Source organism: Streptomyces sp. NPDC006516 (genome assembly GCF_040611875.1).
Taxonomy (GTDB): Bacteria; Actinomycetota; Actinomycetes; order Streptomycetales; family Streptomycetaceae; genus Streptomyces.
Map to the genome: position 1 here is coordinate 1 of NZ_JBEXPD010000008.1, position 111733 is coordinate 111733.

103 protein-coding genes, 1 tRNA gene and 2 pseudogenes (1 of these 106 cut by a window edge) are annotated in these 111733 nt (G+C 70.7%); 49 read left to right on the forward strand and 57 right to left on the reverse strand.

Annotated elements, in window-relative coordinates; translation table 11 throughout:
* The 3 genes from ABZY45_RS21560 to ABZY45_RS21570 all read right to left on the reverse strand — a co-directional run.
* Positions 1-290, reverse strand: a 290-nt coding sequence (locus tag ABZY45_RS21560; protein ID WP_356742086.1) for an ATP-binding cassette domain-containing protein, incomplete at its 3' end; no start/stop codon positions are given.
* 25 nt (positions 291-315) lie between these two features.
* Complete coding sequence (locus tag ABZY45_RS21565; protein WP_356742087.1) at positions 316-984, reverse strand: DUF4097 family beta strand repeat-containing protein; 669 nt, start codon at positions 982-984, stop codon at positions 316-318.
* 309 nt (positions 985-1293) lie between these two features.
* The gene (locus tag ABZY45_RS21570; protein WP_356742089.1) at positions 1294-2061 is read right to left on the reverse strand and encodes a DUF4232 domain-containing protein; all 768 of its coding nucleotides are present in this window, start codon (positions 2059-2061) and stop codon (positions 1294-1296) included.
* A 394-nt stretch (positions 2062-2455) separates the two neighbouring features.
* Between ABZY45_RS21570 and ABZY45_RS21575 the strand changes: the two genes are divergently transcribed.
* The gene (locus tag ABZY45_RS21575; protein ID WP_356742090.1) at positions 2456-3865 is read left to right on the forward strand and encodes a helix-turn-helix transcriptional regulator; all 1410 of its coding nucleotides are present in this window, start codon (positions 2456-2458) and stop codon (positions 3863-3865) included.
* A 64-nt stretch (positions 3866-3929) separates the two neighbouring features.
* Here the strand turns inward: ABZY45_RS21575 and ABZY45_RS21580 are convergent, their stop codons facing one another.
* A complete protein-coding gene (locus ABZY45_RS21580) occupies positions 3930-4871 on the reverse strand; it encodes an RNA polymerase sigma-70 factor (RefSeq protein WP_356742091.1) in 942 nt (313 codons plus the stop codon).
* 196 nt (positions 4872-5067) lie between these two features.
* Here ABZY45_RS21580 and ABZY45_RS21585 point away from each other — a divergent pair, with 196 nt between their 5' ends.
* Positions 5068-5556 carry a carboxymuconolactone decarboxylase family protein gene (locus ABZY45_RS21585; protein ID WP_356742092.1) on the forward strand — a complete coding sequence of 163 codons (489 nt, stop codon included), beginning with the start codon at positions 5068-5070 and terminating at the stop codon, positions 5554-5556.
* A gap of 103 nt (positions 5557-5659) precedes the next feature.
* Here the strand turns inward: ABZY45_RS21585 and argS are convergent, their stop codons facing one another.
* Positions 5660-7429: an arginine--tRNA ligase gene (argS, locus tag ABZY45_RS21590; protein WP_356742093.1), complete on the reverse strand. Its 1770-nt coding sequence runs from the start codon at positions 7427-7429 to the stop codon at positions 5660-5662.
* Between the two features lie 145 nt (positions 7430-7574).
* On the opposite strand from argS, the gene lysS reads away from it, so the two are divergent.
* Positions 7575-9326, forward strand: coding sequence for a lysine--tRNA ligase (gene lysS, locus ABZY45_RS21595; RefSeq protein WP_356742095.1), 1752 nt, complete (start codon positions 7575-7577; stop codon positions 9324-9326).
* A 67-nt stretch (positions 9327-9393) separates the two neighbouring features.
* Here lysS and ABZY45_RS21600 read toward each other — a convergent pair whose 3' ends face one another.
* The 3 genes from ABZY45_RS21600 to ABZY45_RS21610 form a co-directional block, all read right to left on the reverse strand.
* Positions 9394-10776, reverse strand: coding sequence for a DUF2637 domain-containing protein (locus ABZY45_RS21600; RefSeq protein ID WP_356742096.1), 1383 nt, complete (start codon positions 10774-10776; stop codon positions 9394-9396).
* 182 nt (positions 10777-10958) lie between these two features.
* Positions 10959-11798 (reverse strand): DUF3558 domain-containing protein, encoded by an 840-nt coding sequence (locus ABZY45_RS21605; protein ID WP_356742098.1) that lies wholly within the window; start codon positions 11796-11798, stop codon positions 10959-10961.
* 261 nt (positions 11799-12059) lie between these two features.
* Positions 12060-12878, reverse strand: coding sequence for a DUF3558 domain-containing protein (locus tag ABZY45_RS21610; protein ID WP_356742100.1), 819 nt, complete (start codon positions 12876-12878; stop codon positions 12060-12062).
* Between the two features lie 173 nt (positions 12879-13051).
* Here ABZY45_RS21610 and ABZY45_RS21615 point away from each other — a divergent pair, with 173 nt between their 5' ends.
* A complete protein-coding gene (locus ABZY45_RS21615; RefSeq protein ID WP_356742102.1) occupies positions 13052-14245 on the forward strand; it encodes an RtcB family protein in 1194 nt (397 codons plus the stop codon).
* A 56-nt stretch (positions 14246-14301) separates the two neighbouring features.
* Here the strand turns inward: ABZY45_RS21615 and ABZY45_RS21620 are convergent.
* From ABZY45_RS21620 to ABZY45_RS21630, 3 genes and pseudogenes are all read right to left on the reverse strand, one after another.
* A pseudogene (locus ABZY45_RS21620) lies at positions 14302-15185 on the reverse strand (hypothetical protein).
* A gap of 172 nt (positions 15186-15357) precedes the next feature.
* Complete coding sequence (locus ABZY45_RS21625; protein WP_356742104.1) at positions 15358-16116, reverse strand: SDR family NAD(P)-dependent oxidoreductase; 759 nt, start codon at positions 16114-16116, stop codon at positions 15358-15360.
* A gap of 62 nt (positions 16117-16178) precedes the next feature.
* Positions 16179-16514, reverse strand: a complete 336-nt coding sequence (locus ABZY45_RS21630) for a YnfA family protein (RefSeq protein WP_356742106.1) — start codon at positions 16512-16514, stop codon at positions 16179-16181.
* 181 nt (positions 16515-16695) lie between these two features.
* Between ABZY45_RS21630 and ABZY45_RS21635 the strand changes: the two genes are divergently transcribed.
* Complete coding sequence (locus tag ABZY45_RS21635) at positions 16696-17247, forward strand: hypothetical protein (protein WP_356742108.1); 552 nt, start codon at positions 16696-16698, stop codon at positions 17245-17247.
* Between the two features lie 199 nt (positions 17248-17446).
* Here ABZY45_RS21635 and ABZY45_RS21640 read toward each other — a convergent pair whose 3' ends face one another.
* The 3 genes and pseudogenes from ABZY45_RS21640 to ABZY45_RS21650 all read right to left on the reverse strand — a co-directional run bounded on the left by ABZY45_RS21640 (position 17447) and on the right by ABZY45_RS21650 (position 19537).
* Positions 17447-18196, reverse strand: coding sequence for a Mut7-C RNAse domain-containing protein (locus ABZY45_RS21640; protein WP_356742110.1), 750 nt, complete (start codon positions 18194-18196; stop codon positions 17447-17449).
* Positions 18193-18562, reverse strand: a pseudogene (locus ABZY45_RS21645) (GNAT family N-acetyltransferase). Before ABZY45_RS21645 ends, ABZY45_RS21640 begins: the two are co-directional and overlap by 4 nt.
* Positions 18563-18706: 144 nt before the next feature.
* On the reverse strand, positions 18707-19537 hold the full coding sequence (locus ABZY45_RS21650) for a helix-turn-helix domain-containing protein (RefSeq protein WP_356742112.1): 831 nt from the start codon (positions 19535-19537) through the stop codon (positions 18707-18709).
* A gap of 82 nt (positions 19538-19619) precedes the next feature.
* Here ABZY45_RS21650 and ABZY45_RS21655 point away from each other — a divergent pair, with 82 nt between their 5' ends.
* Positions 19620-20192: a TIGR03086 family metal-binding protein gene (locus ABZY45_RS21655; RefSeq protein WP_356742114.1), complete on the forward strand. Its 573-nt coding sequence runs from the start codon at positions 19620-19622 to the stop codon at positions 20190-20192.
* Here the strand turns inward: ABZY45_RS21655 and ABZY45_RS21660 are convergent.
* Both ABZY45_RS21660 and ABZY45_RS21665 read right to left on the reverse strand, forming a co-directional pair.
* Entirely contained in the window at positions 20125-20436 is a 312-nt protein-coding gene (locus ABZY45_RS21660; RefSeq protein WP_356742116.1) for a hypothetical protein, read from the reverse strand. The genes ABZY45_RS21655 and ABZY45_RS21660 overlap by 68 nt on opposite strands.
* Before the next feature lie 150 nt (positions 20437-20586).
* Complete coding sequence (locus tag ABZY45_RS21665; RefSeq protein WP_356742118.1) at positions 20587-21069, reverse strand: MerR family transcriptional regulator; 483 nt, start codon at positions 21067-21069, stop codon at positions 20587-20589.
* A gap of 304 nt (positions 21070-21373) precedes the next feature.
* Here ABZY45_RS21665 and ABZY45_RS21670 point away from each other — a divergent pair, with 304 nt between their 5' ends.
* Positions 21374-22876 carry a SulP family inorganic anion transporter gene (locus ABZY45_RS21670; protein ID WP_356742120.1) on the forward strand — a complete coding sequence of 501 codons (1503 nt, stop codon included), beginning with the start codon at positions 21374-21376 and terminating at the stop codon, positions 22874-22876.
* Positions 22877-22975: 99 nt separating this feature from the next.
* Here the strand turns inward: ABZY45_RS21670 and ABZY45_RS21675 are convergent, their stop codons facing one another.
* On the reverse strand, positions 22976-23479 hold the full coding sequence (locus tag ABZY45_RS21675) for a MarR family transcriptional regulator (protein WP_356742122.1): 504 nt from the start codon (positions 23477-23479) through the stop codon (positions 22976-22978).
* A gap of 98 nt (positions 23480-23577) precedes the next feature.
* Between ABZY45_RS21675 and ABZY45_RS21680 the strand changes: the two genes are divergently transcribed.
* The 4 genes from ABZY45_RS21680 to ABZY45_RS21695 all read left to right on the forward strand — a co-directional run bounded on the left by ABZY45_RS21680 (position 23578) and on the right by ABZY45_RS21695 (position 28141).
* A complete protein-coding gene (locus ABZY45_RS21680; protein ID WP_356742124.1) occupies positions 23578-24762 on the forward strand; it encodes a PP2C family protein-serine/threonine phosphatase in 1185 nt (394 codons plus the stop codon).
* A 220-nt stretch (positions 24763-24982) separates the two neighbouring features.
* The gene (locus tag ABZY45_RS21685) at positions 24983-26653 is read left to right on the forward strand and encodes a PP2C family protein-serine/threonine phosphatase (protein ID WP_356742126.1); all 1671 of its coding nucleotides are present in this window, start codon (positions 24983-24985) and stop codon (positions 26651-26653) included.
* A complete protein-coding gene (locus tag ABZY45_RS21690) occupies positions 26650-27786 on the forward strand; it encodes a cobalamin-dependent protein (protein WP_356742128.1) in 1137 nt (378 codons plus the stop codon). The genes ABZY45_RS21685 and ABZY45_RS21690 overlap by 4 nt, the downstream gene beginning before the upstream one ends.
* Positions 27746-28141 (forward strand): STAS domain-containing protein, encoded by a 396-nt coding sequence (locus ABZY45_RS21695; RefSeq protein WP_356742130.1) that lies wholly within the window; start codon positions 27746-27748, stop codon positions 28139-28141. Before ABZY45_RS21690 ends, ABZY45_RS21695 begins: the two co-directional genes overlap by 41 nt.
* Positions 28142-28148: 7 nt before the next feature.
* Here the strand turns inward: ABZY45_RS21695 and ABZY45_RS21700 are convergent, their stop codons facing one another.
* From ABZY45_RS21700 to ABZY45_RS21715, 4 genes are all read right to left on the reverse strand, one after another.
* The gene (locus ABZY45_RS21700) at positions 28149-28526 is read right to left on the reverse strand and encodes an STAS domain-containing protein (RefSeq protein WP_356742132.1); all 378 of its coding nucleotides are present in this window, start codon (positions 28524-28526) and stop codon (positions 28149-28151) included.
* Between the two features lie 48 nt (positions 28527-28574).
* Entirely contained in the window at positions 28575-29165 is a 591-nt protein-coding gene (locus tag ABZY45_RS21705) for an ATP-binding protein (protein ID WP_356742134.1), read from the reverse strand.
* A gap of 83 nt (positions 29166-29248) precedes the next feature.
* Positions 29249-29602 (reverse strand): STAS domain-containing protein, encoded by a 354-nt coding sequence (locus ABZY45_RS21710; RefSeq protein ID WP_356742136.1) that lies wholly within the window; start codon positions 29600-29602, stop codon positions 29249-29251.
* A 13-nt stretch (positions 29603-29615) separates the two neighbouring features.
* A complete protein-coding gene (locus ABZY45_RS21715; RefSeq protein ID WP_356742138.1) occupies positions 29616-30575 on the reverse strand; it encodes a LysR family transcriptional regulator in 960 nt (319 codons plus the stop codon).
* Between the two features lie 120 nt (positions 30576-30695).
* Here ABZY45_RS21715 and ABZY45_RS21720 point away from each other — a divergent pair, with 120 nt between their 5' ends.
* Complete coding sequence (locus tag ABZY45_RS21720) at positions 30696-31943, forward strand: MFS transporter (protein WP_356742140.1); 1248 nt, start codon at positions 30696-30698, stop codon at positions 31941-31943.
* 144 nt (positions 31944-32087) lie between these two features.
* Here the strand turns inward: ABZY45_RS21720 and ABZY45_RS21725 are convergent, their stop codons facing one another.
* The gene (locus ABZY45_RS21725; RefSeq protein ID WP_356742141.1) at positions 32088-32684 is read right to left on the reverse strand and encodes a hypothetical protein; all 597 of its coding nucleotides are present in this window, start codon (positions 32682-32684) and stop codon (positions 32088-32090) included.
* A gap of 293 nt (positions 32685-32977) precedes the next feature.
* Here ABZY45_RS21725 and hemL point away from each other — a divergent pair, with 293 nt between their 5' ends.
* The 7 genes from hemL (at position 32978) to ccsB (ending at position 40635) form a co-directional block, all read left to right on the forward strand.
* Positions 32978-34285: a glutamate-1-semialdehyde 2,1-aminomutase gene (gene hemL, locus ABZY45_RS21730; RefSeq protein ID WP_356742143.1), complete on the forward strand. Its 1308-nt coding sequence runs from the start codon at positions 32978-32980 to the stop codon at positions 34283-34285.
* Positions 34282-34971: a histidine phosphatase family protein gene (locus tag ABZY45_RS21735; RefSeq protein ID WP_356742145.1), complete on the forward strand. Its 690-nt coding sequence runs from the start codon at positions 34282-34284 to the stop codon at positions 34969-34971. Before hemL ends, ABZY45_RS21735 begins: the two co-directional genes overlap by 4 nt.
* 186 nt (positions 34972-35157) lie before the next feature.
* A complete protein-coding gene (locus ABZY45_RS21740) occupies positions 35158-36414 on the forward strand; it encodes a hypothetical protein (protein WP_356742147.1) in 1257 nt (418 codons plus the stop codon).
* Positions 36415-36481: 67 nt separating this feature from the next.
* A complete protein-coding gene (locus ABZY45_RS21745) occupies positions 36482-37087 on the forward strand; it encodes a TlpA disulfide reductase family protein (protein WP_356742149.1) in 606 nt (201 codons plus the stop codon).
* Complete coding sequence (locus ABZY45_RS21750) at positions 37084-37857, forward strand: cytochrome c biogenesis protein CcdA (protein ID WP_356742150.1); 774 nt, start codon at positions 37084-37086, stop codon at positions 37855-37857. The genes ABZY45_RS21745 and ABZY45_RS21750 overlap by 4 nt, the downstream gene beginning before the upstream one ends.
* Before the next feature lie 4 nt (positions 37858-37861).
* Complete coding sequence (locus tag ABZY45_RS21755; RefSeq protein ID WP_356742152.1) at positions 37862-39556, forward strand: cytochrome c biogenesis protein ResB; 1695 nt, start codon at positions 37862-37864, stop codon at positions 39554-39556.
* The gene (ccsB, locus tag ABZY45_RS21760) at positions 39553-40635 is read left to right on the forward strand and encodes a c-type cytochrome biogenesis protein CcsB (RefSeq protein ID WP_356742154.1); all 1083 of its coding nucleotides are present in this window, start codon (positions 39553-39555) and stop codon (positions 40633-40635) included. Before ABZY45_RS21755 ends, ccsB begins: the two co-directional genes overlap by 4 nt.
* A gap of 62 nt (positions 40636-40697) precedes the next feature.
* Here the strand turns inward: ccsB and ABZY45_RS21765 are convergent, their stop codons facing one another.
* Entirely contained in the window at positions 40698-42026 is a 1329-nt protein-coding gene (locus ABZY45_RS21765; protein WP_356742156.1) for an aldehyde dehydrogenase family protein, read from the reverse strand.
* Positions 42023-42718, reverse strand: coding sequence for a type 1 glutamine amidotransferase domain-containing protein (locus ABZY45_RS21770; RefSeq protein ID WP_356742157.1), 696 nt, complete (start codon positions 42716-42718; stop codon positions 42023-42025). Before ABZY45_RS21770 ends, ABZY45_RS21765 begins: the two co-directional genes overlap by 4 nt.
* Before the next feature lie 166 nt (positions 42719-42884).
* On the opposite strand from ABZY45_RS21770, the gene ABZY45_RS21775 reads away from it, so the two are divergent.
* Positions 42885-43325, forward strand: coding sequence for a MarR family transcriptional regulator (locus ABZY45_RS21775; RefSeq protein WP_033301617.1), 441 nt, complete (start codon positions 42885-42887; stop codon positions 43323-43325).
* A gap of 33 nt (positions 43326-43358) precedes the next feature.
* Here the strand turns inward: ABZY45_RS21775 and ABZY45_RS21780 are convergent, their stop codons facing one another.
* The gene (locus tag ABZY45_RS21780; RefSeq protein WP_356742159.1) at positions 43359-43766 is read right to left on the reverse strand and encodes a PLD nuclease N-terminal domain-containing protein; all 408 of its coding nucleotides are present in this window, start codon (positions 43764-43766) and stop codon (positions 43359-43361) included.
* An 87-nt stretch (positions 43767-43853) separates the two neighbouring features.
* On the opposite strand from ABZY45_RS21780, the gene ABZY45_RS21785 reads away from it, so the two are divergent.
* Both ABZY45_RS21785 and mqnP read left to right on the forward strand, forming a co-directional pair.
* Positions 43854-45311 carry a menaquinone biosynthesis decarboxylase gene (locus tag ABZY45_RS21785; RefSeq protein WP_356742161.1) on the forward strand — a complete coding sequence of 486 codons (1458 nt, stop codon included), beginning with the start codon at positions 43854-43856 and terminating at the stop codon, positions 45309-45311.
* Complete coding sequence (mqnP, locus tag ABZY45_RS21790; RefSeq protein WP_356742162.1) at positions 45308-46219, forward strand: menaquinone biosynthesis prenyltransferase MqnP; 912 nt, start codon at positions 45308-45310, stop codon at positions 46217-46219. Before ABZY45_RS21785 ends, mqnP begins: the two co-directional genes overlap by 4 nt.
* Here the strand turns inward: mqnP and ABZY45_RS21795 are convergent.
* Positions 46209-46811, reverse strand: coding sequence for a rhomboid family intramembrane serine protease (locus tag ABZY45_RS21795; protein ID WP_356742163.1), 603 nt, complete (start codon positions 46809-46811; stop codon positions 46209-46211). The genes mqnP and ABZY45_RS21795 overlap by 11 nt on opposite strands.
* A gap of 113 nt (positions 46812-46924) precedes the next feature.
* Here ABZY45_RS21795 and ABZY45_RS21800 point away from each other — a divergent pair, with 113 nt between their 5' ends.
* A complete protein-coding gene (locus ABZY45_RS21800; protein ID WP_356742165.1) occupies positions 46925-47590 on the forward strand; it encodes a UbiX family flavin prenyltransferase in 666 nt (221 codons plus the stop codon).
* 10 nt (positions 47591-47600) lie between these two features.
* Here ABZY45_RS21800 and ABZY45_RS21805 read toward each other — a convergent pair whose 3' ends face one another.
* Positions 47601-47750, reverse strand: coding sequence for a hypothetical protein (locus ABZY45_RS21805; RefSeq protein ID WP_356742166.1), 150 nt, complete (start codon positions 47748-47750; stop codon positions 47601-47603).
* Positions 47751-47872: 122 nt separating this feature from the next.
* On the opposite strand from ABZY45_RS21805, the gene ABZY45_RS21810 reads away from it, so the two are divergent.
* The 5 genes from ABZY45_RS21810 to ABZY45_RS21830 all read left to right on the forward strand — a co-directional run bounded on the left by ABZY45_RS21810 (position 47873) and on the right by ABZY45_RS21830 (position 52520).
* A complete protein-coding gene (locus ABZY45_RS21810; RefSeq protein WP_356742167.1) occupies positions 47873-48328 on the forward strand; it encodes an Lrp/AsnC family transcriptional regulator in 456 nt (151 codons plus the stop codon).
* Positions 48329-48475: 147 nt separating this feature from the next.
* Positions 48476-49639 carry an aminofutalosine synthase MqnE gene (gene mqnE, locus ABZY45_RS21815; RefSeq protein WP_203186852.1) on the forward strand — a complete coding sequence of 388 codons (1164 nt, stop codon included), beginning with the start codon at positions 48476-48478 and terminating at the stop codon, positions 49637-49639.
* A 138-nt stretch (positions 49640-49777) separates the two neighbouring features.
* Complete coding sequence (locus ABZY45_RS21820) at positions 49778-50305, forward strand: GNAT family N-acetyltransferase (RefSeq protein WP_356742169.1); 528 nt, start codon at positions 49778-49780, stop codon at positions 50303-50305.
* A 146-nt stretch (positions 50306-50451) separates the two neighbouring features.
* Complete coding sequence (locus ABZY45_RS21825; protein ID WP_145809276.1) at positions 50452-50748, forward strand: DUF4229 domain-containing protein; 297 nt, start codon at positions 50452-50454, stop codon at positions 50746-50748.
* Positions 50749-51164: 416 nt separating this feature from the next.
* Positions 51165-52520, forward strand: a complete 1356-nt coding sequence (locus ABZY45_RS21830; protein WP_356742170.1) for a dicarboxylate/amino acid:cation symporter — start codon at positions 51165-51167, stop codon at positions 52518-52520.
* Positions 52521-52608: 88 nt separating this feature from the next.
* Here the strand turns inward: ABZY45_RS21830 and ABZY45_RS21835 are convergent, their stop codons facing one another.
* Positions 52609-53805 (reverse strand): alpha/beta hydrolase, encoded by a 1197-nt coding sequence (locus ABZY45_RS21835; protein ID WP_356742515.1) that lies wholly within the window; start codon positions 53803-53805, stop codon positions 52609-52611.
* A 233-nt stretch (positions 53806-54038) separates the two neighbouring features.
* On the opposite strand from ABZY45_RS21835, the gene ABZY45_RS21840 reads away from it, so the two are divergent.
* Positions 54039-54659 (forward strand): TetR/AcrR family transcriptional regulator, encoded by a 621-nt coding sequence (locus ABZY45_RS21840; protein WP_356742516.1) that lies wholly within the window; start codon positions 54039-54041, stop codon positions 54657-54659.
* 3 nt (positions 54660-54662) lie between these two features.
* On the opposite strand, the gene ABZY45_RS21845 is transcribed toward ABZY45_RS21840, so the two are convergent.
* Both ABZY45_RS21845 and ABZY45_RS21850 read right to left on the reverse strand, forming a co-directional pair.
* Positions 54663-55499: a MaoC/PaaZ C-terminal domain-containing protein gene (locus ABZY45_RS21845; protein ID WP_356742171.1), complete on the reverse strand. Its 837-nt coding sequence runs from the start codon at positions 55497-55499 to the stop codon at positions 54663-54665.
* A gap of 3 nt (positions 55500-55502) precedes the next feature.
* The gene (locus ABZY45_RS21850) at positions 55503-56825 is read right to left on the reverse strand and encodes a 3-oxoacyl-ACP reductase (RefSeq protein WP_356742173.1); all 1323 of its coding nucleotides are present in this window, start codon (positions 56823-56825) and stop codon (positions 55503-55505) included.
* A gap of 74 nt (positions 56826-56899) precedes the next feature.
* Here ABZY45_RS21850 and ABZY45_RS21855 point away from each other — a divergent pair, with 74 nt between their 5' ends.
* From ABZY45_RS21855 to ABZY45_RS21865, 3 genes are all read left to right on the forward strand, one after another.
* Positions 56900-58177 carry an acetyl-CoA C-acetyltransferase gene (locus tag ABZY45_RS21855; RefSeq protein ID WP_356742174.1) on the forward strand — a complete coding sequence of 426 codons (1278 nt, stop codon included), beginning with the start codon at positions 56900-56902 and terminating at the stop codon, positions 58175-58177.
* Positions 58178-58393: 216 nt separating this feature from the next.
* Entirely contained in the window at positions 58394-60313 is a 1920-nt protein-coding gene (locus ABZY45_RS21860) for an AMP-binding protein (RefSeq protein ID WP_356742175.1), read from the forward strand.
* A gap of 309 nt (positions 60314-60622) precedes the next feature.
* Positions 60623-62191 carry an APC family permease gene (locus tag ABZY45_RS21865; RefSeq protein ID WP_356742177.1) on the forward strand — a complete coding sequence of 523 codons (1569 nt, stop codon included), beginning with the start codon at positions 60623-60625 and terminating at the stop codon, positions 62189-62191.
* Between the two features lie 5 nt (positions 62192-62196).
* Here the strand turns inward: ABZY45_RS21865 and ABZY45_RS21870 are convergent, their stop codons facing one another.
* Complete coding sequence (locus ABZY45_RS21870; protein ID WP_356742178.1) at positions 62197-62928, reverse strand: siderophore-interacting protein; 732 nt, start codon at positions 62926-62928, stop codon at positions 62197-62199.
* A gap of 195 nt (positions 62929-63123) precedes the next feature.
* On the opposite strand from ABZY45_RS21870, the gene ABZY45_RS21875 reads away from it, so the two are divergent.
* Positions 63124-63969: an LLM class F420-dependent oxidoreductase gene (locus ABZY45_RS21875; protein WP_356742180.1), complete on the forward strand. Its 846-nt coding sequence runs from the start codon at positions 63124-63126 to the stop codon at positions 63967-63969.
* A gap of 135 nt (positions 63970-64104) precedes the next feature.
* Positions 64105-65592: a penicillin-binding protein 2 gene (locus ABZY45_RS21880; RefSeq protein ID WP_356742181.1), complete on the forward strand. Its 1488-nt coding sequence runs from the start codon at positions 64105-64107 to the stop codon at positions 65590-65592.
* Between the two features lie 192 nt (positions 65593-65784).
* On the opposite strand, the gene ABZY45_RS21885 is transcribed toward ABZY45_RS21880, so the two are convergent.
* The 6 genes from ABZY45_RS21885 to ABZY45_RS21910 are packed head-to-tail and all read right to left on the reverse strand — an operon-like array spanning position 65785 to position 71842.
* The gene (locus tag ABZY45_RS21885; RefSeq protein WP_356742182.1) at positions 65785-66654 is read right to left on the reverse strand and encodes a phosphogluconate dehydrogenase C-terminal domain-containing protein; all 870 of its coding nucleotides are present in this window, start codon (positions 66652-66654) and stop codon (positions 65785-65787) included.
* Positions 66654-67451, reverse strand: a complete 798-nt coding sequence (locus tag ABZY45_RS21890; RefSeq protein WP_356742184.1) for a sugar phosphate isomerase/epimerase family protein — start codon at positions 67449-67451, stop codon at positions 66654-66656. Before ABZY45_RS21890 ends, ABZY45_RS21885 begins: the two co-directional genes overlap by 1 nt.
* Entirely contained in the window at positions 67436-68233 is a 798-nt protein-coding gene (locus ABZY45_RS21895; protein WP_356742185.1) for a triose-phosphate isomerase family protein, read from the reverse strand. Before ABZY45_RS21895 ends, ABZY45_RS21890 begins: the two co-directional genes overlap by 16 nt.
* Positions 68233-68712: a ribose-5-phosphate isomerase gene (locus ABZY45_RS21900; protein ID WP_356742187.1), complete on the reverse strand. Its 480-nt coding sequence runs from the start codon at positions 68710-68712 to the stop codon at positions 68233-68235. Before ABZY45_RS21900 ends, ABZY45_RS21895 begins: the two co-directional genes overlap by 1 nt.
* Positions 68712-70481, reverse strand: a complete 1770-nt coding sequence (locus ABZY45_RS21905) for a dihydroxyacetone kinase family protein (protein WP_356742188.1) — start codon at positions 70479-70481, stop codon at positions 68712-68714. Before ABZY45_RS21905 ends, ABZY45_RS21900 begins: the two co-directional genes overlap by 1 nt.
* Positions 70481-71842, reverse strand: coding sequence for an MFS transporter (locus ABZY45_RS21910; RefSeq protein WP_356742190.1), 1362 nt, complete (start codon positions 71840-71842; stop codon positions 70481-70483). Before ABZY45_RS21910 ends, ABZY45_RS21905 begins: the two co-directional genes overlap by 1 nt.
* A gap of 245 nt (positions 71843-72087) precedes the next feature.
* Here ABZY45_RS21910 and ABZY45_RS21915 point away from each other — a divergent pair, with 245 nt between their 5' ends.
* Positions 72088-72828, forward strand: a complete 741-nt coding sequence (locus ABZY45_RS21915) for a FadR/GntR family transcriptional regulator (protein WP_356742192.1) — start codon at positions 72088-72090, stop codon at positions 72826-72828.
* 33 nt (positions 72829-72861) lie between these two features.
* On the opposite strand, the gene ABZY45_RS21920 is transcribed toward ABZY45_RS21915, so the two are convergent.
* Positions 72862-73584 (reverse strand): HAD family hydrolase, encoded by a 723-nt coding sequence (locus tag ABZY45_RS21920; protein WP_356742518.1) that lies wholly within the window; start codon positions 73582-73584, stop codon positions 72862-72864.
* A gap of 120 nt (positions 73585-73704) precedes the next feature.
* On the opposite strand from ABZY45_RS21920, the gene ABZY45_RS21925 reads away from it, so the two are divergent.
* Complete coding sequence (locus ABZY45_RS21925; RefSeq protein ID WP_356742194.1) at positions 73705-76281, forward strand: bifunctional FO biosynthesis protein CofGH; 2577 nt, start codon at positions 73705-73707, stop codon at positions 76279-76281.
* A 65-nt stretch (positions 76282-76346) separates the two neighbouring features.
* On the opposite strand, the gene ABZY45_RS21930 is transcribed toward ABZY45_RS21925, so the two are convergent.
* Positions 76347-76721, reverse strand: coding sequence for a MerR family transcriptional regulator (locus ABZY45_RS21930; RefSeq protein ID WP_356742196.1), 375 nt, complete (start codon positions 76719-76721; stop codon positions 76347-76349).
* A 58-nt stretch (positions 76722-76779) separates the two neighbouring features.
* On the opposite strand from ABZY45_RS21930, the gene ABZY45_RS21935 reads away from it, so the two are divergent.
* Together ABZY45_RS21935 and ABZY45_RS21940 are read left to right on the forward strand one after the other, a co-directional pair.
* A complete protein-coding gene (locus tag ABZY45_RS21935) occupies positions 76780-77886 on the forward strand; it encodes an alkene reductase (protein ID WP_356742198.1) in 1107 nt (368 codons plus the stop codon).
* A 168-nt stretch (positions 77887-78054) separates the two neighbouring features.
* Positions 78055-79170: an ADP-ribosylglycohydrolase family protein gene (locus ABZY45_RS21940; protein ID WP_356742200.1), complete on the forward strand. Its 1116-nt coding sequence runs from the start codon at positions 78055-78057 to the stop codon at positions 79168-79170.
* Between the two features lie 92 nt (positions 79171-79262).
* On the opposite strand, the gene ABZY45_RS21945 is transcribed toward ABZY45_RS21940, so the two are convergent.
* From ABZY45_RS21945 to ABZY45_RS21960, 4 genes are all read right to left on the reverse strand, one after another.
* Positions 79263-80846 (reverse strand): sodium:solute symporter family protein, encoded by a 1584-nt coding sequence (locus ABZY45_RS21945; RefSeq protein ID WP_356742202.1) that lies wholly within the window; start codon positions 80844-80846, stop codon positions 79263-79265.
* Between the two features lie 580 nt (positions 80847-81426).
* Positions 81427-81633 carry a DUF397 domain-containing protein gene (locus ABZY45_RS21950; protein WP_145809235.1) on the reverse strand — a complete coding sequence of 69 codons (207 nt, stop codon included), beginning with the start codon at positions 81631-81633 and terminating at the stop codon, positions 81427-81429.
* A 188-nt stretch (positions 81634-81821) separates the two neighbouring features.
* Positions 81822-82679 carry a helix-turn-helix transcriptional regulator gene (locus tag ABZY45_RS21955; protein ID WP_356742205.1) on the reverse strand — a complete coding sequence of 286 codons (858 nt, stop codon included), beginning with the start codon at positions 82677-82679 and terminating at the stop codon, positions 81822-81824.
* 246 nt (positions 82680-82925) lie between these two features.
* Positions 82926-83645: a GPP34 family phosphoprotein gene (locus ABZY45_RS21960; protein ID WP_145809230.1), complete on the reverse strand. Its 720-nt coding sequence runs from the start codon at positions 83643-83645 to the stop codon at positions 82926-82928.
* 194 nt (positions 83646-83839) lie between these two features.
* Between ABZY45_RS21960 and ABZY45_RS21965 the strand changes: the two genes are divergently transcribed.
* The 3 genes from ABZY45_RS21965 to ABZY45_RS21975 all read left to right on the forward strand — a co-directional run bounded on the left by ABZY45_RS21965 (position 83840) and on the right by ABZY45_RS21975 (position 89456).
* A complete protein-coding gene (locus ABZY45_RS21965) occupies positions 83840-86464 on the forward strand; it encodes a D-alanyl-D-alanine carboxypeptidase (RefSeq protein ID WP_356742207.1) in 2625 nt (874 codons plus the stop codon).
* Between the two features lie 205 nt (positions 86465-86669).
* Positions 86670-88493, forward strand: coding sequence for an MFS transporter (locus ABZY45_RS21970; protein WP_356742209.1), 1824 nt, complete (start codon positions 86670-86672; stop codon positions 88491-88493).
* A gap of 51 nt (positions 88494-88544) precedes the next feature.
* Positions 88545-89456, forward strand: a complete 912-nt coding sequence (locus ABZY45_RS21975) for an adhesin (RefSeq protein WP_356742211.1) — start codon at positions 88545-88547, stop codon at positions 89454-89456.
* A 93-nt stretch (positions 89457-89549) separates the two neighbouring features.
* On the opposite strand, the gene ABZY45_RS21980 is transcribed toward ABZY45_RS21975, so the two are convergent.
* Complete coding sequence (locus tag ABZY45_RS21980) at positions 89550-90299, reverse strand: ATP-grasp domain-containing protein (RefSeq protein WP_356742213.1); 750 nt, start codon at positions 90297-90299, stop codon at positions 89550-89552.
* A gap of 84 nt (positions 90300-90383) precedes the next feature.
* Between ABZY45_RS21980 and ABZY45_RS21985 the strand changes: the two genes are divergently transcribed.
* Positions 90384-91268: an aminoglycoside phosphotransferase family protein gene (locus ABZY45_RS21985; protein ID WP_356742215.1), complete on the forward strand. Its 885-nt coding sequence runs from the start codon at positions 90384-90386 to the stop codon at positions 91266-91268.
* A gap of 354 nt (positions 91269-91622) precedes the next feature.
* Here the strand turns inward: ABZY45_RS21985 and ABZY45_RS21990 are convergent, their stop codons facing one another.
* Positions 91623-92273: a response regulator transcription factor gene (locus ABZY45_RS21990; protein ID WP_356742217.1), complete on the reverse strand. Its 651-nt coding sequence runs from the start codon at positions 92271-92273 to the stop codon at positions 91623-91625.
* Entirely contained in the window at positions 92273-93451 is a 1179-nt protein-coding gene (locus tag ABZY45_RS21995; protein ID WP_356742219.1) for a histidine kinase, read from the reverse strand. Before ABZY45_RS21995 ends, ABZY45_RS21990 begins: the two co-directional genes overlap by 1 nt.
* Positions 93452-93607: 156 nt before the next feature.
* On the opposite strand from ABZY45_RS21995, the gene ABZY45_RS22000 reads away from it, so the two are divergent.
* Both ABZY45_RS22000 and ABZY45_RS22005 read left to right on the forward strand, forming a co-directional pair.
* Entirely contained in the window at positions 93608-94243 is a 636-nt protein-coding gene (locus tag ABZY45_RS22000; RefSeq protein WP_356742220.1) for a VanZ family protein, read from the forward strand.
* A 112-nt stretch (positions 94244-94355) separates the two neighbouring features.
* A complete protein-coding gene (locus ABZY45_RS22005) occupies positions 94356-95051 on the forward strand; it encodes a DUF4232 domain-containing protein (RefSeq protein WP_356742222.1) in 696 nt (231 codons plus the stop codon).
* 346 nt (positions 95052-95397) lie between these two features.
* Here ABZY45_RS22005 and ABZY45_RS22010 read toward each other — a convergent pair whose 3' ends face one another.
* The 5 genes from ABZY45_RS22010 to ABZY45_RS22030 all read right to left on the reverse strand — a co-directional run bounded on the left by ABZY45_RS22010 (position 95398) and on the right by ABZY45_RS22030 (position 99556).
* Positions 95398-95958: an STAS domain-containing protein gene (locus ABZY45_RS22010; RefSeq protein WP_356742224.1), complete on the reverse strand. Its 561-nt coding sequence runs from the start codon at positions 95956-95958 to the stop codon at positions 95398-95400.
* Positions 95955-96518 carry a hypothetical protein gene (locus ABZY45_RS22015; RefSeq protein WP_145809204.1) on the reverse strand — a complete coding sequence of 188 codons (564 nt, stop codon included), beginning with the start codon at positions 96516-96518 and terminating at the stop codon, positions 95955-95957. Before ABZY45_RS22015 ends, ABZY45_RS22010 begins: the two co-directional genes overlap by 4 nt.
* Positions 96519-97279: 761 nt before the next feature.
* The gene (locus tag ABZY45_RS22020) at positions 97280-98218 is read right to left on the reverse strand and encodes an SRPBCC family protein (protein ID WP_356742225.1); all 939 of its coding nucleotides are present in this window, start codon (positions 98216-98218) and stop codon (positions 97280-97282) included.
* 6 nt (positions 98219-98224) lie between these two features.
* Positions 98225-98752 carry a hypothetical protein gene (locus ABZY45_RS22025; protein WP_356742227.1) on the reverse strand — a complete coding sequence of 176 codons (528 nt, stop codon included), beginning with the start codon at positions 98750-98752 and terminating at the stop codon, positions 98225-98227.
* A gap of 731 nt (positions 98753-99483) precedes the next feature.
* A tRNA-Arg gene (locus ABZY45_RS22030) sits at positions 99484-99556 on the reverse strand.
* A 363-nt stretch (positions 99557-99919) separates the two neighbouring features.
* Here ABZY45_RS22030 and ABZY45_RS22035 point away from each other — a divergent pair.
* On the forward strand, positions 99920-101707 hold the full coding sequence (locus tag ABZY45_RS22035; protein ID WP_356742228.1) for a class I adenylate-forming enzyme family protein: 1788 nt from the start codon (positions 99920-99922) through the stop codon (positions 101705-101707).
* A gap of 4 nt (positions 101708-101711) precedes the next feature.
* Here the strand turns inward: ABZY45_RS22035 and ABZY45_RS22040 are convergent, their stop codons facing one another.
* Positions 101712-102989, reverse strand: coding sequence for a M6 family metalloprotease domain-containing protein (locus tag ABZY45_RS22040; protein WP_356742229.1), 1278 nt, complete (start codon positions 102987-102989; stop codon positions 101712-101714).
* A 261-nt stretch (positions 102990-103250) separates the two neighbouring features.
* On the opposite strand from ABZY45_RS22040, the gene ABZY45_RS22045 reads away from it, so the two are divergent.
* Positions 103251-103913: a TetR/AcrR family transcriptional regulator gene (locus ABZY45_RS22045; protein ID WP_356742231.1), complete on the forward strand. Its 663-nt coding sequence runs from the start codon at positions 103251-103253 to the stop codon at positions 103911-103913.
* A gap of 190 nt (positions 103914-104103) precedes the next feature.
* Positions 104104-105630, forward strand: a complete 1527-nt coding sequence (locus ABZY45_RS22050; RefSeq protein ID WP_356742232.1) for an MFS transporter — start codon at positions 104104-104106, stop codon at positions 105628-105630.
* Between the two features lie 41 nt (positions 105631-105671).
* Here ABZY45_RS22050 and ABZY45_RS22055 read toward each other — a convergent pair whose 3' ends face one another.
* Positions 105672-106184 (reverse strand): MarR family transcriptional regulator, encoded by a 513-nt coding sequence (locus ABZY45_RS22055; protein ID WP_356742234.1) that lies wholly within the window; start codon positions 106182-106184, stop codon positions 105672-105674.
* A gap of 183 nt (positions 106185-106367) precedes the next feature.
* Here ABZY45_RS22055 and ABZY45_RS22060 point away from each other — a divergent pair, with 183 nt between their 5' ends.
* Positions 106368-107147, forward strand: coding sequence for a class III extradiol ring-cleavage dioxygenase (locus ABZY45_RS22060; protein ID WP_356742236.1), 780 nt, complete (start codon positions 106368-106370; stop codon positions 107145-107147).
* On the opposite strand, the gene ABZY45_RS22065 is transcribed toward ABZY45_RS22060, so the two are convergent.
* On the reverse strand, positions 107095-107676 hold the full coding sequence (locus ABZY45_RS22065; protein WP_356742237.1) for an N-acetyltransferase family protein: 582 nt from the start codon (positions 107674-107676) through the stop codon (positions 107095-107097). The genes ABZY45_RS22060 and ABZY45_RS22065 overlap by 53 nt on opposite strands.
* A 147-nt stretch (positions 107677-107823) precedes the next feature.
* Here ABZY45_RS22065 and ABZY45_RS22070 point away from each other — a divergent pair, with 147 nt between their 5' ends.
* The gene (locus ABZY45_RS22070) at positions 107824-108825 is read left to right on the forward strand and encodes a sigma-70 family RNA polymerase sigma factor (RefSeq protein ID WP_356742238.1); all 1002 of its coding nucleotides are present in this window, start codon (positions 107824-107826) and stop codon (positions 108823-108825) included.
* A gap of 138 nt (positions 108826-108963) precedes the next feature.
* Here ABZY45_RS22070 and ABZY45_RS22075 read toward each other — a convergent pair whose 3' ends face one another.
* The 3 genes from ABZY45_RS22075 to ABZY45_RS22085 all read right to left on the reverse strand — a co-directional run.
* Positions 108964-109959, reverse strand: a complete 996-nt coding sequence (locus ABZY45_RS22075; RefSeq protein WP_356742240.1) for a YafY family protein — start codon at positions 109957-109959, stop codon at positions 108964-108966.
* Between the two features lie 140 nt (positions 109960-110099).
* The gene (locus ABZY45_RS22080) at positions 110100-110846 is read right to left on the reverse strand and encodes a DUF6227 family protein (RefSeq protein WP_356742242.1); all 747 of its coding nucleotides are present in this window, start codon (positions 110844-110846) and stop codon (positions 110100-110102) included.
* Positions 110847-110968: 122 nt separating this feature from the next.
* Positions 110969-111733: the 3' portion of a P1 family peptidase gene (locus tag ABZY45_RS22085; protein WP_356742244.1), read on the reverse strand. 381 nt of this gene lie beyond the right edge of the window; 765 of the gene's 1146 nt are visible here — the last part of the coding sequence; its start codon lies beyond the right edge, outside the window; the stop codon is at positions 110969-110971.

The window sequence follows — 111733 nt, forward strand, 5'->3', positions numbered from 1 at the left end:
CCGGTGATCAGCCCGTCCACGGCGGAGAACTGGCCGGTGACACCGATCGCGGCACGCACCGCCTGGGGTTCGGTGGCGAGGTCGTGGCCGGCGACACGGATGTCGCCGGAGCCGGGGTCCGGGGTGATGAGGGTGGAGAGCAGTTTGACGGCGGTGGTCTTTCCGGCGCCGTTGGGGCCGAGCAGGGAGAAGACCGTCCCCTCCGGGACCGTCAGATCGATGCCGTCCAGGACGGTCCTGCCGTCGTAGGACTTGCGCAGCCCGTTCGCCGCGATGGCCGGGTTCGTCATGCTGGTACTCCTTCGGATGTCGCGGTCAGAGGCTGCGGGCGGTGATGTCGCCCTGGGAGGTGGTCGCCTTGATGGTCAGACCGGGTGTGCCGCCGGTGTTCTTCAGCGCGTTGTCGATCCGGCCGTAGGCGGTGCCGGCGTCCAGGGACGCGGAGACCTCGCGGGCGGCGCCGACGGTGATGTCGCCCTGCTGGGTGGTCAGGGTGAGCTGTCCGCGCACCGCCTCCACGATGTGCACGTCGCCTCGCTGGGTGCTGATCTCGCCGGGGCCGTTCAGCCGGCCGACGGTGATGTGGGCGTCGAGGCCGGTGAGGCGGGCGCTTGCGGCTTCGTCCACCTTGACCGAGCCGTGGCCGCCGTCGAAGTCGACGTCACCGAGGCGTCCCACGCCACGGAACTCGGCGGCGGCGGCCTTCGCCTCGACGCGGGAGCCGGCGGGCAGCTGGACGGTGACCTCGACGGAGCCGGAGTCGCCGAGGATCCGGTTCTTCGCCTCCGGTGCCTGGATGCGCAGGACGCCGTCCTTGTAGGTGACTTCGGTCTGTTCTGCCGCCTTCACGTCGCGGCTCCTGGAGGGGTTGGCGGGGCGGACCTCGACGGTGGTGTCGGTGCGGTCCGCGGCGATGATCTGGAGGCGCCCGGCGGGGATGCCGAGGTGGGCGGAGACCGGGGTGGGGGTGTCGAACTTCTGCATCGTGCGCTCCTTGTTTCCTGGGTTCCTTGTTTCTGATGATGGAAACGCTACGTTGCGTTCAAGGAACCGGCAACAAGCTTGTTGCGCTAAATCCCTGTCATTGCAGGTGATGGCCAGGTTTTCGTTGCAATGCTTTTGAAGTCAATGCAACGGCAAGCTCCGGGTTCGTTGCAATGGTCGACGAGTGAACGCTATGTGGCGGACATGACGGACCTCCACGCGGCGAAAGGGTCTGCCGTCAGGGACGGGGAAACGCGACCGGGCCCGGCACCCCTCCAGGGGGTGCCGGGCCCGGTGCGCGGGTGCGGGTCAGTACATGAGCGCGTCGTCCATGTCGGTCTGCCAGTACGTGACGGCCAGGGTGCTGTCGACGTACACGGGCTTGCTGAGCGGCACGTTCGCGGTGGGGCCGGTGGAGCCGGAGCCCGCAGCGCCCTGGAAGCTGACCGTCAGGTCCTTGGTGGAGTAGCCGCCGGTGCCGCTCCCGTCGGCGGAGGAGGTCATGACACCGGCGTAGGCGGACTCTCCGGGGCTGAGGGTGACGACGGCCTGCGGCTTGCTCTCCTCGTACGCCTGCGGGGCGGACTGGGCCTCACCGAACCGCAGGAACGGGTAGTAGTAGGCGTTGCAGGCCTTCGAGCCGGTGTTGGTGACCGTGAGCAGCATGTGGTTGACGGGCCGCGGCACGGCGGTGATGGTCACCTTGGAGTTCCCGCCGTCACACGCGAGGGTGACGGGGGCGGTGTCGCCGTTGCCCTGCTGCTTCGCGCCGGACTGCCCGCCGGTGGAACCGGAATCCTTGGCGGTGCCCGAACCGGAACCAGATGCGCCCGACCCTCCGGTCGTCGCCTTGTCCGTCCCCGTGCTCGTGCCCCGGTCCGTACCGGTGTCCGCGTCCTTGTCCGACACCGGCGCCGCCGAGGCGCCGTCGGCAGGCTGCTGGGACGACGTGCCGGCGGCGGCGTCGTCGGCGGCGGGGCTGTCGCTCTGGCAGGCGGTGAGGGACAGGGCGGCGACGAGGGCGGCGGCGCCCAGGACGGAGGTGCGGGCGGCGCGGCGGATGTGGAGGTTGCGCATGAGTGGTTCTCCCCGTTCGTTGGTGAGGTCTGCCCGGGGCGCCGTTTGGCGCCTTGAGGTGCGGGCGGGTGTACTGGGTGGTGACGCGTGATCAGAGGCGTTACAGGAGTGAGATGACGACCGCGATGCAGGCGATCAGGACTCCGGTGGCGACCGCGTCGGTCAGGCTGAGTTCAGGTCGAGTACGCACGGCGGCTCCCGGGACGGGTGAGGGTGGGATGTGCTGGTCGCGGGGAACGCCGCGGTGTGTCCACATCTTGTCCAGGCTCGGATTTCCGCCGCAACGCCTGGCGGGCCATGCGGGACGCTGGAACGCTCGCACACACTCTGACCTGCGCGAACAGCACTTCCCTGGGACGCCGTTCCGGGAAGGAACAGAAGGGGAACGGTCGGGGTGGACACAGAGATCCAGGACTTCGCGGCGCTCTTGAGGGGGTTGAAGGAGCGGTCGGGACTGAGCTACGGGGCCCTGGCCCAGAAGCTGCACATGAGTACGTCGACCGTGCACCGCTACTGCAACGGCGACGCCGTCCCCCACGAGTACGCGCCCGTCGAGCGGTTCGCGCGGGCGTGCCGGGCCTCGTCCGACGAACTGGTCGCCCTGCACCGGAAGTGGATCCTGGCCGACGAGGCCAAGCGGCGGGGTGCGCGGAAGCCGGCGCCGGCTCCGGCCGCCGTTCCCGAGGCGGGCGCCGGGGAGTCCGGCGCCGGGGAATCCGGGGTCGAGGACTCCGTCGCAAAGGGCGCCACGGCCGAGGGATCCACGGCCGGGGAAGCCAAGCCCGAGGTCCAACCGGAAGCTGTTCCTCAGCCGGAAACGGAATTCCCCGCGCAGGATGTGACACCCGAGGCTCCCCGCCCCGGCGAGCGCCCGCCCGAGCGGCGGCGGCCCACACGGCGGCTGCGGGTGCTGCTCACCGCGGTGGCCGTCGTGGCGCTCACCGTGCCCGCCGCGTTCGCCGTCCGTGGCCTCACGGGTGACGAGCCGTCCGACGACGGGCGTACGCGGGCGGAGCCCAGTCTCGCGCAGGTCGTGCCCAGCGGCCGTGTCAGCGGCAGCGCCAAGCCGGGCAAGGGGGTGGGCACGTCGGCGAAGCCCAGCAAGGACGCCACCCCGGCCGGCGGGCGCAGCTCGTCCGCGGCCCCTTCGGCGGCCTCCGGAGCCCCCGACGAGAGCAGTGGCGTACCCGTGAACGCCACGATCAGCTCGTACAACTGGGAGTCACCCTGCGGGCAGTACTACCTCCTCGACCAGGAGCCCGACGACGTGCCGCCGAACCCCCCGCCCCAGGACTCCCGCAGCTGGGCGCGGGCCCTGGGGGGCGTGGACGGCGGCGACATGAAGCTCGAGCTCACGCTCCAGGGGACGTCCGGGGAGGCGGTCGTGCTGAACGCCCTGCACGTGCGGGTGCTGGGGCGCGAGGCGGCGCTCCCCTGGAACGCGTACTCCATGGGCAACGGCTGCGGGGGTGGCATCACGCCGCAGACGTTCGACATCGACCTGGACGACAGCCGGCCCCGGTCCACCCCCGTCGCCGGGGAGGACGCGGGCAAGGTCGTCCCCGCGAAGGACTTCCCGTACCGGGTGAGTTCCACGGACGTCGAGGTGTTCCACCTCGACGCCCATGTGGAGGGGCACGACGTGACCTGGTACCTGGAGCTGGAGTGGACCAGCGGCGGGCGGAGCGGGACCCTGCGGATCGACGACCGGGGCAAGCCGTTCCGTACGAGCGCACTCGCGGCCCGGCCGCACTTCTACTACCGCGCGGACACGGACCAGTGGGTCCCGGAGGAGGAGTACTGAGGGTGGTGCCGGGGCGGGCGTCGCGCGCCCCGGCACCCCGGCGTGCGCCCGTCCCCGTAAGGGGTCAGCGGCGCAGGGATGTCTCCTGCCGCATGTGGGAGAGCTTCTGGGGGTTGCGCACGGCGTAGAGCCCCGTGATGAGCCCGTCGTCGATGCGCACCGCCATGACGGTGTCGAGTTCGCCCCCGAGCCGGACGACCAGGGCCGGGGCGGCGTTGACGTGAGCGGGCCGCAGCGTCGGTCCGGACTTTCCCAGTCCGGCCACCAGCAGCCTGGCGACCTTGTCGGCTCCCACGATCGGCCGCAGGACGGCCTGCTTGACCCCGCCCCCGTCACCCAGGAGGACGACGTCCGGCGCGAGGATGTCGAGCAAGGTCTGCAGATCGCCCGTTTCCACCGCGCCCCGGAACGCGTCGAGCGCCTCGCGGGTCTCGTCCGGGGAGACGACCCCGCGCGGCCGTCGCGCCGCGACGTGGACGCGTGCCCGGTGTGCGATCTGACGGACCGCTGCCGGGCTCTTGTCGACGGCTTCGGCGATCTCCTCGTAGTCGAGGCCGAACACCTCGCGCAGCACGAACACCGCACGCTCGCTGGGCGCGAGGGTTTCCATCACCAGCATCATCGCCATCGAGACGCTGTCCGCCAGTTCGACGTCCTCGGCCACGTCGGGCGCGGTGAGCAGCGGCTCGGGCAGCCAGGTGCCGACGTAGGACTCCTTGCGGCGGCCGAGCGTGCGCAGCCGGGTCAGCGCCTGCCGCGTGGTGATCCGGACCAGGTAGGCGCGCCGGTCCCGTACCGCGTCGAGATCGACGCCCGCCCACCGCAGCCAGGTCTCCTGCAGGACGTCCTCCGCGTCGGCGGCCGAGCCGAGCATCTCGTAGGCGACGGTGAAGAGCAGGTTGCGATGGGTCACGAACGTCTCGGTGGCGGGATCGGTGCGCCCGGCCTCGTCGGGACGTCCGGACGGGTTCTCCGCGTGCGCTGGTCCGCTCTGCTCGCTCTTCACGGGCTGCTCCTGCCTGTTGGCTCCCGACGGTGTCACGCGCACAAGACGCCGGACCCCGCCTCTCTGTGACACCCGCCGACGGTGGCGTACGTCACGTCGGCGCCCTGTCACACGCGGCGGGTCGCCGGCATCTCGTGTTCGTCCGGTGCGACGGAGGCACCGATCCGGCAGAGGCACCACGAGTGAGGACGACATCATGAACGACGCACGGTTCGACATCTTCGGGAACGACCTCGGCTCCAGGTTCGCCAAGCGCTTCGCGGGCGCCGGCCTGGTGATCCAGCAGTCGACCCTGCCGAAGTCCACACAGGAGCTGGTGTCACTGCGCGCCAGCCAGATCAACGGCTGCGGGCACTGCATCGACATGCACGTCAAGGAGGCGGCTGCCGCGGGCGAGAGCGCGGTACGGCTCCACCTCGTGGCCGCCTGGCGGGAGTCCACCGTGTTCACCGAGGCCGAGCAGGCCGCGCTGGCGCTCGCCGAGGAGGGCACCCGGCTCGCCGACGCCCACCAGGGGGTGTCCGACGAGACCTGGGCCCTGGTGCGCAAGCACTACGATGACGACCAGATCGCCGCGCTGGTCTCGCTGGTCGCCCTCATCAACGCGGCCAACCGGCTCGCCGTCATCCTGCACCAGCGGGGAGGCTCCTACGAGCCCGGCATGTTCGCCGCCGCTTTCGACTGAGCCACCGCCGCGGGCGGGTACGAGATCGCCCGTGCGGGACCATGTCCCGCACGGGCGATCCGTGCTGTCCCGGGCCCGGCGCCGGGCGGCGCCGGATGCCGGTTCAGAGGCGCTCGGGCGTCCTGATGCCGAGCAGCTTCATGCCCTGGTGCAGGGTCCGGGCGGTGAGCTCCACGAGGAACAGCCGGTTCTCGACGACCTCGGGCGGGTTCTCCTCGCTCAGCACCTGGCACTGGTCGTAGAACGTGGTGAGGTGCGAGGCCAGCTGGTACAGGTACGCGGCCAGCTTGTGCGGCTCGTATCCCTCGGCGACCTCCTCCAGGACGGCGCCGAACTGGTCCAGGTGCAGGCCGAGCGCGCGCTCGGCCCGGGCCAGCTCCAGCTCCGGGTGCGCGGCCGGCTTCGCGTCGCCGGCCTTGCGCAGGATGGAGCGGATCCGGGCGTAGGCGTACTGGAGGTACACCGAGGTGTCGCCGTTCAGCGACACCATCTGGTCCAGGTCGAACTTGTAGTCCCGGACGGCGGAGGTCGACAGGTCCGCGTACTTCACGGCGCCGACGCCGACGTACCGGCCGTTCTCGACGATCTCGTCCTCGGACAGGCCCACCTTCTCGGCCTTCTCCCGGACCACGGCGGTGGCCCGCTCGACGGCCTCGTCCAGCAGGTCCTCCAGCCGGACGGTCGTGCCCTCACGGGTCTTGAACGGCTTGCCGTCCTTGCCGAGGACCGTGCCGAAGGCCAGCTGGTGCGCCTTGACGTCCTCGTTCAGCCAGCCGGCGCGGCGGGCCGTCTCGAAGACCATCTTGAAGTGCAGGGACTGCCGGGCGTCGACGACGTAGACCAGGGAGTCGGCCTTGAGGTTCTGCACCCGGTCGCGGATCGCGGAGAGGTCGGTGGCGGCGTAGCCGTAGCCGCCGTTGGTCTTCTTGACGATCAGCGGGACCGGGTTGCCGTCCGGGCCCTTCACGTCGTCGAAGAACACGCACAGGGCGCCCTCGGAGCGGACGGCGACACCCGTCTCCTCCAGGATCCGGCAGGTCTCCTCGAGCATGTCGTTGTAGCCGGACTCACCGACGATGTCGGGGTCGGCGATCTCCATGTCGAGCTTGTTGAAGACGGAGTAGAAGTAGATCTTCGACTCGTCGACGAAGCGCTGCCAGTGCGCCAGCGTCTCCGGGTCTCCGGCCTGGAGGGCCACCACCCGGTCGCGGGAGCGGGCCTTGAACTCCTCGTCGGAGTCGAAGAGGACCCGCGACGCCTTGTAGACGCGGTTCAGCGAGGACATCGCCGCTTCGCCGTCGGCCTTGTCGTCCTCGTGCGTCAGCTCGTCCGGGTGCTCGAAGAGGTACTGGATGAGCATGCCGAACTGGGTGCCCCAGTCGCCGATGTGGTGGCGCCGGACGACGTTCTCGCCGGTGAACTCCAGGATCTGGACCATGGCGTCGCCGATGACCGCCGACCGCAGGTGGCCGACGTGCATCTCCTTGGCCACGTTCGGCTGGGCGTAGTCGATCACGGTCGTGCCGGGGGCGGCCTTCGGCGGGACGCCGAGCCGGTCGCCGTCGGCGGCGCGCGCGGCGAGCGTGCGGATGATCGCCCCGTCGGTGAGCGTGACGTTCAGGAAGCCGGGGCCGGACACCTCGATGTCCTTGATCAGCTCGCCCGCGGGAAGGGCCGCGGTGACCTTGGCGGCCAGCTCGCGCGGGTTGCCCTTGAGCTTCTTGGCGAGTGCCAGGATGCCGTTGGCCTGGAAGTCGGCCCGGTCGCTTCGGCGCAGCAGCGGGTCCGCGGTGCCGGCTTCCGGCAGTGCTGCCGTCAGGGCGTCCGCGAGCTGCTGCTGGAGCGTGGAAGCGAGGGAGGGGACCGAAGCCATGAGCCGGCTGCCGTTTCGGTAGAGGACAAGGGATCACCCCAGTATCCCACGGGCCGTAAAGCCGTTTTCGCGCTGCGGTCGGTACCTGGGAGAATGGGGGTGCCCTTCGTGGGCGTCCCCTACGAGTCCTACACGAGAGAAGGACGTGCCGACCGTGGCTTCGAGTCAGAGCAGCACCGAGACCGACTGGGTCTCCCGCTTCGCGGACGATGTCATCGCCGAATCGGAGCGACGTGCGCCTGGCAAACCGGTCGTCGTCGCGTCCGGCCTCTCCCCGTCGGGTCCGATCCACCTCGGCAACCTCCGCGAGGTCATGACCCCGCACCTGGTCGCCGACGAGATCCGCCGCCGTGGCCACACCGTGCGCCACCTGATCTCGTGGGACGACTACGACCGCTACCGCAAGGTGCCGAACGGCGTCGAGGGCGTCGACGACTCCTGGCAGGCGCACATCGGCAAGCCGCTGACGTCGGTGCCCGCCCCGGCCGGGTCGGCGTACCCGAACTGGGCCGAGCACTTCAAGGCCGCCATGACCGAGGCGCTGGACGAGCTGGGCGTCGAGTACGACGGGATCAGCCAGACCGAGCAGTACCTCGCGGGCACCTACCGCGAGCAGATCCTGCACGCGATGAGGCACCGCGCCGACATCGACGCGGTCCTGGACCGCTACCGCACCAAGAAGGACGGCGCGGCGGGCGGCAAGAAGCCGCAGCAGAAGAAGGTCGACGAGGCCGAGCTGGAGGCCGCCGAGGGCTCCGGCGCGGCGAGCGAGGACGACGGCAGCTCCAACGCGGCCGGCTACTTCCCGTACAAGCCGTACTGCGGCAACTGCGAGAAGGACCTCACCGTCGTCACCTCCTACGACGACGACACGACCGAGCTGAACTACACCTGCTCGGCCTGCGGCTTCGCCGAGACGGTCCGGCTGAACGAGTTCAACCGCGGCAAGCTGGTCTGGAAGGTCGACTGGCCGATGCGCTGGGCCTACGAGGGCGTGATCTTCGAGCCCAGCGGCGTGGACCACTCCTCGCCGGGCTCCTCGTTCGTCGTCGGCGGCCAGATCGTGCGCGAGGTGTTCGACGGTGTCCAGCCGATCGGCCCGATGTACGCGTTCGTCGGGATCTCCGGCATGGCGAAGATGTCCTCCAGCAAGGGCGGCGTGCCGACCCCGGCCGACGCGCTGAAGATCATGGAGGCGCCGCTGCTGCGCTGGCTGTACGCCCGCCGCAAGCCGAACCAGTCCTTCAAGATCGCCTTCGACCAGGAGATCCAGCGCCTGTACGACGAGTGGGACTCGCTGGCCCGCAAGGTGGCCGACGGCACGGTGCTCCCCGCCGACGCCGCCGCCTACTCCCGGGCCGTCGGCACCGCCGCGGGGGAGCTGCCCAGCACCCCCCGCCCGCTGCCGTACCGCACGCTGGCCTCGGTCGCCGACATCACCGCGGGCGCCGAGGACCAGACGCTGCGCATCCTCAGCGAGCTCGACCCGGAGAACCCGCTGACCTCGCTCGACGAGGCGAGGCCCCGGCTCGACCGTGCCGAGAACTGGATCACCACCCAGGTCCCGGCGGAGGCCCGCACCGTCGTCCGTGACGAGCCCGACAAGGAGCTCCTGGGCTCCCTGGACGAGCAGGGCCGTGAGTCGCTGCGGCTGCTGCTCGAAGGGCTCGACTCGCACTGGTCGCTGGACGGGCTGACCACGCTCGTCTACGGCGTTCCGAAGGTGCTGGAGGGCCTGGAGCCCGACGCCAAGCCCACGCCCGAACTGAAGGTCGCGCAGCGCTCCTTCTTCGCGCTGCTGTACCGGCTGCTCGTCGGCCGGGACACCGGGCCCCGCCTGCCCACGCTGCTGCTCGCGGTCGGGGCGGACCGGGTGCGGACGCTGCTCGGGGCGTGACACCGCGGATGTGAGAACGGGCGGGCCGCTCAGCGGCCCGCCCGTTCTCCTGTGCCCGCTTCCGCGGCTACGCGATGTGGTCCGCGGCCATCTCGCTGTCGAAGCGCTGCTTGAAGCCCGGCAGCAGCCTGCGGAGCAGGGCGGCGCTGCGCGGGTGGCGGACGTTGTGGCCGTCCGAGAGGTGTATGTCGAGCACCTCGGCGCTCGGGTAGTCCTGGTGCTGGTGCGTGTACGCGGTGAACACCTCGTACGCGATCTCGCTGAACTCGATCTCGGCCTCGGCCCATTCGGCCGGGTCGTCCTGCTGGACCTGGTCCTGGTGCTCCGGGCCCTGCTCCTCGGACGCCTGCTGCGCGAGCTGGTGCCCGGCCTCGGGTTCCGCGGCGCGGGGGTGCGGGAACGCGCCGATGGTGCCCACGCTGCCGAGCGGGCGGGTCCGGCCGCCCGGACCCGAGGGGACCATCACCGGAGTGGGCTCCAGGCCCTCGACGTACGTCGGGTTGTACGCGCTCTCGTACGCGTCCTCCGGCACCTGCGGTGCAGCGAACCACGGGCTGTCGTGCGAGCCGGGGCCCTCCTGCGGGTACTGCTGCTGCGGCTGGGCCCGCTGCTGGTGCGCAGGATCCTCGTGCTGTGCCTGGGGCTCCCGCTGTTCCCGCCGGGGCTCCTGTTCCTGCCGGGGCTCCTGTGCCTGCGGGGCGTACGGGAGCTGGGGCTGCTGCTCCGCTTCCACCGCGACCGGGGCCGGGGGCAGCAGGGCCGGTTCGATGCCCGCGGCGGCGAGGCCCGCCGGGGCGGTCTCGGCGAGCGGGACGCCGTACTTCGCCAGGCGCAGCGGCATCATCGACTCGATGGGTGCCTTGCGGCGCCAGTTGCGGCCGAAGCGGGCCTGGAGGCGGGCCTGGTAGATCAGCCGGTCCTGTTCGAGCTTGATGACCTGTTCGTAGCTGCGCAGCTCCCACAGCTTCATCCGGCGCCACAGCTTGAAGGTGGGGACGGGGGAGAGCAGCCAGCGGGTGAGGCGGACGCCCTCCATGTGCTTGTCCGCCGTGATGTCCGCGATCCGGCCGACGGCGTGCCGCGCCGCTTCGACGGCGACGACGAACAGGATCGGGATCACCGCGTGCATGCCGGTGCCCAGCGGGTCCGGCCAGGCGGCGGCGCCGTTGAAGGCGATGGTCGCGGCGGTCAGGAGCCATGCCGTCTGGCGCAGCAGGGGGAACGGGATGCGCATCCACGTCAGCAGCAGGTCCAGTGCCAGCAGGACGCAGATGCCCGCGTCGATGCCGATCGGGAAGACCAGCGAGAACCGGCCGAAGCCCTTCTCCTCCGCGAGTTCGCGGACGGCGGCGTACGAGCCCGCGAAACCGATCGCGGCGATGAGCACGGCGCCGGCGACGACGACCCCGATGAGTACGCGGTGCGTGCGTGTCAGCTGCATTGCGGCCACCCGCGATCCCCTCCCGACTTGAACGAACCGGCTCCGCTTTCGGTATCCGGCGCGGGCACAGCCTGGCACATGCCGGCCGGGCGTGTTGCGCGGGGAGGGGGCGAAGCCCGGTACTCGCGGGAGCACCGGGCTTCGTAAGGAGCCATCCGATCAGGGGAGTTCGTGCGCCTGCCGGGCGTAGGTCACGACTTGGCGGTCGCCTTGGACGTCGTCTTCGCGGGCGTCTTCGCGGTCGCCTTCGACGTCGCCTTCGCGGAGGACGAGGCCTTGGCGGAAGCGGAGGGCTTGGCGGAGGACGAGGCCTTGCCGGACGGGGAGTCCGCGGGCTTCTCGACCGCGGCGACGGCCTCGGTGGCGGCCTTCCGGGCACCCTTGAGGATGTCGGCGGCGGAGGGCGTCTTGGCGCCCGCGAACCCGGCGCCGTTGTAGGTGACGCTGACGACGACGTTTCCGGTGCGGGCCACGACCGTCGCGTACTCGAAGTCCTCCTTCGACTTGGTCAGGCTGTACGTGACCGCGGTGGCCTGCTCACCGATGTCCTCGGCGGGCTTGGCCGAGGCCTTCTTCGCACCCTCGGTCGCCTGCGCCTTGGAGACCTGCTTGGTGTACTCCTCCGTGGCGCGCTTCGCGCCGCTTCCCAGGGACTGGTCGGAGTCGAAGCGGGTGAAGCCGACGTCGAGCCAGCGGTACTGCGAGCCCTTGACGCCGTTGTCGTCCAGGCCGTTCCAGGAGCAGCCGCCGCGGGTGGCGGCGTCGCTCGACTTGCCCGGGGTGCCGCTCTTGGTCTTGGTCTTGGGGACCAGGTCCTCGATCGTCTTCTTGCCGATCGACGCGCAGGCGTCGGGCAGGGTGGAGAACTTCGCGGGCTCGACGGTCGGCTCCGTCTTCTTCGCGCTGGGCGAGGTCGAGGAGCCCGACTCCTTCGCGTCGCCGGAGTCCGACGAGCAGCCGGCGACGACGAGCATCACCGGAACGGCGGCGCAGGCGAGTATGCGGGACAGTCGCGGGGCTGATCGGTGCATGGTTCCTTCACTCGGACGGCACGGCGGTCTCGGTCGTGCGGGCGGTCGGGCTGTACGGAAGCCGGTCTTCGCGGCGGTCGGTCGTCGGTCGGTCGCCACGGCGGGCGAGTGTCCTGGCGGTCGGTCGTCGGTCGGTCGGCGGGGCGGTCGGGGGCCACGGCGGTCGGGGGCCACGGTACGACGGACCGCGACCGGATGCCGCCCCCGCCCGGAGGTCACGGGGCGTGCGGGAGAGCACGGCCGGTGACCTCCGCAGGGAGGTCAGTCGCTGAGGGCCTCGTCCAGATTCCGCGCCAGGGCCTGGGCTTTCTCCTGCAGTTCCCGGCTGTCGGGCACCCCGGTGACGTCGGCGGGCTGCTCCGTGTACTGGACGGTCACGATGACGTTCGATGTGCGGAACACCACGCTCACGGTGCGGTGCTGCGCGGTGGAACCCGCCCGGGTGAGCACATCGTCCAGGAACGCGGCGTCCCCGAGCCCGTCGAGCAGACGGGGCCGGAGATCCTCGTCGGGGTCCACCCCGGTGGTGCCGGGGGACGGCTCGGCGGAGGAGGACGTGGAGGACGAGCCGCTCGGGGAGCCGGAGGGGGTGCCGCCGGGGGAGCCCGAGGCCGATTCAACGGGCTTCTCACTGGGGGTGGCGCCGTTCGGCGCCGGAAGGGCCGCGGCGTCCTGCTTCTTCCCGTACACCTCGCGGGCGCGGTCGTCGTCGCTCACGGCCGGGTCGTACGACACGACGCGTTCGAAATCGATGGAGAGGTTCCGGGAGGCGTCGGGGGCGTCCGACTTCCAGCGGCAGCCGACCTTGCGGTCGGTGTCGTAGGTCACGGTGGCCGTGCCCTCGTACACCTTCTCCTGCTGTTCCTGCGAGAGGTCGGCGGCGCCCGGGAGCAGGTCCTGGAGGGTGGAACGCGGTACGGCACGGCAGGATTCGGGCAGCGTCCGGTACTTACCGGGAGGCGCGGCCGTGACCGTCGGGCTGCCGGGCTTGCTGTCGGCGTCGGAATCGTCGGCGTCGGAGCCGGCGCTGCAGCCGGCGACGAGCGCTGCGAGGAGCGCGACGCCGGGTACGTACGCCATGTGTCGCACGGTCCCAGGCTCCCTTCGGTACGAAAACGGGTTGCCGCTCGTCGGCGGCCGATGGACACAATGTGTATCGCACGCGCCGCTGTGAATGCCGGTCGGTCAACCGCTATGCCGACCTTTGGCACCGGTTTTGCGCTTTCAGTCTTTTTCGGGGGAATCGAGGGGTTATGTCGTATGTAGAGGTACCGGGCGCGAAGGTCCCCATCCGCATGTGGGCGGACCCGGCGTCGGTCGAGGACGTCGCGATGCAGCAGCTGCGGAACGTGTCCACGCTGCCCTGGATCAAGGGCCTCGCCGTCATGCCGGACGTCCACTTCGGCAAGGGGGCGACCGTGGGCTCCGTGATCGCGATGCACGGCGCGGTGTGCCCTGCGGCGGTCGGCGTGGACATCGGCTGCGGAATGTCCGCGGTGAAGACGTCGCTCACCGCCAACGACCTGCCGGGAGACCTTTCCAGGCTCCGGTCGAAGATCGAGCAGGCGATTCCCGTGGGCCGGGGGATGCACGAGCACATGGTCGAACCCGGCAAGCTGCACGGCTTCCCGACTGCGGGCTGGGACGACTTCTGGTCGCGTTTCGACGGGATCGCCGACTCCGTCAAATTCCGGCAGGACCGTGCCACGAAGCAGATGGGCACGCTCGGATCGGGCAACCACATGATCGAGTTCTGTCTCGATGAGGCCGGATCGGTGTGGCTGATGCTGCACTCCGGGTCCCGGAACATCGGTAAGGAGCTGGCCGAGCATCACATCGGGATTGCCCAGGGACTGGCACACAACCAGGGCCTGGTCGACCGGGACCTGGCGGTCTTCATTTCGGATACCCCGCAGATGGCGGAGTACCGGAACGACCTGTACTGGGCCCAGGAGTACGCAAAATACAACCGCGCGATCATGATGGCGCTCTTCAAGGACGTGGTCCGCAGGGAGTTCAAGAAGGCGAAGCCGGTCTTCGAGCACGAGATCTCCTGTCATCACAACTACGTTGCGGAAGAGCGGTACGAGGGCCTGGACCTGCTTGTCACCCGCAAGGGCGCGATTCGCGCGGGGACCGGCGAGTACGGGATCATCCCGGGTTCCATGGGGACGAGCTCATACATCGTGAAGGGTCTCGGCAACGAGAAGGCGTTCAACTCGGCCTCCCACGGCGCTGGTCGGAGGATGAGCCGGCACGCGGCCAAACGCCGTTTCACGACGCGCGACCTGGAGGAGCAGACTCGGGGCGTGGAGTGCCGCAAGGACTCCGGCGTCCTGGACGAGATCCCGGCAGCGTACAAACCGATCGAGCAGGTAATGAAGCAGCAGAGGGATCTGGTGGAGGTCGTCGCGAAGATCAAGCAGATCGTGTGCGTGAAGGGCTGAGACGGGCGGGGGGCCACGGAGTTCGCGGGCGGCTTCCTGCCCGTCTCAGCCGGTGCCTAGTAGCCGGGCGGCGCAGGGGGTGGACTCTTTACCTGGCCGGTTTTCAACCGCCAGAGACGTACCGAGCAACTCGCCTCACTCCGGTTCAGTTCGGTGGCTGAGGCGGCGGCGTCGCCGAGATCCAGCAGAATGCGGTCCTCCCATGGCCTCCAGCGGCGACTCGGTGGCCGTACACGCATTGCCGCGGGACGCTCCCAGGAGATCAGCGTCTTGGCCGCCGCCTGCTTGCGTGCGAGGAAGAGGCACCCCGGATAATAGAGATGCCCGGCCAGAACGACAGCAGCCTCTTTCGTGTAGAGGACGTTGTAGATCTTGTCCCGCGCATTACGTGTGATCTCCCGGCGGGCGCCCGTGACCTCCTTGGGTACCGGCACAAATAGGCTCCCACGGCGGCGCTGGCCGTTGTCAGTGAGATGAACGGCAGATCCTGGCTCGTGCGGCCGACGGAACCATCAGCGTCGATGATGCCGCGCAGGTAGTCGCGGCGGGAGAACTCCACTCGTGGTGGAGTGATCCGCTTCGATTTCCGCCCGTAGGGGAGGCCCAGCCCGTTGATTTTGTTCCTGGCTTCCAGGGCGCAGAGGGACCAGGTGGCCGAGTGGTGGCTCTCCGAGAAGTTCGTGGGCCGGACGCGCTCGGTGATGCTGCTGTTGTACGGAGTCAGGCGCTGGAACTCGTGGAGGATCGCGATGTCCCGCACGTTGATCTCGACGGTCAGCCGTCCCTTCCGGCCGGTTCCAGCAGCGAGATGGCCGTCGGCCTGCAGGAAGCCGAACATGTAGGCATAACGGGGATCGGCGAGGTCCATGAACGACGTGTCGGCCGACAGGAGCCCGTCGACTTCGAAAAGACCGGGGGCACTAGGGTCGTGTTCAGCCACGAGGAAGCCCTACTTCCTTGGTGGTGAGGCCCTCGGTCAGGACTGCAATCCGGACCGGGGGCCTTTCTGTGTGCTGTTGTTCACGACCATAGGAAGGGATTCGGGTGCCTTGGTGCGTGATAAGTCGCGATCACCCGTACGAGTGTCGACAGCCCATGTGCGTGTTTCGCCTTCAGCGGGTGCGGTGCACCTTGGAGTTGGAGGCCTGGGCGCGGGGGCGGACCACCAGGAGGTCGATGTTGACGTGGCTGGGGCGGGTGACGGCCCAGGTGATCGTGTCGGCCACGTCGTCCGCGGAGAGCGGGGCGTCGACGCCCGCGTAGACCTTGGCGGCCTTCTCGGTGTCGCCGCGGAAGCGGGTGGTGGCGAACTCCTCGGTCTTGACCATGCCGGGGGCGACCTCGATCACCCGGACCGGGGTGCCGACGATCTCCAGACGCAGGGTCTCCGCGAGGACGTGCTCGCCGTGCTTGGCGGCGACGTAACCGCCACCGCCCTCGTAGGTGGAGAGGCCCGCCGTCGAGGACAGGATCACGACGGTGCCGTCCCCGCTCGCGGTGAGGGCGGGGAGCAGGGCCTGGGTGACGTTGAGCGTGCCGATGACGTTGGTCTCGTACATCTGGCGCCAGTCGGAGGGGTCACCGGTGGCGACCGGGTCGGCTCCCAGCGCGCCGCCGGCGTTGTTGACCAGGACGGCCAGCGAGCGGAACGCCGTGGCGAATTCGTCCACCGCCGCGCGGTCGGTGACGTCGAGGGCGTACGCCGTCGCCTGGTGGCCGGCCTCGGTGAGCTCGGCGGCGAGCGTCTCGATGCGGTCCTTGCGGCGCGCGGTGAGCACCACGCGGTATCCGGCGGCGGCCAGCTGCCGGGCGGTCGCGGCGCCGATGCCGCTGCTCGCACCGGTGATGACGGCGATGGGGGTGGCGGCCATGCGAACTCCTCGGACAGCTGATCGGTACGGGGCCAGGATAGGCGGGCGTTCCGACGGCCCCTTCAGTGGTCGCGGGGGGCGTACATGATCACGGCCATGCCGGCCAGGCAGATCAGCGCTCCCGTGACGTCCCAGCGGTCCGGGCGGTAGCCGTCCGCGACCATGCCCCAGGCGATCGACCCTGCGACGAACACCCCGCCGTAGGCGGCGAGGATGCGGCCGAAGTCGGCGTCCGGCTGGAGGGTCGCCACGAAGCCGTAGACGCCGAGGGCGGCGACGCCCGCGCCGATCCAGATCCAGCCGCGGTGCTCGCGCACGCCCTGCCAGACGAGCCAGGCGCCGCCGATCTCGAAGAGCGCGGCGACGGCGAAGAGTGCGACGGAGCGGGCGATGAGCATGGCCTCAGCGTGCCACGCGGGGCACGGGAGGCGGGACGGCGGGAGTGTGAGGGCGGTCGAGATCGGCAGGAGGTCCGGCTCGCACCTGCTCGGCGCCGCGCGGTGGGCCGTGCGGGTGGGCGAGGCGCGGCGAACCGGGCCTCACACAGGGATGATTGAGGGCGATCGGTATGTTCGGCGCATGGGAGTGATGCGTAGAGCTGCACTGAAGGCATCCGTCGCCACCGCGCTGACCACGGCCATGGTGTTCGGCGGCCCGGGACTGTCCGCCGTCGCCGAGCCGGCGGCCGTCGCGGGGCCGGTGTCCGCTGCCGTGTCCGTCGCCGAGCCGGCGGCCCGGCGGATCGTGCCGGAGGCGGATGTGGCCCACCACGGTCGCGTCTCGCTGTGGGGCGACCGCCTCGGGGTCCTGCTGCGGTCCGGGAGCCGGGGGCCGTCCCGGGTCGAGGACGTGACCGTCCGGCTGCGCTTCTCCGTGCCGCTCGCAGCCGGACAGGAGCTGCCCCGGAACTGTCTGCGCGGCGGCGCCCGGACGGTGCTGTGCGGCACCGGCCCGCTGACCGCTGCCGGGGAGGCACGGCGCACGGCGGTCGGCCTCCACCTCGTGGGCCGCCCGGCCGAGGTGGTCGTGCGGGTGGACACGCTCTGGAACGGCGGCGCGAGCGACCGGAACAGGCGCAACGACACCCACCAGGTTCTGGCTCCCGCCACGGGCGACGCCTACGCCTTCTGACGCGCCTTCCGGTCTGCCGGGTCCGGCGGGTCCGAGGCGATCAGGTGGGCTCCGGTGAGGCCCGAGGGAATCCGGTGGATCCCGGGTGTTTCCCTCCGGCCGGGCGTGCCGGCCCGAGCGGTCGTGGGTGGTCGCGGTGCCCCCGAGGGCTCGCCGAAGCCTGCCACCGGGTCATCGTAGAAGAGAACAGGGGAGGACGTCAGGCGGTCGGAGCCTCGCTGCCCGCGCCACCGAACTCGCGCACGGCGTCCGCGACGATGGTCTCCAGATGGGAGTGGTGGGCGCCCCGCCAGTACACCCGGCCACAGGCCGCGCACTGTGCGAACACGTCGTACGACGCCTGCGTGCCCTGCTCCAGGCGGCCACGCACGGAATCCTTGTCCGCCTCGGCGAGTTCCCCGTTGCACGCGGTGCAGCGGGTCCACGGCGCGAGTACGGGAGCGAAGCGGCCCAGTACGTCGCGCAGCTGCTCCGCCGGGCGGTCGCTGTAGACGTAGGCCCCCGCCCAGATCTCCCTGCGCCGCAGCAGCCCCCGGTCGCGGGAGAGCAGGACGCGCTGCTCCTTCGCCGAGAGGGCGGCCAGCGCGGGATCGCCGATGTCCTCGCTCTCGTACGCCGCGTCCACGCCCAGCAGCCGCATCCGGCGCGCGAGCGTGCCCAGATGGACGTCGAGCAGGAAGCGCAGGGGCGCGCCGGGGACCGGCTGCGGGCGCCGTACGGCCCGGACCTCGACCAGTTCGCCGGCCCCGGGGATGTGGGACGCGGGCACGGGCCGGCCGTCGACGAGCAGCTGTCCGGCCTCGGTGAGCGGGACGCCGAGGGACTCCACGACGTGTCCGAGGGTCGACGACCCGTCGGTGGTGACGGCCGTGCGTCCGTGGCGGCGCTCGTGGGCGACGAAGAGCCGCAGTTCCGGGGCTACTTCGAGGGTGATCTCGGGTCCGTTCACCTGGTCAGGATGCCACCCCGCGCGGCCGGGCGGCCAAGGGTTTCCGGCGCGGGTCGGAGAGCGGTGAGGTCCAGCCGCCAGTCGTTCGCCACCATGGGGCGGCCGGGTGGGTATTCGAGGTCGCAGGGGCCGACGAGGACGAAGCCGCTCTTGCGGCACACCGCGTTCGACGCGCCGTTGCCGACGGACGGACAGGCGTGGAGCCAGCGGTGTCTGCCCGCGTCCCGTGCGTGGGCGGCCACGGCGGCGGTGGCCGAGGAGGCGATGCCGAGGCCCTGGAAGCCGGGGAGGACCGCCCAGCCCGTCTCGTAGACCTTCTCGCCCTGTCAGCTGTTCCTCGGTCTCCGGGCCGCCGAGGTGGCCCATGAGCTCCGGGGCGTTCGCCAGGCGGCGCAGCCCGAGGTCGTCCGCCGACCAGGGCGTGATCCGCACGGGGGCCGGGGACGCCGGGCGGGGCGCGCTGGGTTCCATGGGGCGGCTGTAGGGCGCCGCACCGTCAGCGGAGGGGCCTCAGCGCGACGCGAAGGCCGTCGGGGGGACCCCCACCGTGGCGGTGAAGTCTCTGACCAGGTGTGCCTGGTCGCTGTAGCCGAGATCACCGGCGAGCCGCGCCCAGTCGGGCTCCGTGTCCGTCTCGGCGCGTTGGAGCGCCTCGTGGATGCGGTGGCGGAGGATGACCCACTTGGGGCCGACTCCCACATAGCCGGAGAAGAGCCGCTGGAGCGTACGTACCGACATGTCCCCCGCGCGTGCGAGGGCGTCGACCCGGAGCAGGGAGCGGTCCGTGCGCGCACGTTCGGCCAGTGCCCGCGCCAGCTCTGCCTGCGGATCCGGCGGGGGGAGGAGCGGCAGCAGGAACGCGTCGAGTGCCGCGACCCGGGCGTCCTCGCCGGACGGGTCGAGTACGTCCCGCGCTGAGGGGAGCGGTCCGCTCTCCGGGGCGACCATGGCCTCCTCGGCGGGGACACGGCGCCCGGTCCAGGCCGACACGGGCCGGTGCGGGGCGAACGGCCGGAAGGCCCCCGCCCTGAACTTCACACCGCAGACCCGGCCGCGGCCCTCCAGTCGCTGGGTGAACAGGCCCTCGACGACGCCGTAGACCTCGGCGGAGCCCGCCCGTTCGCTCTCGCTGCCGGTCTCGGTGCGCTGGAAGACCAGGTGGACGCAGGGGTGCGGCACCACCTGCGAGGTGTACGGCTCCGGGAGGTCCCAGTCGATCAGCCAGTAGTGCTCCACGTGGGGCCGCAGCTCCGGGGCGGGGTCGCGGAGGCGGAAACGGACGCGGGTGAACAGGTCGGGGGCGTCGACGATCCCCCGTGTCTCGCGTCCAGGTCCGGCCATGGACGGATCTTAGGACGGTCCGAGCGCGTCGCTGTCGCGTTTCTTCAAGACGGACGGCCCCGCGAAGCGCACCGTGGGAGGCATGAAGACGATCAGCGAACTTCTGGAACGAGCCGCCGCGCAGGCCGGCCCCGTGGTGCGGGGGATCGGTGACGACCACCTGTCCGACGCCACGCCGTGCAGCGACTACGACGTACGGGCCCTGCTCAACCATCTCTTCGGCGTGATCGCGAACTTCCGTGTCCTGGCCGCGAAGGAGCCCGTGGACTTCAGCCGGACACCGGACGTCATCGAGGGGGACTGGCGAGGCCGCTTCGACGACGAGACGGCGCATCTGGTGAAGGCGTGGGCGCAGCCGGGCGCGGAGGACGGCGTGAGCGGAGGCATGGGGCTGCCCGCCAGGACGGTGGGCCTGATGGTGCTGGGTGACCTGACCGTGCACGCATGGGACCTGGCCCGGGCGACGGGCCAGGACTACGTGCCGGACCTCGAAGCCGTGGAGGAGATGGAGCCCTGGCTGGCCGAGATGGCTCCGCAGGCCCGGAAGATGAAGGTGTTCGGCGAGCCCTTCCCGCTCGGACCCGGGGCTACGGCCTTCGAACGGGTGCTGGCCGGGACGGGGCGCGATCCCGGCTGGCGCCCGCCCCGCCGCTGACGGTGGGGCCCGCCCCGGCCGGGTACGGGGCGGCCGGGTCGGCGTAGAGGCTGCCGAGGGCGGCGTACGCGCCGTCGACGACGGCCTCCGCCCGGTGCAGGGCGTCGTGCGCCGCCAGCTCGGCGGCCCGGCGGGTGTACGGCGAGGGTGGGCGCTGCCGCTGCCGCCTGCAGTCGCAGACCGCGTACACCCCGCCGGCCAGGACCACGGCCGGGACAGCCAGCGTCAGCAGCAGGTCATCCATGCGGGGCGCCCTCCTCAGGAGTCGGTGCTCCTTGCATCGGCAGGGCGGCCCAGGTGGCTGAAGATCATTCTTCGGCCAATGAATGGCCGAAGAGCGACCTCGGGGCCGTTTTTGCACTCGGGACCGCGCCTCCGGATACCGGGGGTCGGGTCATGCCTCCGGCGGACCCGAGCGTTCCGGATCCGGCAGAGCGTCCCCGCCCCCGGCCGGGTCCTGTGGGCCGCTCCGCTCCAGCCGCGTGCGCAGGGTCAGCGCGAACTCCTCGGCGCGCGCGAGTTGCGTCCGCAGCTTCGCCACCTGCTCCGCCGCTGACCGCTCGTACGCGCGCACCCGCTCCAGCAGTGCCTCCCGCTCACCTGCGGCGAGCGGTTCTCCGGCATCGGGTGCTTCCCCGGCGTCGAGGCGGTCGACCGCCTCCAGAAGGTCCCGCATCTCGTCGAGGGTGAAGCCGAGCGGTTTCATCCGGCGGATGACCATCAGCCGGGCCACATCGCCCTCGGTGTAGAGCCGGAATCCGCCCCGCGACCTGGCCGATGGCACCACGAGCCCGGACTCCTCGTAGTGCCGGATCGTGCGCAGCGACAGCTCGGTGCGCCGGGCGACCTCGCCGATCTGCATGTGCTGGCTGTTCACGGTGCCCCTTCGACGTCCGCCGTGCCCGTGGAAGGGCGGCGCTTCCATCCCTACTCTAACGTTAGGGTAGAGTTGGCCGGTACCCGGATGCCGGGGCCGATGACGCCTCCGGAGAAAGCCGGTGCCCGGTGGGGCGCGCCTCCCGTGCGTGGCCGTTCACCGCGTTCCTGCGGTCCCGTGCCGTACGCCTTCCCTGCCCGTGTCCGCCTTCTCGGAGCTGCGGGACGGCGCCCGCCGCATCCGTACGTCCCGCATCCCCCCGGCTCCCCCCGGGTGTGCCCGAGCAACGACAGGTCACGCTTCCTTGCCTTCCTCCGTTCCGTACCCGGCCGCCCGGCTGCGTCTCTCCAGGCCGCCCTGGCTGTCGCCGAAGGTCTTCCGCACGGAGGCCCTGGCCGGTCTCGTCGTGGGCCTGGCCCTCATCCCCGAGGCGATCTCGTTCTCGATCATCGCCGGTGTCGACCCGGCGGTCGGGCTGTTCGCCGCGTTCACGATGGCCGTCGTCATCTCCTTCGTCGGTGGCAGGCCGGCGATGATCTCCGCGGCGACGGGGGCCGTCGCCCTCGTCATCGCACCGCTCAACCGTGAACACGGCTTCGGCTACCTGGTCGCGGGCGTCATCCTCGGCGGGGTGTTCCAGATCGTCCTCGGGGCGCTCGGCGTGGCCCGGCTGATGCGGTTCGTGCCGCGCAGCGTGATGGTCGGTTTCGTGAACGCGCTGGCGATCCTGGTCTTCCTCGGCCAGATCCCCGAGGTGAGCGATGTCCCCTGGCCGGTGTACCCGCTGGTCGTCGGCGGTCTCCTGCTCATGGTGTTCTTCCCCCGGATCACCAGGGCGGTCCCGGCTCCGCTGGTCTCCATCGCCATCCTGACCGCGATCACCGTGGCCGCGGGCATCGCCGTTCCGACCGTCGGAGACAAGGGGGAGCTGCCGTCGTCCCTGCCGGTGCCGGGTCTGCCGGACGTGCCCTTCACGCTGGACACGCTGACCACCATCGCCCCGTACGCGCTGGCCATGGCGCTGGTCGGCCTGATGGAGTCGCTGATGACGGCCAAGCTGGTCGACGAGATCACCGACACCCACTCCAGCAAGACCCGTGAATCGATCGGGCAGGGCGTCGCCAACATCGTGACGGGCTTCTTCGGTGGCATGGGCGGCTGCGCGATGATCGGCCAGACGATGATCAACGTGAAGGTCTCCGGCGCCCGTACCCGGCTGTCCACGTTCCTTGCGGGCGTCTTCCTGATGGTGCTGTGCATCGCGTTCGGGCCGCTGGTCTCCCGTATCCCGATGGCGGCCCTCGTCGCGGTCATGGTCATGGTCTGCTTCGCGACCTTCGACTGGCACTCCGTCGCGCCCAGGACCCTGAAGCGGATGCCGGCCGGGGAGATCGCGGTCATGGTGATCACCGTGGTCTGTGTGGTCGCCACCGAGAACCTCGCTGTCGGTGTCGTCGTCGGCTCCGTGACGGCGATGGTCATCTTCGCCAGGCGGGTCGCCCACGTGGCCGATGTCACCACCGTCGTCGACCAGGACGGCGGGCGGATCGTCTACTCGGTGACCGGCGAACTCTTCTTCGCCTCGTCCAACGATCTGGTCGGACGGTTCGACTACGCGGGAGATCCGGAGCGGGTCGTCATCGACCTCGGCGCCGCGCACATCTGGGACGCGTCGGCCGTCGCGAGCCTGGACGCGATCACCACGAAGTACGAGCAGCGCGGCAAGAGCGTGGAGATCGTCGGTCTCAACGAGCGGAGCGCCCGTCTGCACAGCTCCCTCAGCGGCGAACTCACCGGAAGCGCCTGACCGGTGCTGCCCGCTGGGGGCCACAGGGGCCGCCGGGCTCCTGTTCAGCGTCCCGGCCGGGTCGTCGCCGGGCCGTGGCGGGTCCCCGGGACGCGCTGCCTATGCGGTACGCCGGCGCTCGTGCGGGGGGCGGCTCGCCGCCAGCGGCGGTCCGCCGGCCGCCTCGCAGAACGCCGAGAGGCCGGCGGTCAGCGCGTGGCGGGCGGCCGGGGGCATCTCGCCGATGGTCTTGCGAAGGTACTGCTCGCGCCGGTGCCTGAGCATGCGCAGGTGTGCCCGGCCGACCTCGGTGAGTCGCAGTTCCATCTCGCGGCGGTCCTCCGCCCTGGGCGTCCTGCGGAGGAAGCCGGTGGCCTGGAGCCGGTCGCACAGCCGGCTCACCGAGGGCGCCGCCATCGCGAGGTGACGTCCCAGGTCGCGCATGTTGATGCCCGGCTCCCGCTCGACGACGTACATCACCCGGGTCTGGGTCGGTGAGACCGGTGCCGTGTCGAAGGCGTCCCGGCCGCGTTCCCACGCGATCTCGAGGAGTTCCAGCAGGTGCCCGGCGTCGAGGGAGCCGTCCGGTGCGTCCTGGGCGTCCGGGACGGAATCCTCGCGCATGTGACACTCCCGAGTGAGCTCTCTGTGGGCCGTGCCTGCCGGCCGGTGTGAGCGACTGTGCATTCGAAGATATGTCAAGGAAAGCGAGACCAGTACAAGTGGACAGACCCAGCGCGGTCGAACGCCTGATGCGTGAGGCCGCGCCCCACCGGATCGTCGAGGTGCTGCGCACCCAGATCGAGCTGCGACACCAGGCCCTGGGGGTGGAGTTGCTGCTGGCCGACTACGCGACGTCCCGGCTTCAGCCCGTAAGTGACATGAATCACCCCCGCGGCCCCATGCCGGTCCACGGCAGCGATGCCGGAAGGGCCTTCGGCGCGCAGGAGCCGCACTGCGTGCACGACCCGGAGTCCTCGACCACGACGGTGCACCTGCCGGTCACCGTCCGGGGCGACCGCCTGGGAGTGCTGAGTGTCACTCTGCCCGACGGCGACGGTACGGGTCCCGGCGGCGACGCGCTGGACGACCTGCTGGGCTGCGCACAGGCGCTGGCCCACGAGGTCGTCGTCGCCGAGCGGGACACCGACCTCTTCCTCCAGGCCCGCAGGGCGGAGCGCCTGACCCTGGCCGCGGAGATGCAGTGGCAGCTCCTGCCGGGACGCTCCTGTACCCGCGACGAGTACAGCATCGGCGCCCAGCTCCAGCCCGCGTACGCCATTCACGGCGACAGCTTCGACTGGTCCACGACGGCGGACGAACTCGTACTGACCGTCAACAACGGTATGGGCGAGGGCATCGAGGCCGCGCTGCTCACCAATCTGGCCGTCAACGCCCTGCGCAACGCCCGGCGGGCCGGCCTGGGGCTGGCCGATCAGGCGTACCTGGCCGACCAGGCCGTCTACGGCCAGCATCACGGAAGCCGGCATCTGGCGACCCTGCTGCTCCGCTTCGATCTGCCCACCGGGAACGTGGAGATCATCGACGCGGGGTCACCGCGGATCTGGCGGCTGCGCGCGGGAGTCGTCGAAGCCGTCGAGCTGGAGGCCCAGATGCCGCTGGGCATGTTCCAGGACACGGTCTACACGGTGCAGGACTTCACGGTGGAGCCCGGCGACCGGCTGTTCTTCGTGAGCGACGGGGTGTACGACGCCCTGTCACCCACCGGCGAGAAGTACAGCCTGCGCGCCCTGGCCAGGGCGATCACCGAGACGCGTCTCCTGCCCGCGTCCCAGGTGCCGCGCGCCGTGCTGGAGACGCTGCTCGGTCACCGGGGCGACGGTCCGGCCCTGGACGACGCGCTGGTCCTGTGCCTCGACTGGCACGGCCGTCCAGGGGAACGCTGACAGAAGGGCCCGCCCTCCGCGCGGTGCGCCGGGGCGGGCCCGAACTGTGTGCTCGCCGTGAAGAAACCCGTCAGGGCTGATGTGTGGACCCGCCGCGAGACCCTCGCCACCCAGGGAGCGGGTTGCCATCCGCACCGCTTGTGGGCAATGGTTGCCGAAGGGAAAGTAATTTTCGTCCAGTTGGAAGGTGGTGCGACTCGCTCATGGCGGGTCCCCCCTCATGGCTCCTCCGAAGGAACACATCGCCACGAAGACACATCCCCGGTCCGTGTCCGACGTCTGGGGCGCTGCCCCGTATCCGGTGATCATCGCCGACAGTACGGGGGTCGTCGTCGACGTCAACCCGATCGCCGCCTCTCTGATGGGTGGCGCCGCGCCCGGCACCACGCTGGCACAGGCGGTGCCGTACTGGCTGGCACGTGCCCACGAGGAGACGGTGGATCCCGTCGATCCTCCCGGCGGGGAACCCCGCCGGCCCGTGTACCGGGGGGAGATCGGCGCGCAGAGCTTCGAGGCGCATCCGACGCCCGGGGTGGACGGGAACGTGGTGTGGTGGCTGGTCGACGACACCGACCGGCGGCTCGCCGAGGAGGCACTGGCCGCGGAGCGGGAGCGCACCACCTTCCTGGCCGAGGCGTCGAACGTCCTGCTGGCCTCGCTGAACACCGACCGCTGCATGGGCGCCACCGCCCAACTGGCCTCCCAGCACCTCGCCGACGCCGCCGTGGTCGTCGCTCCCGCCGCGGGCCGGAAACTGCCCATGGCGTACGCGGTCGGTGGCCGGGCCCCTGTCCGCGGAACGGTGACGGCCGATCCCTCCCAGGTGCCCGGCCTGAGTGAGGCCCTCCAGGGCTTCCCGCCCGTACCCTCCCGGTGGATCGACCCCGCGTCGCTGCCCGACTGGCTCATCCCGGACGACTTCACCGGCCCCGTCGGGTCGGCCGCCGTCACCCCCCTCCCCGGCCACGGCGTCCCGGCGGGCGTCCTGGTGCTGCTGCGCAGCGCGGGGTCCGTCGAGTTCAACGCGAACGAAGAGGTGTTCGCCCGGCTGTTCGCCGCCAGGGCCGGCGCCGCCCTGTCCGCCGCGAGGCTGTACGCCGAGCAGAGCGACATAACCCGGACCCTCATGCGGGACCTGCTGCCTCCACAGCTGCACTCCGTACACGGCGTCGAGTTCGCCGGCGGCTACCAGCCCGCCGCGGCGCGCGACAGGGTGGGCGGTGACTTCTACGACGTACACCCGGGCAGTACACAGGAGGACGCCTCGCTCGCGGTCCTCGGTGACGTCTGCGGCAAGGGCCTGGACGCCGCCGTGCTCACGGGCAAGATCCGCAACACGCTGCAGGCGCTGACGCCGATGGCGGGCGACCACGAACGCATGCTGCGACTGCTCAACGGGGCACTCCTCAACTCGCACCACACCCGTTTCGCGACCCTGGTGCTGGCCTCGGTCCAGCGCGTGGAGAACCGCGTGCGGCTCCGACTCACCTCCGCCGGCCACCCCTCCCCCCTGGTGGTCCGCAACGACGGGCGGGTCGACGCGATCGACACCCGCGGCACCCTGGTCGGGGCGCTGCCCCACATCGAGGCCCGCACGGTGGAGACCCACCTCGATCCCGGCGAGACCTGCCTGCTCTACACCGACGGCGTCACGGAGGCGCGCGGGGGCCCTCTGGGCGACGAACTGTTCGGCGAGGAACGGCTCATGCGTGTCATGTCGGAGTGTGCGGGCATGCCCGGCCAGGCCGTGGTCGAGCGTGTGCAGATGCTCGCGTCCCAGTGGCTGCAGGACGGCAGACACGACGACATGGCACTCGTCGCGATCACCGCTCCGCCGACCACCCACCTCAGCGCGGTGGACGGGCACACCCGGGGCAGGTACACGGCATGAACACGCACACCCCTGCCGCGCCCCGGCTGCGCGGCCTCCAGGACGCGTTGTGGACCGCGGTGACCGGGCGGGACGAACGCGCCGCCGCCGAGCTGCTCTTCGCGGCCCTCGACGACGGGATCGACGCCGAGACCGTGCTGCTGGACGTCATCGCTCCCGTACAGGCGCGGGTGGGCGCCGAGTGGGCGGCCAACCGCCTGAGCGTCGCTCAGGAACACGCGGCCAGCGCCATCGCCGAACGGATCATCGCCGCGCTCGCCCACCACCGCCCCGCCGCGCGTGCCACGCCGAGGCTGGGGCGGGTCACCGTGGCCTGTGTGGACCAGGAGTGGCACGTCCTGCCGGCCCGTCTGCTGTCCGAGGTGCTGACACTGCGCGGGTGGCAGGTGGACTTCCTCGGCGCACAGGTGCCCACACCGCACCTCATCGCGCATCTGCACACCTACGGCGCGGACGTCGTCGCGCTGTCCTCCTCGATCCCCACCCGGCTGCCCGCCGCGCACGCGGCGATCACCGCCTGCCAGGCCGTGGGCGTGCCGGTGCTGGCGGGCGGAGCGGCCTTCGGACCGGCCGGACGGTACGCGCGCAGGCTGGGCGCCGACGCCTGGGCGCCCGACGCACGCTCCGCGGCGCACCGCATCGCGGACGGCATCGAGGTCCCGCTCATGGCCGTCGGCAGGCAGCAGATAGACGACCTGCCACACCTGGGGGACCAGGAGTACACCCTCGTGGTCCGCAGCAGACCCCAGCTCGTCCGTGAGGTGCTGGCCCAGCTCGAGAGCCGGTTCCCCGAGTCGGCGGCGTACACGGAGCAGCAGCGCGAGCACACGGCGCAGGACATCTCCCACATCGTCGAACACCTGGGCGTGGCCCTCTACATGGACGACGACGACCTCTTCGCCGGTTTCCTGACCTGGACCGGGGGAATCCTCGGCGCCCGCGGCGTCCCGGCCGGGTCCTTGCGGCCGGTCCTCGACGTCCTGGGGACGGAACTCAAGGACTTCCCCCGATCCACCCGGCTGATCGACCAGGCGCGCACGGCGCTGGACGCGCTCCTGGCACCGGCCGGCCATACCTCTTCCGGAGCCTCGGATGACAGATCTGACCAGCCCGCCCTTCTCCCTGACCACTGAAGCCGTGCCGGGAGCCGTCCGGCTGCGCCTGGCAGGTGATCTGGACCACGACACGAGCGAGCAGCTCGTGGAGCGCGCCCGGGCCTGCCTCGCGGCCGACCCGGGCGTGCGCGACCTGGTCCTGGACTGCGCGCAGCTACGGCTGTGCGACTCGATGGGCGTGTCCAGCCTTCTGATGATCCACCGCGCCACCACGTCCCGGGGCGTGGGGCTGCACCTGGTGGACCAGCCGGCGTTCCTCCGCAGGATCCTGGAGATCACCGGCATACGGCAGATATTCGGCCCGCGCGGTCCGGGCCGGCTCGCGGGGCAGGCTCACGTGGAGGACGGCCCACCGTCCGCACCCTCGGGCTGACGCCGTGTCACGCGGGCCGGGCGGACGGGGGCGCGTCGAGGGCCGCGTCGAGGGTGGGGTACGTGCGGATCACCCGGTCGACGCCCGCAGTCCGCAGGAGCCGCGTCACGGCCGTGCCCGGGGCGGCGATCCGCAGCTGCGTCCGCTGGTGCGTCTCGATGAGAAGGCTGAGGAAGGAGGAGTCCGCGAACGTGATCGCGGAGGCCTCCAGCACCACGACGTCGTACCCGGCCACGGCCTGCCAGAGGGCGATGAACAGCGGATCGACGCTGTCGGAGTCGATCTCGCCGCGCGCCCGGACGACCCAGCAGCCGTTGATCTCACCTTCGGCCGCCACCACCGTCGACGCGGGGGGCGTGGAGTTGTCGAGAGGCTCACGGACCATGCGGGAAATTATGCCAACCGCCTATGCCCGCACGCACCGACATCCCGCTCAGACGAGGGCGATCAGGGCGACGACGTCCTTGCCGTCGAGGTGGTGCCTCACCGACACCCACTCCGTCAGGCGGCGCACCAGGGGCCATCCGTAACCGCCGATGGGAGCGGTGGCCGGGTCGCGTTCGGTGACCACCGGCGCCTCGGGGCTGGCGTCGGCGACGGTCAGGAGGAGCCCGTCGTCGGTGATCTCCGCCGTGAAGCCGGTGAGTCCGCCGCCGTGCCGGACAGCATTGGTGACCAGTTCCGAGGTCACCAGCAAGGCGTCCGCCAGCACGACCTCGGCCGGGCCTTCCCCGGCCTGTCCGTGGAACCACGCTTCCAGGAGCCGGGTGACGACGGCACGCGCGGCGGCCGCGTTCCGCGGCACGTCGGGCGGGTCGTTCCCGTCCGCGGGTTCCCGCGGACCGTTTCCGCTCGCTGGTGGCCGCGGCTCGGTCCCGTCCGCCGGGGCTTCCGGCAGGTCCGTCGCGGCCGGCTTCTCGGCTTCCTGGTCCGCCGGGGCCGTCGGGGCAGGTGTGGCGGCGGCCTCCTCCGGCCCATCGGCCGGACTCACGCCGTCGTGCAGCACTTCTCGCTCCCCGTTCATGACACCCTGCGCCTGCCCGAAGAGGCCGGAGTCATTCGTCCGCGGTCCGGGCGGCGTGGCTCCGGAAGGGCCGGACGCGGGGGTCAGCATGTGAGCGCCGCGTCCACCGTGTCCGCGAAGCTGAAGGCGCCGAGGGTGCCCGAGACCTCGAAGAGCCGGTGCACTCCGGTGGCGAGGGGGCCCGCCAGCACCAGCCGCACCCCCGCCTCGGTGTGCCGGCGCTGGGCGTTCAGCAGGGCGTGCAGCCCTGTGGAGTCGGCGAATTCCAGCCGGGACAGATCGGCCACGGTCAGCCGCCCGCCGGCGTCGGCAGCCTTCTCCAGTGCCTCGACCAGACCGGAGGGACCGGTCCATCCGTCGAGGCTCCCTCGCACACGTATCACGACGACACCGTCGTCCGTGGTCTCCACGACCACACGCAGTTCATCTGCCGACATGCGTCATATCTTGCTACATGGCGGGAGTGGCGGGGAGCGGACGCGGTGACAGGGCCCAGGAGGGCCGCCACACCGGCCCGGGGAGCGGTGCCAGGCCTGCGAGATGACCGACGACCGCACGCAGCCCCGGGTGCGGATTCACCCGGGGGAGGAGGAGCGAGAGCGGGTACGCGAGCGTCGGACCGGCGATCGGGATGCGGCGCAGGTCGTGGCCGGCCGGCCAGAGGTACCGGTCACGCGAGCCCACGAGGGTCGCGACGTCCGGGGAGTCCGCGAGGATGTCGAGGAGTACCTCGTTGCCGAAGTTGGGGCCCGCGGCGTCGACACGGAGGCCGAACGCGGTGACGAGCTGATCGTAGAAGTCCGCCCACTCGCTCAGCGGCGCGATGCCCGGCACCCAGATCCGGTGCCGGCGCAGCTGGGGCGGTGTCAGACGCCGGGCGGAGGCGAGCGGGTGCTTCGGGCCGACGAGGAGTTCCAGCGGGGAGTCGAACGCGTGGATCATCCGCACGTCGCGCGGCAGCGTCGCCGGGTCGGTGACCGAGCGGAACGAGGCGTCGACGTCGCCCGCCCGGACGGCGGAGACGGCGACGCGCGGATCGTCGGCCCGGAGGGTCACCACGTCGAGCTCGGTCCCGGGGCGCGACCGCCAGTAGTCGTGCAGGACGACGGCCTGCGCGGATCGCAGGCCGAGGACGTCGATCCGCAGGGCCCGTGAGCCCGGCCTGATCGCGGTCACGGCGCGCTCGGCTGCCGTGACGATGCCCCGGGCGTGCGGGAGGAACGCCTGTCCGTCGAGGGTCGGTTCGACCCCCTTCGGGGTGCGGGTGAACAACCGGACACCGAGTTCCCGCTCGAGGGCCGCGATCCGTTTCGACACGGCCTGTTGCGTCACGCCGAGCTCGTCGGCCGCGTGTCGCAGCTGCCCGAGCTCGGCCGCGCGGACGAATGTACGCACCGCCTCGGTATCCATCGGACCAGCCTACGGATGCACAACCGATGGTTGTAGCCACCCGCGAGCCGGTTGTTTGATCCCGGCTGGGCGCGGCCGGTGTGATGCGGGGGACGGGCACCGCAGGGAGTGAGGAGTCGCATGCGTGCGCGGCTGGGTCGCGATTTCGGTCTGCTGTGGTCGGCCTACGCCGTCAGTACGTACGGCACGTGGATCGCCTTCGGTGCGTTCCCGCTGATCGCGGTGCGGGTGCTGCACGCCTCGGCCTTCGCCGTGGCGTTCCTGGAGGCGGCCGGGCTCGCCGTCGCGGCGGTCGTCGCCTTCTCCCTCGGGCCGTGGGTGGAGCACCGGGCCAAGCGGCCCGTGATGATCGCGGCGGACCTCGTCCGGTTCGCCGCGATGACGAGTCTCCCGCTGGCGTACGCCGTCGGTGTCCTGACCTATGCCCAACTGCTGGTTGTGTCGGTCGTCTCCGGCACCGCGGGCATCGCCTTCACCGCCGCGTCCGGCGCACACCTGAAGCACCTCCTCCATGGGGAGCACCTCCTGGTGGCGAACGGGAGGTTCGAGGGCACGAGCTGGGTCGCGACGGCGGCGGGCCCGCCTCTCGGCGGCGCGCTCGTCGGACTGCTGGGCCCGGTCGTGACCGTCATGGCGGACGCTCTCAGCTATCTGCTGTCCGCGCTCGCGGTCCTCCGCATCCGCGGCAGCGATGTCGCGGTACGGCGCGAGCGGGCCGGCGATCCGCGCCGGTCAGGTCTTCCCGGCGGCTGGCGGTTCATCCTCAGCGACCGGGTGCTGCGGCGGCTGTTCCTCAACTCGGTCCTGGTCGGCGGCCTGATCATGGCCACCGCCCCGCTCCTGGCCGTCCTCCTGCTGGACCGGTACCACTACCCGGCCTGGCAGTACGGCCTCGCCTTCGGCGTCCCGGCACTCGGCGGCTTCGTGGGCGCCCGGCTCTCCCCGCGCCTGGTGAACCGCTACGGCCGGTACCGGGTCATGATCGTCTCGGGCCGGCTACGAGCGCTCTTCCCGCTCGGCCTGGCCTTCGTCGGCCCCGGAGCCGCAGGGCTCCTCACCGTGATCGTCGTCGAGGGACTGCTGATCACCTGCATGGGCGTCTTCAACCCGGTCCACGCGACGGAGCGTCTGCGCAGGACACCCGCTGATCACACGGCCCGTGTCCTCGCCACGTGGAGCGCCGTCGGCAAGCTCGTACAGGCCTCGCTGATGGTGGGGTGGGGCCTCCTCGCCACACTCACCGGCCCGCTCACCGCGATCACCCTGTCCGGAGTGCTCCTGCTCGCGACCCCGCTGCTGCTGCCCACGCGGGCAGACATGTCCGCTCCCCGTCCGGCCGAAGCGCCCGGCGGTCTCCCGGCCCTGTGACGCACCGTGGGGCCCGTCGGATTCCCGGCCCTGTGACGCACCGTGGGGCCCGCCGGGTTCCCCGCCCTGTGACGCACTGCGGCGCCAGGAGCGTTCCCGGTGCGGGCGCCGCGCCGGCCCGCTCGCGCCGGGCGGAATCCCGCGTCACGGCCACACGAGGCAGTACGGCTGGTGTCCCGCCTCATGCAGCCGGTGGGAGAAGTCCTGCCACTCGTGGAGCAGCTGGTAGACGTTGAACGCGTCGCGCGGTCCGCCGCGGTCCGGGACCGTGGACCAGATGAAGGCCGCCGCGCCGACGGATTCCTCGCCGACGTCCCGCAGCGGGTCGACCACGGTCATCGGCAGCTTGACCACCGCGTAGTCGGGATGGAGCACGACCAGCTCCAGCGGGGGGACCTTGTTCAGGGGTATGCCCTGTATGCCGGTGAGGACCATGGCCGCCACCGTCTCGGGCTTGATCTTGCTGAACATGCCGCCCATGCCCAGCTCGTCGCCGCCCAGTTCCTCGGGGCGCATGGAAATGGGCACACGTGCGGCGGTGGCCCCGTCAGGGGCCCCGAAGTACTTGTAGGTCACCCCCACCCGTCCACTGCTCCTGCTCCCCGAACCGTCGACGTCGCCGGCCCTGGCGTCCCGTACGCGCTCGGCCTCGCGTTCGGCCTTACGCCGGTGCCGCCCTCGCCGGGCAGGCTCGGGCCCCAGGTCGTCGGTCCCTTCGCCCACTCCGCCACCGCGATGCATATCTCATCCACCCGACTACTTCTTAGGAGACACAGCCCCGCCGCGCAACCCGATCATCGTCAGTGACCTCCCCCACGGGCGTGCGGTGAAACACCTGTCCGCAAGACCGTCGATGCCTCTGACACCATGGCATGTGTGAGCTTTCCCTATGACGCCCCAGTTTCGCAGACGCGAGGAGACTGACGCCCTTTCGTTGTACGAGCCTCATACGGGGAGAGCGCGCTCCCTGCTCACCGGCTGCCGGGAATTCCCGTCAGACCCCCCTGAACCCCGAATCGCAGATCAGGACCAAAGTGGCCTATTCATACGAAGCCCCAGTTTCGCAGACGCTTTTCGACCGTGCGTCCCACGTGACGCCCGGTGGCGTGAACTCTCCCGTGCGCGCCTTCCGTGCCGTGGGCGGTACGCCCCGGTTCATGGTGTCCGGTACGGGTCCGTACCTCACCGACGCCGACGGCCGTGAGTACGTCGACCTCGTGTGTTCGTGGGGCCCTATGATCCTGGGCCACGCGCACCCCGAGGTCACCGCCGCCGTCCAGGCCGCGGTGGCCCGCGGCACCTCCTTCGGTACGCCGGGTGAGGGGGAGGTCGCTCTCGCCGAGGAGATCGTGGCCCGGATCGAGCCCGTCGAGCAGGTGCGGCTGGTGTCGTCCGGCACCGAGGCGACCATGTCGGCGATCCGGCTGGCCCGTGGCTTCACCGGGCGCTCCAAGGTCGTGAAGTTCGCCGGGTGCTACCACGGGCACGTCGACGCGCTGCTCGCCGCCGCCGGCTCCGGGGTCGCCACCTTCGGCCTCCCCGACACGCCCGGGGTGACCGGGGCGCAGGCGGGCGACACGATCGTGCTGCCGTACAACGACCTGGAGGCCGTGCGCGCCGCCTTCGCCGCGCAGCCGGGCGAGATCGCGTGTGTGATCACGGAGGCGTCGCCGGGCAACATGGGCGTCGTCCCGCCGCTGGACGGCTTCAACGCCGGCCTGAAGGAGATCTGCGCGGCCGACGGCGCGCTGTACATCTCCGACGAGGTGATGACCGGCTTCCGCACGTCGAAGGCCGGCTGGTACGGCATCGACGGGGTGCGACCCGACCTGATGACCTTCGGCAAGGTCATGGGCGGCGGCTTCCCCGCCGCGGCCTTCGGCGGCCGTGCCGACGTGATGGCGCACCTCGCCCCCGCCGGTCCCGTCTACCAGGCGGGCACCCTCTCCGGGAACCCCGTCGCCACCGCCGCGGGCCTCGCCCAGCTCCGGCTGCTCGACGACGCGGCGTACGCGAAGGTCGACGCGGTCTCCGCGGAGCTGCGTTCCCTGGTGGGCGAGGCGTTCACCAAGGCCGGTGTCGCGCACACGGTGTCGGCGGCGAGCAACATGTTCTCCGTGTTCTTCACCGACGAGCCGGTCCGTGACTACGAGGACGCGAAGAAGCAGGAAGCTTTCCGCTTCACGGCCTTCTTCCACTCGATGCTGGAGCAGGGCGTGTATCTGCCCCCGTCCGCGTTCGAGTCCTGGTTCGTCTCCACCGCTCACGACCAGCGGGCGGTGGAGCGGATCGCCGAGGCGCTTCCCGCCGCCGCCCGTGCCGCATCGGAGGCCACCGCATGAGCGAGAACAGTGCGAAGGACATCACCGTCGTCCATCTGATGCGCCACGGTGAGGTGCACAACCCCGACGGAGTGCTCTACGGGCGCCGCGCCGGCTACAGCCTGTCCGAGCTCGGCCGCCGGATGGCCGACCGGGTCGCCGAGCACCTGGAGAAGCGCGACATCACGTACGTCGTGGCCTCTCCGCTGGAGCGCGCCCAGGAGACGGCCACGCCGATCGCCAAGTCGCACGACGTGGAGCTGGCCACCGACGAGCGCCTCATCGAGGCGGCCAACGTCTTCGAGGGCAAGACCTTCGGGGTCGGCGACGGCGCCCTGCGCAGGCCCGAGAACTGGAAGCACCTCACCAACCCCTTCAAGCCGTCCTGGGGCGAGCCGTACATCGAGCAGGTCGTGCGGATGATGGGCGCGCTGGACGCGGCGCGCGACGCCGCGCGGGGGCACGAGGCGGTCTGCGTCAGCCACCAGCTGCCGATCTGGATCGTGCGGAGCTTCGTGGAGCGGCGCAGGCTCTGGCACGACCCGCGGAAGCGGCAGTGCACCCTGGCCTCGCTGACGAGCTTCACGTACCAGGGCGACAAGATCGTGTCCGTCGGATACACCGAGCCGGCCCGGGACCTGGTCCCGGCGCACCTGCTCGCGGGTGCGAAGCCGGTCAAGGGCAAGTCGAAGGCGTTCGGGGCATAGCTCCTCGCCACCCGCGCCCCGGACGCTCGCGGGTGCGCTGTTCTGACTGTCATGTGCAGCACCTGTAAGGGTCTGTTCACGTGACAACTTTTGTGATTATCAGCGGAACCGTCGTGTTGTTTTCCTCATCTAAGCCATCGCCAGTTTGTATGGCATTGAGGTAATACGACCGCAGATGGGGACGCTATGCGTGAAATCAACCGAAGGGGCCTGCTCGGGGCCGGACTCGGAGCCGCAGCCGCACTGTCGATGACCGGCTGCGGCTCCCTCGGTTCCCCGGAAGGCGGCGAGCCGGAGCCAGGGAAGGGTCCCAAGGGCGGCAAAGGGACGCACGGGAATGGCGGAGGTTCTCCCGAAAAACGCGTCCGGCTCATCGGGGACGGTTCCACGGCCGACACCGGAAAGCAGCCGAACCAGCCCGCCGCCCCCGTCCCGCTCGAACCCGGTCAGACGCCCCCGCAGTTCGTGATCTTTTCCTGGGACGGGGCGGGCGAGGTCGGCAACGGACTCTTCCCGCGCTTTCTCGAACTCGCCCGGGAACACGACGCGGCGATGACCTTCTTCCTCTCCGGCCTGTATGTGCTGCCCGAGTCGAAGAAGTCCCTCTACCAGCCGCCTAACAACCCGCGGGGCGCGTCCGACATCGGCTATCTCACCGACGACCACGTCAAGCAGACCCTGAAGTACGTCCGCCAGGCGTGGCTGGACGGGCACGAGATCGGGACACACTTCAACGGGCATTTCTGCGGCGGTTCCGGATCCGTGGGCAACTGGACGCCCGAGCAATGGCGGAGCGAGATCGATCAGGCGGTCTCGTTCGTCACCGAATGGCGGACGAACACCGGCTGGCAGGATCTCGAACCCCTGCCGTTCGACTACCGCAAGGAACTGGTGGGGGGCCGCACCCCGTGCCTGCTCGGCCAGGACAATCTGCTGCCCACCGCGAAGCAGCTGGGCTGGCGCTACGACGCGAGCTCGCCCGGCGGACTCCAGATGTGGCCCGAGAAGCGCCAGGGAGTATGGGATCTTCCGCTCCAGGGCATTCCGTTCCCCGGGCACAGCTTCGAAGTCCTCTCCATGGACTACAACATCCTCGCCAACCAGTCGAAGAATTCGACCAACGGCATGCCGTCGCGCTATCCGGGCTGGCGCACCCAGGCCACCGGGGCCTATGTCGCGGGATTCGAGCGCGCCTACGAGACGAACCGCGCGCCTTTCTACGTCGGCAACCACTTCGAGGAGTGGAACGGCGGCATCTATATGGACGCCGTGGAAGAGGTCCTCAAGCAGATCGCGGGCAAGCCGGACGTGCGCCTCGTCTCCTTCCGGCAGTTCGTCGACTGGCTCGACGTACAGGATCCGGCGGTGCTCGCGAAGCTTCGTACCCTTCAGGTCGGAGAGGCGCCCGAGGGTGGCTGGAACGCCTTCTTCAAACAGGCCTGACAAGGGGCTTCACGGGCACCGAGGGGGGTGCGGAAGATCCCTGGAACTGCCATGCGAAACTTTTCACATGAGCTCTGGCCGTGCACCCCGACGCCGCTCCACCCTGCTCGCCGCCACCGTCGTGGCCGGTGCCCTGACCCTGTCCGCGTGCGGCGGGGAGGGCAGTCGGGCGGGCGGCGGCGGCAACACGAACTTCGTCACCGGCAGTGGCGGGATCTCCACCGTCGCCAAGGGTGAGCGCACCGACGCGCCGAAGCTCGCGGGCCCCGCCCTGGACGGTACGACCCTGGACATCTCCGACTACAAGGGCAAGGTCGTCGTCCTGAACTTCTGGGGATCGTGGTGCGGTCCCTGCCGCGCGGAGGCCAAGCACTTCGTGAAGGTCTCCGAGGAGATGAAGGACCAGGGCGTGCAGTTCGTCGGCGTCAACACCCGCGACCCCCAGAAGTCGCTCGCGGTCAGCTTCGAGGAGGACTTCGGGGTCACCTACCCGAGCCTCTACGACCCGACGGGCAAGCAGCTCCTGCGCTTCCCCAAGGGCACGCTGAACCCGAAGGCCATCCCGTCGACCGTGGTCGTCGACCGCGAGGGGAAGCTCGCCGCCCGCTCGCTCGCGGCGCTCGACGCCACGAAGCTGCACGAGATGATCGACCCGCTGGTCGCAGAGAAGTGACCCCCGCACTCCAGCTGGCCGCGACCACCGGTGGAAACGAGACGGTGGTCAGCGGGGCCCTCATAGTGGCGCTGCCCATCGCTCTGCTCGGCGGGCTCGTCTCGTTCTTCTCACCGTGCGTCCTGCCGCTCGTGCCCGGCTACCTCAGCTACGTCACCGGCGTCAGCGGCGCCGATCTCGCCGAGAGCCGACGGGGCAGGACTGTCGCCGGCGCCTCGCTCTTCGTCCTGGGCTTCACCGCCGTGTTCGTGTCGGGCGGCGCGCTCTTCGGCTTCTTCGGCCAGACGCTCCAGGAGTACAGCGGGACCCTCTCCAAGATCCTCGGCGCACTGATGATCCTCATGGGGATCTTCTTCATGGGGCTCCTGCCCTGGATGACGCAACGCGAGTTCCGCATCCACAAGCGGCCGGTGACCGGGCTGGCCGGGGCACCGCTCCTCGGCGCCCTCTTCGGGATCGGCTGGACGCCCTGCCTCGGCCCGACGCTCGCCTCCGTCAACGCGCTCGCCTTCGACCAGGCGACCGCCGGGCGCGGGGCGGTCCTGTCGGTGGCGTACTGCCTCGGGCTCGGCGTCCCCTTCGTCCTGGCGGCGATCGCCTTCCGCCGGGCGCTCGGCGCGTTCGGCTGGGTCAAGCGCCACTACGCATGGGTCATGCGGATCGGCGGCGGCATGATGATCGTGACCGGAATTCTCCTGCTGACGGGTGCGTGGGACGTGCTCATCCAGGAGATGCAGGTCTGGTCCAACGGCTTCACTGTGGGGATCTGAGTCCATGAGCAACACGAACACCACGGACGAGCGCGACCTCGGCCGGGCCGGGGAGCAGCTCTCCACCGCCCCGCGCGAGGAGTCCGCCGCCGCCGTGCCCTCGATGGGCGTCATCGGCTGGGCCCGGTGGTTCTGGCGGCAGCTCACCTCGATGCGGGTCGCGCTGATCCTGCTGTTCCTGCTGTCCCTCGGCGCCATCCCCGGCTCGCTGATCCCGCAGAACAGCGTGGACGAACTGAAGGTGCAGACCTTCAAGGAGGCCCACACCACGCTCACCCCGGTCTACGAGAAGCTGCAGCTGTTCGACGTCTACAGCTCGGTGTGGTTCTCCGCGGTCTACATCCTGCTGTTCGTCTCGCTGATCGGCTGCATCGTCCCGCGCACCTGGCAGTTCGTCGGGCAGCTGCGTGGCCGCCCGCCGGGCGCGCCGAGGACGCTGACCCGGCTGCCCGCCTACACCACGTGGCGCACCGACGCCGCGCCCGAGCAGGTCCGCGAGGCCGCGCTCTCCATCCTGCGCAAGCGGCGCTTCCGCTCGCACGCCGTCGGTGACGCGGTGGCCGCCGAGAAGGGCTATCTGCGCGAGGCCGGGAACCTCCTGTTCCACATCGCGCTGATCGTCATGCTCGTGGCGTTCGGCTGTGGACAGCTCTTCAAGTCCGAGGGCGGCAAGCTCGTCGTCGAGGGCGACGGGTTCGCCAACACCATCACCCAGTACGACGACTTCAAGTCCGGTTCGCTCTTCGACGACGACGACCTCGCCCCCTTCAGCTTCGACCTCGAGGACTTCGTCGGCACGTACGAGCGCAGCGGTCCCCAGCGCGGTACACCCCGGACCTACGAGGCCCGGGTGACGTACGCCGAGGGCGCGGACGGCAAGGCGAGGAAGAAGGTCATCGAGGTCAACAAGCCGCTCGTCGTCGACGGTACGAAGGTCTACCTCAACGCGCACGGCTACGCCCCGGTCCTCTCGGTCAAGGACGGCAGGGGCAAGGAGGTCTACCGGAGCGCGGTGCCGCTGCTGCCCATCGACAACAACGTCACCTCGACCGGTGCCATCAAGGTGATGGACGGCTACAAGGACAAGAACGGCAAGAAGTCGCAGCTGGGCTTCCAGGCGTTCTTCGTGCCGACCTTCGCCGGTGACGGCCAGGGCACGATGTTCTCGCAGTACCCCGGCCTCGACTACCCCGTCCTCGCGCTCAACGGCTATCACGGCAGCCTCGGCGTGGATTCGGGGCTGCCGCAGAACGTCTACCAGCTCGACACGTCCAAGATGAAGGAATTCAAGGACAGCAACGGGGACCAGCTCAAGAAGCGGCTCCGCCCCGGCGAGACCATGCAGCTGCCCGACGGCGCCGGCTCGATCACCTTCGAGGGTGTCGAGGAGTGGGCCAGCTTCCAGATCTCACGTCAGCCCGCCAGCGGCTGGGCCCTCACCGGCGCCGTCGCGGCCATCGCCGGACTCGCCGGCTCGCTCTTCATCCAGCGCCGCCGGGTGTGGGTGCGGGCCGTGCAGGGACCTGACGGGACTACCGTCGTCGAGATGGCCGGCCTGGGCCGCAGTGAGTCCGCGAAGCTTCCCGAGGAGCTGGCGGACCTCGCCGTCACGCTCAACACCGTGGCGCCGACCGCGCCCGACCCCGAACCCGAGTCCGCACAACCCTCCGAAGAGCCTGCCGAAGGGGCTGAGAAGTGAATCTCGCCGCCGCAACCAACGAGAACCTGGCGAATGTCAGCAACACGCTGATCTATTCGTCGATGGCCGTCTACACCCTGGCCTTCTTCGCGCACATCGCGGAGTGGGTGTTCGGCAGCCGCAGCAAGGTCGGCCGCACGGCCGCAGCGCTGAAGAAGGACTCGGCCGCCGGCACCGGCGCCGTCACGGTGCGGGTCGCGCAGCAGGGCGGCACCGCCGTGCTGGAACGGCCCAAGATCATCACGCGTTCGGCCGCGGGTGACCGCGACGTACCGGACGGTCCCGGTGCGGCGGGCGGCACCGTCAAGGGCGACCTGTGGGGGCGCATCGCGGTCTCGCTGACCGTGCTCGCCTTCGCCGTCCAGGCGGGCGGGGTCGTCGCGCGCGCCCTGTCGGTGCAGCGTGCCCCCTGGGGCAACATGTACGAGTTCTCGATCACCTTCTCCACGGTGGCCGTCGGCGCCTACCTGCTCCTGCTGGCGCTGCGGAAGAACGTCCGCTGGATCGGCCTGATGCTGGTCACCACGGTGCTGCTCGACCTCGGCATCGCGACCACCACGCTCTACACCGACAGCGACCAGCTGGTACCTGCCCTGCACTCCTACTGGCTGTGGATCCACGTCTCGACGGCCATCATCTGCGGCGCCGTGTTCTACCTCGGGGCCGTCGGCACGCTGCTGTACCTCTTCCGCGACAGCTACGAGAACAAGATCGCGAATGGCGGGACCCCCGGCAAGTTCGCCACCTCGGTCCTGGAGCGGCTGCCTGCCGCGAAGTCGCTGGACACCTTCGCCTACCGCATCAACGCGGCGGTCTTCCCGCTGTGGACGTTCACGATCATCGCGGGCGCGATCTGGGCGGGCGACGCCTGGGGCCGTTACTGGGGCTGGGACCCCAAGGAGGTCTGGTCCTTCATCACCTGGGTCGCGTACGCCGCCTACCTGCACGCCCGCGCGACGGCCGGCTGGAAGGGCCGCAAGGCCGCCTACCTGGCGCTCGTCGCCTTCGGCTGCTGGCTCTTCAACTACTACGGCGTGAACATCTTCGTCACCGGCAAGCACTCCTACGCCGGGGTCTGACCGTCACGGCCACGAGGGCGCGACCGCACCGGAGCGGTCGCGCCTCGTGGCGTGTACGGCCGTCAGCCGAGCGGGGTGTCCAGGACCGCCTTGCGGTGGCTGAAGGTGTCCAGGGAGTACCGGCCGTGGTAGCTGCCCATGCCGCTCTCGCCGACCCCGCCGAACGGCAGGTCCGACACGGTCAGATGGGCCAGCGGGAGCCCGAGGCCCACGCCGCCGGACGAGGTCTCGGTCAGCAGCCGTTCCCGGACCGCCGGGTCCTCGGTGAACGCGTACAGCGCCAGCGGCTTGTCCCGGCCGTTGACGAAGGCGACGGCCTCGTCGAGCCCCTCCACGGTGAGGACCGGCAGGACCGGGCCGAAGATCTCCTCGCGCATCACGGGCGAGTCCGGCGCCACGTCGGCCAGCACGGTCGGCGCGATGTACTTCGTCCCACGGTCGTGGGTGCCGCCGGTCACCGTACGGCCGGAGCCGAGAAGGCCTACGAGCCGGTCGAAGTGCCGCTCGTTCACGATCCGCCCGTACTCGGGGTGGACCGACGGGTCCGCGCCGAACAGGCCCTCGACCGCGGCGGCGAGCGCCTCCTCCAGTGCGGGGGCGGTCTCCGGGTCGGTCAGGACGTAGTCCGGGGCCACGCACGTCTGGCCGGCGTTGAGGAACTTGCCCGAGACCAGCCGGGCGGCCACCGTCCTCAGATCCGTGCCGCGGTCGACGAACGCGGGCGACTTGCCGCCCAGTTCCAGGGTGACGGGGGTGAGGTGGCGCGCGGCAGCGGCCATCACGATCCGGCCGACCGTGCCGTTGCCCGTGTAGAAGATGTGGTCGAAGCGCTCGGCGAGCAGCGCGGTGGTCTCCGGCACCCCGCCCTCCACCACGGTGACCGTGTCGCGGTCCAGATACTCCGGCAGCAGCCTCGCTATGACGGCCGAGGTGGCGGGCGCAAGCTCGCTGGGCTTCGCCACCACGGTGTTGCCCGCGGCCAGCGCGCCGGCGACGGGGGCGAGCAGCAGCTGCACCGGGTAGTTCCAGGGCGCGATGACGAGGACGACCCCGAGCGGGTCCCGCACAGTGCTCGCGGTGGCTCCGGCGAGCACCGCCGGTACGGGGGCGGGCTCCGGGCGCAGCCATTGCGCCAGGTGTTCGAGGGTGTGGTCGATCTCGCGGACCGTGAAGTCGATCTCGGTCCGGTAGGCCTCCTTGCGGCTCTTGCCGAGATCGGCGTGGAGCGCTTCGGCCAGTTCGTCACCGCGCTCGGTCAGGAGCGCGCGCAGCCGGGCCAGCCGGTCCTCACGCCAGGCGAGGTCCCTGGTGTGTCCGGTGCGGAAGGCGGCGCGGAGCCGTGCGACGACATCGGCGGGGGACTCGGTGGTACGGGCGCCGGCGGGGCTCACAGGGCCGCCACGATCTCGCGCGCCAGCTGTTCCGAGGAGGCGGGGTTCTGGCCGGTGTGCAGATTGCGGTCGTGCACGGTGTGCACCGCCCACGGGTCCGCGGCGGAGTACTGGGCACCGAGTTCCACGAGCCGGTTCTCCAGCAGCCAGGGTGCCTTGGCGGCGAACCCTGCCTGGGTCTCCTCGGCGTTGCTGAAGCCGGTCAGGCGGTAGCCGGCGAAGGGCCAGCTGCCGTCCTCACGCCGGGCGGGCAGCAGGGCGGCGGGGGCGTGGCACAGGACGCCGACGTGCGTGCCGTTGTCGAGGGCGGCGGTGAGCAGCCGGCCGGACACCGCGTTGACGGCCAGGTCCTCCATGGGACCGTGTCCGCCGGGGTAGAAGACGACGTCGTACGAGGTGGGGACGACGTCCTCGAGCCGCGCCGGGATGCGAAGCGTCTCGTCGATCGAGGCGAGGTACGAGGCCACGGCGTCGGCCCGCTCCTGGCCGCCGTTGGCCTCGGCGGCCAGGCTGGCCTCGTCCACGGTGGGGGCGACACCGCCCGGGGTGGCGACGGTGATGTCGTAACCCGCCTGGGTGAAGACGCGGTGCGGTGCGGCGAGTTCCTCGGCCCAGAAGCCGGTGGGGTGGGTGGTGCCGTCGTTCAGGGTCCAGTGGTCGGCACCGGTGAGGACGAAGAGTACGGAGGGCATGGGGGGCTCCCTACGAGACGCGAGGCACATGAGACATGAAGCTTGATATGCTCAAGCAATACCGTTCATGTAACGGCCCAAAGTTGAGCATGTCAAATGAATGCGGGTGCGTGGCGGACAGAGGCCCGGGCCTCCGGAGCACGTACCGATCGAAGGATGACCGACCATGACCACGGAACCGGCACCCCGCGCCGTCCCTACTCCGGACGAACTGCTGGAACCGCTCGCGGTGGTCGTCCGCGGCCACCACGACGACCTCACCGCCGTCGCCGGCCGTCATGGCCTCAGTACCTCGCAGGCGAGGGCGCTGATCGCCCTCAACGAACCCATGCCCATGAGTGCCCTGGCCAGTCATCTGGTGTGCGACGCGTCCAACGCGACCGGCCTGATCGGCCGCATGGAGGCCCGCGGCCTGGTCACGCGCACCCCGGCGCCGGGCGACCGCCGCTCCAAGGTGGCCTCCCGCACCGCGGAAGGCACCGAGCTGGCGCACCGCATCCGCGCCGAGATGCGCGTGGTGCACGGCGCGCTGGAGGCGCTCACCCCCGAGGAGCGCACGGCTCTGCTGCCCCTGCTCGACCGGCTGGGGCGACTGCTGTCCTCATAGGCCCCTCACGAGGACGCCCTCATGAGGGGGACGTCATGAGCCTGCCGGCGGGGTCGGACCCTCGGGGCCGGCGCCGTTCTCCCGGCGCTTGATCTCCTCCTCGCGGCGGCGCAGGTCCGCCTCCCAGTCCTTGAGGAGCGACTCGTCCTTCTTGTTCTCGCCCTTCAGCGACTTCAGGAAGTCCGGGTTGTCGTCCGGTGCCACCCAGGTGGTGCGGTGGGAGCGGTGCCACTCCGAAGGCGTACGGCCCCCGGTGGGCGGCGTGCGCATCTTGCCCGCGGCCAGCCAGACGATCGGGCCGACGATCCAGAACAGCAGGATGATGAAGACCCAGGCCACCTTCGGCAGGTGCTTCGCCTCGTCCTCGGGGGTGTTCAGGCAGTCGATGAACGCGTAGATCGTCAGTGCCAGCGGCAGAAGGTAGATCAAGGCCCTGAGCATCGTGAAGGTCCCCCGCGATGAGATGGGGAGGCGCTGTCCCGCCCCCGGTGACGGGCCCAGGGTAGCCGGTGGCAGATACTGGACGTTATGGCTTACGACGATCTTCGCTCCCTGCTCCGGGCTCTGGAGCGCGAGGGCGATCTCAAGCGCATCAAGGCCGAGGTCGACCCGTATCTGGAGGTCGGCGAGATCGTCGACCGGGTGAACAAGGCGGGCGGCCCCGCGCTCCTCTTCGAGAACGTCAAGGGGGCGTCCATGCCCCTTGCCATGAACGTCTTCGGGACGGACAGACGGCTTCTCAAGGCGCTGGGGCTGAAGTCCTACTCCGAGATCAGCGACAAGATCGGCGGCCTCCTCAAGCCGGAGCTGCCGCAGGGGTTCGTCGGGATCCGGGAGGCGTTCGGGAAGCTCGGCGCGGTGACCCACCTGCCGCCGAAGAAGGTGAAGTCCGACAGCGCCCCGGTCCAGGAGGTCGTCCTGACCGGTGACGACGTGGACCTCGACCAGCTGCCCGCGCTCTTCACCTGGCCCGGCGACGGCGGCTCCTTCTTCAACCTGGGGCTCACGCACACCAAGGACCCGGAGACGGGCATCCGCAACCTCGGGCTCTACCGCCTCCAGCGCCACGACAAGCGCACCATCGGGATGCACTGGCAGATCCACAAGGACAGCCGCAACCACTACCAGGTCGCGGCCCGGCGCGGTGAGAAGCTGCCCGTGGCCATCGCCTTCGGGGCGCCGCCCGCGGTCACGTACGCCTCCACGGCTCCGCTGCCCGGGGACATCGACGAATACCTCTTCGCCGGCTTCGTGCAGGGCAAGCGGATCGAGATGGTCGACTGCAAGACGGTGCCGCTCCAGGTGCCCGCGCAGGCGGAGGTCGTCATCGAGGGCTGGCTGGAACCGGGCGAGATGCTGCCCGAGGGCCCCTTCGGCGACCACACCGGCTTCTACACCCCGCAGGAGCCTTTCCCCGCGCTGAAGATCGACTGTGTGACGATGCGCAAGCGCCCTCTGCTCCAGTCGATCGTCGTGGGCCGGCCGCCCACCGAGGACGGTCCGCTGGGGCGGGCGACCGAGCGCTTCTTCCTGCCGCTGCTGAAGATCATCGTTCCGGACATCGTGGACTACCACCTGCCGGAGGCCGGCGGTTTCCACAACTGCGCGATCGTCTCGATCGACAAGAAGTACCCGAAGCACGCCCAGAAGGTCATGAGCGCCATCTGGGGGGCGCACATGATGTCGCTGACCAAGCTGATCGTGGTCGTGGACTCCGACTGTGACGTGCACGACCTGCACGAGGTCGCCTGGCGGGCGCTCGGGAACACCGACTACGCACGCGACCTGATGGTCACCGAGGGCCCGGTCGACCATCTCGACCACGCCTCCTACCAGCAGTTCTGGGGAGGCAAGGCGGGCATCGACGCGACGCGCAAGCTGCCCGAGGAGGGGTACACGCGGGACGGGGGCTGGCCGGAGATGGTCGAGTCCGACCCGGAGACGGCGGCGAAGGTCGACCGCCGGTGGAAGGAGTACGGCCTGTGAGCGCATCGGCCTCGGCGGCGGCTGTCCCGCATCCGCGCGGCAAGTCCCGCGCGTTCCTGCGACTGGTGATGATCGAGCACTCGGTCTTCGCGCTGCCCTTCGCCTACATCGCCGCGCTGACCGCGATGTTCCAGCTGGACGAGAACATCCACTGGGGCACGCTGCTGCTCGTGACCGTCGCGATGGTCGGGCTGCGTACGTTCGCCATGGCCGCCAACCGGATCATCGACCGGGAGATCGACGCCCGTAATCCGCGTACGGAGGGCCGGGAGCTCGTGACCGGTGCCGTCACGGTGAGGTCCGCGTGGACCGGGGCGATCGTGGCCCTCGCCTTCTTCCTCGGCGCCGCCGCCCTGCTCAACCCTCTCTGTCTGGCGCTTGCGCCGGTCGCCGTCGTGCCGATGATCGTCTATCCGTACGGCAAGCGGTTCACGAACTTCCCCCACGCGATCCTGGGTCTGGCCCAGGCCATCGGCCCGATCGGCGCCTGGCTGGCGGTGACCGGGAGCTGGTCGTGGGACGCGGTGATCCTGGGGCTGGCCGTCGGCATCTGGATCGGTGGCTTCGACCTGATCTTCGCGTGCCAGGACGTGCGGGCCGACCGGGCCCACGGCGTGCTCTCCTTCCCCGCGCGCTTCGGCATCCCCGCCGCGCTGTGGGGCGCGAGGGTCTGCCACGTGGTGACAACCGGGCTGCTGGTGTGGTTCGGCCTCGCGACGGACGCGGAGATCTTCTACTGGATCGGCATGGCGATCGTCGCCGTCGCCTTCGTGTACGAGCACCGGGTCGTGCGGCCCCATGACCTGTCGCGGCTGAACCGGGCCTTCTTCTCCGTCAACGGCTTCATCGGGATCGCGCTGTTCGCCTGCGCGCTCCTCGACCTGCTGGTGCGGGGCCTCACACCGTGACGTAGTCCGGCCCCTGGGGGCGGCGGGGGCGGCGGAAGGCGAACGCCGCCACCACCCCGCCTATGAGGCCGAAGAGATGACCCTGCCAGCTGATGCCGGAGTCGGTCGGCAGCACGCCCCAGAGCAGCGAGCCGTAGACCGCGGCGACGAGCACGCCGAGGATGATGTCCAGGGGGCGCCGGTCGACGAAGCCGCGGACCAGCAGATAGCCGAAGAGGCCGAAGACCACGCCGGACGCGCCCAGCGTGACGGTGTTCGCGGGCGCGGTGAGCCAGACACCCAGACCGGACGTCAGGACCACCACGAGGACCACGGCGGCGAACCTGCCCGCGCCGCCCAGCGCCGCGATGAAGCCGAGGACGAGCAGCGGGACGGTGTTGGACGCCACGTGTTCCCAGCCGCTGTGCAGGAAAGCGGACGGCACGATGTCGGCCAGCTCCGCCGGCTCGCGCGGGCTGATGCCGTAGGAGTCCAGGGAGTGGCCCGTCGCCGTGTCGATGCCCTCCAGCACCCACAGCAGCGCGACCCAGGCCGCCATGACCGCACCGGCCGTGACGGCCCGCGCGGCGGCGCTCGTGCGTGTGCCCCTCATGGTCACCCCCTGTCCATCGCCGTTCCCTCATCCGTTGCAACGTCCGAGGGGCCTCGCCCGGTTCCTGTGAGGGCGCGCCGGATAGGCTCGGTGGTGTGAGAGCCGGGACTTCGATGAGTCAGCAGCAGCGTAGGCCTTGGATTGTCGGGGTCTCGGGCGCATCGGGCACGCCCTTCGCGGCCTCGGTGCTGCGTGGACTGCTCGCCGCGGGCGAGAGCGTCGATCTGGTCGTCAGCCGGGCCTCGCGGCTCACGCTCCTGGACGAGACGGGCATCGCCTTCCGTGACGCCCACTGGCGGGAGGACCTCCGCGACTGGCTGGCACGGGGCGCCGACGGGAAGCCGGACACCTTCCGGCCGGACATCGGCGCGGTGCGCCACTGGGCGGCGGGTGACCTGGCGGCCGGACCGTCCTCCGGGTCGTACCCGGCCAAGGGGATGCTGATCGTCCCGGCGTCGACGGCATGTGTGGCCGGGGTGGCGCTGGGGCTCTCGAAGGATCTGCTTCAGCGGGCCGCGAGCGTGACGCTCAAGGAGCGGCGCAAGCTGGTCGTCGCCGTGCGGGAGACCCCGCTCAGCGGCTCGACGCTGAAGCAGATGGTCGCGCTCGACGAGGTGGGCGCCGTGGTGCTGCCCGCCTCTCCGGCGTTCTACGCGGGGGCGACGCACATCCAGGACCTGGTGGACTTCGTCGCCGGGCGGGTGCTGGACGCGGCGGGAGTGCCGCACCAGCTGTACCGCCGATGGGAGGGAGAGCTCGGTGGAGCCTCCCGGGGCTGATCCCGAGGGGTCAGCGCTTCTTCCTGAACGCGCGCGGGGCGCGGGTCCGGTCGACGCGCTGGGCGGCGGCGGGCTGGTGGGCACGCGAGCGGTTGGCCAGGTCCTGCAGCTCGCGCATCCGGGCGTAGGCCATCTCGATCGAGTACACGGTGTCGTTCACTCCTGAAGATTCGAAAGCGTTTCTAGGGCGATGAGAAAGATTTACAGGGTGTAACCCCTGTTGTGCCTTAAATTCTACACGTAAACTCGCGGTACTGCTGAACAATGGAAGGTTTCAGTCATATGGACGCGGTGGACAGGCAGCTCATCCAGGCCCTCAGGGAGAACGGCAGGGCCTCGTACGCCGAGCTGGGACGGCTCGTCGGGCTCTCCGGGCCCAGCGTCACCGACCGCATCAACCGGCTGGAGACCGCCGGGGTGATCACCGGTTACCGCGCGACCGTCGACGCCGCGTCGCTGGGTCTCGGCGTCACCGCGCTGATCGGTATCTCGCTCTCGGACGCCGCCGACCACGAGGACGTCGCGCACCGGCTGAAGGAGCTCGCCGAGATCGAGGACTGCTGGTTCATCGCGGGCGACGACTCGTTCATGCTCAAGGTGCGTGTCGGTGACGTGGACGGCCTGGAGAAGACCATCCGCAGGCTGAGCGGCACCAAGGGCGTGTCCCGGACCCGCACGACGGTGGTGCTCTCCACCAAGTGGGAGAACCGGGTCGGGGAACTCCCCGAGGAGGCGTAGGCCCTCCCGTCCGGATCGCGCGGGACTCCGCCCGATCCGGACGTGAAGGGCCTGGCCACGGCCGGGCGGACGGGGGTGCCTGCGCCCGGAGGGCGGGGGAGTACGGTTGGCTGCCGGAGTCTGTTACGTAGATATGGAGGCGCCCTGGTGGACGCGGGACTCAAGCGCGAGCTGGAGGAGAAGGTCCGGGCCGGCGAGCGGCTGACCCGCGAGGACGGGATCGCGCTCTACGAGTCCGACGACCTGGCCTGGCTCGGCGGACTGGCCCACGAGGTCCGGACGAGGAAGAACGGCGACGTCGTCCACTTCAACGTCAACCGGCACCTCAACATGACCAACGTGTGCACCGCGTCCTGCGCGTACTGCTCGTTCCAGCGGAAGCCGGGCGAGAAGGACGCGTACACGATGCGCATCGAGGAGGCCGTCCGCCTCGCGAAGGCGATGCAGGGCGAGAACCTCACCGAGCTGCACATCGTCAACGGGCTGCACCCCACCCTGCCGTGGCGCTACTACCCGCGCTCGCTCAGCGCGCTCAAGGAAGCCCTGCCCGAGGTGGCGCTCAAGGCGTTCACCGCCACGGAGATCCACCACTTCGAGACGATCTCGGGGCTCTCGGCCTCCGAGATCCTCGACGAGCTGATCGACGCCGGGCTCGAGTCGCTGACCGGCGGCGGCGCGGAGATCTTCGACTGGGAGGTCCGCCAGCACATCGTCGACCACAACACCCACTGGGAGGACTGGTCGCGCATCCACCGGCTCGCGCACGAGAAGGGGCTCAAGACCCCGGCGACGATGCTGTACGGGCACATCGAGGAGCCCCGTCACCGCGTCGACCACGTGCTGCGGCTGCGGGAGATGCAGGACGAGACCGGCGGCTTCCAGGTCTTCATCCCGCTGCGCTACCAGCACGACTTCGTGGACATGAAGGACGGCAAGGTCCGCAACACCCTCCAGGCGCGGACGTCGATGGCGACCGGCGCGGAGGCCCTGAAGACCTTCGCGGTCTCGCGGCTGCTCTTCGACAACGTCCCGCACGTCAAGGTCTTCTGGGTGATGCACGGCGTGCAGACCGCGCAGCTCGCGCTCCAGCACGGCGCGGACGACATGGACGGCTCCGTCGTCGAGTACAAGATCACGCACGACGCCGACGACTACGGCACCCCGAACAAGCTCGGCCGTGAGGACCTGCTCGACCTCATCCGGGACGCGGGATTCCGGCCCGTCGAGCGCAACACCCGGTACGAGATCCTGCGCGAGTACCCGGGGCCGGACGCCGGGCGGCGCGAGACGCCCCAGCCCATGCGGGTCTGACGCCGTACGCCTCCCGGAGCCCCCGCTGCGCCGAGGTGTCCCGTGTCCGAAAGCCCCGGCCATCCGTCCCCAGGCCGGGGCTTTCTCGCGTGCTGGACGTCATTTGAGCACGCGGGCCGTAATGGTTAATGTGCCGCTATGGCACTTACGTTTGAGGTGGACCCGGCGTTCGACCGGGCGCTGCGGGACGAGATCACCGCGCTCTGGGCCGATGTCAGCAACGCCGGCGGGGCCGTCGGTTTCGTGCCGCCCGTCACCGCCGACGAGGTACGGCCGGAGCTGGTCAAGCACCTCGCCGCGATGGTCGAGGGCCGCACCCGCCTGGTCGTCGGCCGGGACGAGGACGGTGTGGTGGCGGCCACCGCCTTCCTCACCCACAACACCCACCGGCTGATGCGGCACTGGATCGGCGCCTACACGGTGATGGTCCACCCCCGCCACCAGGGCAAGGGCTACGGGCGCGAACTGATGGCGGCCACCGCCGACGCCGCCCGCGCCATCGAGGGCATCGGCGCCATCCGGCTCACCTGTCGCGGTGGCACGGGGGCGGACCGCTTCTACGCCTCCTGCGGCTACAAGGAGGTGGGCCGGGTCCCCGACGCCATCCGCGTCGCCGAGGACGACTACCGCGACGACATCATCATGCTGCTCCCGCTGCAGCGCTAGAACACGGACGGGCCCGGCCCGAAGCGCCCCGCCGGAGACTCGGGACAACCCTGCGAACTGATCGAATTCGGGGCATGCTTCACTGGTCGGGCAGGATTCCAGACTGCACGACCGCAGGAACGTCGGACGTAGAGAGAAGGCCAGCCGTGTCCGCTGCCAAGCCGAGCGCAACGATCCGGTACACCGCGATGCGCCTGCTGATTTTCGTCGGCTGCTTCTTCGTCGCCGGTGTGGCGGTCCACTTCGGTGTGCTGCCCTCGGGTGTCGGCGGCTCCAACGCCGTATGGGTCATCCTTCTCGGCCTGCTGCTCTCCGCGCCGCTCAGCTTCGTCCTGCTGCGCAAGCAGCGCGACGAGATGTCCGAGCAGCTGATCTCCACGGTCGACCGGACCAAGGCCCGGCTCGAGTCGAACCGCACCCGCGAGGACAGTGTCACCAGGTGAGCGCCGCGTAAGCTTCCTCACACCCGCGACCTGCGCGCGGTGAACCCCGGTACCGGAGCAGCCGCTCCCGCACCGGGGTTTCGGCGTTCACGGACGCTTCGCCGCGCATGTCGGTGAGGGGGCGAGGTCCGGCGATCGAAAAGCGGACCTTTGAGGTTCTCAAAGTTTCAGTGTTAACGTGTTCGACATGATTGCAGCAGTGCGCACCCACCACACGCCGGGCATCCCGCTCGTGGCGCGCCTGCATGTCGATCTCTGCCGCTGTATGTCCGCGGTCTGTTGCCGCAACGTCTGAACCGGCATCATGCAGCGGCGCCGCCTCTGACGCGGGCGCCGCACCCCCGTCCCCCTTGTTCGACCGCACGACCGTACGTCTGTCCTCGTACGTCCCGATGCGTCCCGTCTGGAGTGTGTCCGTGTCCGCGAATTCCGCGCCCCCCGCAGAGACCGAGGCGGGCAAGCCGTCCGGTTCCGGCTTCCGCATACCGAGCATCCCGTTCTGGATCCAGATCGTCGCCGGTCTGGTCGCCGGTGTGCTGCTCGGCTGGCTCACCCGCAGCTACGACATCGACTGGCTGTACACCACGCTGGACCAGGTCGGCCACATCTTCGTCCAGCTGCTGAAGCTGGCCGTCGCGCCGCTCGTCTTCTTCGCGATCCTGGTGTCGATCACCAACCTGCGCAAGGTCAACAACGCCGCCAGGCTGGCCACCCGCACGCTGCTCTGGTTCATGATCACGTCGCTGATCGCGGTCGCCATCGGCCTCGCGATCGGTCTGGTCACCAACCCGGGCGCCGGCACCGGCCTCACCCCGAAGGACGGTTCCAAGCCCGAGAGCGCGGGCTCCTGGCTCGACTTCCTCACCGGCATCATCCCCACGGACGTCATCACGCCGTTCACCGAGCTCAACGTCCTGCAGATCGTCTTCATGGCCGCCGTCGCCGGCATCGCCGCGCTCCAGCTCGGCGAGAAGGCCAAGCCGATCCTCACCCTCAGCGAGTCGATCCTGGAGCTCCTCCAGAAGGCCCTGTGGTGGGTCATCCGCCTCGCCCCGCTCGGCACCGTCGGCCTCATCGGCTACGCGATCGCCGACTACGGCTGGGACCTGATCGGCAAGTACGCCACGTTCACCGCCGACGTCTACATCGGCTGCGCACTGGTGATGTTCGGCGTCTACCCGCTGCTGCTCGCGACGGTCGCCAAGGTCAGCCCGCTCCAGTTCTTCAAGGGCGCCTGGCCCGCGATCCAGCTGGCCTTCGTCTCCCGCTCCTCGGTCGGCACCATGCCGGTCACCCAGAAGGTCACCGAGCGCCTCGGCGTCCCGAAGGAGTACGCCTCCTTCGCCGTCCCGTTCGGTGCCACGACCAAGATGGACGGCTGCGCCGCGATCTACCCGGCGCTGGCGGCGATCTTCATCGCGCAGATCTTCGACGTCCAGCTGGGCATCGGTGACTACATCCTGATCGCGTTCGTCTCGGTCATCGGCTCGGCGGCCACCGCCGGCCTCACCGGCGCCACGGTCATGCTGACCCTCACCCTGTCGACCCTGGGCCTCCCGCTGGAGGGCGTGGGTCTGCTGCTCGCCATCGACCCGATCCTGGACATGATGCGGACGGCCACGAACGTGGCGGGTCAGGCGCTGGTCCCGGTCATCGTCGCGGCTCGCGAGAAGATCCTCGACCACGACGCGTACAACTCGGCGTCGGCCTCTCCGGTCGACGAGCCCGAGGTGGAGGACGCGCGCCCCTCGGGTGTGCCCGTCACCGCGTAGCGACACCGGCACGGCCGTGACACATACGGAGAGCGCCCCCGGACCTCGGTCCGGGGGCGCTCTCCGTACGCCGTGTGCGCCGCGCCGGTCAGGGGTTCTGGAAGACGACCTCGGGGTTCTGCGCCGTTGGCCCGTCCAGGAGCGGCTGTTCCCCGCCCCGCAGGGACAGGTCGAGGAAGGCCGCCACGTAGTCCCGGGTGATCTCCGTCGAGCGGTCGGCGGACAGCGGCGCCGCGGGGTCCGGCGGGAGCCCCAGCTCTCCCGCGAGGGCGGGCAGGTCGGTGAAGGTGAAGTGCCCCGACTCCTTGACCGTCAGCCAGCGCTTCCAGCCGTCCAGATGCCGCCAGCCCTCGTCCCAGGACGTGTCGGCGCTGCCGGGGCGGTGGTCGGCCTCGGTGCCGAGCATGAGGAACGGGCGGCCGTCCAGGCCCGAGGCGGGGACCGGCTCGAAGAAGGTGCCGTCCATGTCGGCCCCGGCGTCGACGCGGGGATCCGCCAGCATCGTGGAGGCCGCGGCGCTGCCGCCGACGGAATGGCCGACGGCGGCGATCCGGCGCCGGTCGATCATGCGGGAGTGGCCCCAGGCCGGGTGGGGGCCGGTCAGCCGGTCGAGTACGTAGGAGAGGTCGGCGGCCCGTCCGGTGGAGACGGTCCGCAGCACCTCCCGCTCGGCCTCGTCGTCCGGCGCCGCCTCGGCCACGTCGCAGGCCACGCAGGTGAGCATCCGCCCGCCGGGGAAGGCGGTGCCGGTGGACTCGTAGGCGTGGTCGACGCTCGCCACGACGTAGCCTCGGCTCGCCAGCTCCCCGGCCAGGGAGGTGAGCGTGGCCCGGGGTGTGTTGAAGCCGGGGGAGAGCAGCACCAGCGGGAACCGGCCCCGGGCGGGGCGGGCGTCCGTGCGGGCATGGGTGACGGTGGAGCTGACGACGCCGGCGGACACGATGCCGTCCAGCCCGCGCTCCGCCAGCAGCAGCCTGGCCTCCTCGGCGCTCATGTAAGGGGCGGGAGCGCCCCCGCCGCCGGGGCGGGCGGGGTAGTGCACCGACACCATCAGTTCACGGGGCCCCGCCTGCGGCACCCATGGATCGGCCCGGCCGGAGTCGGTGAGGTGCAGGACCTCGGTTCCGACGGCGTACGGTCCGGTCGGGCCGGGCAGTGCGAGTGCGGCGGCGGACGCGGCAGAGGCGTGCGCGGTGTGCGGCAGGGCGTGGGCGGCGGTCGCGGGCGTGGCGAGCAGGACCATGGCGGCGAGGGCGGCGAGCCCCGTCCGTCTGCGGAGTCTCATCGTCATGCGAAGGACACTAGGCAGCGGGATGCGACGGGGCATCGGCCTGAGGCGTGACCTCGGGGGGACCTGAGACGTACGCGGGGCGTCGGACCCGGTGGACGACTACCGGCCATCGTGTCCGGTGCGTTTCGTCCGTCCGGCGGGAGCCCGGCCCGCGCCGTACTCTTACCGAGGAGTAGCGCAGTGGGGGCGGGAGGACGTCTGACGTGAGTGCAGTGAAGAGCAAACGGATGCCGCGCGCGGTGCGTGAGCAGCAGATGATGGACGCGGCCGTGCGGACCTTCGCCCGGCGGGGGTACCGGGCCGCCTCGATGGACGAGATCGCGGAACTGGCCGGTGTCTCCAAGCCCTTGGTCTATCTGTATCTGAACTCCAAGGAGGAGCTCTTCTCCGCGTGCATCCGCCGTGAGGCGAAAGCCCTGGTGGAAGCCGTGCAGTCGGGCGTGGAGCCAGGGTTGCCCGCCGACCGGCAACTCTGGTCGGGGCTGCGGGCCTTCTTCACCCACACCGCGGAGAACCCGGACGGCTGGTCGGTGCTGCACCAGCAGGCGAGCTCGCACGGGGAGCCGTTCGTCAGCGAGGTGGGGGCGCTGCGGAAGGAGATCGTTGCGTTCGTGACGGGTCTGATCGGGGCTGCGGCGCGGGAGGCGCACCATGATCCCGCGCTGCCCGACCGGGATGTGGCGGGGCTCGCGCAGGCGCTGGTGGGGGCCGCGGAGGCGCTCGCGGGGTGGGCGAACGTCACTCCGGGCGTCTCTGCCAAGGAGGCTGCCGCCACGCTGATGAACTTCTCCTGGGCGGGCCTGGAGAACCTCATGCACGGACGCGGCTGGCAGCCCCGGGAGGACTGAGCCTCAGTCCTCCCGGACCGTCCGCCCGGTGAGGTGCGTACGGCTGCCGCCGCGCAGTTGGAAGGCCTCGCCGTCGGTGGCGTAGGTGACGGTGGAGGGCAGCAGGACGGGCGCCTTGAAGTCGGCCCGTACGCTGCGGATCCCTCCCCGGGCCCCGGGGCCCCCTCGCCGCTCCGCCTCCGCCAGGCAGCGGGCCAGGGTCCACATGCCGTGCGCGATGTGCCGGGGGAAGCCGAACAGCTTCGCCGTCACCGGGTGGAGGTGGATGGGATTGCGGTCGCCCGACGCGGCGCCGTAACGCCTGCCGAGGTCGGCCGGCAGGCGCCACTCGGCCACGGCGGGCAGCTCCTGGGGGGCGGCGGAGGGCGCCGCCGGGGAGCCCGCGGTGGTCGCGTGCCGGGACAGGTAGCCGCTGCGGGACTCCCAGACGAGCTCGTCCGCGAGCCGCGCCTCGGTCACCACCGTGACCTCGGTCCCTCGCCGATGGGGATTCAGCCCGGCCGCGTACACCGTGAGTTCGGGCTCGTCCGCCGGGTGCAGCGGCCGGTGCGAGGTGATCTCGATCCAGGTGTGGACCAGACCCAGCACCGGCAGCGGGAAGTCGCGGGCCGTCATCAGCCGCATGGCGAGCGGAAAGCCCAGCACGTGCGGGTAGGTCAGCGGCAGTACGTCCGACGCGGCGAAGCCGCAGATCCCGCTGTACGCGGCGAGCGGGCCGGGAGCGACGCGGGCGGGCGGGAGGACCTCGCGGCGGGTGGCCAGCGTGGCTCCGGTGCGCCCGGCCCGCTTGAACGGTGAGATGAGGGCTCCGCGGACGAGGGTCAGGCCGAGTCCGGTCATGGCTCAGGCCCCCAGCAGGCTCTGGCCGCAGACCCGGACGACCTGGCCGTTGACGGCGCCGGACGCGGGCTGGGCGAACCAGGCGGTGGTCTCGGCCACGTCGACCGGGAGGCCGCCCTGCGAGAGGGAGTTCATCCGGCGGCCGGCCTCCCGGATGAAGAGCGGCACGGCGGCCGTCATCTTCGTCTCGATGAAGCCGGGCGCGACCGCGTTGACGGTGACGTCGTGCTCGGCGGCGGCGCGCGGGGCCAGGGACCGGACCAGGCCGATGATGCCCGCCTTGCTGGCCGCGTAGTTGGTCTGGCCGTTGTTGCCCGCGATCCCGGCGATGGAGGCGGTGGCGACGATCCGGCCGCCGCGGTTCACCGTGCCCGTCTTCAGCAGGGCGTCCGTCGTGCGCAGGACGCTGTCCAGGTTGACCTCGATGACCGAGGCCCAGCGGTCGGCCGGCATGTTGGCCAGCCGGCGGTCGCGGGTGATGCCCGCGTTGTGGACGAGGACGTCCAGGCCGTCGGGCACCGCCGCGGCGATCCGGTCGGCCGCGTCGGGCGCGGTGATGTCCAGGGGGAGTGCGGTCGCGCCCAGGCGGTCCGCCGTGCGCACGAGTTCGTCCTGGGCCTGCGGGACGTCCAGGCAGATCACCTGGGCGCCGTCCCGGGCGAGCACGGAGGCGACGGACGCCCCGATGCCGCGAGCCGCGCCGGTGACCAGCGCGGTGCGCCCGGACAGCGGCGCCGCCCAGTCGGCGACCTCACCGGGGGCGTCGGCGGTGAGCTCGATGACCTGGCCGCTGATGTACGCGGAGCGGGGGGACAGCAGGAAGCGGAGGGTGGATTCGGCCGAGGCGGCGTCGGCCCCCGGGGCGAGCCGCAGCAGCTGCGCGGTGGAGCCCCGGCCGATCTCCTTGCCCAGGGAGCGTACGAATCCTTCGAGCGCCTGCTGGGCAGCCGCCTGGTGGTGGTCGTCGGGCGACGGCGTGGCGCCGAGTACGACGACGCGGCCCCCGGCTGCGAGGGAGCGTACGACGGGGTGCAGCGCGCCGTGCACGCCGGCGAGCCCGGCGGCCGTGGTGACCCCGGTCGCGTCCAGGACGACGGCCGCCGGGCGGTCGGCCTGGCCGGTGACCTCCAGGCCGGTCGCGGCGAGCACCGGGCCGAGCGCACCGGGGAGGGCCGAGGCGCCTGCGGTGAGGTGCAGCAACGGTCCCGTGAGGGACGGCGTTTCCAGAGTCCAGCGGCGCAGCGGTGCCGGCTGCGGCAGGCCGAGCCTGCGGGTCAGGAAACGGCCGGGCGCCGTGCCGGTGAAGTGCAGATAGCGGTCGGCCATTGTCTGGACTCCTGCTCGGTCGTAGATTTACTCCGGAGTAAGGTTACTCAAGGGTCAGGTCTTGTCGAGATGAGTTGGTCGAGTTGATTCCCCTCGCACTTCCCCAGCCGCGCCGCGTCGCGGTCGTCGGCGGCAGTCGCATCCCGTTCGCCCGCTCCGACGGCCCCTACGCGCAGGCCTCCAACCAGCAGATGCTGACCGCCGCGCTCGACGGCCTCGTCGAGCGCTTCGGCCTCCAGGGCCGGCAGGTCGGCGAGTTCGTCGCCGGCGCGGTCCTCAAGCACAGCCGTGACTTCAACCTGGCGCGCGAGACGGTCCTGGGCTCGGCCCTGGACCCGCGTACCCCCGCGTACGACATCCAGCAGGCGTGCGGCACCGGGTTGCAGGCCGTCATCGCCGCGGCCAACAAGATCGCGCTCGGCGCCGTGGACTCGGCGATCGCGGGCGGGGCCGACACCACGAGCGACGCGCCCCTCGGGGTGAACGACCGGCTGCGCAGGATCCTGCTGGAGGCGCGCCGCGCCAGGTCGGCGGGTGCCCGGATCAAGGCGCTGGCCGCCGTCCGGCCCAGCCACCTCGTCCCGGACATCCCGCGCAACGCCGAGCCCCGCACCGGACTCTCGATGGGGGAGCACGCGGCGGTCACCGCCCGGAAGTGGGGCGTGACCCGCGAGGAGCAGGACCTGCTGGCCGCCACGAGCCATCAGCGGCTCGCCGCCGCGTACGACCGGGGCTTCCTGGACGACCTCGTCGTCCCGTACCTCGGTCTGGAGCGTGACCAGAATCTGCGCCCCGGCTCCACCGTGGAGAAACTCGCCACGCTGAAGCCGGTGTTCGGCGCCGGCCACCCCGACGCGACGATGACCGCGGGCAATTCGACCCCGCTCACCGACGGCGCGGCCACCGTGCTGCTGGCGAGCGAGGAGTGGGCCGAGGAACACGGGCTGGAGCCGCTGGCCTATCTGTCGCTGTACGAGACGGCAGCCGTGGACTACGTCGACGGTGAGGACGGACTGCTGATGGCCCCGGCGTACGCCGTGCCGCGCATGCTGGAGCGGGCCGGGCTGGGCATCGAGGACTTCGACCTCTTCGAGATCCACGAGGCCTTCGCCTCCCAGGTGCTCGCCACTCTCGCCGCCTGGGAGAAGCAGGGGCTCGCCGCCGTCGACAGGGACAAGCTGAACGTGGTGGGATCGTCGCTCGCCACCGGGCACCCCTTCGCCGCGACGGGCGCCCGGATCGTGGCGACGCTGGCCAAGCTCCTGGCGGAGCGGGAGGCGCCCGGCCGGGGCCTGATCTCGGTCTGCGCGGCCGGCGGCCAGGGCGTCACCGCGATCCTGGAGCGCCCCTGACCCTCCGTGACGTCACCGCGGTCCCGGAAGACCCCAGGTCACGGAAGGCCCCCTGGCCTCCGTATCGTCACCGATCCCGGAGCGCCCCTGACCCTCCCGGACGACTCCAGCAGGACCCGCCCACCCGTACGTGAACGACCCCACGCATCCAGCAGCCGCACCGGCGGCGGTCCCAGGACCGGGACCGCCGCCGGACCCCATGCCGAGGAGCCGCTCGTGTCCACGCCCGCACCCGCCGCCGTAACCGCCGCGCCCGCCGTTCCCGTCCTCGTCGAGCCGACCAAGGTCAGAGCGGCGGACGGCACCGTACGGGAGGTCGCCGTGCCGCCGCTCGCGCCGGTCGTGCGGCGCGGTTCGCTCGCCGAGATACCGTTCGACAACGCCCGGGAGGCCCCCGCCGAGGCGGTCCTCAGCCGCAAGCGGGCGGACGGCGGCTGGGAGGACATGACGGCGGCGGAGTTCGCCGCCGAGGTCCATGCCGTCGCGAAGGGGCTGATCGCGGAGGGTCTCCAGGCCGGTGACCGGATCGCGATCATGGCCCGCACCACCTACGAGTGGACGCTGCTCGACTTCGCCGCGTGGGCGGCCGGGCTGGTCACCGTGCCCGTCTACCCCACCTCGTCGGCCTTCCAGACGCGCTGGATACTCCAGGACTCCGGAGCCGTCGCGTGCGCCGTGGAGTCGAAGGAGCAGGGCCGGCTGGTCAGCCAGGAGCGCCAGCAGCTCGGGGATCTCGTGCATCTGTGGCAGTTCGACACGGGCGCGACGGGACGGCTGAAGACGCTCGGCAAGGACGTCCCCGACGAGGCCGTCACCGCCCGGCGCGCCGCCCTGGAACCGGACAGCCCCGCGACCCTCATCTACACCTCCGGCACCACGGGGCGCCCCAAGGGCTGCGTCCTGACCCACGGGAACTTCTTCGCGGAGGTCGACAACGCCATCGAGCTGCTCCACCCGGTCTTCAAGTCGGTCTCGAAGTACCCGGCGTCCACCCTCCTGTTCCTTCCCCTGTCCCACGTCTTCGGCCGGATGGTCGCGATCGGCTGCCTGCGGGCCCGGGTGCGGCTCGGGCACGCGCCGTCCATCCAGACCGAGGACCTGCTCGCGGACCTGGCCGGCTTCCGGCCGTCGTTCCTGCTGGCCATCCCGTACGTCCTGGAGAAGGTCTACAACACCGGCCGGGCCACCGCCGAGAAGATGGGCCGCGCCTCGTCCTTCGACCGCGCGGCCCGCATCGCGCAGCGGTACGGCGAGGCGGTCGAGGCCGCCGAACACGGCACAGGCCCCGGCCCCGGTATCGGCCTGCGTGCCGCGCGCGCCCTCTACGACCCGCTGGTCTACCGCCGTATCCGCGCCGTGTTGGGCGGTCACGTCCGTTACGCGATCTGCGGCGGCTCCCCGCTGGGGCGACGGCTCGCCGCGTTCTACGCGGGGGCGGGCATCCAGATCTTCGAGGGCTACGGACTGACGGAGACCACAGCAGCCGCCACGGTCACCCCGCCGCTCAAGCCGCGCCTGGGCACGGTGGGCTGGCCGCTGCCCGGCACCGCCGTGCGGATCGCGGACGACGGGGAGGTCCTGCTCAGCGGCGGCCAGGTCTTCCGGGGGTACTGGGACACCGAGCGCGGCGAGGCCACCCCGTACAGGGACGGCGAATGGTTCCCCACGGGCGATCTGGGCGCCCTCGACGAGGACGGCTACCTCACGATCACCGGCCGCAAGAAGGACATCATCATCACCTCCGGCGGCAAGAACGTCACCCCGGCCCCCCTGGAGGACTGGCTGCGCGCACACCCCCTGGTGAGCCAGTGCATGGTGGTCGGCGACAACCGCTCGTTCATCAGCGCCCTGATCACCCTGGAGCCGGACGGACTGGCCCACTGGCGCCGGATGCGGAAGAAGGAGGGCATCCCCCTGCGCGAGCTCGTCCACGACGAGGAGCTCCGCTCGGCACTCCAACGCGCGGTCGACGAGGCCAACCGGCTGGTCTCGCGGGCGGAGTCCATCCGCAAGTTCACGGTCCTGCCGCAGGACTTCACCGAACAGAGCGGGCATCTCACGCCGTCGCTGAAGCTCAAACGGGACGCCATCGCGCGGGACTTCGACGCGGAGATCGAGGAGCTGTACCGCAAGTAGGCCGCCCGTCCGGCCCGGGGGAGACCCCGCTCCGTACGTACCGGGGCCCGGTGCCCCGTACGTACGGAGCGACGGGGCACGCCGGCCACGAAATAATGAGGCGGGAAAATTTTGAACCGGCACAAAGTGGACAGGGCTGCGATTCCCGTACGCCTCCATGCCTCCTGTGGGGACGTTGATCGTAAGGTCCAGTTCATCTGTGGCCTTTGATTTCCCGGTCCCGGCGTCGCTCTTGTGTGTGTAGTCAAGGGTGAGACGCCGGAGTCTCATCCTCCGGATGTGGAAACCGCAGGGCATAACGTCCTGCCCATGACTCAGCTGGACGCGCGGCCACAGGCCGGAGACACGGTACGGGGAAGCGCCCCGGCCGACGGTGGCGTACGCGAGAAGGGACTCGGCGGGAACTCCGTCGGGCTGATGGGCAGCGCCGTCCTCGGCATCTCGACGGTCGCTCCCGTGTACTGCCTGACCTCCACACTCGGCTCCACCGCCGGCGAGGTCGGCATCCAGATGCCCGCCGTGTTCCTGGCCGGGTTCCTGCCGATGCTGCTGGTCGCCTTCGCCTACCGCGAGCTCAACAAGGCGGTGCCGGACTGCGGTACGTCCTTCACCTGGACGGTGAAGGCCTTCGGGCCGCGCCTGGGGTGGATGTGCGGCTGGGGCCTGGTCATCGCGACGATCATCGTCCTGTCCAACCTCGCGGGCGTCGCCACCTCGTACTTCTGGCTGCTGGCCGGCGAACTCTCCGGCAGTGAGTCGGTCGCGGCGCTGGACGACAGCAAGCCGGTCCACATCCTCACCTGCCTCCTCCTGATCGCGGTGGCCACGGCGATCAGCTACCGGGGCATGACGGCCACCAAGGGCATCCAGTACACCCTCGTGGCGCTCCAGCTCGTCGTCCTCGCCGTCTTCGTGGTCATGGCCGTGCAGAAGGCGGGCAGCGGTGACTTCGCCGCGACCTCGACGGACTTCTCCTGGTCCTGGCTGAACCCGTTCGCCGTCCAGTCCTTCGCCGCCTTCACGGCGGGGCTGTCGCTCTCGATCTTCATGTTCTGGGGCTGGGACACCTGCCTGACCGCCAACGAGGAGACCACCGGAGCCGAGAAGACGCCCGGCCGGGCCGCTCTCATCGCGATGGTCGTCCTGGTCGGCTCCTACCTCGCCACCGGCATCGCGGCCCAGATGGCCGTCGGCGCCGGAGACACCGGGCTCGGCCTCGCCAACCCGGACACCTCCGACAACGTCTTCGCCGCCCTCGCGGGTCCGGTCATGGGCCCGGGCCTGGGCATCCTGCTCTTCCTCGCGGTGCTGGCCTCGGCCGCCGCGAGCCTGCAGACCACGTTCATCCCGGTGGCGCGCACGGTGCTGGCGATGGCGGCGTACGAAGCGCTGCCCGCCTCGTACGCCCGTGTCCACCCCCGCTTCCGCACCCCCGGGAAGGCGACCGTCGTCGCGGGTGTCTCGACCGGGGTGTTCTACACGGTGATGACCCTCGTCAGCGAGCACGTCCTCGTGGACACCATCTACGCGCTGGGCCTGATGATCTGCTTCTACTACGCGCTGACGGCCTTCGCCTGCGCCTGGTACTTCCGCGGCGAACTGACCCGCTCCGTTCGGGACCTCGTCTTCAAGGGACTCTTCCCCGTGGCCGGCGGCATCCTGCTCACGGCGGTCTTCGGCAAGACGCTGTACGACATGTGGGACCCGGCCTACGGCTCCGGCTCCTCGGTCCTCGGCGTCGGCTCCGTCTTCGTCATCGGCGTCGGGCTGCTGCTGCTCGGCGTGGTGCTGATGGAGGTCATGCGGCGCCGCAGCCCGGCGTTCTTCCGCGGTGAGGTGCTGACGAAGGAGACGCCGGCCCTCGTGGTGAGCGACTGAGCCGCTCAGCCGGCGCGCCAGTAACCCAGCGCGTCGACCCGGTCCCTGGGAACCGCCAGCTCCTTGCGGGCGTACGAGGCCAGGGCCCGGGTCGTCGCCGTGTCACAGGCGATCCAGACGTACGCGTCCGACGCGTCCGTGCCGATCAGCCCGGGCAGTGCCGCCTTCACCTCGGAGACCAGGTGCGCCCCGGCGTCGCGGCGCGGGACCGCGTGCAGGGTGTGGTGCTCCTGGTCGAGGCGGAGCGGCAGCTCGTGCGCCGGGGTGCGGGTGGTCTCGAACCAGATCGTCGCAGGGATGCCCGCGAGTGCGTCCAGCAGCGAGTTGACCGCCGGCAGGGAGGCGGCGTCGCCGATCACGAAGAGCCGCGCGGGCCGTGGCTCGGGCAGGGTGAAGCGGCTGCCTTGCAGGGTCGCGTCGATCGTGTCGCCCGGCCGGGCGGCGCGGGCCCAGTCGCTGGCCGTCCCGTCGTGCAGGGCGAACTCCAGCGCGAACGTCCCGGTGGCCGGGTCGGGGTCGACGAGCGTGTATCCGCGCTGGTGCGGCTTGCCGTTCCGCTCGAACCAGAGCCTGACCCACATGGTCGGATGGGCGCCTCCCGTGGCCGCGAGCAGGCCGCCGTCGGTCACCCGTATCCGCCGGAAGCCCTCGGTCACCTGCTCGGCGCCGGTGACGGTGAACGTGAAGTCCCGCCCTCGGAAGAGTCTGAGGACAGCGCCCTCCCAGCCGTGAGCCATGACCGTCCTCCTGTGACGCGGGACCAAGAAAAGTTAGGTTAGCCTAACTTTTGCTCTTCCCGCAGTGTGTGAACGGGAGTTGCGGCCGCACGGGAATCGGCCGGGCGAACCGGGATCGGGCGGGCGGAGTGGGTTCGCCGGCCGGGGCGACCGCATACCGTGGAGCCGTACCGGACGACGACGGAGGTGCCTCGCATGCGGATCGCCACAACGATCTTCCTCACCGACGAGACGATCAGGCCTGTACGGCTCGCTCGCGAGCTGGAGCAGCGGGGGTTCGCCGGGCTGTATCTGCCCGAGCACACCCACATCCCGGTGAGCCGCGAGACGCCCTACCCCGCGGGCGGCGAGCTGCCGCCCGAATACGGCCGCACCCTCGACCCCTTCGTCGCGCTGGGGCAGGCCGCGGCCGTCACCGAGCGGCTGGCGCTGGGCACCGGCATCACGCTGATCGCCCAGCACGACCCCATCGACCTGGCCAAGCAGGCGGCCACGCTCGATCACCTCTCGGGCGGCCGTCTCACGCTCGGTATCGGGTTCGGCTGGAATGTCGAGGAGGCCGCCGACCACGGTGTGGAGTGGTCGACCCGGCGCGCGCTCGGCAGCGAACGGCTCGCCCTGATGCGGGCGCTGTGGGCGGACGAACCGACGGCGTACGAGGGTGAGTTCGGCTCCGTGCGGGCCAGCCACGCCTACCCCAAGCCGGTGCGGAAGCCGCGCGGCCCGGTGAGTGGCCCCCGCACCCTGATCGGCGGGGCGGCGGGCCCGAAGCTCTTCGCGCAGATCGCCCGGGAGGCGGACGGCTGGCTGCCGATCGGCGGGCGCGGCCTGTCGGAGTCCGTGCCGAAGCTGCGTGCGGCCTGGGAGGAGGCGGGACGCGACCCGGAGCAGCTCCAGGTGGTGCCGTACGCCGTCGTGCCCTCCCCGGGCAAGCTGGCGTACTTCGCGGATCTGGGCGTCGAGGAGGTCGTCCTCCAACTGCCTCCGGCGGGGGACACCGAGGTGCTGCGCGCGCTGGACGCCTACGCGGCGCACCTGTGAGGAACCTGTGAACGAGAACTCGCCCGGGTGATCTTCCGGTGGAACCGGCGACGCTAAAATCGCATCTATCACCTCCGGACATCGATGGTGCGGCCCGTGTGCGTGTGTGCCCGGCTGCCTGGGAGCGGGAGCACGATGAACAGGCCGTTGCGGCACATAGCCATCTTCTGCGGGCTCTTGATGCTGGCCCTGCTGATCAGGGCGAACTGGCTCCAGTTCGCCGAGAGCGAGGAGCTGGCCACCCACGAGCACAACCGAAGGGTCAAGATCACCCAGTTCGCGACGCCACGGGGCGACATCATCGTGGACGGCAAGGCGATCACGGGGTCGAAGGAGGTCGAGGGGACCGACTTCAAGTACCAGCGCACGTTCAAGCAGGGCGCGATGTACGCCCCCGTCACCGGCTACGCCTCGCAGGCCCAGGGCATGTCCCTCCTGGAGAAGACGTACGACAGCATCCTCAGCGGCCAGGACGAGCGTTTCGCCTTCCGTCACGCCAAGGACATCCTCACCGGTGAGGAGCGGCGCGGGGGCGATGTGATCACCACCATCGACTCGAAGGCGCAGGAGGCGGCCTACAAGGGCCTGACCGACCTCGACGCGCGCGGCGCGGTCGTCGCCCTCGACCCGGCGACCGGCAAGGTCCTCGCCCTGGTCTCGACTCCGTCGTACGACCCCTCGGTCTTCGCCGGCAACTCCTTCAAGGAGGGCGACAAGTTCCAGAGCCTGGTGGACGCGAAGAGCAAGCCGCTGGCCAACCGGCCGCTGCGGGAGACCTTCCCGCCCGGTTCCACCTTCAAGATCCTGACGGCCGCCGCCGCCCTGGAGCACGGCGTCGTCACGGACGTGAACGCGCCGAGCAAGGCGGCCTCCCCGTACAAGCTGCCGCTGTCGTCGAGCACGATCAGCAGCGAGGCGGGCGACGGGACGTGCAGCAAGGCGTCGATGAAGACGGCCATGCAGTACTCCTGCAACAACGTCTTCCTGGACGCCGCGCTGGAGGTGGGGGACGAGGGGATGCGTGAGACGGCCGAGAAGTTCGGGTTCAACGAGGACGTCTACTCCGAGTCCTTCGGCGACATGCTCGCCACGAAGAGCCTTTACCCGGCCGAGCTGGACAAGCCGGGCACCGCCCTCACCGGCATGGGCCAGGGCAGCCTCACGAGCACCCCGATGCAGATGGCGATGGTCACGGCGGCCCTCGCCAACAACGGCAAGCTGATGCAGCCGTACATCGTCGACGAACTGCGCGGCCCGGACCTGTCCACCCTGGAGAAGCACGAGCCGGAGCTGAAGAGCCAGGCCGTCTCGGAGGAGACCGCGAAGAAGGTCCAGGAGATGATGGAGTTCACCGCCAAGGAGGGCAGCGCGAAGCGCGCCCTGATCGACGGTGTGACGGTGGGCGGCAAGACGGGTACGGCGCAGCGCGGCAACGACGTCAGCAAGGAAGTCCCGTACGGCTGGTTCGTCTCGTACGGCAAGAAGTCCGACGGGCAGTCGGTTGCGGTCGCCGTGTTCATCGACCCGACGGCGATGGACATCTCGCGCTCGGACATCTCGGGCGGCGGGCTGGGTGGCCCGATCGCGAAGAAGGTCATGGAAGCGGTCCTGCTCCGCAAGTAACGGCCCCCCGATCCCCCCGCATCAAGGTCGCTGGGAGGTGCCGGACCGAACGGGGGGCGTCATGTCCGATTCCGGTGTCCGCAGCTTCCCTATGACGGTTGAGGGCATGCGAAGGCCGGGCCCTCCACCCCTGATGGAGGGCCCGGCCGGCCGTGCGGGAGACCGAGCGGGGAACCGGTGGTCAGGACCGGGTCAGCGCTTGATCTCCTTGATCTTGAGCATCCGCGTGATGACCTTGTCGAGCTCGTCGTCCTTGAAGACGTTCTTCCAGTCGTCCCGGACGATCGACTCGCGGCCGTAGTCCATGGCGATCAGGCACGCGTCGGAGAACGGGTTGGAGCCCTTGAGGGTGTTGGCCAGCGCGACCTGCGTGTGGCCGAGCAGCATGGCGCGCGCGGCCTTCTCCGGGACGCCCACCGTGTGGACCGTCTCGTGGAGGGCCTCCGTCAGCAGGGCGCCGACCATGCAGGCGATCGTCTCGACGAGGGTCGGCTCCAGGACCGCGAGCTGCTTGACGGTCACCCAGTGCACCTCGACGACCGGGGCGTACATGGTGGAGATGACGGCCTCGGCCAGCTCCTGGGCCCCCGGGTCCGCCGTCTCGGCCGCGGGCTCGAAGGAGGCGACGACCTCCTGCGGGGCGGCGATGCCGCCGAAGGTGTCCGCCCACTCCTCCTTCGTCGTGCGCTCCAGGAACACCGACGGGTGGCAGGGGTGCGCGACCGCGTTGTGCACGTCGGCTCGGCGGGTCAGCAGACCGGCGTAGGCGGCGGCCGGGTCCAGGGTCAGAAGGATCGCGCCGGGCTTCATGACGGGGACGAGCTGCTCGGAGACCGTGCCGAGGACGACGTCCGGGACGGCGAGGATCACGACGTCGGCCTGCGCGGCGGCGTCGGCGCTGTCCGTCAGCTCGCGGCCGAGCTCGCGGACCAGCTCCTGGCCCTTGGGGGAGTTCTCGGCGAAGAGGGTGGTGAAGTCGCTCTTGACCAGGTTGTCGGAGACCCGCCGGCCCATCTTGCCTGCGGCCCCGATGACGGCGACGGTCTTGGATCCGGTGGCCATTACTTGCTCCTCAGAAGGGTGTTGATGCTGTGCCGGGTCCACCGGTCCTCCAGGCGGGCGGTCTCTTCGAAATCGCCCTGCCAGGGGAGCCAGTGCTCCACGATCTGGTTGATGCCCCGCTCGTCCGGTCCGACCGTGTCGATCATGTGGCGGTGGTCGAGCAGGCCCTCGCCAAGGAGGCAGCCGGCGAAGGTGAAGCCGACCCAGCCGTCACGGCGGGAGAACGAGAAGTCCTTGACGTGGATGTTCACCACGTGAGGGGCGGTCGCCTCGACGACGTCCACCGGGCGCTCCAGCCGGGCGACGCTGTTGCCCGGGTCGAGGACGACGCCGAGGTGCGGGCTGTCCACGCCGCGTACGACGGCGAGCAGGTCGTCGGTGGAGACCTGTTCGTAGGTCTCCAGGCCGAGGGTGACGCCCGCCGCGGCGTAGGCGGGGACGGCCTCGCGCAGGAGCGCGGTGGCCTCCGCGACGTCCGGCCGGTGGTCCGCCGTGTTCAGCATGGAGCGCACCAGGGTGACCCCCAGGCGCCGCGCGATGCGGAGGTAGGCGGCGAGGTGTTCGGTGCCCACGCCCCTGGTGCCGAGCTCCAGCGTGATGCCGTGCCCGGCCGCCGTGGCGCGCAGGGCGTCGAGCCGCTCGTCGTCGTACGTCTCGATCAGCGGGTAGTCGCAGATCTGGAAGACCTCGCCGCCGAGTTCCCGGGTCTGCGCGAGCATCTCGTCGAGGGTGAGCGGGCGGGGGGCCCGGTCCGAGATGCGCCAGAAGTAGGCGTAGGTGCTCAGGCCGTAGGACATGCGAGAGCTCCTTCCTGTGCCTCGTCGAGGATGCGTTCCACCGCTGCCGGGTCGTGGGCGAAGCGGCCGAGGAACAGCCCGTCGACGCAGGAGCCCAGCTCGGTCAGGAGACCGGGACCCGCGCTGCCGCCGTAGATCACGCGGCTGCCGGCCAGCGGAGGCTGGGTGGCGAGCCACGCCGTGAGGGCCTCGCAGACGGTGCTGATGTGCTCCGGGGAGGCGGGCCGGGGGGCGCCGATGGCCCACTGCGGTTCGTAGGCGAGGACGACCGGGGCGAGGGGGCCGTCGTGGGCGGCGGTCGCCAGGACGCGCTCGGCCTCGGCGACCGTACGGGCGGCGGCCTCCGCCGGGGCGACCTGGTCGAGTTCGCCGACGCAGAGCACCGGGGTCAGCCCGTTGCGCAGGGCGGCGGCCGTCTTGGCGGCGACGACGGTGTCGCCCTCGCCGAAGAGCCGGCGGCGCTCGGCGTGGCCGACCTCGGCGTAGCGGGCGCCGATCTCGTGCAGGTGGGCGCCGCTGACCTCGCCGGTGTACGGGCCGGAGTCCTCGCTCGCCAAATCCTGCGCCCCCGTCCGTACACCGGTACCGGCCAGGATCCCGGTGACCGGGACGAGCGCGGGGAAGGCGGGCAGCACGAACAGCTCGGCCGTGCCGCCGGTGAGGGCCGGGTGCCGGGCGGCGAGGGAGGCGATGCTGCGGGCCCAGTTGAGGGTCTGGTGGTGGCCGAAATACATCTTCAGGCTCACCCCGATCGTGACCCGGGGGCTCTGCGGGGCGGACATCAGGCTGCGGCTTCCTGCTGGTTGTTCTCGTAGTCGTCCATGAGCGCGACCTTGGCGGCGGACGCCGACGCCTCGTCGAAGCGGTACGTCAGCCACTCGGAGGCCAGCCGGCGGGCCAGTTCCAGGCCGACGACGCGCTGGCCGAAGGTGAGGACCTGGGCGTTGTTGGAGAGGACGGCGCGCTCGACGGAGAAGGAGTCGTGCGCGGTGACGGCCCGGACGCCCTTGACCTTGTTGGCGGCGATGGCCACCCCGAGACCCGTGCCGCAGACCAGCAGGGCGCGGTCGGCCTCGCCGCGGGCGACCATCTCGGCGGCGGCGATGGCGACCTTGGGGTAGGCGGTGTGCCCGTCCGCGTCGACCCCGACATCGGTGACGGTGGCGACGAGGCCGCTGGCCTCCAGGTCCTGCCTGAGGGCTTCCTTGTACGCGTAGCCGGCGTCGTCGGAGCCGACGACGATGCGGAGCTTTTCGGACATCAGTGGTTCTCCAGAGTGGGTGCGAACACGCCGTGCACGGCGCGGACGATCAGGGCGAGTGAGTGGGCTCCGGCGTCCGGAGTGCCGAGGCTCTTTTCGGCGTGCGGGCGGGCGCGGCCCATCCGGGGGAGCAGGTCCGCGGTGGCCTCGGCGGCGGCGGAAGCGGAGTGCGCGGCCGTGCCCCATGCGGTGGCCAGGGGTTGGCCCGCCTCGGTGGCGGCCGTGAGCGCGTAGGAGAAGGGGACGAGAACGTCGACCATGGTCTTGTCGCCGACCTCCGCCTTCCCGAGGCGCATGACGCCCGCCGCGGCCTCCGCGACGCCTGCGGCGACCATGGGTGCCGTGGGCCGCTCGGTGTCGCCGAGCGCGGAGCCGACCGCGCGGAGGATGACACCCCACAGGGCACCGGACGTCCCCCCGGCCCGGTCCGCCCAGGCATCGGCGGCCCGGTGCAGGAGCGTCCGGGCTCCCGCGCCCAGCGCCTCGGCGCGCAGGGCCGCCTCGTACGCCCCGGTGGAGCCGCGCTGCATGCCGATGCCGTGGTCGCCGTCGCCCGCGACCGCGTCGATCCGGCCGAGTTCGTCGGCGTGGACGTCGACGGTGTCCTTGAGGACACGCAGGGCGGCGAGGGCCGTCCGGGCTGCCTCGCGGGAGGCGTCGGTGGCGGGAGGGACGGCTTCCTCGGCGGTGCCGGTGGCGGGAGCGACGGCTTCGTCGGAGGTGCCGGCCGCCGCGTCGTCCGTGATCAGGTCCGCGGCGTCCACGGTGCCCTTGCGGTAGGCGGGGGCGTCGGCCGGGGCCGTCCACAGGGGTTCCAGCTCGTCGGTCAGCCAGCACAGGGTGAGCGAGACGCCCGCCATGTCGAAGCTGGTGACCAGTTCGCCGACCTCCGGGTCCACGGTCCGGACACCGGCCTCGTCCAGGAGCCGCGCGACCCGGCGGTAGACGACGAACAGCTCCTCGTACTTCACCGAGCCGAGGCCGTTGAGGATCACCGCGGCCCGCTGCCCGCCCGGCGAGGTGACGCCGTCGGGGAGCTCGCCGAGCACGGTGGAGACCAGGAGCTCGGCCGCCTCGTCGGCGCTCGGCACGGGCCGCTCGCCCATGCCGGGTTCGCCGTGGATGCCGAGCCCGACGGCCATCCGGCCCTCCGGCACGGTGAACAGCGGGTGGTCCGCGCCGGGCAGGGTGCAGCCGGAGAAGGCGACACCGAAGGAGCGCGTACGGGCGTTGGCCAGCTCGGCGATCCTGGTCACCTCGTCGAGCGGGAGCCCGGCCTCGGCCGCCGCCGCGGCCGTCTTGAAGACGACCAGGTCACCGGCGACACCACGGCGCTTGTGGGCCTCGTCGGGCGGGGCACTGGACATGTCGTCCGTGACGCCGACCGTGCGGGCGGGTATGCCGTCGGCAGTCAGCTGCTCGGCCGCCTGGCCGAAGTGCAGGACGTCGCCCGCGTAGTTCCCGTAGGCGAGGAGGACGCCGCCGCCGGCCTCTGCGGCCTGCGCGACCCGGCGCACCTGGTGGGCCGAGGGCGAGGCGAAGACGTTGCCGACCGCCGCGCCGTGGGCGAGGCCCTGGCCGACCAGTCCGGAGAAGGCCGGGTAGTGCCCGGAGCCGCCGCCGACGACCACGGCGACCTGGCCGGGGGCGGTGCGGGTGGCCCGGACCACCCCGCCGGGGACCTGGCGGACCCGGCGGGGGTGGGCGGCGACGAAGCCTTCGAGCGCTTCGTCGGCGAAGGCGGCGGGGTCGTTGGACAGGCGGGTCATCAGCGAACCTCTGCGAGAGGGCGGCCGTGGTGCGCGTCCCGGTCCTCGGACCGCTTGGCGAGCCACAGCATCAGCGCGGCGGACATGAGCATGAAGGCCCCGACGAGGAACAGCGGCAGGTAGTACGCGCCGCTGAAGTCCTTCAGCCAGCCGGTGACGTATCCGGCGGCGAAGCCGGCCACGTTGCCCGCGGTGTTGATCAGGGCGATACCGGCGGCGGCTGCCGCGCCGGTCAGGAACTGGGAGGGGACGGACCAGAAGACCGGCAGCGCGGCGAAGATCGCACAGGCGGTGACGGTGATGACGGCGACCGTGGCGGCCGGTGAGCCCATGTAGAGGGCGAGGGGGATGGAGATCCCGCCGACGACGGCCGGTCCCGCGATGTGCCAGGTGCGGACGCCGTGCCTGGTGGCGTGACGGGACCAGAAGTAGAGGACGATCGCGGCCGGGAGATAGGGGATGGCCGTGATCAGGGCCTTGTCCATGACGCTGAACGTCGTGCCGAACTGCTCCTGGAAACCGTTGATGATCGTCGGCAGGAAGAAGGCGAGGGCGTACAGGCCGTAGATGAAGCCGAAGTAGATGAGCGCGAGGATCCAGACGCGGCCGTTGGTGAAGGCGGCCTTCAGGGCCTCCTTGCCGTGGGCGCTCTTCTCGTCGGCGCCGGTCTTGCCCGCGTTCTCCGCGGCGAGCTCCGTCGTCAGCCAGTTCTTCTCGTCGGTGGTCAGCCACTTCGCGTCGGCCGGCTTGTCGATCAGGTAGAACCAGGCGATGACGCCCAGCAGGATCGCCGGGATCGACACACCGAGGAACATCACGCGCCAGCCCTCGAGCCCGAACAGCCCGTGCTGGTTGATGAACCAGCCGGCCAGCGGGGCGCCGATGACGGTGGTCAGCGGCTGCGCCAGGTAGAAGAGGCCGAGCACCTTCGTGCGGTGCCGGGAGGGCACCCACTGGCTGAGGAAGAGGATCGCGCCGGGGAAGAACCCGGCCTCCGCGACCCCGAGCAGGAAGCGGAGCGCGTACAGCTGCTCGCTGTTCTGCACCCAGGTGAAGAGGAGGGCGACGATGCCCCAGCTCACCATGATCCTGGCCAGCCAGCGCCGGGCGCCGAACTTGTGCAGGGCCATGTTGCTGGGCACTTCGAGAATGATGTAGCCGATGAAGAAGACGCCCGAGGCGAAGCCGAACTGCGCCGCGGTGAGTGCGAGGTCCTGCCCCATGCCGTTCGGCTCGGCGAAGGAGACGGCCGTGCGGTCCAGGTAGTTCACGAAGAACATCAGGGCCACGAAGGGGACGAGCCGGATCGAGACTTTCCTGATCGCTGATCTCTCGATGGCTGAATGCGCAGTGGCGCCCATGGGAAGACTCCTCGCTTGCGGACCGCTTTGTCCGGTTCTGTGTCTACTCCGGCAGGCGAAGTCGAACCGTTGAAGCTCGCGTTTCCAGCCGGTGAACAACTCCAAGCTAGTCCCGGATCCTGAATTGGTCACCAATTTACCAAAGTGACGTAGGTCGCTCCCCTGAGCTCTTCTCCTGGACCGATGAGCGCGTTATGGTCCGCCCGCTCCGGGCGTCCGCCGCCCGGTCTGATGTACTGGTCAGCGTGTCCACGCAGCCCGAAGAGCCCGATTTCACGTCACTTCTGCGCCCTGTCGTCCGGGAGTCCTCGGTCAGCGAGGTGGCCAAGCGACTCCTTGATCATCTGTCCGAGGGCAATCTGAAGCCGGGTACGCGGCTGCCCGCCGAACGCCAGCTCGCCGACGCGCTCGGCGTCGCGCGCTCCAGCGTGCGCGGGGCGCTGTCGGCGCTGGACGTGCTGGGCATCATCGAAATCAGGCCGGGCTCGGGCTCGTACGTCCGTGAGGGGACCTCGGAGTTCCTGCCGCGGGCCATCAACTGGGGCCTGATGCTCGGTCAGCGCCGTACGCAGGACCTCGTCGAAGTGCGCACGTTCATGGAGGGCATGTCGGCGCGACTGGCCGCGGACCGGGCGTCCGAGGAGGACGTGCGGCGCCTGGAGGAGCACCTGGAGCGGATGCGGGAGGCGGGGACGGACGTGAAGGCGTTCATCGACGCCGACATCGCCTTCCACCTGGAGACCGCGAACATCGCCCGCAACACGGTGCTCAGTGACATCCTGCACTCCATCCGGGCGCTGCTCCAGGTGTGGATGGAGAGGGCGGGCGACATCGAGGGGACGGTCAGCGGGACACTGCACGAGCACGGCGCGGTGCTTGACGCGATCCGGGCGGGTGACCCGGAGGGGGCGGACGCGGCGATGGCCGAACACATGCGCCTGGCGAGCGACCGGCTGAGGCTCTCGCTGCGCGGCGACGAGAGCTGACGCCCCGGCGGCGGCGCCGCCGGAGGCCCGCGTTCAGCCCCGCGCCGCTTCTGCCTCCGCCTTTGTTTCCGCCTCCGTGGCCGCCGTCGCGGCCGGGGCCGGGGTCTTTCGCCGTCCGGCCGCGCCCACCAGCCCCGGCAGTTCGGTCAGGGCGTCGACGCGCCAGTCCGCCGTCTCCACGACGTCGGGGTGGTCCGCCCACCAATGGCCGTACGGGCCGCGCCGGATGTGCGCCGTGCGCAGCCCCGAGGACTTCGCGGGGAAGAGGTCGTCCGCCGGGTGGTCACCCACGTAGAGCGTCGCTTCCGGAGCCGCGCCCGACACCTCCAGCACGCGGGCGAAGAACTCCGCGTCCGGCTTGGCCACGCCCCACTCCTGCGAGGTGACGACCAGGTCGGCCGGCAGGTCCAGCGCCCGCAGCAGCTCTCCCGCCCGCGCCGACCGGTCGCCCGCGACGACGACCCGCAGTCCGAGCGCGCGCAGTTCGGCCAGGGCGGGCCGGACATCGGGATAGAGGTCCGTCTCGTCCAGGTGCTCGCCGCGGCCCGCCGCCGCACGGGCGTGGTACGCCTCCATGACGTCCATGTCCGGCCGCAGGACGCGCAACGCGTCGGCGCCGTCGCGGCCCTGGACGACCGAGGCGCCGACGAGGGCGCTGACGGTGTGCGGCGGGACCCCGAGCCAGTCGGCCCAGGAGGCCCAGAGGCGGTCGTCGCGGACGAGGGTCTCTCCGATGTCGAAGACGATCGTTTCCATCACCTCTCCGAGCCTACGGGGCAAGGGGGACATAACGGCCAAGGCGCCAGGGGGGAACGCCCGGTTACGCCGGACAGAGGCCCTGGTCCGGACGGAGCGCCGCGCTCGTATGCTCGGATCATGACCGTTCCTCAGCGCCCCACGACCAACGCCATGCGGCGTGCCCTGCGGCGGGCTCGCGACGGTGTCGCCCTCGACGTGGCCGAGGCCGCCGTCCTGCTCCAGGCGCGCGGGGAGGATCTCACCGATCTCGCCGCCTCCGCCGCCCGGGTCCGGGACGCGGGCCTGGAAGCCGCCGGCCGGCCGGGTGTGATCACGTACTCCCGGAAGGTCTTCATCCCGCTGACCCGGCTCTGCCGCGACACCTGTCACTACTGCACCTTCGTCACCGTGCCCGGGAAGCTCCGCCGGGAGGGCCACGGGATGTTCCTCTCGCCGGACGAGGTGCTCGACATCGCCCGTAAGGGTGCGGAAATGGGCTGCAAGGAGGCGCTGTTCACGCTCGGGGACCGCCCCGAGGACCGGTGGCCCGAGGCGCGGGAGTGGCTGGAGGCCGAGGGTTACGACGACACCCTGGCGTACGTACGCGCCATGGCGGTCAGGGTGCTGGAGGAGACCGGGCTGCTGCCGCACCTCAACCCCGGGGTGATGACGTGGACGGATCTGCAGCGGCTCAAGCCCGTCGCCCCGTCCATGGGCATGATGCTGGAGACGACGGCGACCCGGCTGTGGTCCGAGAAGGGCGGCCCGCACCACGGGTCCCCGGACAAGGAACCGGCCGTCCGGCTGCGGGTGCTGGAGGACGCGGGCCGGTCCAACGTGCCGTTCACCACCGGCATCCTGATCGGGATCGGCGAGTCGTACGAGGAGCGGGCCGACTCCCTCTTCGAGCTGCGCAAGACGGCCCGTGCCTACCACGGCATACAGGAAGTGATCGTCCAGAACTTCCGCGCCAAGCCGGACACCGCGATGCGCGGGATGCCGGACGCCGAACTGGAGGAACTGGCCGCCGCGATCGCTGTCGCCCGCCACATCCTCGGCCCGTCGGCCCGCATCCAGGCCCCGCCGAACCTCGTCGACGCCGAGTACGCCCTGCTGATCGGCGCGGGCATCGACGACTGGGGCGGTGTCTCACCCCTCACCCCGGACCACGTGAACCCCGAACGCCCCTGGCCGCACATCGATGAACTCGCCGCCAGGACGGCCGAGTCCGGCTTCCAGCTGCGCGAACGCCTGACCATCTACCCGGAGTTCATCCAGCGCGGCGAGCCCTGGCTCGACCCTCGCCTCCTCCCGCACGTGCGGGCCCTCGCCGACCCGGAGACGGGTCTCGCGAAGGAGGGCGCGATCCCGTCCGGACTGCCCTGGCAGGAGCCCGACGAGGGCTTCAACGCCTCCGGCCGCACCGATCTGCACCGCACCATCGACACCGAGGGCCGCACGGGCGACCGGCGCGACGACTTCGACGAGGTGTACGGCGACTGGGAGGCCCTGCGCGAGGCCGCCGCCCCCGGCATGGTGCCGTCCAGGATCGACACCGACGTGCGCCAGGCCCTGAGTCAGGCAGCCGACGACCCCACGAAGCTCACCGACGACCAGGCCCTCGCCCTGCTGCACGCCGACGGTCCGGCGCTGGACGAGCTCTGCCGGATCGCGGACACCCTGCGCCGCGACGTGGTCGGTGACGACGTCACCTACATCGTCACCAGGAACATCAACTTCACCAACGTCTGCTACACCGGCTGCCGCTTCTGCGCCTTCGCCCAGCGGCGTACGGACGCGGACGCCTACACCCTCTCCCTGGACCAGGTCGCCGACCGCGCCGCACAGGCCTGGGACGTCGGCGCGGTCGAGGTCTGCATGCAGGGAGGCATCCACCCCGACCTGCCGGGCACCGCCTACTTCGACATCGCACGGGCGGTGAAGGAGCGGGTCCCCGGCATGCACGTCCACGCCTTCTCGCCGATGGAGGTCGTCAACGGCGCCACCCGCACCGGCATGTCCATCCGCGACTGGCTGACCGCCGCCAAGGAGGCCGGGCTCGACTCGATCCCCGGCACGGCCGCGGAGATCCTCGACGACGAGGTGCGCTGGGTCCTCACGAAGGGCAAGCTGCCGACCGCCACCTGGCTGGAGGTCATCCGGACGGCGCACGAGACGGGTCTGCGCTCCTCCTCCACGATGATGTACGGCCATGTCGACCAGCCCCGCCACTGGCTCGGGCACTTCAGGACGCTGGCCCGCCTCCAGCAGGAGACCGGCGGCTTCACGGAGTTCGTCACCCTGCCCTTCATCCACACCAACGCCCCGGTCTACCTGGCGGGCATCGCCCGCCCCGGTCCCACCGACCGGGACAACCGGGCCGTCACCGCGATGGCCCGCCTCCTGCTCCACCCGCACATCACCAACATCCAGACCAGCTGGGTCAAGCTCGGGACCGAAGGCGCGGCCGAGATGCTGCGCTCAGGCGCGAACGACCTCGGCGGCACGCTGATGGAGGAGACCATCTCCCGTATGGCGGGATCGAGTTACGGCTCGTACCGCTCGATCCAGGACCTCGTCGCCATCGCCGACCTGGCCGGCCGTCCGGCGAAGCCGCGTACGACGCTGTACGGCGAGGTGCCCGAGGAGCGCGTCACGGCCGCCGCGGCGTCCGACGGCCACCTGCCGGAACTGCTGCCGGTCCTGGAGGGGTGAAGGGCGCGCCCTGGTGTTCCCGTCCCGGTGTCCCGTCCCGCGGCGGGAACACCAGGGCGGCGCACTCAGCCGGCGTCCTGCGCTCCGCCCGCCGCCGTGGCGATCACGTCGTCCAGTACCTCCCGGGAGCGGCGCAGTTCGTCGATCTTCCGGTCGATGCGATCGCGCTCCGTGGTGAGGTCGCTGACCAGGCGCGGGGTGGCGATCGCGGAGGGGCCGCCGTCCGTGTCCCGTACGCAGGGCAGCAGCTCGGCGATCTTGGAGCTGCACAGCCCGGCGGCGTAGAACTCCTGGATCCGGATGACGCGGTCGACGGCGCCCTCCGGATAGTCGCGGTGGCCGCCGGGGGTACGGTCGGCCTTCAGGATTCCCTGGGTCTCGTAGTAGCGCAGGGAGCGTTCGCTCACGCCCGTACGCCGGGCCAGCTCGCCGATCCGCATGAATGCCTCGCCTCCGGGACTTGAACCTGACACCGGTGTCAATTCTTACCGTTCCGGCATGACGAACGCAGCCCCTTCCCCCGCGAAGCTCTTCGAGACCGTCGAACTGGGACCCCTGACCCTTCCCCACCGCCTCGTGATGGCGCCGCTGACCCGGAACCGCGCCACCGCCGAGGGTGTCCCGACCCCGCTCATGGCCACGTACTACGCGCAGCGCGCCTCGGCGGGGCTGATCATCGCGGAGGCGTCCACGCCGAATCCGGTGGGGCAGACCTACCCGAACATCACCGCCATCCACAGCGCGGCCCATGTCGCCGGCTGGCGCCGGGTCACCGACGCGGTCCGGGCGGAGGGCGGCCGGATGTTCCTCCAGATCCAGCACGGCGGGCGCGCCGGACACCCCGACACCAGCGGACTGACGCCCGTCGCCCCCTCGCCGATCGCACTGCCGGAGACGATCCACACCCCGGCCGGGCGCGTGCCCTCGGTGGTGCCCCGCGAGATGACGGCGGAGGACATCCGCACCACCGTCGCGGACTTCGCCTCCGCGGCCCGCAACGCGATCGAGGCGGGCTTCGAGGGCGTCGAGGTCCACAGTGCCAACGGCCATCTGCTCCACCAGTTCCTGGGCCAGGGGACCAACCGGCGGACCGACGCCTACGGCGGGTCCGTGGCCCACCGCATCCGCTTCGTCGTGGAGGTGACCGAGGCCGTCGCGGAGGCGATCGGCCCCGAGCGGGTGGGTCTGCGCGTCTCCCCGTGGAGCACGGTCAACGGCATGGAGGAGGGCGACACCGAGAAGATCTACCCCGCGCTCCTGGCCGCCCTGGCCGACCGGGGCCTGGCCTATCTGCACGTGGGGTACGCCGACCCCGAGGACCCCGTCTTCCAGCGCATCCGCAAGGACTGGCCCGGGACGCTGATCGCCAACCCGGTGCTGCCCAAGGACCGCATCCCGGAGGACGGCGGCATCGCACACGCCGAGCGGCTGCTGGCTGCCGGAGCCGACGTCATCGCGCTCGGCCGCCCCTTCCTCGCCAACCCGGACCTGATCCGCCGGATGCGCACGGGCGCCCCGGTCAACCAGGTCCGGGACGCGTACTTGATGTACGTGGGCGGGGAGACGGGCTACACGGACTACCCGGCCCTGCCCGCCGAGGCGTGAACGGCACCGCGCGGCCGCACGGACAGACCCTGGAAAACCCTGGGCAATGCTGGCCAAAGGGGGTTCTGGAGAGGTACTGCGTACATACCGCTGCACCCCTGAGAGGGCCCTTTCCGTTCGATTACAGTGCTTGCGCGGTCGCACACCAAGGCGGACGGAAGGGGCACGGTGAGCACAGGGACCACAGCTGTCTGGGGCCGTGCCCAGCAGCAGGACTTCCGCAGCCGGGTGCGCGGCTCCCTGCTCGGGGGCGCCATCGGTGACGCGCTCGGGGCGGGGGTCTCGGGGCTCACGCTGGAGGCGGTCCGCGAGGCCCACGGCACGGACGGGGTGGCCGACTTCGTCGCCGTGCACGGCAGGCGGGGCGCCGTCACCGCCGTCACCCAGCTCACCCTGTTCACCGTCGACGGCCTCATCCGGGCCCAGGTCCGGCGCGACACCGGCGCCTGGCACCCGCCCACCGACGTGTACCGGGCCCATCTGCGCTGGGCCGCCACCCAGAGCGCCTGGGGGCCCGACGAACGCCGTAAGGACAACGGCTGGCTCGCCATGGAGGAGTGGCTGTACACCCGCCGCGCCCCCACCAGGGAGTGCCTCGCCGGGTTCGGTGACGCCACCATGGGCACCCTCGCCGTGCCCAAGAACCCTGCCGCACGGGACTCGGCCGCGCTCACCCGCTCCGCGCCCTTCGGGCTGCTCGTCGGCTGGGAGCCCCAGCTCGTCCTCCAGCTGGCCGTCGAGTGTGCCGCCCAGACCCACGGCCACGCCACGGCCCAGTTCGCGGCGGGCGCCTTCGCCGTGATGGTGCACGGTCTCGCCCGCGGCGAGACCCTGGACGGCTCGGTGCAGCACGCGCTGGCGCTGCTCACCGAACGGCCGGGCAGCGAGCAGGTCACCGAGGCGCTGCGGCAGGCCCTCGGCTCCGTACGCCAGGGGATACCCGGGCCTGCCCTCATCGAGGCACTCGGGGACACCGACTCCGCCGACGAGGTTCTCGCCGTGGGCCTGTACTGCGCGCTGGTCGGCGAGGACGTACGGCACGGCCTGCGGCTGGCCGTGAACCACTCCGGGCCCTCCGCCGCCACGGGAGCGGTCTGCGGTGCTCTCCTCGGGGCGCTGCACGGCGAGACGTCCCTGCCGCCGGCCTGGCTGGCCGAGCTGGAGGGCCGCTCGACGCTGCTCGAACTCGCCGACGACTTCGCCATGGAGATGACCCAGGGCCCGGCGCTGCACAGCCCGACCGCGGTGGCTCCGGGCTGGCTCGCCCGTTACCCGAGGGACTGAGCACGGCCGGATCGCTGAGCGCGGTCGGAGACGGAGATGGGCGGACGCCGCCGCGCCCGCCCACCGTCCCCGTGCCCCGCGTGCGGGGCAGGTCAGTCCTTCACGGCCTCAGGGACTCCGGTGCCCTCAGGTCCCTTCTGAAGGGGGATGCCGGCCGCCGCGGCGGCTCCGCCCACCGGCCCCGGGCCGTCCGAGTTGATCTGCTCGATCAACGCGTCACGTTCCGGGGTGTCCTCGGGCTTGATGAAGCCGATGACGATGTACAGCACCAGCGAGATCGCGAGCGGCAGCGCCACCTGGTACTGCAGCGCGACGTCCGTCTTCACCGAACCGTCGAAGTTGTAGTTGGTGAAGTAGAAGGCCAGCAGACCCGCCGCCCAGCTGGTGAGCGCCGCCGTCGGGCCCGACCTGCGGAACCTGCGCAGCAGGCCCAGCATGAACGGGATCGCGATCGGTCCCATCAGACCGGCCACCCACTTGATCACGACCGAGATGATGTCCTTGAACGTGGGCGAGTTGATCTGGGTCGCCAGCGCCATCGACAGTCCGAGGAAGGCCAGCGTGGAGAGCCGCGCGGCCAGGAGGCCGCTGCGGTTGCTCCAGGTGCGGGCCGCCTTGGAGAAGACCGGCGCGATGTCCCGGGTGAAGACCGCCGAGATGGCGTTGGCGTCGGAGGAGCACATGGCCATCGTGTGCGAGAAGAAGCCGACGACGACCAGTCCGAGCAGACCGTGCGGCAGCAGCTGCTCGGTCATCAGCGCGTAACTGTCCGAGGCGTCGGGCTTCTTGGCCTCGACGAGCAGCGGGGCCACCCACATCGGGAAGAAGAGCACGACGGGCCAGATCAGCCACAGAGCGGCGGACAGGTATGCGGAACGGGTCGCCGAGCGCGCGGAGTCCGTGGCCATGTAGCGCTGGGCCTGGTTCCACATGCCACCGTTGTACTCGAAGGTCTTGATGAAGAGGTACGCCAGGAGGAAGGTCACGGTGTACGGGCCGGCCGTCGGCTCCGTGTGGCCCTCGGGCAGCTTGTCCCAGACCGTCCACAGCGAGCTGAAGCCGCCGAGCTTGCTCATGACGATCACCAGCATGGCCAGACCGGCGAAGAGCTGGATGATGAACTGCCCGAGCTCGGTGAGCGCGTCGGCCCACAGGCCGCCGACCGTGCAGTAGACGGCCGTGATGATGCCGGTGATGAAGATGCCCTGGGTGAGGGTGATGCCCGTGAACACGGACAGCAGCGTGGCGATGGCGGCCCACTTGGCGCCGACGTCCACGATCTTCAGCAGCAGACCGGACCACGCCAGGGCCTGCTGGGTGGGGACGTTGTAACGGTTCTTGAGGTACTCGAGCGGCGAGGCGACGTGCAGTCGCGAGCGCAGCCGGTTGAGCCGGGGCGCGAAGAGCTTCGCACCGATGCCGATGCCGATGGCGATCGGCAGTGACCAGGTCACGAAGGACGTGACGCCGTACTGATACGCGATACCGGCGTAACCGGTGAACATCACCGCGCTGTAGCCGGACATGTGGTGCGAGATGCCCGACAGCCACCACGGCATCTTGCCGCCGGCCGTGAAGAAGTCGCTGACGTTGTCCACGCGCTTGTGCGACCAGAGTCCGATCGCGACCATCACACCGAAGTAGCCGATGAGCACGGCCCAGTCGAGACTGTTCATGTGCCCCCTCCAGGGGTCCGCCTTGTGAACGGGAACGCACTTCGTCAGTACGGCCGTTCAGCGGGGCCCCGTGCGGGAACGGGGGCTTCGGGGATTGAACCGCCTGCCCGGGTCCCTGGTCAAGGTTTTCTCGATCAGGGATGTGAACGCGGATCAGCAAGGCGAACGATTTTACTAGTTCTTGACCTTGCGGGGCGTTGTCGTGAACGTGACCACGGCCACACGATGAGCGAGCACTTCGTCAGGCTGTGCAGAGATCGAAGCAACAGATCACGAACACCGAGAAACGCAGAACGACCGCACGGGATGCGGGTCCCGTGCGGCCGGAGAAGGGGAGGAGCTGACCACGTGAAGCTTGTGTACGGTGTGCGCCGACCGCGCAGTCTGTGAGGACCGCGCTGTCCGCGCCCGCACAGCCGAGGCAGTGCTGTGCGGGGTGCGCCGAACGGCGGGCGCTGTGTCCGGGTGACGGTCGAGCCCCCTCGGCCAGGACGGCGAGCCGGGCGAGAGGGCTCCTGACGGTCGTGAGACCGGACGCAGCGTGGCGCAACCGGCCGGGCATGCCGGTCGGTCGAGCGGGTCAGGCGTTGATCGAGCCCGACGCGACGTCCCGCACGAAGGTGTTCCATGCTCCCGGCACGAAGGTGAGCGAAGGGCCTTCGGGGGCCTTCGAGTCGCGCACGGCGATGGCCTGCGTGACGGGCGACTTCACTTCGACGCACGCCCCGTTGCCACCGGAGTACGACGACTTCGTCCAGTTTTCCGTGGCGCCCTGAAGAATAGCCATGTTCACTCCGGTTCAGAGAGTTGATGTGAGTGGCACCAACTTCGTTCCTGTTGGCGTGATCGACGCTACTCGCCAACATCGCCTGGTGGTGGAGCCGTTCACTCGACCGGATGGCATATTCCATGCGGGTCTTCCGTGGTGAGGCGGTGACGGTGTATCTTCCCGCCCCCACCCCACTCACAGGGATTTCACCGGGTGTACTCCTTGACGATGTCACCGATGAACTGACGGGTCTGGTCCACGTTCAGCGCCTGGGCCCGCAGGTGCTCGTACATGACGCTGTAGCGCTGTACGTCGTTCGCCTTCTCCAGGTAGAGGTCGCTGGTGACCCCTTCGATGTAGACGACACTGGAGTCCGCGGCGTCGGGGAACTCCAGGATGGCGTACTGCCCGTTGATCCCGGGGTGCGCCCCCATCTCGAACGGCAGTACCTGCACGGTCACATGGGGCAGCTGGGACTGCTCGATGAGGTGTTCCAGCTGCTGGATCATGACCTGCTTGCCGCCGACGAGCCGGCGCAGGGCGGACTCGTCGATGACCGCCCAGAGCCGCAGCGGGTGCTCCGGGGCGTTGACCCGGTCCTGGCGGCGGGCCCGGACGTTCACGCGCTTCTCGATGTCGGACGGCGGCGTCTCCGGCAGCGCGCCGTTGATCAGCGCCTCGGCGTAACTCCGGGTCTGAAGCAGCCCCGGTACGACCTGGGGCTCGTACACCCGGAGGGACTCCGCGTCGGTCTCCAGCCCGATGTAGACGCTGTAGGGGATGTCGCCGAACGCGTGCCACCAGCCCTGCTGACGGGAGTCCTTCGCCATCTGCATCAGCGAGTCGACGACGCGGTGATCCTCCACCTCGTACACCCCGCAGAGGTCGCGTACGTCGCGCTGGCTGATGGAGCGGCGGCCGTTCTCCAGGCGGCTGATCTTCGACTGCGAGACGAGCAGCCGCTCCGCCACCTCCTCGGCCGTCATGCCCTTGATCTCGCGCAGGCGGCGCAACTCCTGGCCCAACCGGCGTCGCCTGACGGTGGGATTGACGTTGGTCGGCACGGAAACGGCACCTCCGGCTATGCAGCTCTTGTAGCTGTGCGTGTCTACTGCTCAGCAGATTGCCACCCGCGCACCCGGCCGCGCTGGAAAACGGCCACACGGGACGAGCGCGTGCAAAAGCGCGGGGCAGCCGGTGGATCCGGCTGCCCCGCGCCTGGTGCGGCTCCCGAACCGGGTCATGGGGACGTCGGTGCGGCGGTACGGCGGTATTCAGAACTCCGCGCAAGTGTCCGCGCGGTCGTGCGGTCAGTGGACGGAGGTGTGCGCCATGCTTCCGCGACGCGCTTGCGCTTGCGGCTGCAACGGCACGCCTGCCGCCTGCTGATTGCGGCGTGGCTGGACGGCCACACCGTTCTGGACGTCCATCACGGCATGCGCCACGAGACCGCCCATCGGGTCGTGTCTGATCAGGTCCCGGAGCCGGGAGCGCGATGAGCGCCCCTCGTTCCCGGGGTACAGGTGCTTGCCGAGTCCGACCGCGTGGGCCAGTGCGGCGAGCGCCGCGGTCCGCGGGTCCGGCGGTACGCCGGTGCGGATCGCACTGTCCAGCCGGGACCTGATGTCCCGGCTGATCGCCGTGTCCGTCGCCTGGTAGCGAGTCGTCGGCAGCACTCCGCACATCTGGCCCGCCACGGCATGCACCATGCCGCACCGCTCCAGATGAGCGAGATAGATCTGGCGAAGTCCCAACCGGGGCCCGCCGATCCAGTGGACCGCCCGAACCGGACTGCCACGACGGCGCAGCAGTTCCAGTGCGGAGTCCAGAGTCGGATCTCCTGTCGGCCGTGGCATCACCACGGCGATACGATCCCCGTCAGGGGCTATCCGTCCTGCCAGAGCCAGCTCCACTAGCTGTGCCCCGGCCAGGCCGAGGTCGAGCGACTGCGGCTGCGCTGTGGTACCCGTTGTCGGGTCCAGAGCGAGCAGCAGAAGCTCCTCCGGAATTGTTCTGCGGCTCCTGCCCATCCATGCCTCCCCGCGTGGATGTCTGACAGGGTGACCCCTCTCACATTGGTCTGTCGAGGGTGCCTGGGTGCTTTGTGAGGGAACCGTTAGGTATGTCGTTCTCGTCTAGCGGCTCGGCCAAGGGTTCACACAGGACACTGGTAGATGGTTCGGACAGTGCGGGCACGACCCCGCGGCGCATCAAGGAGGCATCGGTGGCGGGCGAGTCCCCCGACAAGTCGGAGCAGCGGAAGTCGTCGGGGACGGCTGAGGAACGCGATCCGCGTCTCGCCGTGTTCCGTGAACCGGCCGCCGAGGCGGACGGGAACACGGCGGGCGGGACGGCGGAGGCCGGGACGGACAGCGCGACGGCGGTCTTCCGCCTGCCGCGCTCCTCGGAGGCGCACGCCTCCGAGGGCGTCTCGGGGCCCCTGGAGGACACGGAGGCGGCCGAGGGGGCCGAGGAAGGCTCCAGGGCCCGTGGAGAGGCCGGGGAGGCCACCGAGGCCGCAGAGGGCGAGACGACGGACGCGGCCGCGGCGGCGACGGGCTCGGCGCGTTCGGTGGGTTCGGCGGGTTCCGCTTCCGGGAACGCGAAGGGGTCGGAGGACGCGAAGGGGTCCGAGGACGCCGAGAACTCCGGGGCTTCCGAGAGCTTCGAAGAAGACGCCGAGGGCTCCGGGACCTCCGAGACGTCCAAGAGCCCCGAGGACGCCGAGCCGTCCGATGCGCGGCTGCGGGCCGGCGTCGCGGCCTGGGTCGCGGGCCAGGACGACGAGGAGGACGCAGGGCGGGCCGGTACCGCCGAGGACGAGGGCAAGCCCGCCGATGACGACGCCACCGACCCCGCCGGCGTCACCACCGACGCGTCCGCGCCTGCCGACGCCGAGGACGACGCCCCGGCCGCTGATGAGGCCGACGCCCTGGCCGAGCTGGAGGACAAGGCTCCTGCGGCCGAGGACAAGACCGCTGAGGTCGAGGACAAGGTCCCGGCCCCTGCCGAGGACGAAGACGCCGCCGTCGAGGACGACGTACCCGCCGAGGACGACGTACCTGTAGAGGACGTCGTACCCGTCGCGGACGAGGACGCCGAGGACGCTGCCCCCGCCGAGAACGACGCGCCGGCCGACGCCCCCCGTATCCCGAAGACCCGCGAGCAGCCCGCTGACGAGGACGACAAGGCCGAAGCCTCCGCCGTCGTCGCGTCCAAGGGTGAGCAGCGAGGAATCGATCATCCGACCACCGCCTTCAAGGCGCCGCGTGTCCCGCAGGTCGACCAGCCGACGACCGCGCTGAAGCTCCCCCCGAGGGAGGAGGCCCGTAAGCCCGCCTCCTGGGGCGCGAAGGCCTCCGGAACCTCCGGCACCCCTGAGGCCCCCGAGGCTCCCGCCGAGCGGACCAGCAAGTTCGTCCCGCTGCGCTCGGACGACGTGCGCCCCGCACCTCCGGTGATCGGCCCCACGGTCACGCCCGACGTCTCGATCGCCGCAGGCGCCCCCGGAGCGCCGGGGGCCGGGCTCACCGAGGCCGAGCGGACCAGGCAGCAGCCCATGCCGCCCAAGCCGCCGCTCGACCTGCTCGCCGAGCTCACCAACACCCCGCCGCCCCCGGAGACACCGGTCCGCACCGCGGTCCGCCGGGTCAAGATCTGGACGCCGCTGCTGCTGCTCCTGGTGATCGTCTTTGCGATCGCGCAGGCGATGCGGCCGCTGCCGGAGCCCACGCTGACCCTGACCGCCTCACCGACCTACACCTTCGGCGGCGAGAAGCTGGACATGCCGTGGCCCGCCGAGGGCCAGGGTGCCGTGGAGGTCGAGGGCGTGGGCGCGATCGGCTCGTACGGCAAGGAGAAGTCCGCGCCGATCGCGAGCATGGCGAAGGTGATGACCGCCTACGTGATCCTCAAGGAGCACCCGATCACCGGCAAGCAGACCGGTGAGCAGATCGAGGTGGACAAGCGCGCCGGCGAGGAGGCGAGCCTCGAGGACGAGTCACGGGTGGCGATCGAGGAGGGCCAGAAGTACTCCGAGTACCAGATGCTCGAGATGCTGATGATTCCTTCGGGGAACAACGTCGCCCGGCTGCTGGCCCGCTGGGACGCCGGCACCGAGAAGGCATTCGTCGAGAAGATGAACCAGGCGGCCGAGGATCTCGGTATGACCAACTCGACGTACACGGATCCGAGTGGCCTCAAGTCCTCCACCGTCTCGACGCCCGCCGACCAGATCAAGTTGGGCAAGGCGGTCATGCAGAGCGATGTCTTCCGGGAGATCGTGAACCAGCCCCAGGCCGACATCCCGAACGTCGGCCGGATCTACAACAACAACTACATCCTGCTGGAGCCCGGCGTCAGCGGAATCAAGACCGGCTCGTCCACTCCGGCCGGCGGCAACCTGCTCTGGACGGCCGACACGGTCGTCGACGGCAAGTCCCGGCGCATCATCGGTGCGGTGATGGGAGCGACGCTCGACGGCACGCTGGACGCGAAGCTGGAGCGCGCGAGGCAGAACAGCCTCAAGCTGATCAAGGCCGCCCAGAAGGGTGTCGACTCCGCGACCGTGGTGAAGAAGGGCCAGGTCGTCGGCTACGTCGACAACGGCTTCGGCACGCGGACTCCCGTGGTCGCCACCAAGGACCTGAAGGCGGTCGGCTGGGGCGGGCTGAAGGTGGAGCTCGATCTCGGCGCCGGTGACGAGCCGCTCCAGCAGACGGCGAAGGCGGGCACCGTCGTCGGAGAGGTCACGATCGGCACCGGCACGGGCAAGGTCTCGGCCCCCGTCGCCCTGCGGAGCGAGATGACGGAGCCGGGCTTCGGGGACAAGTTCACCCGCATCACCTGAGCAGCCCTCCGCCCCGAGCTGCTCGTACGGCCCCCTGTCCCACAGCTGTGGGACAGGGGGCCGCCCTGTGGGGCAGCGCGGACAAAATGCCGCGTGCTAGCGTCCCGAAAGCAACGGACGGGCGTCGGGACGCGTCCTTCCGGACGGATGAGGCCGCAGTACACCGACGGTTCGGCAGGCCCGGGCGAGGACGGGGAGAGTCGCAGTGACCACCGCTGAGCCGACGCGGGCGAAGGACGGGCCGTCCGCCGCGAGCGTGTCCGTGCGCATTCCGGCCCAGGCCACCGGGGACGAAGGGCGCCCGGACGGCTCGGTACGCAGCCGCATACGGCGCCACCCCGTGCTGCTGACGGCCGCCGTCGCCGGGGTCGCGCATCTGCTCTGGTTCTTCTTCTTCGCGAACAGCGGCGGCGACATCGCGGCCCAGGACGCCTGGGCCGAGTTCGTCGGCCGCCACCCGGGCACCGCGTACAACCTCGCCTGGTACGGCGGGATGCACCCGGTCTCGTACAGCGTGGTGTCCCCGTACCTGATGTCGGTGCTCGGCGTCCGTACGACGATGATGATCGCCGGCACGGTGTCGTCCGCGCTCACCGCGCTGATCCTGGTCAGGGTGCCCGCGGTGCGTAACCCGCTCGCGTGTGCGCTCGCCGGGGTGTTCGCGTACCTGTGCAACGCCCTGTCGGGCCGCGTGACGTTCGGGCTCGGCATGATGTTCGCGGTGGGTGCGGTCGCCGCCGTCTTCTGCTGGCCCCACCGCTGGCGGTACAAGCGGTGGGCGAAGGCCGTCGTCGCCGCGCCGCTCGCCGCGCTGGCCACGGCGGGCAGTCCGGTCGCCGGGCTCTTCCTCGGCGTGGTCGCCGCGGCGCTCTTCCTGAACAAGAGACGTCCCGGGGCGTACGCGATCGGGCTGCCCCCCGTCGTGGTCGTGGTCCTGTCGGCGTGGTTGTTCCCCTTCTCGGGTACGCAGCCGATGTCGCTCGGGACCCTGTCCCTGCCCTTCGTCTTCTCCGTCCTGGTGTTCTTCCTCGTGCCCCGGACCTGGTACACCGTGCGCACGGCGGCCGCGGTGTACGGCGTCGGGACGCTGCTCACCTATGTGATCGACTCGCAGATCGGCTCGAACGTCTCGCGCATGGCGATGCTGGTCGCCGGTGTGGTGCTGCTCGCCGCGCTCCCGTACACCGTGCCGCGCACCCGCCGCTGGTACGCCCTGGTCATCGCCTTCGCCGGGCTGAACTTCTGGATCGGCTTCAAGGGCGTCGACGACATCGTCCGTACGGCGCCCACCGCGTCCTGGAACCGCGAGCTCGCCCCCCTGATCAACCAGCTCCAGAGGGTGGGGGCGGAGCGGGGCCGGGTCGAGGTGGTCCCGGCGAGCAGCCACCGGGAGGCGTCGGCGCTCGACTCGTACGTGAATCTGGCCCGTGGCTGGAATCGCCAGGCCGACATGAAGCGCAACCCGCTCTTCTACGACGACACCCTCGACGCCGTGAACTACCGCGAGTGGCTGGACCGCTGGGCGGTGCACTTCGTGGTGCTGCCCACCGGCAAGCCGGACTCCAGCGGGGCGGAGCAGGAGGCGGGGCTCGTCGAGAAGGGGCAGCCGTATCTGAAGGCGGTCTGGAGCGACGCCAACTGGAAGCTGTTCCGGGTCCTGGACCCGGTGCCGCTCGCCGACCCGCCGGCCACGGTGGAACGGGCGGGCGCCGACGAGCTGACGATCCGGGTGCGGGCCGCGGGCCGGGTCCTGATCCGCATCCCGTACTCCCGGTGGCTCGCCGTCGTGGACGGCGAGGGCAAGGGAGTGGAGCGCCCGCAGGAGACGGAGGAGTCCAAGCGGCGCTCGGCGAAGGACGAGAACGCGCCCAAGGACTTCACCAACACCCACGGCTGCCTGATCAAGGTGGAGGAGGACGCGGACGGCGACGAGTGGACCGAGCTGCTCGCCCCGCGCCCCGGTGTCTACCGGCTTGCGGCCCCTTACCAGTTCCAGCCGGGCACGCCGTGCCCGGAGGAGCTGCGCTGATCCTGCCGGATCCCTCCCTCCGGGCGGGCCGCACTGGCAAGGTGTCCTGTCATGAGGTGCCAACGGTGCGGCGGCGAACACATCGGCGGGCTGCCGGGCATGAGCTGCCCCCGGTGCGGTTCCGTGGCGCGCTCTCCGGTGGGGAACGACTCCTGGATCGCGCGGGAGACTCTGGCGGGCAGGCTCTCCACGCTGTCCCGGCGGCGGAAGGCCCTGCTGGCGGCGGGTGTGGCGGTGGCCGTCGGGAGCCTGGCCACCGCCGTGTCCCTCCTTGCCGCCGGTGAGGGGGGAGGCCGCCCCGAGGCCGCGGGCCGCGCGGGCGCCGTACCGGCGCCGGTCGGCGGCGGAGCCCCGACCCGGATCGGCCCGGCGGACCCGGACCTTCCGGACCCGGACCTCCCCGGTGAGGCCACACCGGGCGCGTCGGCGGGTACCACGGCGGACCCCGGCCGCTACCGCTATTCGGTGTGGGCGGGTCCCGGGTGCACCACCGGCGTCTACGAGGAGTTCGGGCGCTTCGAGAGCGGGGACGCGGGCTGGTACACCGTCGGATCGGGCGGTTTCGAGGGGAGGGCGTGCGACGGCCGGTTCGTCGCCGTCCCGATGTCGGGCAGCCCCGTGGAGGAAGGGCGGAGCAGCGCCGTCTGGTCCTGGCACCTGGGCGACGGCTACCGGGAGTGCGCGCTCACGGTCTTCGTGCCCCGGAGCATCCGCGACACGGACGTGGCGGGTGACCCCTCCGAGTACCGGGTCCGCTCCGATCCGCGCGACCCCGACTCCGCCTACACGGGCTTCTCGGTGCGCCAGCCCGGCCATCGGGGGACCGCCGTGGCGGTGGGGACCTATCCGGTGAAGGGAGACACCTTTGCCGTGCAGCTGACCGACCGGGGCCGTGACTGGGGCGACGCGTCGCTGGTGGGAGCGCACCACGCGGCGGCGCAGATGAAGGCGTCCTGCCGCTGACCTGTCGCATCCCGGTGAGCGCGGGCAGCGCCCACCGGAGCACACCGGGCCCCGGGCGGTCCGACGAACGTGGCGCCCGGCCGCCTGCCCGAGTCACCGTACGAACGCGCTGTCCCGTTCCGTCAGGTGCGCGGCGGGACCGGCGGCCCTGAGTACCACCTCCAGTGCGCGGTCCGGGTCCGAGGCGTAACAGCCGCTGGCCCAGGCGGCGTTGGCCTCCACGACCGCCCACTGCCCCGCATCGGTGACCCCCACGTCGACCACGATCGCGGACGGCAGGGTGTGTCCCGCCGCGGAGAGCAGCTCGTGGCCGAACGCGCGCGCCTCGGCTGAGAGCGGGGCCGGGCGTAGCTGCCCCGCGACCCCGTACCTGCTGCCGGTGTGGACCCGCCCGTCGAGAACGTACAGCCGGTACTCCTCGTCGAAAGCGAGGACGTCGCTCACCAGCACCACCGTATCCGGATCGACCGCGTCCGGGCCCGGCAGCCGGGAGCCGTCGGCGTAGACCAGTGCCGGAATGCTCTTGTCGTTCGGTGACTTGACGAAGACCGGTCGGCGCAGCCCGTACGCCTCGCGGATGGGCACGGCGCGGATCTCACGCCGGACGAACATGGCGGGGAGCCCGGCCAGCCAGTCGGCGGGAGCTTCGAGTGGTGCGACGCCCAGCGCCGGGGCCACGGCGTCCGCGAAGGAGGGGCCCGCGTGCAGATACGCGTCGCCCTCGCGCAGAGCGTCGGGCACGTCGTGGTCCGGCAGCTGCACGGTGTGCAGGCCCCGCCGCCGTGCGGCCTCGCGGAGAGCCCGGGCGGAAGCGGTGAGGCGGGGCGGGAGTATGAGGGCCATGGGCCCAGATCCTGCCTCAGTGGGCAGACACGGCCCACGGAATATCGCTCGACAGCCCCTACCGGATCGGTTTGCATGGGACGGATGCACGCCGAAGAGACGAAGACCGACGTGGCACTCGTACGACGCCTGCTGGCCGCCCAGTTTCCCGCCTGGGCGGATCTTCCCGTCGAGCCGGCCGCCTCGCACGGCACGGTGAACGCGATCTACCGGCTGGGCGCGGACCTGACCGTGCGGCTTCCCCGGGGCGAAGCCGGTTCGAACGACGTGGCGGCCGAGCACCGCTGGCTGCCCCGCCTCGCCTCCCAGCTCCCCTTCGCCGTACCCGTGCCCCTCGCCGAGGGGGTGCCGGGCGAGGGATACCCCTGGTCCTGGTCGGTGTACGGCTGGCTCGAAGGCGAGAATCCGGCCGTGGGCTCGGGCCGAGCGGAACTCGCCGCCGACCTCGCCGAGTTCGTCCTCGCGCTGCGCCGCGTCGACACCGCCGGAGGCCCGCCCGCCTACCGCTGCGAACCACTGGCCGCGCGCGACACGGCAACCCGTGCCGCCCTGGACACGCTGCACGGGGTCATCGACACGGTTACGGCGGCCACCGCCTGGTCGGAGGCTCTGGATGCCCCTGAGCCGCAGGGTCGCGCCGTATGGGTCCACGGAGACCTCCAGCCGGGCAACGTCCTGGTCGCGGACGGCCGGTTGAGCGCGGTCATCGACTTCGGCTGCATGGGTCTGGCCGACCCCGCGGTGGACCTGATCCCCGGCTGGTACCTGCTGTCGGCAGGAGCGCGGCGGATCTTCCGTGCGGCGGTCGGCGCGGACCGGGCGACCTGGGCGCGGGCGCGCGGCTGGGCCCTGTCCGTGGCGCTCATGGAGCTCTCGTACTACCGGACCTCGAACCCGGTGATGGCCGGGACGGCACGGCACGTGATCGCCGAGATCCTGGCGGAGGCGGAGGCGCAGAGGTGGACGTAGGCGTGGGGGTGGGTGTCAGCACCGGGCGCCGGCGCACGCTGCGGCCGCCGGCACAGCCGGGCGCCGAACGGGCCCTGGACGGAGGGGAGTTCCCTCGGAGCAGGCTCCGAGTGGGCCGAGCGCCGTTATCCTGAGCCGGTGCAGGCCCGGTCCATCTGTGCCTCCGCATGCGCGCGCCTCATCGGAATTTCATCGCCTCTGCATCGCCTGCGGCCATGGTGGCAGACAGACATCGCACCACCGCGCGGCCGCGCAGCCGAGCCATCGGAATCGCTCGTCGGCGGCGGGCGCGGGCCGCGGGGTTCATGGCCGGTGCAGTAGTACCGGGCCCACCGGCGCCGTGCCGCTCGACGGTCAGCGGGCGAGGCCCGACTCCCAGGTCCAGGCCGCGATCTCGACCCGGTTGCGGACCCCCAGTTTGCTCTGGATGTTGGTGAGATGCGTCTTCACCGTCCCCGCGCTGATGTGCAGAGCGGCGGCGATCTCCATGTTCGTGTGTCCCCGGGAGACCAGTGCGGCGACCTCGGTCTCGCGCTGGGAGAGGGGCGAAGGACGCGCCGGGGCGGCTGCCGCGGCGGGGCGGGCGAACTGCTGGAGCAGGCGGACGGTGATGGAGGGGCTGATCAGGGCCTCGCCGGAGGCCGCGGAGCGGACTGCCTCGGCCAGCAGACGAGGACCCGCGTCCTTGAGGAGGAAGCCGCAGGCTCCGGCGTGCAGAGCCTGATGGACGTACTCGTCGTCGTCGAAGGTCGTCACCATGACGACCTTCGGGGTGTGCGCCGCCCCGGGACGGTGGAGGTGCCTCAGCGCCTCGATGCCGTTCAGCCGCGGCATGCGGATGTCCATGAGGACCACGTCGGGGCGGTGCTGGTCGGCCTGCTGGATCGCGGCGACCCCGTCGGCGGCCTGGGCGACGACCTCGATGTCGTCCTCGGCCCCCAGAATCATGGCCATGCCGGTGCGGACGATCGTCTGGTCGTCCGCGAGAAGGACACGGATGGTCATCAGGACACCTGCCGGAGGGGGAGAGGGAGTTCGAGCTCGACGTGCCAGCCGGTCTCGGGGCCGGGGCCTGCGGTCAACGTGCCTCCTGCGGCGTCGGTGACCTCGCGCAGGCCGCGCAGTCCGTAGCCGGAGCCGTCGGACGGGACGTGGGTACCGTCGTCGGTTATCCGCGCGGTGACCCGGCGGCGCGAAACGTCGAGGTGCACCTGTGCGTCGGTGCAGTCGCGGGCGTGCTTGCGGACGTTGGTCAGCGCCTCCATGACCACGCGTTCCACGAGGTGGGCGGCGTTCGCGGGGAGACTGTCGGCCGGGCCGGTCTCGGTGAAGCCCACCGTGGCACCAGGCAGCCGGCACTCGGCGACGAGAGCGCGGACGGCGCCCGTGCCCGGTGCCTGTGCGTGCGGCAGGGTGTCGTCCCGCAGGGCGCCGACCATCTTGCGCATGGCGGTCAGGGCTTCGGCGCCGGTGGTCTCGATCAGTTCGAGGGCGTCACCCACCGCCTGCGGTCTCTTCGCCGCCACGGCACGGGCACCCTGCGCCTGGACCACGATGCCGGATATGTGGTGAGCCACGAAGTCGTGCAGGTCGCGGGCGAAGCCCAGTCGCTGTTCGAGTCTGATCTGAGCTTCGCGCTGCCGGCGGGAGACGGCGACCAGCCGGCTGGTGAGGCCGGAGGCGAGCGCTCCGCCGGCCAGCAGAGTCAGGATGAGCGCGAGGATGCTGCTGGACTCGTCCACCTCGACCACCAGCGGACGCAGGATGAGCGCGGTCATGAGCAGCGGCAGGGCGACGGCGGTGCCGGCCGGGGAGCCCCGCCGTGCCGTCACGTGCAGCAGCACCATCAGGGCGGCCGGCTCGAACAGGGTGTAGGCGTCGGAGGCGTCGTCCAGGTTCGTACCGCCGCGCGCCATCACACCCAGTCCGGCCGAGCAGGCCAGCGACACCACGGCCACACCGCACGCCGCCCACGCCAGTGGCGCGGGGGGCAGCTTGATGCCCACGGCCGGAAAGGCCCCCGCCCCCGCCACGGCCGTCGACACGAACAACACGATCCCGGTGCCCTGATGTTCGAGGGTGCCGACGCTCAAGTCGATCAGCAGGGCCACCCCGAGGACGCAGAACAACAGGGCGCTGCCTACGAACCGGCCGACGGCCGCGGCGCGCGGTGATCTGAACATGGTCAGACCCTAGCCGCGCTCGCCGAGGGGGACGCTCTGCCGAAAGTCGTAGCCGTCCGCCGGGGAATGGGCCTTTCGGAAGATCCGCGGGGCCTGGCCCCGGAAGGAAAGTGGAGCACGTCAGCGCAGCTCGACCCGACCGAAGGATCGCCCCTCATGGACATTCGCATCCAGGTGGACTCCGCACCCGTTCTCGGACCCCTGCTCGTCCTGTTCGCCGCCGGCACCGTCGTCCAGGTGTGGCGCGGAGCGTGGAACAAGCGTCGCGCCCTGCTTCAGCTCGCCGCAGCTGTCTACGTGGCCGCCGTACTGTCCCTGACGGTCTTTCCGCTGAACGTGACGTGGGGCGAATACGCCAACCAGGCTTCCTGGGTCGGGCAGATCAACCCCGTACCGCTGCTCACCGCCGACGTCACCATGGTCCCCAACGTCATCATGATGGTGCCGGCCGGCTTCCTGCTGCCGCTGTTGTTCCGGCACGCGACCTCATGGTCGCGGGCGGCTCTGATGACGGCGGCGGCCAGCCTGTTCCTGGAAGCCGCGCAACTGCTGTCCTACATCGTCCTGAACAACGGCCGCTCCGTGGACATCAACGACGTCCTGGCCAACACGCTCGGCGGAATCGCGGGCTACGCCCTGGTGACGCTCGCCCTGCGCGCACCGGCCCTGAGCGGGCCGCTCCTGGCGGCCTCGCTGCCTCGCTCCGCCGCGCTCCAGGACGACCGCGGCCGGACAGCACCCGCCGGCGCACCTGGACAGGCCCCGATCGCGGCCCCTGTCGTCCGCCCCTGACCCCACGCTCCCTCTGCTTCTTCCTCTGCCTCTTCCGCCGCACTCGGGGCGTACGGCGCGTACGCCCGCTCCCGAACACCTTTTGATCATTCCGGGAAGGAAACCCGCCCCCATGAACCGCCGTCTGCGCAACGCCCTCGTCACCGTCGCTGTCACCGCCGGATTCCTGACAACCGCCTGCGAGGAAAGCAGGACCGGAGCGTCGCCCGTCGCCGAGTCCGACGCCGGCACCCCTGAGGCCGCCGCTTCGGCTTCGCCCGAGAAGTCCCAGGAGCCCCAGAAGTCCCAGGACAAGACCGCGGACTCCGGTTCCGGCCAGGCTGAGGGCAGCGCGGCGGACGCCTCCGCGGACTCCACCTCCACCTCCTCCTCGGGCTCCTCGGAGGCAGGCGACAAGACCGGGTACGGCCAGCCCTGCGGCACGAACGACCTGGACTGGAACGGTGAGGAGAAGACCCAGGCAGGCGGCTACTACCAGATCAGCGTCAAGGCGAAGTCGGGCATCACCTGCGTCCTCCCCGGGGGCCTGCCCGTCATCGCCTTCGGCTCGGGCGGCACGGAGGCCGGGCCCGCGGAGCAGTCCGCCGGCGAGGAGATCACCTTGTCCGGCGGCAAGACGGTGTACGCCGGGGTGAGCCCGAAGAGCACCAACAGCGACGGCGGCACCGAGTACAGCACGGCCATCGTCTCCGTCACCGGCGACGACCCGAACCCCGTCTCGCTCAATGTCGGCAGTGTTCTCGTCGACGAGCCGATCGTCACGAACTGGCACACCGATCCGCAGGCCGCCGTCCCCTTCACCTCCTGAGACCCACCCCGGCAACGGGGCGAGCGAGCGCGGGATGCGCCTCCCGGCCCACCGGACGCAGGCGCTCGCCCTCCGGGCCGGCCGGCGGCACCGGATGTGCGTCACCGGATGTGCCGATTCACCCGTCCGGATCTCCCGGACTGCGCAGAGTGTGTGATCGGCATCACGCTGGAGGACAAGCCCGTAGGAGGGCCGGAGACTGGGCCGGACGTCTTCGTTCCGGGGGTGACATGACGAACTGTCCGCCGTGCTGTCCACCCTCCAGGAGCGTGATCATGGCCCGGAATCGCCGGCTGATCCTGAGCTCGCCGTCCGAGATCTGGCGCCTGCTCTCGGACGGCCGCCGCTACGGGGAGTGGGTGACCGGGACCCAGGAGGTCCTCGCCGTGGACCCGCACTGGCCGCCGGTTTCGTCAGAGCGCGCCGGGCCGGCCAACTGCGTTCCGGGCGGGGGGCCGAGCGCGGCGGCGAGGGCCCTCGCGGTCTCGTCCGTGCTTGCGTTCAATGTGGCGTCGACCCGTGCCCTTCGCAACTCGTACAGGTCCGGTCCGATGCTGTCGTCGCCCGGTGTGTGCGTGCCGGACGGGTGTGTTGCGGGGAGCGCCGGCTGGGGGAATTCGAATAGATCGTGGGCGCCGGCCAGGCCGAGCAGCCGCATGAGTTGGGCCCCGGCCCCGAACAGGCCCACTGTGTTGCGGGTGCGGGCCCGGAGTAGCAGGTTCAGGCCCGAGCAGTCGCAGAACGAGAGGCCGCGCACGTCGAAGTACAGGATGTGGGGCGGGCCACGGCGGGGGGCGATGTCGAGTGCGGCCTGAAGTTGGGGGGCGGTGTCGTAGTCGAGCTCCCCGGTGAGAATCAGCAGCGGATGGCCTTGGTGGAGGCTGGTTCGTATCCGCAGGCCCCTCACGGGGACAGCTCCTCGCTGGGGCCCAGGGTGAGGTACTCGCGGATCTTGCCCCGCACCATAGGGCGTGCGTCGCCGAGAGTGAAGGGAAGGACGGGGAACTGGTCCGCCAAGTGGGCCGCGGACAGGGGTGGTCCGACGGGCACGGCTACCTTGCCCTGCTCGTTCTCCTGCCAAGGGCCATCCAGGACAGCGCGTACCCGGCGCACCCGCCCGTCGGCGATGTAGACCAGGGCGCGCAGCAGGGGCCGCTTGTCCTGGGCGATCGTGAACCACATGCGGTCCGCATCGCGCTGGGCCGGGCTGTCCTCCTCGCCGGTCTCACCGTAGACACGGCCATCGGGACCCACCTTCTCGGTGTTGCTCCCCCGGTACAGGACCAGCGCCAAGTCGGTGGCCCGCTCCCGGGCCCGGACCGTCTTGCGGTCCAACCGCAGCAGCGCGGCGGCTTCCTTCACTCCGCCGGACGCCAGCACCAGCGACCGCATGACAGCGGCACGTCGCAGCCCGAGCTCATGCTGCTGTTTCTCGATCCGGTGGAGCTCGTTGACGAGTTCCCGCATACGATTTCCCTCAATGGTGCGGATATGACTCCCCTTCATGAGGCGGACTGTCCTCTGATCCACCCTCTATGTCAATGGAGTGGATAAGAGCGGGCATCATTGCCTCTTTCGGTGACGTAAGCAGTGTTCGCCTTATGACCTTGCTCGTATCCGGCGACATCGCGGACCATTGCTGAGCGCTTCCGGAGACGTACCCGGCCCCCGGCCCAAATGAAGCGGGGGTGACGCTCGCCACCCAACTCCCCTCGGACGGCAACGCCAAAGCCGCCCCCGCAGTCGGCGCGACCGGCGGAAACGGTGGGCTCGGTGGGTCTGGCGGTACGAGTAGCTAGGGGGAGCGGGCGGCTACGGCGGGGCAGGGGCGGGAGCTGCGGCTGCCGCGACCGGCGAAGAATGCGGAGGCGGCGGGGGGTGACGGCGGTGATGCCGGAGCGCCGGTTCCCTCGTCGGGGCCCCGGTGGCTACAGCGGTGACGCCGGTTCTGGCGGCAGCGGAGGCGGTGGCGGCAGTCGGAACCCGTCTGTCGGCGGCGACGGATCGCTGGGCACCGAAACTGGAGCAGCACCTCGGCGGCCATTTCTCGGTGCACAACCGCCCCTGGCCGGGCTGCAGATGGCTGCGTTCCCGATCGGGGCGGCCTGTAGGCGGCATTTCCAGCGAGGTGAAGCCGGTCCCGGCCTTGCCGTGCTCGACGGGCGCAGGGGCGGGCCGGCACAGAGTGGGCCAGGTTATTTGGTCCTACTGGTGTCACATGCCGGGAATCACTCCTTCCGCCGGTCTTCGTCGGCGGGCTCGTCCTCCCACTCCCCTTCTGCTTCGTCTTCTTCTCCGTCTTCTGCGGCTTGGTACTCGCCGTCATCCTCCGAATCCTCGGCCTGTGCTGCTTCTTCCTCTTCCAGGGCTTCGTCGTGAGACATGACGACTTCGCCGTCTCGGATTTCGCCGCGCCAGCCCTCCGGCTCTTCCTCGGTGAGAGTGACGTATCGCTGGAAGTGCTTGAAGTCCAGCCTGAGTCGGCGGCCCTGCGCCCGCCACAGGTTTCCGGTTTTTTCGAAGGGCCCGGACGGGTAGTACTCCACGACCAGGACGATCCGAGTCAGTGTGGGCGCCAGTTCGTGGAAACTGACCACCCCCTTGGTCGTCCCCTTTGCGCCTTCGGAAGTCCAGACGATCCGGTCGTCCGGGATCTGCTCCTGGACGGTAGCTTTGAAGCTGCGCGAGGAAGGGCCGACCTTGACCTTCCAGTCGCTGGTCATTTCGTCGCTCATTGAAACGCTGCGTACGCCCTTGGTGAAGCTGCTGAACTCCTCGTACTGGGTCCAGTAGTCGTAGGCCGTGCGAAGGGGCACGCCGACGTCGAGGACCTCAATGATGTTCATGCTCTTGCTGCTACCGGAACTGCCCTTGCCGCCGCCGAACGCTTCCTTGATCTTGTTCACGACGCTGTCCTTGAGGCCCTTGGCCTTCTCGGACAGGAATGCCTTCAGAGGGGATTCGCCCCCGAGGACGCGCGAGCCGATCTTGAGCAGGCTGCCGTTCTCGGCGGCATCGGTGAGCTGACCGGCGACGTCCGTGAGCTTGTCGCCGGCCTTCTCTGCAAGCCGTTCGACCTGCGAATCGACGAAACCCGACAGTGCCTCGCGCAGTCCGCCCATCCCCGACTCCTGCGTCTCCGGCTGCTTCATGTCCTTCCCGGTCATGACGGGCTACCTCCGGCGATCAGCGAGCTTGGACATCTTCTTCGCCGCTCGTCCTGAAGACGCAGCCTTCTTGCTTGGAGCCTGCTTCCGGGCGTCGGACTTCTTGGCTCGGGATGCCTTCTCCGCGGCAGGCTTCGTCGCGGAGGACTTCTTCGCTGGGGCTGCCTTCTTCGCCTCTGCGTTTTCGTCCGGTTTCTCGTTCGCTTCCTCCTCTTCCTCTCCCTTACCGAGACCGGCCGCGCGGTCACGGAGGGTGCCCGTGAGCGCTCCCACGCCGCGTGTGGCAGCAGCTGTCACTGCCTTGCGGTCGGCGTCGGCGAACTCCCCCTTCGTCTGTTCCTGTAGTTCGGCGACCTGGGGTAGTTCGCCCAGCCTGCGCATTCCCTCGGCAGCAAGCTGGCGCGGGTCAAGGCCGAACCGTCCGCCCGCCAGATACGTCCCCACGCTCAGGGCGAGCTTGCCTTTCTTCGTACGGCCCAGCACGTAACCGCCGACAACCGCCGCGGCGAGAGCAATTTTGGTCTGATCGTCCATGCGCACGTCACCTGTATCCCCGGGGCCGCCCGTGCCGCGCGAACTGCTGCGGTGAACGGTCCTGCCCAGCGGTGGCCACTGCGCCGGTTTTGGGCACCGCAATGAAGGGGACCTGGTCCCGCACAATTCAGGCGGGGCCGGTCATTTGCCGACACGATGACTCCGGCTACGACGGGCGGTCGCCTCAGCCCGAGAGCATCACTCAATGCCGGTCTTTTACCCCCAGTCTCGTCCGAATGGTGTCGGTCGCATCTTGACGCCCTGGTTCCTGCTGCGGAGCCGGGGGCGCCGGCAGTCCGGGGTTGCGCGCCGGGCAGGCGAGGTCCGACGCCAGCCGTCGAGTGCTTCGCCGCGGCCGTCGCCGATCAGTCTGTGATGTGAGGTGCTCGTCCACGCAGTGGTTGAGCCGCGGGAGAACTCCGCCGTACCAACCACCGCAGGCGTACGCGTATGTCGTGCAGAGCTGCCTGGACTTTGACCGACCGGATGCCGTCGGCGCAGTCGAAGAACTCGCGCCAGGTGGCCATCGGAGATGCTCGGCCACTCGTCGATCAACATCCCGGCGGACACGTACACCAGCCGAATGGTGCCGATCCGTGGGGACAGATCGGGGACAGCTACTCCCCGTCCGCTCACGCATCGCTCACGCAAACGGCCCCGGACTAGGAGTCCGGGGCCGAGTGGAGCGCCTCCCTGAGGGAGAAACCCCAGGTCAGCGGCTTGTTGTGTTGTGCCCCCGGCAGGATTCGAACCTGCGACACCCGCTTTAGGAGAGCGGTGCTCTATCCCCTGAGCTACGAAGGCGGGGAACCGCCGGTGACCGTGGGCCGGGCCCGGCCCGGGTGGGCGGTGGGCTGCGGACGGTTGCCGACAGGTTTGTGGTGGTCTGGTCCCTGGGGATCGGGCCACCGCCGACAGTGTAGCGGGTGGGCAGAGGTCGCTCCCTCGGGTTTGTGCCGTGCGCCCTGTGCCCGGGGCACTACGGTCCCCGGCCGGCGCGAAGGGCGCCGGAGGGGCGCCGGCAGCGTGGCCGGGGCGGTCGACGCCGGACCGCCGCCTGCGCCTCCGTACCCGTTCCCCGCGCCCCCCCGGGCGGGTCGGTTGACGGGGGCCGGGTGCGGGCATAGCTTCGCCGGGTCGCTGAGCCAGTACGTGGAGAGGCCGCTCGTGCCGCATGCCGACCCCAGCCCCCCGCCCGACCCCCGCCATTCCCCCGACCGCAACCTCGACCGTACCCCCGACCAGACCCCCGACCCCGCCGTCCGCGCCCGCGACCGTGTCGAGGCCTCACTGACCGCTCCCGGCGCTCCCTTCGCCGTCGTGCGGGACGAGCGCGGGGTGCTCGTCTACGCGAACGGGCCGCGCACGCTGCGGGAGTTCGTGGAGGCCACCTGGGCCTTCGGCGAGCAGCCCTTCCTGATCTCGGGTGGACGGACCTGTACGTACGGGGAGTTCTTCGCCGCCGCGTCCGCACTGGCCCGGCGGTTCACCGAGACGTACGGGCTCCGGCGCGGCGACCGGGCCGTGGTGGCCATGCGCAATCATCCCGAGTGGCAGATCGCGTTCTGGGCGGTCCAGCTCGCCGGTCTCGTCGCCGTACCGCTCAATGCCTGGTGGACCGAGGCGGAGTTCCGGCATGCCCTGGACGACTGCGAGCCGCGGGTGTTGCTGGTCGACGGGGAGCAGTTGCCGAAGGCCGCGGCCTGGGGCGAGAAGGCGGGGGCGCGCGTCGTCGTCTTCAATGAGGTGCGCGGCGCGGGGGAGAGCGCGGCCGGGGCCGAGCGGTACGTGGACTTCCCGGAGCCCGATCCGTGGGCGGCGCCTCCCGACGTGGAGATCCGGCCGGAGGACGACGCCACGATCATCTACACCTCCGGTACCACCGGCCGGCCCAAGGGCGCCGTGGCCACCCACCTCGCCCAGGCGGGCGCGGCCCTCAACCCGCGTTACCAGGCGGCGGTTTCGGCGCTCCGGCGCGGGGCCGTCCCCGGGCAGGGGCCCGCGCCGGTCACCTTGATGACCTTCCCGTTCTTCCATGTCGCGGCGTTCACCAGCCTGTACGCGGCGATGGCGGCCGGCGGCACCCTCGTCCTGATGCCGAAGTGGGACGCCGCAGAGGCCCTGAGGCTGATCCGGCAGCACGAGGTCACGGTCTACGCGGGCGTGCCCGCCACCGCGCTCCAGCTGCTCGCCGCCGCTGACCGGGCCGGCGACGGGCTGGAGAGCCTGCGGATGCTGAACACCGGGGGCGCGGCGGCCCCGCCGGACCTGGTCGCGCGGCTCACCGCCGGCCACGGCGAGCGGATCGAGCCGCGCAACGGGTACGGGCTGACCGAGACCAGCGGCGGGGTGCTGGCCAACTTCGGCGCCGAGTACCGGGCGCACCCCGGCTGTGTCGGCACCCCGACGCCCGTCACCGAGGTACGGATCGCCGGCCCCGCTGGGGAGGCCGTTCCGGACGGGGAACCCGGTGAGCTGTGGCTGCGCGGTCAGTCCCTGGTCCGTGGTTACTGGCGCGACGAGGCGGCCACGGCCGGGGCGTTCACCGGCGGCTGGTTCCGTACGGGGGATCTCGCCGTGGTCCGGGACGGGCGGGTGGCCGTCGTCGACCGGATCAAGGACATGGTGGTCAGGGGCGGCGAGAACGTCTACTGCGTCGAGGTCGAGGCCGTCCTGCACGATCACCCCGATGTCGATGACGCGGCGGTGCTCGGCGTTCCGCATCCGGTGCTGGGGGAGGAGGTCGCGGCGGTCGTCCGGTTGCGCCCCGGGTCCGTGGTCACGGCCGACGCCCTGCGCGCGCACGTGGGACGGAGTCTGGCCGGGTTCAAGGTCCCCGCCCATGTGCTGGTGGCGAAGGAGCCGCTGCCGCGGAACGCCACGGGGAAGGTACTCAAGCGGGAGCTGCGCGACGCCGTTCGGGAGCACGTGCGCGAGGGGGAGGGCCGGGGGTGACGGTTCAGGGCCGGGTGATCCGTACCCGGTAGTGGCCGTCGGCGTCTTTCTCCAGCACGGATATGCGTATGCCGTTGGTGCGGTCGGTGAACGTCTCGCCGGGCTGGAAGGCGGCGTCCGAGAGCTCGGCATGGACGTTCGGCCGCCGGGTGCAGCCGCCGCTGTCCTGCGTGCTGTCCTCGACGGAGACCGGCCCCTGGCCGGTGTCCACGTCGGAGCTCACCTTGTAGATCAGGACGCCGGGCCGGCACACCGCCTCGTCGTTGCCCTCCGCGGTGCGTACCTCGATCGCGTAGCCCGACTGGCCGCTCAGCGGCACGAACGCGAGTTTCGGTCCGCCCGGTGCGGCCAGCGGCTCCAGGGTGTGGTCGCTGGTGCCCGGCATCGCGGCGCAGCTGATCTGCTCGCTGCCCAGCCAGCCGAGCTTCCACTTGTGCCAGCCGAGGAGGTCGTTGTTGGCCCCCCAGTCCTCGGACATGATGTCCCAGTGCCCCACGGAGCCGCCGCCCTCCATCGTGTAGAGGTCGGGCAGCCCGAAGACGTGGCCGTTCTCGTGGGGGAGGACCCGGTAGCCGGTCTCGGCGTACGAGCCCGAGCCGTCGTCCTGGCGGCTGTAGACGAAGGACGTGTTGGCGAGCGGGACGCCGTCGGCGAACGGGGCGTCGTCGTTGCCGGAGAAGGTCACCGACAGGACGGTGTCCAGGGCGGAGGGCCCGGCGTTGGGGGTGACGAGCACGTTGACCAGGTCGTACCCGGAGAAGTCGACCTTCGGATCGGCGACGCTCACGAGGTCCTTGACGAGCTCGCGGTAGCCCGGTTCGTACGGTGAGCCGCGCTCGATGCCGTATTCGGAGAACGGCAGCGGCATCCGGAGCCAGTCGTTCACGGGCGCTTCCGGGACGTAGGTCAGCCGGCCGTAGGAGCTGGTGCGGAACCAGTCCGAGGTCTGCGGGAAGAACTCCGCGAGCCGGTCGGCGGCTGGTTCCGTCGCCTGCGCGTCGGGGAAGTCGATCATCAGGTTGAGGGCCCTGATCCGTCCGGTGGACCGTGCGTACCCGGGGGGAGTCGGCATCCCCTCGGACATCTGTACGCCCATGGTCGCGGGTATTCGGCAAGGGGCGAGGCCGGTGCCCCGGGGGGCGGCCACCGGTCCCGCGGAGGCTCGGCTCGCGATCGGAAGTGTGGAGCTGGCCGACGCCATGGTCGCGATGACCAGGGCCGTCGCTCCCGCGAGGGCGAGAGGCCGGCGGTATCCGCGTATCCGGTGGCGGGGCTGCTGCATAGGGCTCGCCTTCGGTGCCACGGCAGCCGGCCGGCCCGAGCTGCGCTCTGGCGATCAGCCTCTGCGGGGTGACGGGGGCTCGCCCGCTGGGTGCGCCGGTCGGGTGAAGCCGCACCGGGAAATGTGTGACCCAGGTCACAGGGAGGTGGGAAATAACCGGGGACGGCATCCCCGTTTGCACCTGTGTCCCCGCGAAACGGGGAAGCGGTCCCCGGTTGAAGCCGAGGGCCGGCCACACACCGCAAGGGAAGGGCAGCAGTCGTGGAGACCGTCGCCGAAACCGCCACCTGTGCCGCGCGGCGCCGTACGCCCCGCCCGCGGGCCGACGCGCTGCGCAACCGGGAGCGGATCGTGACGGCCGCGCGCGAGATGTTCGTCGAGTTCGGGCCGGATGTGCCGCTCGACGAGGTCGCGAGGCGTGCCGGAGTCGGCAACGCCACGCTCTACCGCAACTTCCCCGACCGCGCCGCCCTGACCCATGAGGTCGTCCTGGCCGTCACCTCCCGCACGACCGAGCGGGCGGAGGAGGCCATGGCGGCCGAGTCCGACCCGTTCGCCGCGCTCAGCCGCTTCGTGCACGCGGCGGCCGACGAGCGGATCGGTGCCCTGTGCCCGATGCTCTCCGGCGGCTTCGACCAGGACCACCCCGAACTGCTCGCCGAGCGCCGTCGCCTCGAAGGGGCGGTCGAAGGGCTCGTGGAGCGCGCCATGTCCGCCGGGAGGCTGCGCACCGACATCGCCGTCGGTGACGTACTCGTCGCCCTTTCCCAGCTCACCCGGCCTCTGCCCGGCATCGCCTGCCTGGACATAGACCGGTTCACCCACCGTCATCTGCAGCTCTTCCTGGACGGCCTGGAATCCCCGGCCCGCTCCGAACTGCCCGGATCGGCGGCGACCTTGGAGGACCTGCGCCGCGGGCGCTGACGCCCGCGCACCGGAGACCCAGCAGACCCACGGGCCCACAGAGGCCGACCCCACGCCCATGACGCAGGCCGGGACCTGAGCAGCAGGTCCGGTCGTCAGTACAGCTCGCCCTTTTTCGGTTGCGGGCGCCGGTCCGTTCGCGGTCCGCCGCCGGCACCGCAACTCCTCGTGTCCTTAGGTGGCTACTCCCATGTCGAAAACAGCCGGCACACTTCCGGATCCCAGTCGCTGGAAAGCGCTGGCGTTCATCGCCCTCGCCCAGCTGATGGTCGTGCTCGACGCGACCATCGTGAACATCGCCCTGCCCTCGGCCCAGACCGACCTGGGCATCTCCGACGGAAACAAGCAGTGGGTCATCACGGCCTACGCGCTCGCGTTCGGCGGGCTCCTCCTGTTCGGCGGACGCATCGCGGACCTCTGGGGCCGTAAGCGCACCTTCGTGGTCGGCCTGCTCGGCTTCGCCGCGGCCTCCGCGCTGGGCGGTGCCGCCACGGGCGAGGCGATGATGTTCGGCTCCCGTGCCCTCCAGGGTGTCTTCGGCGCCCTGCTCGCGCCGGCGGCCCTGTCACTGCTCGCGGTGATGTTCACCGACGCCAAGGAGCGGGCCAAGGCCTTCGGTATCTACGGAGCCATCGCGGGTGGCGGCGGAGCGGTCGGCCTGATCCTGGGCGGCTTCCTGACCGAGTACCTGAACTGGCGCTGGACGTTCTTCGTCAACATCCCCTTCGCGATCATCGCTGCCGCTGGTGCCTACTTCGTCATCCGTGAGCCGGCCGGCACCCGCAACCGTTCGCCGCTCGACATCCCCGGTGTCGTCCTGTCCACGCTGGGACTCGTCGCCCTCGTCTACGGCTTCACCCGCGCCGAGTCGGCCGGCTGGTCGGACTCGCTGACCGTCGGCATGTTCGTCGCCGCCGGAGTGCTGCTCCTGGCCTTCGTCCTCACCGAGTCGCGCGTGAAGTCCCCGCTGCTGCCGCTGCGTGTCCTGACCGAGCGCAACCGCGGAGGCGTCTACCTCTCCCTGGGTCTGGCCATCATCGCGATGTTCGGCCTCTTCCTCTTCCTCACCTACTACCTGCAGGTCGTGAAGGGATACTCGCCGGTCAAGACCGGCTTCGCGTTCCTGCCCATGATCGCGGGCATGATCACCGGTTCCACCCAGATCGGTGCGCGGCTGATGACCCGCGTGCCGCCCCGGCTGCTGATGGGGCCGGGATTCCTGGTGGCGGCCGTCGGCATGCTGCTGCTGACCCAGCTGGACGTCGGCACCTCCTACGCGGCGGTCATCCTCCCGGGGCAGCTGCTGCTCGGCCTGGGTATGGGTACGGCGTTCATGCCGGCCATGTCGCTGGCCACGCACGGCATCGAGCCCCGTGACGCCGGTGTGGCGTCGGCGATGGTGAACACCTCGCAGCAGGTCGGCGGTGCCATCGGTACGGCGCTGCTCAACACGATCGCCGCAGGCGCCACCACCGCGTACATCGCCGATCACGCGGCGGGCGCGACCGACCCGAAGCTGCTCGAGCTCCAGGCCATGGTCAGCGGTTTCGCCAGTGCGATCTGGTGGGCGGTCGGCATCCTCGTCGCCGCCTCGGCGATCGCGGTGGCGCTGATCAACACCGGCCGCCCGGGTGCCGGAGCGGCCGGCCAGGCCGACGGCTCCGGCCGGGCCGACGGTGTCGAGGACGAGTACAAGATCCCGGTCGTCGCGCACTGACCGGTCACGGGTCACCCCGGTGAGATCTGCCCTGGCTCCGCTCAGCGGAGCCAGGGCAGATCCGCGTCGGTGCCCTCCGGCTGCAGGCCTGCGGCGATGACCTGCATGATCTCGCCGAGGCTCTCCACCTGCTCGGGGCTGAGCCGGGCGAACATCGCCTGGCGCACGGCCTCGACGTGTCCCGGCGCGGAGCGTGCCAGCATCTCGTAGCCCTCGTCGGTGAGGACCGCGTTCTGGCCGCGCTTGTCGGAGGGGCACTCCTCGCGTCGCACCCAGCCGTTCTTCTCCAGCCGGGCGATGGCGTGCGAGAGGCGGGAGCGGGTGATCTTGGCGTCCTTGGCCAGCTCGGTCATGCGCTTCTGCCGTCGGGGGGCCTGGGAGAGCTGGACGAGCAGACCGTAGTAGATGTGCGGCATGCCGGCGTCGCGCTGCAACTGGCGGTCGAGGTGGTCCTCCATGAGCGTGGTGGCATGGAGGTAGGAGCGCCACACGCTCTGCTCTTGGGCGGTGAGCCAACGGGGCCCGCCGGTGGTTGCCGTGGTCATGTACTCCACTGTACGACCTTTTCTTGAAAGTTGAACTAGATAGAGCTAAGGTCTCCGGAAGTGGGAACTTGAAGATTCAAGAGCCTGGTTCGAAGAGACGATCTGCCGAAATCCCGGTGCTTGCCGCAGCTGCCCGTTCCCGGTGCCTGTAGAGAACACACATACCTTGATCGGCAGAGGAATGGGAGTGCCATGACGGCCACCGACGAACGCATGCCCGCCCTCTACCTCTCGCACGGGGCCCCGCCGCTCGCCGACGACCCGGTCTGGCCCGGTGAACTGGCCGCCTGGTCGGCCGGGCTGCCGCGCCCCAGGGCGATCCTGATGGTCTCCGCGCACTGGGAGGAGGCCCCGCTCGCGCTCGGCGCCACCGAGACCGTGCCGCTGGTCTACGACTTCTGGGGATTCCCCGAGCACTACTACCAGGTGCGGTACGCCGCCCCGGGTGCCCCGCGGCTCGCCGAGGACGTCCGCAAGCTGCTGCGCGGCGCGGGGACCCCGGTCCAGGACATCCCCGACCGTGGGCTCGACCACGGGGCGTATGTGCCGCTCGTCGAGATGTTCCCGGACGCCGGCATCCCCGTCCTCCAGATCTCCTTGCCGACGCTCGACCCCCGCAGGCTGATGGACATCGGCCGCAAGCTGGCCCCGCTGCGTGACGAGGGTGTGCTGATCGTCGGCAGCGGGTTCTTCACGCACAACCTGGCCGCCCTGCGGCACGGCGGAGGCACTCCCGGCTGGTCGGCGGAGTTCGACGACTGGGGGCATCGTGCGCTCCAGGCGCAGGACATCGACGCCCTGCTGGACTTCGAGCACAAGTCACCGGCGGGCCGGCTGGCCCATCCCCGTACGGAGCACTTCGCGCCGCTGTTCGTCACACTCGGGGCCGCCGGGGACGAGCTCGGTCAGGGCCGCAGTGTCATCGACGGTTTCTGGATGGGTCTGGCGAAGAGGTCGGTGCAGTTCGGCTGAGCAGCGCCTTCTCGTACCAGGAGACGTCCCAGTAACGGCCGAACTTCCGGCCCACCTCGGTGTACGTGCCGACGTGCCGGAAGCCGAACGCGTCGTGCAGCCGGACCGAGGGTTCGTTCGGCTGCGCGATCGCGGCGTAGGCGCGGTGGATGTCCTCCTCCGCGAGGGCCTCGAACAGCGCCTCGTAGAGGAGGGTCCCGATGCCGCGGCCCGTGGCCCCAGGGGTGAGGTACACGCTCACCTCGACCGAGGTGCCGTACGCGGCCTTGGGGCGGTACGGGCTGCTGGTGGCATAGCCGAGGACATGCGGCGCGCGGTCCCGGGTATTCGGGTCCAGAGCAACCAGGAGCCTGTGAGGGCCGTCCTCAGGGTGGGAGCGCAGCCATGGCAGGCGCTCCTCCGGAGTGAAGGTGGCCGTGTCGAATGTGAGCGCGGTCTCACGGACGTAATGGTTGTAGATGTCCGTAAGGGGCTGCAGATCGGCTTCAGCGCCCGGCCTGACCTGCACTTCTGTGCGTATCTGCGACATCTGTCCTCCGTTGGGGGGCGACAGGGTACTGCATGATCTCGAAAGTGAATGGGCGCCGTGGGAATTCTGTCCGGATTCCAGTCGTTGTTTCCATCGGATGCAGGGCACCCGAGAGGGTGTCGCGACCTACTCAGCAAGGGAGCACGCATGGCAACCCGTGCCGTCGCCCGTCGTTCGTCCGCCAGCACCGGCGGGACCGACCGGGCAAGCAGTGTTCGCGCCTCTGGCGGGGAGATCGCCGATCGCGACCTGGTCGGCATGTACCTCGACGAGATCGCCCGCACGCCGTTGCTCGACGCCGCCAAGGAGGTCGAGCTCTCGCAGACGATCGAGGCCGGTGTCTATGCCCAGCAGATCCTCGACGGCGTGGTGGAGAGCGAAGCCGGCGGAGCGAAGCGTGAGGAGCTGGAGGCGCTGGTCGCCGAGAGCGAGCGCGCCAAGGACATATTCATCCGCTCCAACCTCCGGCTCGTCGTCGCCGTGGCCCGGCGCTACCCGAGGGCGGGCCTGCCGCTGCTCGACCTGATCCAGGAGGGGAACGCGGGCCTGGTGCGCGCGGTCGAGAAGTTCGACTACGCCAAGGGCTTCAAGTTCTCCACCTACGCCACGTGGTGGATCCGGCAGGCCATCACCCGCTCCATCGCTGATCAGTCCCGCACCATCCGCCTCCCCGTGCACCTCGTCGAGGAACTCGGCCGGATCCGGCGGGTGCAGCGCGAGTTCAACCGCGAGCACGGGCGCGACCCCGAGCACGCGGAGATCGCGGCCGAGCTCGACTCCAACGCCGAGCGCGTGGGCAACGTCCTGGACTGGGCCCGTGATCCGGTCAGCCTGAACATGTCGGTGGACGACGACGGCGACACGCAGTTCGGTGACCTGCTGGAGGACACCTCCGCCGTGTCACCCGAGCAGTCCGTGATGACCCTGCTCCGCAGTGAGGAGCTCGAGGACCTCATCGGCAAGCTCGACAACCGCACCGCCTCCATCATCAAGATGCGGTACGGAATCGAGGACGGCCGTGAGCGGACCCTCACCGAGGTGGGCAAGCAGCACGGTCTGACACGGGAGCGGATCCGCCAGATCGAGAAGCACGCATTGCTCGAATTGAAGCGAATGGCTCACGACACGGGCTTTGACGCTGCGGCGTGAGCCGATAACCCGTAATCTCCCCATCAAGCCGGTTCGCACCGGCCCGACGACCGGTCTCCCTACCGGTCCCATGAGCTGAGTCCCGGCGCCCACCCCCCCGGCGCCGGGGCTCATCCATGTCGGGCCCCGGGAGGCGGGTCAGGCCGAGAGCGTCGGTTCAGGTCCCGACGGCGCGGCGGCGCGGGTGAGGCGGGCGCCCAGACCGCGGAGGTGCTCCACCAGCGCCGGTGGGCCGTGGGCCTCGAATTCGCAGTCCGCCATCGCGAGCCGCAGAGCCACCCACTCCAGCGAGTCCGTCGAGGTCGTGCGCAGGCGGCACCTGTGCTCCCCGCTCGGTTCCACCGTGCCGAGTCCTGCGGGCAGTCTGGCCCGCACGGACTCCGCCGCCCCGTGGAACGTCACGTCGAGGTGCAGCTCCGGCTGCGTCCGGGACATCGCCACGGCCAAGAACTCCGCCGCGTCCCCGTCCCCGGCGGGCAACTCGCGCGGGGTGAAGCGGGCGCCCGTGGCGAACGGCTCGCTCACCCGGTCCACGCGGAAGGTCCGCCAGTCCTCGCGGTCCAGGTCGTAGGCCACGAGGTACCAGCGGCTGCCCGTGCTCACCAGCCGGTACGGCTCGGCCTGCCGTTTCGAAGGCGTCCCGTCCCCCGCGCGGTAGGCGAAGCGGAGCCGCTCCCGCCCGGTGACCGTCGAGGCGATCACGGTGAGCGTCCGGGGGTCGATGGACGCACCGTCGCCCCGCGTGAAGGGCACCGTGGCGTTCTGCAGCGAGGAGACCCGATGCCGCAGACGTGACGGGAGGACCTGTTCCAGCTTCGCCAGCGCCCGTACGGACGCCTCGTCCACGCCTTCGATGGCGTGCCCCGCCCCGGCCCGCAGCCCCACCGCGATGGCCACCGCTTCGTCGTCGTCCAGCAGGAGCGGCGGCATGGCGGCGCCTGCGACCAGGCGGTAGCCGCCGATCGAACCGCGCGACGCCTCGACGGGGTAGCCGAGGTCGCGGAGCCGGTCGATGTCCCGGCGGATGGTGCGCGGACTCACCTCCAGGCGCTCGGCGAGCTCGCGGCCCGGCCACTCCCTCGGAGTCTGGAGCAGCGACAGCAGGGTCAGCAGCCGTGCCGGGGTATCCGTCATGGGCTCAGAATGCCTCCCCTTCAGGTCATGTTCTGACCTGAAGGGGAAAGATCTCGAGGCGCGGCAGATGTCGAGGCCGAGGCCCGGGGTCCTGGAGGCTCAGCGGACGTCGGAGGCCGAGGCCCGGCGGACCTGGAGGCTCAGCAGATCCGGGTGCGGTTCTCCATGGCCCGGCGTGCGGCGTGCTCGTCGTCGTACACCTCGCACATGTGGCGGCCGTCGGGCGTGGCCGTGTGCTCGACCTCCCACAGGCTGGTCTCGCTGCCGTCCAGGAGCAGGAAGGCGTGCTCGTAGAGCGTGAAACCGGCGTCCTGGCCGTCGACTCGGCACTGGCGGCCGAAGATCTGGGTGATGTGGTGGGCGAAGGCGGCCCGGAGCAGCCGGGCCGTCGCGGAGCCCGGCCGGTCCGCGTTCTCCGCGCGGCGCAGGACGCGGCGGGCGTGGTCGGCGGAGTTGTCCGGGGCGTACATCCGGGGGAGCGGCACCGGAGGCACGCTCATCAGGAGCGTGAGGGCCTCCAGGTCCTCTCGCAGGGTGTCGTCACCGAAGGCGGGGGTGTCCCAGAAGCTGCCGGCGAGGCGCGCCGCGGCGATCTGCGCGTCGCCCTCGTCGTCGTACAGCTCGTGCCGCAGGGGCTCACCGGTGTCCCTCGCGCCGCCGTGCACCAGCTCCCAGAGGGTGAGCGCGGTGCCGTCGGTGAGCAGGTAGGTGTGCCGGTAGGTCTCGCGGTGCAGGACGGCGCTGTGATGGGACGAATGCAGGGCGCTGCTGTGCGCCAGAGCCGTCCCGAGCCGGTCGACCGTGGTGTCGGACAGATCGAAGGAGTTGAGGGCGCATCGCAGGAGTCGCTCGAGGTGCTGCTCGGTTGTCTCGTACGGATCGCTCAAGGTGCTGTCTCCAGGCCGTTGCCGCGTGTTACCCGATGCGTGCATAACGTAGTCCCTGGGTCTGACATCGTGACCGGGGTTCGCAAAAAACGTACGGCTCGTGCAGAAAGTTCCCACCCCCGTCAGGGTGCGGCGTGAAGCCCGCCGCCGTACGTGCTTGCCGGACCTCCGGCCTGCAGGTCGCCGGAGCGGCCGGCGGCCTCGCCGTAGAGCTCCCCGTACGAGGGGAACGTGCCGGCCGGCCCGTCCACGCCCCGGGCCGCCCTGGCCGCCTTCACCACGGCCCGGGCCAGGGTGTCGGCACCCGCCGCCAGGATGTCGTTGAGCGCGGCGACGGGTTCCGCGGGCAGGGGGACGTCGCCGGTGGCGAGGGTGAAGACGGTGTCCCCGTCGGTGAGCAGGTGGACCGGCCGCACGGCGCGTGCCAGCCCGTCGTGCGCCGTGCCGGCGAGCTTCTGTGCCTGGGCGCGGTCGAGTGCCGCGTCGGTGGCGACGACGGCGATGGTGGTGTTGAAGGCGCCGTGCTCCGCCGTGCGCTCCCCCCGCGCCTCCCGGATCTCCTTCAGCCGCCGGCGAGCGGCCTCGTGCACCTCACGGGCAGGATGCGCGGGCGGCTCCCCTGCGCCGTACTCCCCGTACAGCACGCCGGTCCGCGGGTCGACGACGGACCCCGCCGCGTTCACCACGGCCAGCGCGGCGACCGTGGTCCCGCAGGGCAGCCGCAGGCTCGCCGTGCCGACACCGCCCTTGAGCTCGCCGGCGACGGCCCCCGTGCCGGCGCCGACCGTGCCTTCGGCCACCGGGGAGCCGGGTTCGGAGGCGGCTGCCGCCTCCACGGCGGCCCGGCCGGTCGACGCGTCGGGGCGCGCCCGCGGGTCCTGGCCCCG

Bases quoted from the DNA above. Each gene is read 5' to 3' on its own strand.
- ABZY45_RS21820 (WP_356742169.1), top strand. From the start codon at position 49,778: ATGGCACTTACGTTTGAGGTGGACCCGGCGTTCGACCGGGCGCTGCGG.
- ABZY45_RS21900 (WP_356742187.1), bottom strand. From the start codon at position 68,712: ATGTCCGAAAAGCTCCGCATCGTCGTCGGCTCCGACGACGCCGGCTAC.
- ABZY45_RS22025 (WP_356742227.1), bottom strand. From the start codon at position 98,752: ATGGACGATCAGACCAAAATTGCTCTCGCCGCGGCGGTTGTCGGCGGT.
- ABZY45_RS22050 (WP_356742232.1), top strand. From the start codon at position 104,104: ATGTCGAAAACAGCCGGCACACTTCCGGATCCCAGTCGCTGGAAAGCG.
- ABZY45_RS21985 (WP_356742215.1), top strand. From the start codon at position 90,384: ATGCACGCCGAAGAGACGAAGACCGACGTGGCACTCGTACGACGCCTG.
- ABZY45_RS21660 (WP_356742116.1), bottom strand. From the start codon at position 20,436: ATGGATGACCTGCTGCTGACGCTGGCTGTCCCGGCCGTGGTCCTGGCC.
- ABZY45_RS21945 (WP_356742202.1), bottom strand. From the start codon at position 80,846: ATGAACAGTCTCGACTGGGCCGTGCTCATCGGCTACTTCGGTGTGATG.
- ABZY45_RS21685 (WP_356742126.1), top strand. From the start codon at position 24,983: ATGGCTCCTCCGAAGGAACACATCGCCACGAAGACACATCCCCGGTCC.
- ABZY45_RS21625 (WP_356742104.1), bottom strand. From the start codon at position 16,116: ATGGCCGCCACCCCCATCGCCGTCATCACCGGTGCGAGCAGCGGCATC.
- ABZY45_RS22065 (WP_356742237.1), bottom strand. From the start codon at position 107,676: ATGTCGCAGATACGCACAGAAGTGCAGGTCAGGCCGGGCGCTGAAGCC.
- ABZY45_RS21925 (WP_356742194.1), top strand. From the start codon at position 73,705: ATGACCGTTCCTCAGCGCCCCACGACCAACGCCATGCGGCGTGCCCTG.
- ABZY45_RS21990 (WP_356742217.1), bottom strand. From the start codon at position 92,273: ATGACCATCCGTGTCCTTCTCGCGGACGACCAGACGATCGTCCGCACC.
- ABZY45_RS21570 (WP_356742089.1), bottom strand. From the start codon at position 2,061: ATGCGCAACCTCCACATCCGCCGCGCCGCCCGCACCTCCGTCCTGGGC.
- ABZY45_RS21880 (WP_356742181.1), top strand. From the start codon at position 64,105: ATGAACAGGCCGTTGCGGCACATAGCCATCTTCTGCGGGCTCTTGATG.
- ABZY45_RS21710 (WP_356742136.1), bottom strand. From the start codon at position 29,602: ATGTCGGCAGATGAACTGCGTGTGGTCGTGGAGACCACGGACGACGGT.
- ABZY45_RS22040 (WP_356742229.1), bottom strand. From the start codon at position 102,989: ATGCAGCAGCCCCGCCACCGGATACGCGGATACCGCCGGCCTCTCGCC.
- ABZY45_RS21910 (WP_356742190.1), bottom strand. From the start codon at position 71,842: ATGGGCGCCACTGCGCATTCAGCCATCGAGAGATCAGCGATCAGGAAA.
- ABZY45_RS21700 (WP_356742132.1), bottom strand. From the start codon at position 28,526: ATGGTCCGTGAGCCTCTCGACAACTCCACGCCCCCCGCGTCGACGGTG.
- ABZY45_RS21720 (WP_356742140.1), top strand. From the start codon at position 30,696: ATGCGTGCGCGGCTGGGTCGCGATTTCGGTCTGCTGTGGTCGGCCTAC.
- ABZY45_RS21650 (WP_356742112.1), bottom strand. From the start codon at position 19,537: ATGGCCGGACCTGGACGCGAGACACGGGGGATCGTCGACGCCCCCGAC.
- ABZY45_RS21615 (WP_356742102.1), top strand. From the start codon at position 13,052: ATGTCGTATGTAGAGGTACCGGGCGCGAAGGTCCCCATCCGCATGTGG.
- argS (WP_356742093.1), bottom strand. From the start codon at position 7,429: ATGGCTTCGGTCCCCTCCCTCGCTTCCACGCTCCAGCAGCAGCTCGCG.
- ABZY45_RS21740 (WP_356742147.1), top strand. From the start codon at position 35,158: ATGCGTGAAATCAACCGAAGGGGCCTGCTCGGGGCCGGACTCGGAGCC.
- ABZY45_RS21605 (WP_356742098.1), bottom strand. From the start codon at position 11,798: ATGCACCGATCAGCCCCGCGACTGTCCCGCATACTCGCCTGCGCCGCC.
- ABZY45_RS21840 (WP_356742516.1), top strand. From the start codon at position 54,039: ATGCCGCGCGCGGTGCGTGAGCAGCAGATGATGGACGCGGCCGTGCGG.
- ABZY45_RS21930 (WP_356742196.1), bottom strand. From the start codon at position 76,721: ATGCGGATCGGCGAGCTGGCCCGGCGTACGGGCGTGAGCGAACGCTCC.
- ABZY45_RS21905 (WP_356742188.1), bottom strand. From the start codon at position 70,481: ATGACCCGCCTGTCCAACGACCCCGCCGCCTTCGCCGACGAAGCGCTC.
- ABZY45_RS21745 (WP_356742149.1), top strand. From the start codon at position 36,482: ATGAGCTCTGGCCGTGCACCCCGACGCCGCTCCACCCTGCTCGCCGCC.
- ABZY45_RS21995 (WP_356742219.1), bottom strand. From the start codon at position 93,451: ATGTTCAGATCACCGCGCGCCGCGGCCGTCGGCCGGTTCGTAGGCAGC.
- ABZY45_RS21695 (WP_356742130.1), top strand. From the start codon at position 27,746: ATGACAGATCTGACCAGCCCGCCCTTCTCCCTGACCACTGAAGCCGTG.
- ABZY45_RS21755 (WP_356742152.1), top strand. From the start codon at position 37,862: ATGAGCAACACGAACACCACGGACGAGCGCGACCTCGGCCGGGCCGGG.
- ABZY45_RS21980 (WP_356742213.1), bottom strand. From the start codon at position 90,299: ATGGCCCTCATACTCCCGCCCCGCCTCACCGCTTCCGCCCGGGCTCTC.
- ABZY45_RS21785 (WP_356742161.1), top strand. From the start codon at position 43,854: ATGGCTTACGACGATCTTCGCTCCCTGCTCCGGGCTCTGGAGCGCGAG.
- ABZY45_RS21780 (WP_356742159.1), bottom strand. From the start codon at position 43,766: ATGCTCAGGGCCTTGATCTACCTTCTGCCGCTGGCACTGACGATCTAC.
- ABZY45_RS21655 (WP_356742114.1), top strand. From the start codon at position 19,620: ATGAAGACGATCAGCGAACTTCTGGAACGAGCCGCCGCGCAGGCCGGC.
- ABZY45_RS21610 (WP_356742100.1), bottom strand. From the start codon at position 12,878: ATGGCGTACGTACCCGGCGTCGCGCTCCTCGCAGCGCTCGTCGCCGGC.
- ABZY45_RS21635 (WP_356742108.1), top strand. From the start codon at position 16,696: ATGGGAGTGATGCGTAGAGCTGCACTGAAGGCATCCGTCGCCACCGCG.
- ABZY45_RS21800 (WP_356742165.1), top strand. From the start codon at position 46,925: ATGAGTCAGCAGCAGCGTAGGCCTTGGATTGTCGGGGTCTCGGGCGCA.
- ABZY45_RS21895 (WP_356742185.1), bottom strand. From the start codon at position 68,233: ATGTCCGCCCCGCAGAGCCCCCGGGTCACGATCGGGGTGAGCCTGAAG.
- ABZY45_RS21810 (WP_356742167.1), top strand. From the start codon at position 47,873: ATGGACGCGGTGGACAGGCAGCTCATCCAGGCCCTCAGGGAGAACGGC.
- ABZY45_RS21675 (WP_356742122.1), bottom strand. From the start codon at position 23,479: ATGCGCGAGGATTCCGTCCCGGACGCCCAGGACGCACCGGACGGCTCC.
- ABZY45_RS21690 (WP_356742128.1), top strand. From the start codon at position 26,650: ATGAACACGCACACCCCTGCCGCGCCCCGGCTGCGCGGCCTCCAGGAC.
- ABZY45_RS21960 (WP_145809230.1), bottom strand. From the start codon at position 83,645: ATGGGCAGGAGCCGCAGAACAATTCCGGAGGAGCTTCTGCTGCTCGCT.
- ABZY45_RS22070 (WP_356742238.1), top strand. From the start codon at position 107,824: ATGGCAACCCGTGCCGTCGCCCGTCGTTCGTCCGCCAGCACCGGCGGG.
- ABZY45_RS22060 (WP_356742236.1), top strand. From the start codon at position 106,368: ATGACGGCCACCGACGAACGCATGCCCGCCCTCTACCTCTCGCACGGG.
- ABZY45_RS21890 (WP_356742184.1), bottom strand. From the start codon at position 67,451: ATGTCCTACGGCCTGAGCACCTACGCCTACTTCTGGCGCATCTCGGAC.
- ABZY45_RS21795 (WP_356742163.1), bottom strand. From the start codon at position 46,811: ATGAGGGGCACACGCACGAGCGCCGCCGCGCGGGCCGTCACGGCCGGT.
- ABZY45_RS21725 (WP_356742141.1), bottom strand. From the start codon at position 32,684: ATGCATCGCGGTGGCGGAGTGGGCGAAGGGACCGACGACCTGGGGCCC.
- ABZY45_RS21585 (WP_356742092.1), top strand. From the start codon at position 5,068: ATGAACGACGCACGGTTCGACATCTTCGGGAACGACCTCGGCTCCAGG.
- ABZY45_RS21630 (WP_356742106.1), bottom strand. From the start codon at position 16,514: ATGCTCATCGCCCGCTCCGTCGCACTCTTCGCCGTCGCCGCGCTCTTC.
- ABZY45_RS21875 (WP_356742180.1), top strand. From the start codon at position 63,124: ATGCGGATCGCCACAACGATCTTCCTCACCGACGAGACGATCAGGCCT.
- ABZY45_RS21705 (WP_356742134.1), bottom strand. From the start codon at position 29,165: ATGAACGGGGAGCGAGAAGTGCTGCACGACGGCGTGAGTCCGGCCGAT.
- ABZY45_RS21845 (WP_356742171.1), bottom strand. From the start codon at position 55,499: ATGACCGGACTCGGCCTGACCCTCGTCCGCGGAGCCCTCATCTCACCG.
- ABZY45_RS22020 (WP_356742225.1), bottom strand. From the start codon at position 98,218: ATGACCGGGAAGGACATGAAGCAGCCGGAGACGCAGGAGTCGGGGATG.
- ABZY45_RS22075 (WP_356742240.1), bottom strand. From the start codon at position 109,959: ATGACGGATACCCCGGCACGGCTGCTGACCCTGCTGTCGCTGCTCCAG.
- ABZY45_RS22005 (WP_356742222.1), top strand. From the start codon at position 94,356: ATGAACCGCCGTCTGCGCAACGCCCTCGTCACCGTCGCTGTCACCGCC.
- ABZY45_RS21835 (WP_356742515.1), bottom strand. From the start codon at position 53,805: ATGAGACTCCGCAGACGGACGGGGCTCGCCGCCCTCGCCGCCATGGTC.
- ABZY45_RS22015 (WP_145809204.1), bottom strand. From the start codon at position 96,518: ATGCGGGAACTCGTCAACGAGCTCCACCGGATCGAGAAACAGCAGCAT.
- ABZY45_RS21865 (WP_356742177.1), top strand. From the start codon at position 60,623: ATGACTCAGCTGGACGCGCGGCCACAGGCCGGAGACACGGTACGGGGA.
- ABZY45_RS21770 (WP_356742157.1), bottom strand. From the start codon at position 42,718: ATGCCCTCCGTACTCTTCGTCCTCACCGGTGCCGACCACTGGACCCTG.
- ABZY45_RS21920 (WP_356742518.1), bottom strand. From the start codon at position 73,584: ATGGAAACGATCGTCTTCGACATCGGAGAGACCCTCGTCCGCGACGAC.
- ABZY45_RS21950 (WP_145809235.1), bottom strand. From the start codon at position 81,633: ATGGCTATTCTTCAGGGCGCCACGGAAAACTGGACGAAGTCGTCGTAC.
- ABZY45_RS21885 (WP_356742182.1), bottom strand. From the start codon at position 66,654: ATGGCCACCGGATCCAAGACCGTCGCCGTCATCGGGGCCGCAGGCAAG.
- ABZY45_RS21715 (WP_356742138.1), bottom strand. From the start codon at position 30,575: ATGGATACCGAGGCGGTGCGTACATTCGTCCGCGCGGCCGAGCTCGGG.
- ABZY45_RS21935 (WP_356742198.1), top strand. From the start codon at position 76,780: ATGACGAACGCAGCCCCTTCCCCCGCGAAGCTCTTCGAGACCGTCGAA.
- ABZY45_RS21565 (WP_356742087.1), bottom strand. From the start codon at position 984: ATGCAGAAGTTCGACACCCCCACCCCGGTCTCCGCCCACCTCGGCATC.
- ABZY45_RS21775 (WP_033301617.1), top strand. From the start codon at position 42,885: ATGACCACGGAACCGGCACCCCGCGCCGTCCCTACTCCGGACGAACTG.
- ABZY45_RS21735 (WP_356742145.1), top strand. From the start codon at position 34,282: ATGAGCGAGAACAGTGCGAAGGACATCACCGTCGTCCATCTGATGCGC.
- ABZY45_RS21870 (WP_356742178.1), bottom strand. From the start codon at position 62,928: ATGGCTCACGGCTGGGAGGGCGCTGTCCTCAGACTCTTCCGAGGGCGG.
- ABZY45_RS22000 (WP_356742220.1), top strand. From the start codon at position 93,608: ATGGACATTCGCATCCAGGTGGACTCCGCACCCGTTCTCGGACCCCTG.
- ABZY45_RS21975 (WP_356742211.1), top strand. From the start codon at position 88,545: ATGAGGTGCCAACGGTGCGGCGGCGAACACATCGGCGGGCTGCCGGGC.
- ABZY45_RS21850 (WP_356742173.1), bottom strand. From the start codon at position 56,825: ATGGCCGACCGCTATCTGCACTTCACCGGCACGGCGCCCGGCCGTTTC.